Raw genomic sequence first — 115343 nt, forward strand, 5'->3', positions numbered from 1 at the left:
TAAAGTAAGCGGGTTGATACCACGACGGGCGTACTGCATGTTTTCTACAGCTAAACCGAAAGTTACAATTATATTGGCAAATTTAGGCACACCTGATGCACCGACTGTGCCGGCAGTACGCGATTTCCTGAAGCAGTTTTTATCTGATCAGCGTGTCATTGAAATTCCCAAGCCGATCTGGCAACTCATCCTGCGTTTATTTATTTTACCGTTCCGTCCCAAGCGAGTTTCCCAGGCTTATGCACAGGTCTGGGGTCAGGATTCACCGATGCGTGAGATTCTGCTGCAGCAGGTGAGTCAAGTAAAGGCCAAACTCATTGAACAATATCCGCAATTTGAACTGAATGTGGTGCCTGCCATGACTTATGGCAATCCTAATATTCAGGGTGTTCTTGATCAGATTTCGGCTCAACCGCAAGATCATATTATTCTGTTTCCGTTATTTCCCCAGTATTCAGCGACCTCTACCGCACCTCTGTATGATGCAGTCGCAAAATGGGTGCTGAAACAGCGCAATTTACCTGGTCTGTCGATTATCCGCGATTATTATCAGCATCCCTTATTTATTCAGTCACTGGCACAAAGTGTTCGGGATTATCAGGCGATTCATGGGCAGCCGGAAAAACTATTGATGTCATTTCATGGTATCCCGCAGCCCTATGCCGATAAAGGTGATCCTTATGCGGATCGTTGCCGGATCACAGGCAAACTGGTTGCAGAAGCTTTAGGTCTATCTGAAGATCAATATGCAATTAGTTTCCAGTCCCGGTTTGGTAAACAGGAGTGGGTTAAGCCTTATACGGATGCCTTAATTGAAGAGTGGGGCAAACAGGGCGTGAAATCAATTCAGGTGATGAGTCCGGCTTTCTCGGCCGACTGTTTGGAAACACTGGAAGAGCTGGCCATGGAAAATGGAGAGACCTTCAAGGCCAATGGCGGGAAAAGTTACAGTTATATTCCGGCTTTGAACAATCGTGAGGATCATGTGCAATTGCTCAATACACTGTTACAGGCTAATCTTGAAGCATTGAACCAGACGCTTGCCCATTAATCTTTTGAGGTTTCTTATCCTATGTTACAAGTCAAAATTGTTCCTGTGACTGCATTTCAGCAAAACTGCTCGATTCTTTGGGATAGTGACAGTAAAGAGGCCGTTTTGATTGATGCAGGGGGCGAACCTGAAAAATTAAAAGCGGAAGTAGAAGCACTGGGCTTAACGGTCAAGGCTTTATGGCTGACTCATGGTCATCTCGATCATGCTGGAGCAGTTGGTGCTTTAAAAAAAGTTTGGGATGTGCCGGTGATTGGTCCGCATAAGGACGATGCATTCTGGTTAGATATGATTCAGGAAGTGTCTGCCCGTTACGGTTTTCCGATTCCGGAAAAAGTAGAAGTCACGCAATGGCTGGAAGGTGGAGAAGTTCTCAAACTGGGTGATGAAGAGTTTGAAGTACGTTTTGCCCCGGGCCATACTCCAGGTCATGTAATGTTCTATAACAGGAACCATGCTTTGTTATGGACAGGGGATGTACTGTTTAAAGGCTCAATTGGACGGACAGATTTTCCGCGTGGCGATCACCAACAGCTACTCGATTCAATCCAGCGCGAATGTTTTAGTCTGCCGGATGAAACCCGGTTTATTTCAGGACATGGTCCGATTAGTAATATTGGTTTTGAAAAACAGCATAATCCTTTCGTTGCGGGAAAAGCCGGTTAAAGTAGGTGAAAAGATCAGCCTAGCTGGTCTTTTTATTTGCTAAAAGGATTATTTAAAGACTGACGGGTTTGTGCGTAGATCAGCCAAGTCATAATGGCAAGGAGAATTCCAACAACAATAAATAAGCCATCCTGTTGGAAAATGCCTATCCCTAATGACAATATCGCAAGTATTCCTACCCCAATTAAAATGATCTTTAGAATAATGTAGCCCATGTTCTTGCTCTAAAATAATGTGATATTTCTGCGTAAGAACATAGTATTAAACTGGCATATGTGCTGTTAACTTGTGTTGGTTTTCTATAAGCCTTTTTAAAAATCATGTGATTATTTAGGATATGCTTAATGTGATAGGATATTTTAAAAGGTTCAGTCTTCTTCAGAAGATTCAGTTGTTGGAGCATCTTGGGTTGGCAGTTTGTATTCCTCACTGGCCCAAGCGCCTAGATCAATCATTTTGCAGCGTTCCGAGCAGAAAGGACGAAATTCATTATTTTCCCAAGTGGTCAGTTTGCCACAGCGTGGACATTTTAAAGTGGTTGACATCAGCGCACTCCCTAGAAAAATAAAGCTTCGATTAGGCAAATATAACTGCACTTGTTAGACTTATACAGTTTTTATTAGTTTGATCTGATTATGTCGATTCGTCAATTTCAAGCACAGCGTATGCATGCGCCTCGTGATTTCCAAAGTATCAGTTCTGAACCGGTTTGTGTGGAAATCGGTGCGGGCAAAGGTAAACACGCATTGCTCTTTACCCAGATCAATCCAGACAGCAAGCTGATTGCGATCGAACGGACTCGAGAGAAATTTTTAGCCATGCAAAAACAGCATGCGCTGGAAGGACAACCGAATTTACAGACAGTTCATGCCGATGCCTTGCCTTGGATTGTGCATGCTCTCTATCCAGCGCAAGTCGAACAGTTTTTTATTTTATATCCGAACCCTGAGCCGCATAACCCGGCACAGCGCTGGTTGAATATGCCATTTTTTGAGTTTTTATTATCGCGTTTAAAAATTGGTGGCACGATCACTTTAGCGAGTAACATTCCTGAATATATTGAGGAGGCAGAGCAGCAGGTTCAAAACCTGTGGAAGCTGCCTTTTGTTAAAGAAGTCATTGGCCAAGACTCGGCAAGAACTCATTTTGAAATTAAATATCTAGAGCGTGGTGAGTTGTGCCAGCAATTGATTATTAGTAAACCGGAAGGCTATACAACGCGTTTTGATGAGTTTCAGCCGTTACAAGGGCAGAATGCGAGTTCGGCGGAATAAGCCATGACGAAACGCATTGCAATTGTGGGTGCTGGCCCGGCAGGCTTGATGGCTGCAGAAGTTCTGAGCCAGTCTGATTATGAAGTTCATGTGTTTGAACAGAAGCCTTCGGCTGCCCGTAAATTCCTGATGGCTGGGAAAACCGGCCTAAATATTTCTCATGCCGAACCCGTCGAGCAGTTTGTGCAGCGTTATGATCAGGTGAACTGGTTAGCACCTTGGATCAAACGCTGGGATGCCATATGGATTCAAAACTGGATGAGAGATCTTGGTATTGAACCTTATATTGGTTCTTCAGGTCGGGTCTTTCCTACCGAAATGAAAGCCGCTCCACTATTGCGTGCCTGGTTAAAACGTTTAACTGAGCAAGGGGTAAAATTTCATTATCGCCATCAAATTCTAGATCTAAAAAATCATCAGCTACAGATGCATGATTTAAAAAATGATTGCGCATTCACAGAAAACTTTGATGCGATTGTTTTGGCTTGTGGTGCAGTGTCATGGTCAAAACTCGGCAGTGATGGGAAATGGCAAGCATGGCTTGATTGCAGCGAGATTGAACCTTTTCAAGCCAGTAATGCGGGTGTGGAATATTCATGGTCCAAGTTTATGCAGCCAATCTTCGGTCAGCCCCTAAAACGGGTCGAGGCTTGGGTTAATGGCGGTGACAAGACCATGGGAGATATCGTGATCAGTCACTATGGTCTGGAAAGTGGTCTGATCTATAAACAGGGCCGGGGACTGCGTCAACAGCTGAAACAGGGTCAGCCAATGCAGCTGAATCTGGATCTTTTCCCGGATCAAACCGTAGAGCAATTAGCAAAAAAATTACAGTCAAGTAAAAAGCAGTCTTTGAATAATATCTGGCGGAAAGCAGGTCTGGATGGTGCAAAAGCTGCTCTGGTGCGTGAACTGTTACCAAAGCCACTTTGGCAAAATGCTACTGAATTAGCACAGCAGATTAAGCAATTGAAAATTCCTTTAACAGGTTTCCGTCCTATACAGGAAGCGATTAGCTGTGCAGGTGGTGTTAAACGCGAGGTTCTGTCAGAGCAGCTTCAGCTTAAATCCAATCCACATGTGTTCTTATGTGGTGAGATGCTGGACTGGGATGCGCCTACAGGGGGTTACTTGCTGACAGCCTGTTTTGCCACTGGACGAGCAGCCGCAGAAGGGGTGCAGCAATATTTAGTTCAAGCTCAATAATACGCATTCTTCAGAAAGTGAAAGTTAAATCTTAGAACTGCATATAAAATTTCAGGAAGCGTCCGCTTCCTGAAATGTATTATTTATTGTGCTGGGGCTTTATTTGCGGTGGTCATCTCTGGATATTGCGAACGCCAGCGTTCCAGTTGCTCTTGGGCATGTAGATATTTGCCCAGACCTTTTACATTTTCACTGGCTTCATTTACGGTAGAGGCCTGAGATTTCGGACTATTCACCAGTTTTTCCTGATGTTCCCAGTATTGATACATCAAACCCTGAATATAACGGCCCTGTTCAGTTTTAAGCTCCAGATCTTTGAGCATATTTAGCGAAGACTGGACATGATCGCGTTGACGTTGCTGGACAAATTCCGGAGTCAGATTGTCATCATTGCGCATGCCATTGAGCTCAGCTTCCAGATCCGCGCTCATTTCCTGAAAACGTTCTTCATAGTCATTCAAGACAGCAATATCATGGGGATCATCTTCCGTTTTAGGGAAGTTTTTCACGGGTCCAGTTTTCAATTCCTGCATGATTTCCTCTGATGCAGAGTCTTCCGTTGCCTGCTGTTCTACAGATTGTGAACTTTTCTGGTCACAGGCCATCAAAAACATGGCGGCAGTGAAAAGTGCAGTTCGTGACATCAATTGAATCGTGTGCATGAGTGAATCCTGTTCCTAATTATTTTTCTTGAATACATAAACATAGGTGACATAAGGGAAATTAATCATATCTTCTGCACCCTTGTCCGTATAGTTTTTGATAATTTGTTCGAATTGCTGCTTGAGCTGCTGTTGCTGTTCTTTTGGTAGTGCCGCAATAAAGCTGGTTGACAATAAGCGTTTGGAAACTACCTGCTCGACAGGGCCATGCTGTAGCTGTTGCATTTGCGTTGCAGCATAAGGCTGAAAGAGATTCTGTTCCTCAAAGACTTTACGCCAGGCACCACTATGATAGCGTGGCGTATCAGCTTCCAGTGGTGCAATACAATCTGCCAGGGCTTTGACCCAGTCGATTGTAATATCACGCTGGTTCCAGACCAGTACCAGAAAGCCTTGAGGTTTCAGTATCCGATCCAGCTCCTTTAAGGTTTCCAGATTGGCAAACCAGTGAAATGACTGTGCACAAAACACAGCATTCACGCTATGATCGGGCAGGGGAAGCTGGTGGCTCATCCCTTCAAGGGTATGAATATCCGGATGTGCCAGTTTTAACTGGGCCAGCATCTCAGGGACAGGATCAATGGCGGTGATGTGGCTGCTGAGCGGGCGTAAATAGGGAATAAATTTACCTGTTCCGGTACCTAAATCGACAAGATCTGCATCTACAGGCAATGACAGTGTCTCGGTAAGCCACGGGCTTAGATCTGCCGGATAGTCAGGGCGTACCTGCTGATAAAGCTCAGCCGCTGCACTAAACCCCTGTTGAGCTGCAGGATGCAGTGATTGTGTCATATTTTGCGCTTTTTAATCTTTTTCATCGATATAAAATAGCATATTCACTTTTTCGGCCCTATTCATTGAGTGAATTGTTGCCGAAAAGTTAGATTCACCAGCACGGGAAAGTTATGGATAAGCAGATTGTTTTTGAAGATGAGCATATACGCGCAATTTTTATGCCGGGGTCATCTTCAGAATTGATTTTTTCATTTGGAGATTTGATTACCCGTGCCAAGGGCTTGAGCATCAATGCCGAAAAATCATTAGCGAAATTTGAATTTAATGTTTTGGGAATCATGCCCAAACATAAATCCTGGTTTCCCAAAAGTTCCATGTGGAACATGTTGCAAGCCATTGCTGAGCTGATTGCGCCGTTTCAGCAGCGTATTGCCTATGGTGGCTCCATGGGTGGCTATGCTGCGATTAAATATTCCAATCTGCTGAATGTTCAGAGAGTGGTGGCGATGGTGCCGCAATATTCTATTGATCCGGAAGATGTCGAAGATGCTCGCTATAACATGTTTTACCAGCCTGAACTGAATGAAGGCATGCGGATTGAGGCAGAAGATGTCAGTCCGGAACGGGAATATATTCTGGTATATGACCCGTATTGCACCGAAGACCGGGCACATTACCTGAAACTGGAAGCCGTACTTCCGCAGCATCATGTACTGCATCTGCCATTTACCGGCCATGACGCCATCGCTGTTCTGGCCAGCTCCGAGCTGCTGTATGACTTTTTATTGCATGAATATGATGAAAGTTATTTCTACCAGAAAATGCGTCGGGTCAAGAAAAACAGCAAGTTCTATTATCGCAAGGTGATTGAGAATATCCTGCCGAGGCATCGTTTTGCTTTAGGGCGTATCCTGAAAAATAATGATCTGCTACTGGATACCCAATTTTTTGATGCGGCGCAAAAACAGGTGATTTTGCGTGAATTGCTGAGTAATAAACAGGTGGATCAGCAGGATCTGCTCAAGCTTGGGATTCACGTTAATTTGCCGCAGGAAAAGCGTCAGTTATTGCTGGATACCTATGGACATGCACTGGTCTTTAACGTCATCAGCAACAAGATCGAAAGCTATACCGGTGATGCGATTGCACTGAACCATAAATTCCTGATTCCAATTTATGCCAAAGGTAATGGCTTGCTGACCATCAATCTGAATGATGAGCGCTATCTGGTGGTAATGAATGACCGGCATATCATGAAACTGGTCAAGGAACAGGACGAATTAAATGTAGGCATGCATCCGATTATCATGAAACGCTATGCTGATTTTTATATGTTCAGCTATAAGCATCTGAATTTGCATACAGATGAATACGGCGCTTCCGGTTTCGTTGACGCAAGTGACAAAAATACACAGTTTGTGACACGAAGTGAAATGAACTAACGAAAAATTTTTCTAAAAAACAAATACTTGACTTATGTTTGCTAAAGCCTAATATGGTCTTAGGCGGTATGAAAAATAGTCACACCGCTCCCGGTTGTTTATATGACAAGGGAGTAAATATATGCAATCCAAACAAGTTACAAGTATTTGTTTTATTCTTGGACTGATGCTGCCTAATTTTGCACACGCGGAAAGTGTGCATCCTGCAGTGATCTTGCTCAGTTCTTCTCTTATTTTTCTGATCTTTCTGAGTGTATATGTGATTTATAAGGTGCGCCGTTCTCTGCGTAACCATATTGATAAGTCTGTAGATTAACCACTTCTGACAGTAAGTTGCTTGAAAACCCTGCAGGACTTGTTTTAAATGGCAATCAAAATAAATTGTCAAACAAGGTTGAGGGTAGCGCCATGAAAGCCGCTTATTTAGATTATGCTTCTTTAGACCAACAGGATTTGGACTTTCAGGCACTACATGCAGTATTTGATCAGCTGGTCTTATACCCGGCCACATCGGCTGCAGAGATTCAGTCTCGTGTGGCCGATGTCGATGTCATCATTACCAACAAAGTCATGATTGACGCGGCAACCATCCAGCAATGCCCTCAACTGAAACTGATCCTGATTTCTGCTACGGGCACCAATAATGTCGATCTGGCTGCGGCCAAGGCATGTGGCATTGTGGTGTGTAACTGTCAGGCTTATGGCACCTCTGCCGTCGCTCAGCATACCCTTATGCTGATGCTCAATCTGGCCACTTCATTTTTAACCTATCAACGTGCAGTACAGCAGGGCGAATGGCAAAAGGCCAGCCAGTTCTGTCTATTGGGTGCGCCAATTGTAGAATTGGCAGGCAAGACCTTAGGTATTGTTGGTTATGGTGAGCTGGGCCATGCAGTTGCCAGACTGGCAGAAGCCTTTGGCATGAAAGTACTGATTGCAGCTTTGCCCAACCGTCCAGCAGATGATTCCCGTATTCCATTTGCAGAGTTATTGCCACAAGTGGATTTTTTAAGCCTGCATTGCCCTTTAACGGAAGATACCCGTCATTTAATCAGTCATGCCGAACTGGACACGATGAAACCAAGTGCATTTTTAATTAACTGTGCACGTGGCGGAATCGTTGATGAACAGGCATTGGCTCAGGCCTTATGCGAAGGCAAAATTGCCGGTGCTGCGACGGATGTACTTACCGTGGAGCCACCAAAAGAAGGCAATGTATTGCTCGATGCCTCAATTCCTAACCTGATTGTTACACCGCACAATGCCTGGGGTAGTGTCGATGCCCGTCAACGCATTGTGGATCAGATGGTTGAAAATGTAGCAGCCTTTAAGCAAGGTCAGCCCATCCGTCAGGTAAATTAAAAATTATTAAATAAAAACTAAATGCTGATCAAATTCGATCAGCATTTTTTTCGGTTTTCTGGCGTAATGTATTTATCTAGTAATTTTAAAAATTCACTCTGAACCAGTGCAGACCGGGGATTAAAGATAATTTCCTGATAGACCCGCTTAAATTCGGGTACCCGTTCATCGGGACGCTTGTCATAAGATGTTCGATAATGGGTTTCAAACATATAAATCAGATGATTCTGCGAAAAATAAGCAGTTCGATAGCTATAAATGTCATCTCCCTGAGTCCCGATTCTTAATTTACACATATCCTTGATCCGATACAGGTCGGCATTATTGCCAGAGGCGGGCCTAAATTCAGCTTCCTCCAAGTGTTCTATATGCTGGATTTTTTCGCCTTCGGTTTTATGGTTATAAGGATTCGCACTAGACAGGCTCGGGATGGAGGATAATTCATCATCAATCGCAGCAATTGAGGTCACGGTTTCACCTGAAACCAGTAAAGTGATGTACAGGATGGCTACACCACACAGAATGCCGGCGATAAAGCTGAGGAGAATTTTTTTCATTTTTATTATCTTCTCATGATTTTATTTGAGTTCAGTCTAAAGAAAGACTCAACTATCTTCAATGCTTAAAAGAAAAAGCCCGTAATGGGCTTTTTTCAATGCGATGATTTAAAGATCATCTACTGCATAACTGGTTGCTGTACCGGAACTTGATTGGGATTGTGATACCGATGAATTTTGAGTTGCGGTAGATGGCTGACTCAAAGGCTGCTGCACGATCGGTGCCTGTTGTGAATTGCCGCGCCAGACTTCTCGGGTTTGCTGAATTTTCTGACCCGTTTGCTGTGCTGCCTGAGTCGCACCCTGATCTACTTTCTGGATGGTATCTGATGCTGCAGACTTGGTATTGCCCCAGGCACGGTCTACACCCGGTTTGATTTTGGCAATGCCTTTTTCAGTGACTTCACCTACTTTTTCAGCGGTATTGATAACGCCTTCCTGTGCTTTATAGGCAAACACATGCAGCAGGTTCGGATTCTCACCATAAGGCGCAATCGGTTTGGTGGTCTGAGTGGTTTCGGTCTGTGCAAATACAGGTGCGCAGAACATTAAAGCTGTCGTTAAAATAATTGGGGTTTTGATATTCATTATGGATCGACCTCGAATTCGTCAAAGAGCGGTCTGAGTTTGGTTTTCAGTGTAACGGATAATCAGCCAAAAACAATGAATAAGCTATGGAGAGAGTATAGGTTCAGCGTAGTTTGATGCGAGGATCTTATAATTTTTAAAAGGAAGAAAAGGCAGTTTAAATCAGAAGAAAAATTAAATTTCTGTTCATTCAAATAAATAGCCCTATTTTCATCATAAAAACAGGGCGATCTATTTAATCACATTGAGTTAGGGCATCTTTAGCAAAATGATTGCGCAGAATTACAAAGTTCTTTTGTACTGCCGTATCGTGCAGGTCAAATTTTTGTGCCGTGCTGGTACCGTCACGCTGGAAAGTTGCTGAACCGGCATCAATCAGGGTCAGGCCTTTAAATGACCATTGTTCAACTGAACGGTTGTTGCCGATGTCGCCAGTAAATTCAATCACGCATTTGTCGAGGAATTTGGTCAGTTTCGCCTTATTGTTGGTTGTTTCTGGAATAACTTCGAGATTTTGTACTTCCTGTAATACACCCAGTTCCAGCTGTGGAATGGTCGGTTGAGATGTACATGCTGTAAGTGCGATACCCGCAAGAGTCGTCATAATGAGTGTTTGAAATTTCATGCGCTTCTTTCTTGTTGAGTGTTGTTAGGGTGAGTATATGAAATATATAGGGATATGCCTATAGTTTTTGAGCTTAAGGGCTAAGGTGTATGGTCTGTTTTTTTTCGTGCATAGTTATATAGGATCACCAAAACGGTGATCATAATAAAGCTAAAAAAATGTAGCCAAAAAGTACGTTGAATCCCTGCAAATACTAAAATTTCAGTGATGATTGGGGGGAGAATACCAATCATCAAATATTGAGCTATTGAAAGGGATTTTCTATTTTTCATAGTTTTATTGTGATCTTATGGGAGATGTAAAGATCAGCTAATTTGACCTTTGACCCTAAGTAATCAAGCCTGAAGGACCGATTCGATCTTCACTTAAGTAATATTCACCTTTGTAATTTAGTAAGGTTAAAATATATTTTCTTAATAGATTACTTACATTATGGAAATCATTTTCAGCTTTTTCAAAGTAATTCTCATGTCCAAATGGAAATACTAAGCCCTCATGTATCAGATCGTTTCGATTTTTAAGGGAAAACTTAACCATAGGGTTGTCTCTAGATATTCCAATGTCTTCAAACATGCGCCTAGTCATTTCTGCTGAACCAACTTGCCCGAATTTTTTATGTATATATTGTTTCGTTTTTCTGGTAGGCGGGAAATAATTTTCTAAGTCTTTAGGTGCAACATCTAAAGCAGGATAATCTTTATGTGAAAAATATCCTCTAGAGTATTTATATCCTTTATCTAAGGCAAATGTCTGCTTCAAATTTTCTATAGCAACGTAGTGAGAAATTAGAGAAATCTCATAAGCTAATGATGGGCGATATGCCTCACAAATATAGCCAAAGATTACTGTTAATTGCCTTTTCGATTTTAGTTTTTTAAATGTTGGATAAACTTGCTCAATGAAGTATCTAATGTCTTGACCTCTATTTTCTATGATATTGTTTTTATTATTTATAGTACCTAAAGTGCCATGCCAATGTTCTCCGCTATCGTATTTATAACCAGCTCTGCAAACATATGATTGCTGACAAAATGAAAGTAACCAACAAAGATCATCAATAATTTGTAATATAGATTCAATTTCCGTGGATTGAACATTCAGTATTTTTACTACTGTTGTGATTTTTTGCTGGTTTAGAAATTTATATTGGTTAAAGTGAATATCAATTTGTTTGAATTCAAAAATATATCCTTCACACTTAATAATTGTTGTATTTCTAGAGCGTCTTGTTTCAGAAATATTTGAAAAATCCTCCCCCACCATGAATAGATTGAATAAAAAGATTTCTAGTGTTTTCATAGCAATATTAATAAAAAACCCCACTAATTTATAGCGGGGTTTCGTGTATTTTACAACCAATTAGGTTTTAGTGTTGAAGCACTGAAATATCTGCAACTTTAGTGAACAGGTCACGTAGCTGAGCAAGCAGGCGTAAACGGTTTGCTTTTAGTTCAGTATCATCAGCCATCACCATTACACCGTCAAAGAACGCATCTACTGGCGCACGTAGGGCAGCCAATGCAGACAACGCAGCAGTGTAATCTTTAGAAGCGAATAGAGGTTCAACCGCTGGTGTGATTTTTTGCAGTTCAGCGAACAATGCTTTTTCAGCATCTTCCACCAGATTGGCTTCAACCACAGCACCTTCAGGTGCAGCTTCTTTGGCAAGGATGTTGGCAACACGTTTGTTGGCAGCAGCAAGTGCAGCAGCTTCAGGCAATGCACGGAAGTGATTTACCGCATTTACACGCTTGTCAAAATCAAGCGGAGATTTTGGTGACAACGCTTGAACCGCCTGGATCACGTCAACGTCAACGCCTTGGTCTTCGTATTTCGCACGGTAACGGCCTTCAAGGAATGCAACAGCATCCGCCAGAGTCTTGTCGTGATCTTTCAATACGTCGCCATAAGCAGCCAGAGCCAGTTTGATCAGGTCTTCAATGGATACATCAAGTTCGTTTTCAGTCACCAGACGCAGGATACCAATCGCAGAACGACGTAGCGCAAATGGGTCTTTAGAACCTGTTGGTGCCTGACCAATACCGAAAATACCAGTCAAGGTATCTAAACGGTCAGCAAGCGCAATCGTTGTACCAGTTTTGGTTTTCGGTAGAACGTCACCCGCGAATTTAGGTAAATACTGCTCACCTAAAGATTCAGCCACTTCGTCATTTTCGCCTTCAAGACGTGCGTAGTAAGTACCCGCGATCCCTTGAAGTTCTGGGAATTCACCTACTAATTCAGAAGTTAAGTCGCATTTTGCAAGAAGAGCCGCTTTTTCAGCATCTTCAGCCTTAGCACCAGTAATTGGAGCAAGCGCAACAGCCAGTTTGGCAATACGTTCAGACTTGTTCCACAAAGTACCCAGTTGTGCCTGGAATACCATGTTGGCCAGTTTCTCTTTACGAGACGCAAGCGGTTGTTTCTGGTCTTGCAGGAAGAAGAATTCTGCATCTGACAGACGCGGACGAACTACTTTTTCGTTACCTTCAATGATTTGAGTCGGATCTTTAGACTCAATATTTGAAACGGTAATGAAGTAAGGCTGTAATTTGTTTTCAGCATTCACCAGACAGAAATACTTCTGGTTGTCCTGCATCGTGGTGATCAGTGCTTCTTGAGGAACTGCAAGGAAGCGTTCTTCAAAGCTGGCACGAAGAGCAACTGGCCATTCAACCAGAGCAGTGACTTCGTCACGCAGATCCGCAGGAACAATGGCAATCGCATTCACTTCATCAGCCAGCGCTTTGACTTGCTGGTCGATGATTGCTTGACGCTCTTCAAAAGACGCAACCACTTTCGCAGCGCGCAGGGCATCCAGATAAGCATCTGCATTGGCCAGAATAATCGCTTCAGGCGCATGGAAACGATGACCATAAGTCACGTTGCCTGCTTTGTGATCCTGAATGGTTGCATCAATCACATTGCTGTCTTTTAACAACACCACCCATTTCACCGGACGAACGAATTCAGTACGGCTAGCTGCAGAACGCATACGTTTTGCGATTGGCAATTGATCCAGAGCATGTTGCAGGATTTGTGGCAGTAAAACGTCCAGACTTTGGCCTTTCACATCTTTCAGGTAGCAGACTTTTTCAACTTTACCGGCCTGGAAAGTAGACACCTGATCAACCGTAATGCCTTGACCGCGCATAAAGCCTTCAAGTGCTTTGGTTGGTTTGCCTTCAGCATCATAAGCCGCTTGCACAGCAGGACCGTCAAAACGTTTTTGCGTATCCGCTTGAGCAGCATCAACATTTACGATTTTAAGTGCCAGACGACGTGGCGCTGCATAAGCTTCGATCGCATCGAAAGCCAGACCCGCATCTTTTAAGCCTTTTTCAGTTTCAGCTTTTAACGCATCACGTAATTTTTTCAGGCTTTTTGGAGGAAGTTCTTCACAGCCAAGTTCAAATAAAACTGTATGTTTAGACATTATTTGTTCTCCGCTGATTTTTCTGCTTGAGCCGCTTCTGCTTCTACTTGAGCTTTAAGCTGAGCCAGGACTTCGTCACGTAGGTGAGGTTCTGCCATTGGGAAACCAAGTTTCGCACGTGCTGCTACATAACTGGTCGCAATTGAACGTGCCAAAGTACGCACACGCAGAATATAACGCTGACGTTCAGTCACAGAGATCGCGCCACGCGCATCTAACAGGTTAAAGCTGTGTGATGCTTTAATCACTTGCTCATAAGCAGGTAATGGCAGTTCAGCTTCGATTAAACGGGTCGCCTCAGCTTCGTAGAAATCGAACAGTTCGAACATTTTTTCTACTGGTGCATATTCGAAGTTATAAGTCGATTGTTCTACTTCATTTTGATGGAACACATCGCCATACGTCACAGTACCGAACTGACCTTTGGTCCAAACCAGATCGTAAACTGAGTCTACACCTTGCAGATACATCGCCAGACGTTCCAGACCATAAGTGATTTCACCGGTTACTGGGTAGCATTCAACACCACCGACTTGCTGGAAGTAAGTGAACTGAGTCACTTCCATGCCGTTCAGCCAAACTTCCCAGCCTAGACCCCATGCGCCCAGTGTTGGAGATTCCCAGTTATCTTCCACGAAACGGATGTCGTGAACTAAAGGATCAATACCGATTGCCTTTAAAGAATCTAGGTAAAGCTGCTGGATGTTGTCCGGGTTTGGCTTAAGCACAACCTGGAACTGGTAATAATGTTGCAGACGGTTCGGGTTCTCACCATAACGACCATCTTTCGGACGGCGTGATGGCTGAACATAAGCAGCATTCCAGGTTTCGGGACCTAACGCACGAAGGAAAGTTGCAGTGTGGAATGTCCCTGCACCCATTTCCATGTCGTAAGGCTGTAACACGACGCAGCCTTGCTCCGCCCAGTAGTTTTGTAAGGCAAGAATTAAGCCTTGGAAGGTATCAATATGCGATATGGCGCGACTCATGGTCATCCACTTAAAATTAGAGAAAAATTGTGCTTGATTATAAGGATTTTACAGGGGAGTGGCAAAGGGTTAATACGCTGAAAATATTTTGGAAAAAATTAAAATGGTCTTCATTCATGCCAGATTTTGCGCGGCTTTGCTGCAATTTTATGCTGGAATAGCAATGGGATGAGATCCAAAAATCAGGAATAAATCAGATGTATAGCATCCTGTTCACTGAAGCGCGATAAAGTTAAACTGATCTCATACGATTGCGGTCTTAGAATTAGTTTAATCTTCACACAATATAATAATGCCTAATAATAAGGAACTTCATGACCACTTACCAAATTCAGTGCCATTTAAAATACAAGATTGTGCAATCTACCGAATTTATTTTTATGGTTCAGGTCGCCCATCATCCCGATCAGAATATTCTCGGAGAACAGCTCACTATGAATATGCCGGTCAAGTGGCATGAATTTCAGGATGCTCAGCATCAAAACCGTCATATCCGGTTGCAACTCGAACCCTGTGAGGCATTTGAACTGAACTATAGCGCGACAGTTACCCGTCAGCCGAGCATTCCGAATGATCTGAGGCAAAACTTGAGTGAAGTCAAAATTCCAGACCTGCCGGATGAAGTACTACCTTATTTGCTGGCCAGCCGCTATTGCAATTCAGATTTATTACTTGAAATGGCGAAACGCTCATTTGGCTGGATGACACCCGGCTATACGCGTGTAAAAGCCATTGAACAGTGGATTTATAACAATATTTTTTATGTCTCTGGCTGCTCTGATCAGTTTACGACTGCGACAGATGTACTGATCCACCGGGCAGGTGTATGCCGTGACTTTGCTCATTTGGGCATTGCGCTGTGTCGTGCTTTAGGAATTCCGGCACGCATGGTGGTCGGTTATGTGGAAATTGAAAAATTTTTACCCGATTTTCATGCCATTTTTGAAGCCTATCTGGAAGGCGGGTGGGTACAGTTTGATCCGACCCGTTTGGCTCCGGTCGACGAGCTGATTCGCATTGGTACTGGGGTAGATGCCGGAGATGTAGCATTTTCAACCTATTATGGTCAGGTCGAGCTGCTCAAAATCGAACCTCTGATTAAATCTGGTTCTCATAGCGAAGCTGAGACTAAAATCACCTGACATGAATGATCTTATTGAAAATCCTATGAGAGATTGAATAGTAAAATAGGACTAGATGGATGGTTTTTCTCTGGTGTGTGACTTAGCTTTTTAAACAGCATCCATTTAAGTGTAATTAAAAGATATAAAATAAATACATCTTTAAAGCGACTAGTTTTATAATGCGCAAAATCTGTAAACATTAAAATCAGGCGCGCCGTGTTCCATTCCAATCTCGACTGGCTCAATACCTTAAAACCCAATTTTAAAGTTCTTCCACTCAAGGACCGTTTACTCTGCGGTATTGGGGCACTACTGGGTCTCACGGTATCATCATTACTGAGTTTATGGATTCTGGGTGATTTTGAAGCCTGGTATATTGCGCCGATGGGGGCCTCATCTGTGCTGCTGTTTGCAGTTCCGGCCAGTCCCTTGGCACAGCCCTGGAATATTCTGGTAGGTAATACTATTGCTGCGGTAGTGGGTGTGACCTGTGCCTTGTTTATTGCCAGTCCGACGGAAGCTTTTAGTCTAGCGGTAGCTTTAGCTATTATCCTGATGATGACCACCGATTCCCTGCATCCACCGAGTGGTGCTGTGGCTATTACGGCGGTACTCGGCGGCAATGCGGTGCATGAACTCGGCTATGCTTTCGTTTTCTATCCGGTGCTGCTGAATTCGATCTTATTGATGGTAATTGCGATCGTCTTTAATCGAATGATTGGCAAGCGTTATCCGCAGCAGGCGCAATTGAATACCCGTTCCAAAGATCCGACCCCGACCCAGAAAGTCACTATTCAGCCGCAAGATATTCAGGAAGTACTAGATCAGCAAACCGAGCTGCTGGACATTAGTGAATATGACCTGCAAAAGATTATTCTGGAAGCGCAGGACCGAGCCAATGCCCGTGCGGTCAACCAGTTTACCTGTCAGGACATTATGACTAAAGACGTGGTGACCCTGCATGCCAATGATAATATTCAGCATGCACTGGATAAATTTAAAGAAATGAACCTGATGAGCCTGCCGGTGGTTAATGCGGAAGGCAAGCTGGTGGGAACGCTGGCGATGTATCAGGTGGTAGAATGGTTTAAACGTGCTGCAGATGTGCGCAGCAGCTGGGAACATCAAGTCAAACATATTATGACCCGCAAAGTGGTCACTGTGCAGCCATTGCAGCCGATTCAGGATCTGGTGCCCTATTTTGTGGAGCGTTCCTTTAACTATATTCCGGTAGTGAGTGAGCAGCGTCTGGTCGGAATTATCAGCCGCGCAGATATTATCGCTGCCCTGAATCAGGAACTGAACCATTTTAAAATGAGAGCTTAAAGCTGTTTTGAATAGTTCTGAAAAAAAAAGCACCCTCGGGTGCTTTTTAATTTGGAATCTGGATTTATTTAAACTTAGATAAAGAACCAGTAAATAAACAGGGAAACCAAGAAAATACACATAATATTCAGGACAAAGCCGACTTTCATCATTTCACTTTGCTGAATATGACCAGTCCCAAATACAATGGCATTCGGTGGTGTCGCCACAGGTAGCATAAAGGCACAAGAAGCACCGATCCCGATCACAATCACCAGAATCTCTTTAGGCATACCCATCTGGTCGGCAATGGCGGCAAAGACCGGAACCAGTAAGGCAGCCGAGGCAGTATTACTGGTAAATTCAGTCAGGAAGATGATGAAGGTTGCCACCACAAAGATAATCACGAGAGGAGAGGAGTCACCGAAAGCATTCGCCAGCGTCTGACCTAAGACCAGAGAACTGCCTGAATCCTTCAAGACAGCACTTAAGGTCAAGCCGCCACCAAACAGGTAGAGCACACCCCAATCGGTATTTTCAGCAACCTGTTTCCATGTAGCCGTACCCAGAATCACTACCATGCAGGCCGCCAGAATCGCGATCCAGGTATCGGGCTGTGTAATGCCCAAATTTTCAGTCAATTTTTTACTGAAAATCCAGGCAGTCGCGGTACAAAGGAATAAAATCATGGTGGCAATACGGGTCGTAGTCCAGGGAATATTTTCAGTGACAAAATTCACCTTATGATTCAGTTTTGGACGTAGCACCAGATACAGGCTTACTAACATTGCCGGAAGGATAATGAACATCATCGGCAGGCCAACTTTCATCCAGTCGGCGAAGTCATAACCGAGGGCTTTGGCTGCAATCGCATTCGGTGGAGAACCGACGATAGTGCCCAAGCCACCAATACTGGCCGAATAGGCAATCCCAAGCAGAATAAACACAAAGGTTTTACGATCTTTTTCAACATCCAGATGCGAAAGTAAACCCAGCGCTAGGGGCAACATCATGGCTGCGGTGGCGGTATTGGAAATCCACATCGACAGTGCAGCAGTCACTAAAAAGATAGCCAGTACTGACGCACCGAGATGTCCACCGGAAAGCGAGATAATCCACGTGGCAATTTTCTTGTCCAGTTTCTGGATATGCAACGCCGAGGCCAGGGCAAAACCACCAAAAAACAAGAAGATGGTGGGGTCTGCGAAAGTGGTGAGTGCTGCTTGTGTGGTAATTGGTTCCAGTTCATCGCCTTTGGCCATGGGCATGGCGAGGACGACGGCCAGTATAGGTATCAGCAGGGCAGTAATGGTGATATGAATCGCTTCGGTCAGCCATAAAATGGCGATAAAGGTCAGTAGGGCCAATCCCTTATTGGCATTTTCGTCATAAGGTAAAATATGATACAAGCCATAAGAGACCACTGCAGCGATCACAATTAAAATCCAGCCCTTTCGAATTCCTTTTGGCATGGCATCAGTCGGGGTGCGTAAAGGGTCGTTCATACAACCTCCTTGCTCAACTTTTTTATTTAAAAGCGTTTTTGAAATTCTTATAAAAGTAAATATGTGGTTTGATTAAAAAAGATATTATTTAAACAGTATAGTAGAGTGTTGTAATAATCCCACACTTTGCCAAAGTGCGTAAATCCCCAGTCCAAATAGAAAAAACAGCACTAGATATTTGAAATGTTGCTGGGAAAGTCGATGACGTATTTTCCCCCCTAACCAGACACCGATGAGAGCAAATAACGTGATTCCAAGCAGGATATGTCGCTGATGGGTTTGCAAAGAAATGAGAATCGGGAAGAGTAAGGTCAACTGCACCAGTTTGCTGGCAATAAAGTTAAGATTACTGATGATGACAATATCGGTTTTAGAGAGCTGACAGCTAAGCAGATACATCATCAGGAAAGGTGCCATGGCATTGGTTGCACCTCCAATCATGCCGGCCAGTAAACCGAATCCCAGCATACTGAGCTGGCTGCTACTGACCCGAAGCGGAGTAGGACGTAATTGATCCAGCACATAAAAGATAATCACCAGACCCAGCAATAATTTAAGATAGCCTTCATTGATCCAGATAAGTAGTTTGACCCCCAGCACACTACCGACCAGACTGCTGAGCATGAGTGGCCAATAGCGTGAGGCATAATAGCGAATGCTCTGCAACAAGCTATGTTCTGGATCACTATTGAGCATCCAAAGGTTCAATAACAGGCAGGGGAGAATCACCAGGGTGACTGCTGTACTTAAGGCATATTCACTGGATAAGGCAGCCGTACTCAGCATAGGAAAGCCAAAACCACTGACCCCATGCAGTAATGCCGCGATCGCACACAGCCAAAGCACAATCCATTCTGCCTGCGTCATCTGAAATCCATTTCAAGTAGAAAGTATCAACTTATCCTGAATAGGCGAGTAGGGTAAAGCATAAAATGGTAATAAGACCAAAACCTAAAATCAGGCAAAAAAAACCACGATCTTTTGGGGGAAAGACCGTGGCATAAAAATTTCACCATATGAATATTTAGGTGAAAGAGGAAACGATTTTATCGGTAGTCTTTATCCTGATTCACGGTACGCACAGGACGTTCATAATCAGTTCTGCTCGCGGCATAATCAGGCATAGAATTCTTTTTTGGCATCACCAGCCATAGAACCAGATAAACCAGGATACCCGGGAAAGCGGCACTCATGACTGAAATAATTACAAAGATTAGGCGTAATAAATTTGCGTTCCAACCAAAACGTTCAGCAATACCACCCATTACACCTGCGATCATGTTTGAGCGGTTAGAGCGATATAAACCAACATTGGCCATCCAGGTCTCCTGATAGAAAAAAATAAGGTTGAGTCTAAAAAATGACTCGTATTTATAAGAATGGAGTTTTATCTGAATTTTTAAAGTATATATTGAAAATAAATTCGTTAAGTAATGTTACGGGAGATTAAATAATCCTTAAAAAATCACTAAGATCATAAAAATTCCATTGAATTCATTATTAAAACTTATAAGTTTTCAGTGAGTCGTCTGCCTATATCGATGTGCACCCCTTCAGGTATATTTTTAAAATGAAATCGAATGTATCGCATCATTTAAGTGGTTTATGCCGGCTTGGATTTGTGCTGGGAAGTGTTGCAGGACTGATTGCCTGTGATGACCATCAAAGCAAACCCTTACCTGATACTACGAAAACTTTGGCACAAGATGGCGTAGTCATCTCCGCCGCCAATGAAAGTTATGACACCCGTAATGCTAAATCGCTCACCCAGACTGCAACCTATAATGCATTGCCTGTAGAACCAAATGTCGATCCTAAACCTGTACCGGATTATGCCAAAAGCTATGTCGGGCGTTATCTTACCCAGATTGATTGTGACGGACGGTTTGCACCTTGTACGGAAGGGAAGTCGGTGTTTATTTTGACTTTATTGCCAGATGGTACAGTGCATCGCAGTATCGTGCATTATGGCAAAGTCTTTGTGAATAATTCCAGACGAGTTCAGACCGAAAGCAATGTGACCTATCGTAAGGACCGCTGGACGATTAATCCGGAACAAACTGAACTGATCGTGGACCGTAAAGAGGGGGCAAAATTCTATTATACAATTAAAAGCCCAACCCATCTGGTCATGAATCTGGAAAAAATTTATGACGAAAAAGAACGGGCAAACCAGCAGTTATTTGATCAGGGTTATCCTGCACCTTCTAAAGCGTATGAGCTGGTCAAAGATTCTGAATTTAAGATCACTGAATAAAAGCAATAGAGTTTCTAAAGAATTTAAAACAGAGTAAATGGAAATGGCGATTCTAAAATTGTCAGGATGAATTGCGCTTAAATAAAAAGAATGAACTGAATAATATAGGAAATATTATAAGAATATTGAAAGAAGAAATAAATATAGAGGGGAGAATGGTGGGCCGTCCGCGACTCGAACGCGGGACCAATGGATTAAAAGTCCACTGCTCTACCAACTGAGCTAACGGCCCATTCGGGTAATCAAAGTAGCTTTGATTGAAGTTTCTAAAAAGAGATTTTAGAAATGATGGTGGGCCGTCCGCGACTCGAACGCGGGACCAATGGATTAAAAGTCCACTGCTCTACCAACTGAGCTAACGGCCCATCAGGGGATATCAAATTTAATGGTGGGCCGTCCGCGACTCGAACGCGGGACCAATGGATTAAAAGTCCACTGCTCTACCAACTGAGCTAACGGCCCTGAACCAACAATCAAGCAAGGCTTAATTGTGCAGTGCAAAAGAAACTAAAGAGTTCTGAAAGCACCACTTTGTTTGATGGAGCGTATTGTAGCAAGATCTCATTGCAGCGCAAGTAAAAAATAACAAAGTTGCCTATGTTTGATTATAAATACAACAATTCTGCTTTATCTAAACAAAAAATAGGCAACTTCAGCACTTAGAAACGATATTGATAGGCTTGAATGTTCTCAAAAATTTCTTGAGTCAGCTCACAATACGCATCGCTCCCTGGCAATAAAACCAGCAAGCGTTCATCGGTTTTGTTTGGGTCAAAAGCCTGTTCTTTCAGTTTGTTTTTCTGATACTTGAAGGTACCGGTCGTTTCTACCTGTTCTTGAATGCGCAGAAAAACTGGAACTGCATATGCAGGCAGACAGCGTTTAAAGGTGCTGACCATATTTTTCAGGTCTTGCTCATCCAGGGTGCTTCCCGGTTGCAGGGTAATTGCAGCCATACCGGCACGGCCATTGGTATTTGGAATTTCTACACCATAAACTACAGCTTCGATAATTTTGTCATACTCGGTCAGCATGTTTTCGACTTCAGTCGTTGAAACATTTTCACCTTTCCAGCGGAAGGTGTCACCGAGACGGTCGACAAACTGGGCATGACGGAAACCGATATTACGCACCAGATCGCCGGTATTGAAGTAGGAATCACCTTTACTGAACACGTCATGCATGATGACTGTCTTGTTCTTTTCCGGATCGGTATAGCCATCGAAAGGGGAGCGGCGGGTAATTTTACCGATCAATAAACCGGTTTCACCTTTTTTTACCCGTTTGCAGCGACCTTTGGCATCACGCACAGGCTCATTTTTATCTTTATCAAATTCGATAATGGCATAAGGTGTTGGTGAGAAACCGACAGTATTGTCAAAGTTAAAGACATTGCTGAAACCGACATTACCTTCACTTGAGGCATACAGTTCCAGTACTTCCTTGATGCCAAAACGGGATTTGAATTTATCCCAGATATTCGGGCGCATGCCATTACCAATCATCTTGGTAACGCGATGGCCTTTTTCCAGTTCAGACGGTGGGGCATCCATCAGGTAGCGGCAAAGTTCACCGACATAACCAATCGCAGAAGCATCAAACTTTTTGACATCTTTCCAGAAGGAAGAGGTGGAGAATTTACGGCGGATGGCAAAAGTACTGCTTCCGGCAATCACCCCACACCAGCACACCACAATACCTGTCGCATGATAAAGCGGCAGGGTGCAGTACATCACATCATCTTTATTCAGGTTCAGGACATGGCCATAGGTGCCATAGGCGAGTGTCCAGCGGCTATTGGTAAAGACCACCGCTTTAGGTAAGCCAGTGGTGCCTGAAGTATAGATATAGAACAGGCCGTCTTTACCCTGTACCGAATGCGTAGTCGGTGTATTGAATTTCGGGAACTGGTCAATCTGCTCTGCCAGGTTGATAAAACCTTCAGGTGCCTGTCCGGGATTTTCTTGCGTATTCTGATCGGCAAACCAGTGAAAACGGTCAGCGGCAATATTGAGATTATTGCGGATTTCATCAACGGCAGCACGGCACTCTTCACCGACAATGACTGCAATCGGTTTCACCAGGTTAATACTATGTGTCAGGACTTTGCCGACCTGAGAAGTATTCACCAGCGCAATTGTGATGCCCAGCTTGGCTAGACCAATCACACTGGCAATAAACTCCGGACGGTTCTCGACCATCACGGCCACCACATCACCTTTCTGTGCACCGAGAGAGAGGTAGAAATGTGCGATCTGGTTCGCCCAGCCATTTAGGTGGGCATAGGTATAGGACTGATCCTCAAAACGTAATGCAATACCTTCAGGATTACGCTGCGTTGCTTTTTCAAAAGCCAAACCCAGGCCTGCGGGCGTATTGGGAGTACGTAAATAAGCCTGTCGCAGTCCGTTCAGCAGATTAGGGACCTTACTGATGAAGGCAGGGATTTTGGCTGCGACATCTGCAATGCCAATAAGATCGGGTTGGTTCGTCTGGGTCATGGGCGTCCTATTATTTTTCGTATCCAATGCGTTTAATTTATATGCAATAAACGGATGATAGCCATCTTTTAGCGTGTTGAAACTAGAGTAATCAACCTATTCTGACAAAATCTAGCAAAAAAAACCTAGCCACCGAAATGACTAGGTTTTTTTAGTTAACTGCAATTGGGCGAATTATGACTCAGTTGCAGTATTGGTTTTTTTCGGTGGACGGCCACGTGGGCGACGTGGGCGGGTAGCCGGTTTTTCAGCTTTTGCTACAGTTTCTTCAGCTTTATCGGCTTCCGGAGTTTCGGTAGGCGTAGCTTCGTTTTCTGCTGGAGTTACTTCAACTGTAGTTGTTTCAGTGACTTCTTCAGCGGGAGCCTGTTCAGCTTTCGCAGTTTCTACAGATGCTTCCGCAGCTGGCTCAGGAGTTTGAGTCGCTTCAGTTGTATCAGCACTTTCTACTGCAGCTACCGGAGCTTCAGCAGGTGCAGCTTCAGCACTTTCAGCTTTCGCTTCTTCCGCTGGAGCCGTTGCTTCTGCAGCAGGTTCAGCCGCAGTAGATTCTGCTTCAGCTTGTGCTTGCTGTTTAGCCTGCTGTAATGCTTGCTCGGCAGCCAGTTTAGCAAGACGGCGACGCTCACGTGGATCATTCGCCACACGTTTCTCTGAAACCGGTGCAGGCGGAGTTAAATCCAGCACAGGTGCAGGTTCTGCTTCAGGTTGCGCTTTGCTGACTTCTACATCACGAGTTACAGGTTTTTTCTCTGTGGCCGCGGTCGAAACCGTTGCTAAAGTCGCATTATATTCCTGCGTGAACTTTTGCAATGCGCGGTTAAATGTTGGTAACAGACCGAACTGTTCAATCAGGACTGAACAGTCTTCACCATAAACATGGCGAATCAGGCTACCAATAGTGTATTGGCCAAGTGTTGGCACCTGTGATGGTGTCAATTGCTGAGTTTTCGCCTGTTGGCCTTGTGCAGCACGACGGTCGCGACGACGTTGACGTGGGTCATTGCTGGCACGCTGTTTTGATGATGACTGAGCTTCAGGCGTTTTCTCTGCAGGAGCAGATGCAGTCACTTCAGCCAGGAACTCTTCCGCAGCTGGTGCTTCTACAGGAGCATCGGCAGGGGCAGTCACTTCAACAGCAGGTTTTGCGACTGGAGCAGTGTCATTCAATGCCACAATTTCGCTTTTCGCCTCGTCAATATTTACCACCATTGCTGTTGGCATCACCTCTTTACGAGGAGCATCGACCAGTTCCACACGAACTTGCTTTTCATTGACTGCTGGCGCTTCAACGGCAGCAGGTGCTTGAGGTGCAGCTTGTTCATTCAGAACACTTGGATCGCGGTGGCGATTTGGACGTTCTGGACGTTGCTGGTTGCGACGGTCACGACGTGGCACGTTTTGCTGTTGCTCATTGCCGTGAGTATCGCTTTGCTGTGCAGACTCATTGTGGTGCTGACGGCGAGAGTTGCGTTTGTTTTCACGCGCTTCCTGACGTTGTTCCTGACGAGAAACCTGAACCACTTCTTCATGCACCTGATGTTGTGATGCATTATCAGACTGCGCCTGTTCACGTGGCTCTTTGTGCTTGTTGCTACGTGCTTTTTTGTTATGACGCTGTGATTTCTCTTCACGTTCAGCTTTTTCAGACTGATCACGCTCTGGTTTATGGACTACAGTCGATGGCGCCAGATAGGCATTGCCGGTAGTTGCTGGTGCTGCAACAGCTGTTGGCTGTGCGGATACTGCTGGTGTTACAGGAGCAACCTGGCCGAACTGGCCACGGCTCACTGCACCGCCATTCACCATCTGTTCAATAGCAGCAGCAGCATTGTTCGCTGTGCGAGATTGATCAACAGTAGTTGCCTGTTTTTGTACAAACAGGTTTTCTAACCATGCACATGGGCTGGCAGCAGGTGCGGCAACTTGAGCAGGTGCCTGTTGTGCAGCAGGTGCTTGCTGTACGTTTTGCTGATTCTGGTTATTGCGGCGTTTATTGTTTTTGCCGTTGTTTTGCTGCTGAGCAGGTGCTGGTGCAGCGGTATGCGTATGTTCTTCTTCTAAATGCCACTCAGAAGACTCATAGCCCAGTTCTTTTTCGCTTGAACGGGTTGCTTCAGTACGCTCGTAACTTGTCGGTGCGAAACCTTCAGGATTATACGAAATTTCGTAGTGAGGTGTTTCCAAGTGTGGATGTGGAAGTACAGTCACACGTGTATTTGAAGTTTGTTCCAGATATACCAGGCTGTGACGTTTTTCATTGAGCATGAACGCCGCAATTTCTACTGGTACTTCAACCTGAACTTCACCATGACGTTCACGTAGTGCGATTTCTTCCACTTTACGCATAATTGAAAGTGATAGAGAACGCAGGTCACGTACCATACCGGTACCATGACAGCGTGGGCAGACATAACCAGTTGCTTCTTCAAGCGATGGACGCAGACGTTGACGGCTCATTTCCATCAGGCCGAAACGAGACAGTTGGCCGAACTGGATACGTGCGCGGTCGCTTTGAGTTGCTTCACGCAGTTTCGCTTCTACCATACGCTGGTTGCGGTCTTTGGTCATGTCGATGAAGTCGATGACAACTAAGCCACCGATATCACGTAAACGTAATTGGCGAGCAATTTCTTCAGCGGCTTCAAGGTTGGTATTTAACGCTGTATCTTCAACGTCCTGACCGCGAGTTGATTTTGCCGAGTTAATGTCGATTGAAACTAAAGCTTCAGTTTGATCGATCACGATCGAACCGCCTGAAGGCAGTTTTACTTCACGTTCATAAGCAGTTTGAATTTGGCTTTCGATACCGAAATGCGCAAACAAAGGCTCATTCAATGTATAAGTTTTCAGTTTGTCTAACTGAAGCGGCATTACTGCTTTAACGAAGTTATAAGCTTCGTTATAGGCTTGCTCAGAGTCAATCAGGATTTCTGCTACATCATCACGCAGGTAATCACGGATGGCACGAGTTACCACACCTGCTTCCTGATGGACCAGCATAGGTGATGGACCTGAATTTGCAGTGCTTTGAATTTGTGCCCAAAGGTCTAGCAAATGTTGCAGATCAAGCTGTAATTCTTCTTGAGAACGGCCAATGCCTGCTGTACGAACAATGACGCTCATACCACGTGGCACATTTAAAGAGGCCAGCATTTCTTTCAGTTCTTCACGTACTGAACCAGAAATCTGACGGCTGATACCGCCACCTTTCGGGTTGTTTGGCATCAGAACCAGATAACGACCAGCTAAAGAGATGAAAGTTGAGAGAGCAGCGCCTTTATTGCCGCGCTCTTCTTTTTCCACCTGAACCAGAAGTTCAGTACCTTCAGTAATCAGTTCACGGATATTTGAAGTTTGGCGAGGATCGGCTTTGTAATAAGAGTTTGCGATTTCACGCATAGACAGGAAGCCTTGGCGACCTGCGCCGTATTCAACGAATACAGCTTCTAAAGAAGGTTCAACGCGAGTCACGTGACCTTTATAGATATTAGATTTTTTTTGTTCACGGGTACGATTCTCTAAATCGAAATCGTAAAGACGCTGACCAGTGACAAGTGCAACGCGAATTTCTTCGGCATGTGTTGCATTAATCAACATACGTTTCATGGGTGTAACACCTTATAGTGATACACAGCAAAAAATCGCTATTCACGTAGCGAACATCACACATCACGGATCAATGGCCCAGATCTCCAATGCTTGGCATTGTGGTCTGAGTCTTTTATTCCCGGCGTCTACTTGAATATAGATCAGCTTCGGTATTTTGATTCACGTATTGATGATGGCAATACGGCTTCAATCTTTAAACGATTAAAGTCACCTGAACGTTTCACTGGCGGACAAGCGGTGCATTAGATGTGAGTAACTTTCACTGTCACATTGCTCGAAGATCATCCCTTCTTTATAGAAAGTGTCTTGATACGGAATTGTCGTCGTATCTTTACAAACTGTGCAGATCCAATGCATCAAACGCTGTAGCCTGAAGTCGTCTTCAGGGTGCGACTAATCTGATGTGTATCAGTTTACGTTTAAAAACCAACTAGGTTGGCGACATATTTTTTCAGACAAACTGATTTATGTACCTGAGGTACAATTAAACGCAACAGTTTGCTTTGTTTGCCGATATAATAAGCCTTCGGCGTCGGCATAATTCTTTTGGGACCTTCCCGTATCATGTGAGTCTTTAATTGAATAATCAAGTTCAGAGAAATCTGAAATGCTTCAACTTTTACTCACAAACGATGGTTTCCGTGCGCTGACTATATCAAACCTTGCATCATCTGCCTATGGGCTAAGCTTATGTTTCTTGTGTAAAGCATAACCTAAGTGATCAGTTTTTAATCAATTTTAGTAATTTTTGGGTCATAGTAACTGTATGAATTCTACACAACAATGGCAAAGCGTCACTTGGTTTGAAGTGGATGAACATCAAGATGGACAGCGAATCGATAATTTCTTGTTCAGTCGTCTGAAAGGGGTGCCTAAAAGTCGGATTTATCGTCTGATTCGTGAAGGACAGGTTCGCGTCAATAAAAAACGCATTAAGGCCGAAACCAAACTGGCGATTGGCGACCAGATTCGTGTGGCACCTATTCGTTATGAACAAAAAGATGAATCAGAAGCGCCGATTTCGGACAAGGTGGCTCAAGGTCTTCTGTCACGTGTGGTATATGAAGATGAAGGCTTGATGGTTGTCAATAAACCATCGGGTATTGCTGTGCATGGCGGTAGCGGTGTGGCGTATGGCCTGATTGAAGGCCTACGTGCTGCAACAGGTAAAAAATACCTGGAATTGATTCACCGTATTGACCGTGACACATCGGGTCTGGTGATGATCTCGAAAAAGCGCAGTACCTTAAAAACGCTACAAGATTTATTACGTGAACATAAGATTAAAAAAACTTATGCCGCTGTCGTGAAAGGGCAGGTAACGCTAGATAAGCAACTCATTGATGCACCTTTGCATCGTTATGAACTTTCTAATGGTGAGCGCCGTGTCCGTGTCTCTAAAGAAGGCAAAGAGTCTAAAACCCAATGGAATGTGGCAGAGCGTTTTATGCATGCGACACTGGTGTATGCTTCTCCATTGTCTGGTCGTACCCATCAGATTCGTGTACATGGTCTCAGCATTGGTCATCCGTTAGTGGGTGATGAGAAATATGGTCACGAGACTGAATATCGTGGACCAAAACCACGTCGTTTATGTCTGCATGCGATGCGTCTGGAAATTCCAGGCTATCCGACGATTGAAGCGCCTTTGCCTGAAGATATGCAGAGTCTTGTAGCTCAGCTTCGTGCACAAAAGGCGGATAAGGTGGTAATACCTACGGAAGATGACGAGTAATTTTTAGCTTTTTAATGAGTCTTATCTTGCTTTACTTGAGTGGGAGAAATTTCCCTCTTTATTAGAGATGATTCAAGACAATTTCTAAATCAATGAAGGGCGACATGGATGTCGCTGTTACTCTGTGGTACAGGGACGTGCCATCAGAGTAACAAAGGATTTTTGCTACTTTTCATCCTTGAAAAGTAGATAATACCTATACGAAAACAGCTGCTCACTGATGTTAATTGTGGTGGGGAATTAATTTAACTCACCTCTCCCAAACCCTCTCCTAGAAGGAGAGGGCTTAAAGACACTGAATCAAATACTAGGAACCTTATATGAATTCACCTGTAAAACTGGTCATTTTTGATTGGGATGGCACTTTATTTGATTCAGTGGGTCAGATCGTGTCGAGCCTGCAGTTTGCCGCGCAGCAATTTCAGCAACCGTTAACTGATGCAGATGCGAAGGGCATTATCGGGCTGGGTTTGCCAGAAGTCGCACAGCGACTATTCCCAACTGTACCAGAATTACATGCGGATATTTTGCAAGCCTATTCAGAACACTATGTGGCGAATTCTGTTGAAGATGCCTGGTTTGAGGGCGTAGCTGAGATGCTGTATAGCTTAAAAGATGAAGGGATTAAGCTAGCGGTGGCAACAGGTAAAAGCCGTAAAGGTTTAGACCGGGTACTAAAACAAACGAATAGTCTGGAACTATTCCATGCCACTCGTGCTGCCAGTGAAACCCGCTCGAAGCCGGATCCTTTAATGCTGGCTGAAATTCTGGCTGAAACTGGTGTCAATGCGCATGAAGCGATTATGGTCGGTGACACTTCTTATGATCTGGAAATGGCGATGAACATTGCCATGCCAAGTGTAGGTGTGACTTATGGCGTACATACACCGGAAACTTTGGCACAGTTTAATCCACTGTCGATTGTAAAGGATGTCAGCAGTTTGCATGACTTTTTATTGGCTAAAGTCCAATGGAAGGAAGCGATTTAATTCAGTATCTTAGTCATTCTTCAAGATCCGGCATTTTCTGAAATAGAAGATGCGGATCAATGCGGTAGATTTGAACAACTGATCTTATCTTTTAGTCTAAAGTTGTGATTACAGTGGTTTTGTTCTGTCATGATTGTTGAGTTATTTAGTTGGATATAACTTAATTCATAATTATAAGATTATGTTTTTAATTGATTTTTATAAATTTAATTTATAGATAATAGCTATTGCAAAAAATAAAATAACTATTGGCATTCACGTCGTATTTTTCCCATCCTAAAACTGTTTATTCATATGCCCGTACTAGGCGCAATTGTTTATTGGAATGATCGAAATGATCAGGTCAGAACATTTTGCTTGTCTTAGTTCTCGGCATAAGCCTCATTTTTGCAGTTTAAGGAAACATTGATGTCGAATTCTGCTGTTGTTGAATCAGTTGCACAAGCATTACGTACTGCTGAACTCTCAAAAACTGCGATCGCACCGATTCGCCCGGAACTTGGTGGTGAAAGTGCTGACGTAGATATTGCCTATGCCGTTCAGGAAGTAAATACCGAGCGTGCTCTGGCGGAAGGTCGCCGTCTGGTAGGTCGTAAAATTGGTTTGACATCGAAAGTGGTTCAAGCACAGCTTGGCGTAGATCAGCCTGACTTCGGTATGTTGTTTGCCGACATGGCCTATGGCGATGGTGAAGCAATCCCTGCAGGTTTGCTGATTCAACCGAAAGTTGAAGCTGAAATCGCATTGGTCATCAAAGAAGATCTGACTAAAGCAAAACACACTTATGCAGACATCATTAGTGCAACTGACTATGCACTTCCTGCTGTAGAAGTGGTCGATAGCCGCATCGAAAACTGGAAAATCAGCCTGATTGATACCGTAGCTGATAACGCATCTTCTGCTGCATTCGTTCTGGGCTCTAAGCCGGTCAAACTGGAAAACCTTGATCTTGTGAACTGCAAGATGGTCATGACACGTGGCGACGAAGTGGTTTCTCAAGGCGTGGGTAAAGCATGTCTGGCAAACCCGTTAAATGCTGCTGTGTGGCTGGCTGATGAAATGGTACGCCGTGGCCGTCCATTATTAAAAGGCGACATTATTTTGACTGGTGCTTTAGGTCCAATGGTCGTGGCTCAGCCTGGCGACGAATTCAAAGTTGAAATTGAAGGCTTTGGTTCAGTAACAGCTGCTTTTGCTGCTGAATAAGGGAATACAAGAGAGTACATTCATGAAAAAGATTAAATGTGCATTGATCGGTCCAGGTAATATTGGTACTGATTTGCTTTATAAACTGCAACGCAGCGAATGGTTAGAACCAGTATGGATGGTGGGGATTGACCCAACTTCTGAAGGTCTAGCACGTGCAGCAAAAATGGGTTTAAAAACCACTGCTGAAGGCGTAGACGGTTTGCTGCCTCATGTCGTTGAAGATGACATCAAAATCGCCTTCGATGCAACTTCTGCTTATGTACATGCTGAAAACAGCCGTAAGCTGAACGAGCTTGGCGTGTTAATGATTGACTTAACACCAGCTGCAATTGGTCCTTACTGCGTACCACCTGTCAACCTTGAAGCATTGCTTGAACAAGGTGAAGTGCCAAACGTCAATATGGTAACTTGTGGCGGTCAGGCAACGATTCCTATGGTTGCAGCGATTTCTCGCATTCAGCCTGTGAACTATGGCGAAATCATTGCGACTGTATCTACTAAATCAGTTGGTCCTGGTACCCGTAAAAACATCGACGAATTCACGCGTACGACTGCGGGTGCGATTGAGAAAGTGGGTGGTGCGAAACAAGGTAAAGCGATCATCATCATTAACCCTGCTGAGCCACCACTGATGATGCGCGACACTGTTCACTGCCTCGTTGAAGGTGAGCCAGATCAGGCAGCGATCACTGAATCTGTACATGCGATGATCCTCGAGGTTCAAAAATACGTACCAGGTTACAAACTGGTCAATGGTCCAGTATTTGATGGCAACCGCGTATCGATCTTCCTTGAAGTTGAAGGTCTGGGTGACTTCCTGCCGAAATATGCAGGTAACCTCGACATTATGACTGCAGCAGCTGCACGTACCGCAGAGATGTTTGCAGAACGTGTTTTAAATGCAGTTGAAGCTTAAGGAGCACCTTCATGTCTAAGATTATTATTAATGATATGACTTTACGTGATGGTATGCATCCCATGCGCCATCAAACTACACCTGAGCAAATGGTTGCGATTGCAACTGCGCTGGATGATGCAGGTGTACCGCTGATTGAAGTAACACACGGTGACGGCCTTGGCGGTAACTCTGTGAACTACGGTTTCGCAGCTGCAACTGATGAAGAATACCTGAAAGCGGTGATTCCAAACCTGAAACAAGCGAAAGTATCTGCACTTTTACTTCCTGGTATCGGTACGGTTGATCACCTGAAAATGGCACATGATGTAGGTGTAGCAACTATTCGTGTAGCGACTCACTCTACTGAAGCAGACGTTTCTGAACAGCACATTACTGCTGCTCGTAAACTGGGTATGGACACTGTGGGCTTCCTGATGATGGCTCACATGGCAACACCTGAAAAATTACTTGAAGAAGCACAAAAAATGGTGTCATACGGTGCTAACTGTATCTATGTTACTGACTCTGCTGGTTATATGCTTCCGCAAGACGTGACTGACCGTGTAGGTATCTTACGTGCTAACTTGGGTTCAGATATCGAAATCGGTTTCCATGGTCACCACAACTTAGGTATGGGCGTAGCTAACTCTGTTTCTGCTGTACAAGCGGGTGCAACACGTGTTGACTTGGCATCTGCCGGTCTGGGTGCTGGTGCAGGTAATACGCCACTTGAACTGTTTGTTGCGGTTGCCAATCGTATGCAAATGGAAACTGGTGTTGACCTGTTTAAAGTACAAGACGTTGCAGAAGATCTGATCATTCCAATGATGACTCATCAGATCCGTGCGGACCGTGATGCTGCAACTTTAGGTTATGCGGGTGTTTACTCTTCATTCCTGCTGTTCGCTAAACGTGCTGAAACAAAATATGGCGTATCTGCTCGTGAAATTCTGCTTGAGCTTGGTCGTCGTGGCACCGTTGGTGGTCAGGAAGATATGATTGAAGATTTGGCATTGACTATGTCTAAAGCGAAAGAGCTTCAAGCTTAATAGTTAAAAGCTAAATTTTAAAAAAAGCGTCCGAAAGGGCGCTTTTTTATTTATTTGAATAAAATGAATAAGATATTAAAACGATAGAATAAGATATTTTAATTATTACTATTTATTTTAAGAAAATAATCACGCACATTTCCTTAAACATAAAAACGATAAATAAAAAGTTATTTTTAAATAATAAAAAAATAATAGCTGTTTATATAATAGAAAACATGGATTTATATTGATTATCTGGTTAATTTTTTATTTTAGTTAATTGTTTATAAATATAAGTCTTTTTCAAATTTCAGCATACTTATTCTATCTATAGAGATTAATAGAAAAATTTTAATACTGTAGTCGGATTTTTAAAAAAACTAGAGTTGAGCATGATAGCGGCATAGCTTAATTTGATTACTAGGAATAAGCCATGCGTCGTCATAATTTATGGATAGCAATCATTGCTGCAACAGCGACTTTAGGAACAACAGCTGCTCAAGCTGATTTTATTGACGACAGTAACGTTCAATTAAAATTTAAGAATTTTTATTTAGAACGTAATTATGATAATGAATCTCAAAAAAACTATGGTAACTGGACGCAAGCGGTAACACTAGATGCTAAGTCTGGTTATCACGATATCGGTGGTGGGGTTCAGGTAGGTGCCGATGTATTAGCACAATATGCCGTAGGTTTGAAATCTCCTGATAATGTGAATGATATTCACATGCCATATAGCAACAAAGATCAGAAGACTGAACGTGATAATGCCAAGTTGGGCGTAACCTTAAAAGCAAAAGTTGGTCAAACTGAATTGAAAGTAGGTGACTTACAACCCATGTCACCAGTGGTGTTCTTTGATCCATCTCGTCAATTGCTAACGACCTATAGTGGCGCATGGTTAGAATCTAAAGATATCAAAGACACTAAACTGACCTTGGCTTATATTGATGGTATTAATGCGCGTTATGATAATCAATATCAAAATTTAACGCTGTTCCCGCAAAATGATTTTGCTAAAGCTGAAGCTGTAGGTCTATCCACTGATGACGGTATGTATATCGTAGGAATCGACCATCAATTCACACCTAAATTTACTGGTAGCTATTGGTATGCCGATGTGACCAATATCTATAAACAGCATTATGTAGCTACAGATTATAAAACAACTGTCGGTGAAAAGACTAAGCTCGATGGACACGTTCGTTACTTTGATAACAGTGAATCTGGTGACAAACTTTATGGCAATATCGATAGCCAGGCGGTTTCTGCAGGCCTAAAAGTAAATCAGGGTGCTCATACAGTTCAGTTGGGCTATCAGCAAATGTTTGGTGATCATGGTACGAGAGCCACTATGTTCCCGACTCTGGGCGGATGGGTTCCACAACCATATTTAGACAACTGGTCTGTAGCAAGTTTTATTCGTAAAGATGAAAAATCATGGAGTCTCGGTTATACCTATGACTTCTCAGAGCTGGGTGCAAAAGGTTTAACTGCAACTTTACGTCATTTTGAAGGATGGAACGTAGATAATGGTGCTGGCAATAAGCGTGGTAAGGAAGATGAAAACAATGTAATTGTTAATTATGTTGTTCCTGAAGGTAAATTAAAAGGCTTAGGTCTCCAATACATGTTCATCGATACCAACTATGACAATATTGCAGGTGGCTTTGATTTGCAGGAACATCGTATTGCAACAACTTATACCTATAAATTCTAAAATTGAGAATTTAAAAGAGCGGTATACTAATACCGCTCTTTTTTATATCATTTGAAATTTAAAGCCTGAGTATTCATAAGGAATTATTTTTAAAATAATTATATAAAACAATATCTTAAATTATATATTTTTTATAGTATGCAATCGTAATTTTGTATCAGTTGAGCTGTGCTAAGCGGTTAATATAAAGCTGTAAAAATTCATTTTTTAAAGAGTCAACTTGCCGTCGACCTCTGAATAGATGGACACGCAAGCTAAAGACTGTACGAGGAATCAACATGAGCACTGTTCAAATCCCTGATTATAAAACAGATCCATTCTTTGGCTTAGAAGACAAATGGATTGAAACTGCAGAAGGTGAGTTGACTCACTACCACGAAATTGGTGAAGGTACACCAATTCTATTCCTTCATGGTTCTGGTACTGGCGTATCTGCTGCTGCAAACTGGTGGTTGAACCTGCCTGCAATTGGTGAGCAAGCACGTTGTATCGCAATTGACACGATTGGTTATGGTCAAACTGTTGTGGCCCCTGGTACTGCTTATGGTATCCGTGCTTGGGTAGACCATGCAGTGCGTACACTGGATGCGCTGGGTATTGAGAAAACCTGGTTGGTAGGTAACTCTTTAGGTGGTTGGCTAGCATTCCAGCTGGCACTGGATTATCCAGAGCGCGTGCTTGGTATCATCTCTATGGGTACTGGCGGTGCAAAACAGACTGCTGCATTGAAAGCACATGCAAACCCTGTTCTGACTGAAGAAGGCATCAAGAAAACCCTGTCTATGTTCGTCGTGAACAAAGACCTGATCACTGATGAACTGGTAAAAGTACGTTTTGACTCTGCGAAAAATGACTATGCATCTGACCGTTTAATGGATGTGGTTGGCGCACGTGACCGTGACCGTTTCGAATTCCCATTAGACTTCGAAAAAATGAAAGACATTACTGTACCAGTACTATTGATTCACGGTACTCAGGACGTGGTGATTCCAGTGTCTCGTACCTGGGATATCCTGAACATCGTGCCAAATGCTGATGCACACATCTTCAGTCAATGTGGTCACTGGTCTCAAGTTGAAAAATCAGATGAGTTCAACACTGTGATCAAAAACTACCTGGCTGTACACGGTGTAAAATAAGTCGTAAACAGTTTAGAAAAAGGATGGCTTCGGTCATCCTTTTTTCTTTCTAAAATATTTGATTTACTGCTGCCAAATGAGTGTCATTTCATTCAGTGAATTTTTTGAATGTTTTTAATGCCTTTTAGCTATTAATCAGAATTTCAAAAATTAAAATGGGCCTTAGACTTCTTATTAGACTTAAGTTGTAAAAGAAGCCTAATTTGAGCAAAAATTAAACCTAATAAGCCATGGTCGGAGATGTTGGAAGCCAAGCTAGATGTGGTCTGTCATAGGAAAAATGAATATAAAATGAAATTTTGATCAGAAAAAATAAAAACAAAAAAGCACACGTATTCTCAGAGGAAATTACGTGTGCTGCTATAAAAATAGAAAATTAATGTGGTTCGTCGCGGTTAATGTCTAGGTAGAATACGCGAGTCAGGAGTTCCAGGAACTTCTTCACTGCGACTGAATTACTATCCTTGCGATAGCTAACATAAAGATCTAAAAAGGGAAGTTCTACATCCAGCGGGCGGATTACAGTATTGTTCATGGTCAATGGTGCGATATAGCCTGGCAGGATGGCACAGCCCAAGCCCATTCCAATCGAGTTGATATTGAACAGAATATTATCGGCCTTTTGCACAATATTAAGCTCAATGCCATTGGTCTTGGCAAATTCCATAATCGTATTGTGCAGGGTGAGTGACTGTTCTGCAGATGGAATAATAAAATCTATACCATTCAGTAATTTAACTGGAATACGGTCGTATTTCGCTAAAGGATGATCCTTCGGCAAAATGAAGATCAATGGCTCACGAATCACAAACTGGCTTTCAATTTCATCACTATGGAAATTGTGACGGGTAAAGGTCAGATCCAGTTCGCCTTTCTTCAATAATCGCATTTGCTCATTATTGTTCAGACTGAGCAATTCAATTTTTAAATCAGGGTTTTGCACGCGCAGATTCGGCAGGATATACGGGAAGATTTTCATCTCTGCGACAGGGACGAAACCGATGCGTAGCATCTGCTGCTTGGCCTGTGAGACCTGACGGGCCATGGCAATCGCCTTATCGGCTTGTGCCAGCGTCAGGCGGGCCTGTTCAAGGAATACAGCACCTTCTTCGGTCAGTTCGACTTTACGCTTGGTACGGTGTAGCAGTTTGACACCGACATCTTCTTCCAAATCTTTGATTTGCTGACTAAGTGATGGCTGAGCCGTGTAAAGTTTGAGTGCTGCCTTACTGAAGTTGAGTTCTTCAGCCACAGTAATGAAGTAGCGGAGGTGTCGTAATTCCATATCATCAGCCCGTCGAGTAATCCAAAAAATGTCTTACTATAATTTCAGAAGAGTATAATCTATAAACAACTATGTCGTGAAGATTATTTTGTCATTTAGAAAGTAAATGCTTTGGAGGGATTGATTAGTGTTTTAATATAAAAATACACGCCTAGAATAATTGCTTAAAACTATTAATTGAAACAAAAAAAATATTTCCCCAAAACCGCCCTAAAATCCATCATCGTTGAAAAGTTGAGTCTATTACTTTGTGCCATAACTGGTCACAGGAGAGCTTTTCATGAGTGGAAAAATTGATGTGCGCGAAATCGACGCTTTAGTCGATGCACAAAATGGACGTATCACGCCATCTATCTATACAGATCCTGACATTTACGAATTAGAACTTGAACGTGTCTTCGGTCGTACATGGTTATTCCTTTGCCATGAAAGCCAAATTCCTAAGGCTGGCGATTTCTTCAATACCTACATGGGTGAAGATCCAATCATCGTGGCACGCCAAAAAGATGGCTCAATCAAAGCATTCTTAAACCAATGCCGTCACCGTTCTATGCGCGTAAGCTTCGCAGACTGTGGTAATACACGTGCGTTCACTTGCCCATACCACGGCTGGTCATACGGTATTGATGGTTCTCTAAAAGACATCCCGCTTGAAGATCGTGCTTACCCACATGGTGCATGTAAAGAGCAATGGGGTCTGGTAGAAGTTAACCGTGTTAAATCATACAAAGGCCTGATTTTCGGATGCTGGGATGAAACGACTCCAGATCTAGAAGAATACATGGGCGATATCGCTTGGTACCTGGACGGCGTTGTAGATCGTCGTGAAGGCGGTACTGTGATTGTGGGTGGTGTACACAAATGGGAAATCGAGTGTAACTGGAAATTTGCAGCTGAACAGTTCGCATCTGACCAATATCACGCGTTGTTCTCTCACGCATCTGCAATTCAGGTGCTTGGTGCGAAACCAGACGACGAATCTTCTAAGAAATTAGGTGCTGCACAAACTGCTCGTCCAGTTTGGGAAACTGCGAAAGACGCGATCCAATACGGTTCACGTGGTCACGGTTCAGGCTTCTTCTTCACAGAGAAACCAGATGCAAACGTATGGGTTGACGGTGAAGTAGCGAACTACTTCCGTGAAACTTACGAAGAAGTGAAAGAACGCCTAGGTGAAACTCGTGCGCTTCGTTTAGCGGGTCACAACACCATGTTCCCTACATTGTCTTGGTTGAACGGTACTGCGACTCTTCGTGTATGGCACCCACGTGGTCCAAACAAAACTGAAGTTTGGGCATTCTGTATCTGTGATGCGGACGCGCCAGAAGATGTACAAGCAGCATTTGAACGTTCTGCAACTCGTGCCTTCGGTCCTGCAGGCTTCCTGGAGCAAGATGACTCTGAAAACTGGATCGAAATCCAAAAAGTTTTACGTGGTTACAAAGCGCGTCAAAACAAACTCATTATGGAAATGGGTAAAGGTAACGAGAAAGTACGTGAAGATGGTATCCCGGGTATCACTAACTATATTTTCTCTGAAACTGCAGCACGTGGTATGTACCGCCGTTGGGCAGATTTATTGATTCATGAAAAATGGGAAGACGTTGAAGCTGCGGCTGACGAATATGAGAAGGAGCTTATGAAATGAGTCAAATCAGTTTAGAACTTCATCACCAAATTAGTCAGTTCCTGTATCAAGAAGCCAAGCTTCTTGATGACTGGAAATTCCGCGAGTGGTTAGACACGCTAGCTGAAGATATTTCTTACACGCTACGTACTACACCAAACGCTCAAACGCGTGACCGTCGTCGTTCAGTTGAACCACCTACTACCTGGGTATTCAACGATACGAAAGATCTTCTGGAACGTCGTGTTGCACGTCTGGAAACTGGTATGGCTTGGGCTGAAGAGCCTCCATCACGTACCACTCACATGGTGAGCAACGTGATTGTTGAGCCAACTGAAGTTGAAGGCGAATACGATGTGTACGTGACATACCTACTGTACCGTACCCAGAAAGAGAAAGACGTTACGATTTACTGTGGTAAACGTCATGACAAGATCCGCAAAGTTGAAGGCGGCCTGGGCTTCCAGATCTTCAACCGTAAGATCACGCTTGACCAAGTTACCTATAACTCACATAACCTGAGTGTGTTCTTCTAATGAATAAGATTTTTGTTTGCCAAGTTGACGAATTAGACGAAGGCGAAGCGTTAAAAGTGGATTGCGGCGTAAACGGTATCGAAGCGCTTGCAGTATTCAACAACGGTGGCGAATTCTTCGCAATGAACGACCGCTGTTCACACGGTAATGCTTCTATGTCTGAAGGCTACCTTGAAGACGACGGTACAGTGGAATGTCCACTTCATGCAGCTCGTTTCTGTTTGAAAACAGGTCAGGCACTTTGCTTACCAGCAACTGACCCAATTCAAACATTCCCAGTTGTACTTGAAGATGGTGCGTTATACGTAGAGATGGCAGGAGAGTAATCATGGGTTGGCTACAAGGCGAAGTTGCACTGATCACTGGTGGTGGTTCAGGTCTCGGTTGGGCACTGGTAGAACGTTTCCTGGAAGAGGGCGCACAAGTGGCCGTTCTTCAACGTTCACAGTCTAAAGTCGATGCACTGAACGCACATTTTGGTGACCGCGTGCTGGCAATCGCAGGTGATGTGGCCAGCTATGAAGATAACGTCCGCGCTGTTAAAGCGACTGTAGAGCGTTACGGTAAACTCGACTGTTTCGTGGGTAATGCCGGTATCTGGGATCACTATGCCGATATCGTCAATACTTCAGGTGAGCAGCTGGAAAAAGCCTTTGATGAGATTATGGGGATTAATACCAAATCTCTGATTTTAGGCGCGAAAGCTGCACTGGATGAGCTCGTGAAATCTGAAGGTTCGATCATTTTCACACTGTCAAATTCTGCACTTTATTCTGCAGGTGGCGGTCCAGTTTACACAGCATCGAAACATGCCGGTGTAGGCATTATGAAAGAACTGGCTTATGAACTTGCACCTAAAGTCCGAGTCAATGCCGTTGCGCCATCAGGTATGAATGTGAATATCAAAGGTGCTGCATCTTTGGGTCAGGAAAATCTTGGCCTGCTCGATGCACGTGATCCTGAGAAAATCGCCCGTGGCATGCCACTGAATTTCTTACCTGAGCCGGAAGATATGACAGGTTCATATGTGCTCTTGGCATCTCGTCAAAATAACCGTCCTTTGACTGGCGTTCTGATCAATGCAGAATGCGGTCTGGGTATTCGCGGCTTACGTCAGCCACGTGCCGGTTTCTTTGACGAATAAAAATCTAGTCTGAAATGGACTTTTCGGCAGCCTGTTCTAAGGCTGCCTTCCTTTTAAGGAGTCTCTCATGGCCGTTAAACTTATTTGTGCATCGCACAGTCCTTTAATGGAATTTGCTTCACCGCAGGAAAAACGCAAAGAACAGGCTGTTCGTGAAGCGTTTGAAAAACTGTCTGCTGAAGTAAAAGCTTACGACCCAACCCTGATCATTACCTTTGGTCCTGACCATTTCAATGGTTTCTTCTATGACCTGATGCCAAGCTTCTGTGTGGGCATTCGCGCGACGGCTGCAGGTGACTGGGACTATGGTAAAGACAATGCACACATTGATGTACCAGAAGACAAAGCACTGGGCTTAGTGCGTCGTGTACTCGATGAGGGCGTGGACGTTGCGTATTCTTACCGTATGCAAGCTGACCATGGTGTGACTCAGCCATTGCACTTCCTGTGCGACGGCAAACTTGATCGTTATCCAACGATTCCAATTTTCATTAATGGCGCTGCAGCACCGATGCCAACTACGAAGCGTACCATCGCTTTAGGCCGTGCTGTAGGTCAGTTCATCAAATCTCTGAACCTTGAAAATGAGCGTGTACTTGTCCTAGGTACAGGTGGTCTGTCACACGATCCACCAACTCCGCAAATGGGTTCTGTACCACCAGAAGTGGAAGAGTTCCTGATTGCAGGTCGTAACCCGACACCTGAAGCACGTAACGCGCGTCAGTCAAAAATTATTGCAGTGGGCCAGAAACTGGCAGCGGGCGACACCTCTGTTGCAGTTCCTCTGAATGCTGAATGGGATATCGCATTGCTTGAAAAATTCAAGAATGCCGACTTCGCTGCACTAGAAGCCATGACTGAAGCTGAAATCCGCCGTGATGGTGGCCGTGGTGGTCAGGAAGTCCGTTCGTGGATGGCGGCATTTGCTGCTTTAAGCGAAATGGGCGAGTACGAAATGACAACGCACTGTTATGAAGAAATCAGTGAATGGATTGCGGGCTTCGGCATCGTATCTGCAGAGTTAAAAGGTTAAAGACATGAGCAACATCGAAACCATCGTAATTGTAGGTGCTGGCCAGGCAGGTGCAAGCGCGATTTTAGAACTTCGTGGCAACAAATACGAAGGTAAAATCATTCTGATCGGTGATGAAACGCATCTTCCTTATGAGCGTCCACCACTGTCTAAAGACGTGATTCTAAAACCTGAAGAGACCAAGATTGAAATCCTGTCAGAAGAAAAACTGGCGGAACTTGGTGTAGAAACCATTCGTGGCAATGGCGTGAAAAAAATCAACGCTGAAGCGAAAACGGTTGAACTTCAAAATGGTGACGTTGTTGCTTATGACAAACTGTTGCTTGCTACAGGCGGCGCAGCTCGTCGTCTGCCGAACTTCGATGCGCTGGGTAAACATGTTTATACGCTACGTAACCTAGAAGATTCACAAGCACTGGTTCCAGTATTGCAATCAGGCCGTCGTATTGTCCTGATTGGTGGTGGCGTGATCGGTCTGGAACTGGCTTCTTCAGCACGTTTCAAAGAGTGTCAGGTAACTGTGATCGAAATGGGTCCTATGGTGATGGGTCGCTGTTCACCTCGTATCCTGAGCGAATTCCTGCTTGAGCAACATCGTCAAAATGGTGTGGATGTACGTCTTGAAACCAAGATTGCAGATTGCCGTTTAGAGGGTGAAGAAGTTGTCGTGACGCTTGAAGGTGGCGAAGAGCTTCGTGCTGATGCCGTAGTTTACGGTATCGGTATCGTGCCTAATGCACAGCTTGCAGTAGATGCAGGTCTGGACGTTGATGTTGCGATCAAAGTCAATGAAAACTGCCAGACTTCAAATGCTGATATTTATGCAGCGGGTGACGTGGCAACTCAACTTCGTGAAGATGGTCAGCACCGTCGTGTAGAAACTTGGGAAAATGCCAACCTTCAAGCAGGCATCTTTGCGCGCCATGTGATGGGCGTTGAGCATCCGACTCCAAATCCAGCATGGTTCTGGACAGATCAGTTGGACATCAACTACCAGTTCGTGGGTGACATGGCTGCTGCTGAATGGCAAGTTCGCGGTGAAATCAATCCAGAGCTTCGCGCTGAATCATCATTCGTGATGTTTGGTGTGACTGATGGCGTTATTGTTGGCGGTATTACTGTAAATGCGGCAAAAGAAATGCGTCACCTGAAAAAGCTGATCAGCAAGAATGCAGCGTTTGAAGCAGACAAATATTTAGATCTCAGCCAGGATCTTCGTAAACTTGTGAAATAACTTTGTTTTATTGATAAGTTTACAAAAGGGCAGACCTTGGGCAACTTGGGTCTGCTTTTTTATGTCTGTCAGATTGTGCTGTCATGACCTCACATTCTATTGTGATTTGAAATGGCTTTGTGTAGGTTTGGCTTACTTTTCAAAGATGAAAAGTAATAAAAATCTTTTGCTAAACTGAGGATATATCCCTATATCCCAGTTTAGCGGCGGCATCCCTGCCGCCATCAGTATTGTCGATTGTGGATTTGAACGAGAAGTTAGTTCAATTCTTTCTAAAAAAATTTAATTGAGTCTTTTATGAATTCAAATTCATCTCCCATGCTGGTGACGGCAAGTATTTATGCCTTGCTGGTGCTGATCTGGGCAGCAACGCCACTGGCGATTGTCTGGAGCGTGCAGGAAGTGCACCCGATGTGGGTGCTGATCATCCGTTATTTCGGCGCTTCTCTGCTGGCGCTGGCGATCTTGGCTGCCATGCGTAATCCATTGCCATTTGATCGAACCTCCATGATGAGCTATGTAGCAGGTAGCCTGAACTTGATCGGCGCGCAGTTATTTATCTATCTGGCGGCGAATTATTTGACCTCTGGCTTAATGGCCTTAATTTTCGGTTTCTCACCACTGGTTGCAGGTCTGATCGGGCATGTCATCCTGAAAACCAACCGTCTGATCTGGCTGCAATGGCTCGGTATGGCAGTTGCCGTCGGTGGTTTAAGTTTTGTCTTTGCGGAGTCAGCAGATAGTAAAGTGAATCCGTGGGGTGTGGTGCTAATGCTGATTAGCATGGTGTCTTATATCAGCTCGATTTTCTGGGTGAAGCAGATCAATGCACCGTTAAAACCAATGTCACAAGCAACGGGTTCTTTGATTGTTTCCTCATTGGGATCATTACTAATCATTCCTTTTATCTGGCAATCTTTCCCAACACAAATGCCAAGTATGCAGGCGCTATTCGGCTTTGGTTTTACCATGATCCTGTCTTCGATTGTGGCGATGCTGTGTTACTTCTGGCTGATTCGCCGTCTGGCTGCATCCACCGTATCCCTCAGCAATGTGATGACGCCAATCATTGCCCTGATTCTCGGTGCAACCCTGAATAACGAAGTGATCAGCAGTCATGCCTTTGCCGGAATTGCCGTGGTGATGTTCGGGATCGTGATGTACTTCTGGAAAGAATGGCGCGAGCAGTATTTTTCTAAATCTTAAAATAGATTGTTCAAGTTAAATTCAGACCTAAAAGGAAGCTTTGGCTTCCTTTTTTATTTTTGCAGTTTTAGATGCAGAATTGGGTAGGGATTACCTTCAGCATCGGTTTCTGAACGGCTGATCATCTCGAAACCATGTTTTAAATAGAAAGCAGTCGCATCAGGATTCTGCTCATTCACATCGACTTCAGTCACACCTAGAGCAAGAGCATGTTGTAATAACTGGCTGCCTATGCCTTTTCTAAATGCCGCAGGAGAGACAAACAGCATTTCCAGTTTGTTGCCTGCAATGCCCATAAAACCCAGAATCTGCTGCCGATGTTCCACATGGAACAATTGCACGTGGGTGAAATAATTATGATCAATAATCTGCTGACGGATCTTTAGGATCTGCGCGTCATTCAGGAAATGATGCGTAGCACGGACGGATTGTTCCCACAATTCTAGGAGCTGAGGATGCCGATCGGCAGAAGTATGGACAATTACAGGCATGAAGATTCCGATTAAAAATGAGAACAACAAAACAATAAACAATTTATCGCAGCAGTTTATTAAGATGCAAAGAGATAAAATGAAAAATCAAATAGATCCATCTGTTTGAGGAAAAACTAGGACAACTTTGAATGTCATCTGAATCTAATAAAATTGTGGTCTATGCAGCATTATTTGGCAACCTGGCTATTGCGCTGGTGAAGTTTATTGCGGCCTATATCACCAATAGTTCTGCGATGCTGAGTGAAGCGATTCACTCGGTGGTTGATACCCTGAATGAAATTCTGTTGCTGTACGGCATGAAAAAGGCAGAGCAGCGCCCAGATGCCCACCATCCTTTTGGCTATGGTCGTGAACTGTACTTCTGGGCCTTTATCGTGGCCTTGATGGTCTTTGCTCTAGGTGCCATTGTGTCGATCTATCAGGGCATCCAGCACATTATTCATCCTGAAGAAATGCAGGATCCGATGATCAACTATATTGTGCTGGGTATTGCGATTCTGTGTGAAGGATTCTCCTGGACAGTGGCTTTAAGAACCTTCCGTAAAATGAAAGGGAAGATGGGCTATTTCGAAGCCTTTAGACGGAGTAAAGATCCGACCACCTTTACCGTATTATTTGAAGATACTGCTGCGCTAGTAGGTCTTTTTATTGCCCTGATCGGGATTTTCCTGGCTCATCAACTGAATATTCCTGAGCTGGATGGTGCTGCCTCTATTCTAATTGGTGTCGTGTTGGCGGTATCGGCCTGGTTACTGGCACGTGAAACCAAAGGCCTATTGCTGGGTGAAACAGCAGATCCTAGACTGCGTGAAAATGTGCTTAACATTGCCCAGCAGGATGCTGCGGTCTATAGTGCCAATGGGGTACTGACTGAGCAGATGGGCGCGCATCAGGTGATTGCCTCCTTAAGTCTGGAATTCAAAGACGATCTCACTTCTGATGAGATCGAAGCGTGCGTTAACCGGATTGAAGCGCAGATCAAACAGCTACACCCGGAAATTATTACTCTGTTTGTGAAACCTCAAACCAAAGCGGTATGGCTGGAACGAACCCAAGGTCGTATTTGAGGAAGTGAAGATTTCAGCAGATAACTTTCGTCGGATAGTCAGAAGGGCATCAAGCGTGATTACATGAATACGGGATAAAAATTTAGGTCATGAAATCATGTACAGTCAGGTACGGAGTGAGAATTATCGGATGAATATCGATCATTCTCCTGTCTTTTTAGAAAGAAGAATGGACACAAACTTGATCTCGAGTATTCATTTTTTTAGAAGCTTTTCATCGGTTTTAGTCTTTCCATGGGCTCGATGTTTTGCTAAAAATAACAAAAACATAAATGAATCTTAGGCACGTATTTCATACTATGCTGAAATACCGAAGTATATAAGTTTGTATGCGATTTAAAGAGATGCTCCGTTTGAAAATTCCAGGTGGATGCTGTCTTGCATATAACAAATAATAAATAGTGGATATTTATGCAAGATCTTTTCAAGACTAAAAAATTTCAGCTTGAGACTGAGTCCAGTTGGAAACATCTCTGGTCCAAGCCGGTATTTGATTATCTACATTCCGATCATTTTGATGGTGAGCGGTTTAAGAATCTGGAGCATCATTCGCTCGAGCAGAGTCGCTTTGACTTGTATAAATGGTTATTCACCAGAAAATCCAGCACCTGGGAAGTGAATCTGGAACAGGAACGTGCCGAGTTTTTTTCACGTCCGCGTGCCTTGCCACAAAATCGGCCGGAAGCCACTTTAGATGACTGGCAAATCTGGTTTATTGGGCATGCCACCGCTCTGATCCAGATCGGGCCGTATAATTTTCTGACTGATCCGGTCTGGTGTGAATATGCCAGTCCTTCTGCATCCCGAGGGCCACAGCGCGTCATTCCTGCTGGCATTGCCCTGGATGAGCTGCCGCATATTGATGCCGTATTGCTCAGCCATAACCATTATGATCATATGGATCTGGCGACCTTGGCCTGGCTGCATCAGACCTATCAAATGCCGATCTATACCGGCCTTGGTAATGGCTGGTACCTGCCTAAAGACTATAATGTCATTGAAATGGACTGGTGGGAAAATGCATTTTTTGAAGATATCCAGATTGTCTATTCGCCAGCACAGCACGCTTCAGGACGTGGAATGCGTGACCAGAACTGCGCATTATGGGGCGGTTTTTCCTTATTGAATGGCAAGGATCATTGCTATTTTGCCGGGGATAGCGGCTATGCGCCGCATTTCAAGGAAATTCGCAAACGCTTGGGGCCACCACGAATTGCGCTGTTACCGATCGGTGCCTATGAACCACGTGAACTGATGCGCAATATTCATATGAATCCGGAAGATGCTTTTCATGCCCATCAGGACTTAATGGCACGTTGCTCAATGGCGATCCATTATCGGACCTTCCAGCTCACTGATGAAGCACGTGACCAGCCTGAAAATGAACTGCAGCATATTATTCAGCATTCATCCAAGCTGATTAACCCGTTTTACTGTATTCGTGAGGGCAAACGGATTATTGTCTAAGGGCTTAAGATCACTCCTGTATAACGATTGAGTCGTTAGCTAGCATATAGAGTAGCTCTCATTTGTATAGGATTAAATCCTATGCTGAAGGGTACAGGTGCCAATCGTGGTGGAAACAAGCATGGCATACTGACTGATCGGGTGGGTATGTTGAGCAATGATTTCTTCGTGAATCTGATGGATATGAAAAAGATCTGGGTACCGGTAGAAGAACCTTTTTGAAATCCGTGACCGTCAAACACATGACCTGAAATGAACTGCAATTCATATTCCTAATGCTTTAATTTAACACCAATAAAAAAACCACCCTCGGGTGGTTTTTTATTCGCTCAGTTCAAGCTAAAAAACTTAGAGAAAGCTTGGTAGGCCTTTAGCTGGATCAGTTGCTCGAGCCATCTGGGCATCAGCTACGCTCATCCCAAGAGCTTGAGCAATACCTTCACCATAGGCGGGATCACAGGCATAACAGTTACGGATATGACGGTACTTGATGAAATCAAGCGCATCACCCATTGCGGCTGCGGTATTATTAAATAGAGCCTGTTTCTGCTCATCATTCATCAGGTTGAACAGGGCACGTGGCTGGCTGAAGTAGTCATTATCATCTTTGCGATAATCCCAGAAATCTGCATCACCCGTGATTTTGAGGGGGGGCTCTCTGAATTCTGGCTGTTCCTGCCACTGGCTGAAACTGTTCGGCTCATAATGCGGCAATGAACCATAGTTGCCATCCATACGGCCCAAACCATCACGGTGATTTGAATGTACCGGGCAACGTGCGGCATTGACCGGAATCTGGGCATGATTCACACCTACACGGTAACGCGCTGCATCAGCATAATTGACCAAACGTGCCTGTAGCATGCGATCCGGTGAATAGCTGATACCTGGTACCAGATTGCTTGGCGCAAAAGCGGCTTGTTCTACGTCCTGGAAATAGTTTTCCGGATTACGGTTGAGTTCGAATTCACCTACTTCAATTAGTGGATAATCACCTTTCGGCCAGACTTTGGTCAGGTCAAACGGATGATAAGGCACTTTCTCGGCATCTGTTTCAGGCATGATCTGAACGTACATTTTCCATTTCGGATAATCGCCACGTTCAATCGCATCAAACAGGTCGGTTTGACTGCTTTCACGGTCTTTAGCAATCAACTCTGCTGCCTCAGCATCAGTCAGATTCTTGATACCTTGCTGGGTACGCATATGGAATTTTACCCAAAAGCGTTCATTTTGGGCATTGATAAAACTGTAGGTATGACTGCCGAAACCGTGCATATGACGGTAACCAGCCGGAATCCCACGATCGGACATTACGATGGTAACTTGATGTAGTGCTTCCGGCAATAAAGTCCAGAAATCCCAGTTATTGGTGGCGCTACGTTTATTGGTTTTCGGATCACGTTTTACTGCTTTGTTTAAGTCAGGAAATTTACGTGGATCACGCAGGAAGAATACCGGTGTATTGTTACCGACTAGGTCCCAGTTCCCTTCTTCGGTATAGAATTTCAGGGCAAAACCACGAATGTCACGTTCTGCATCAGCTGCACCGCGTTCACCGGCGACGGTCGAAAAACGGGCAAAGAGTTCGGTTTTTTTACCGACTTCCGAGAAAATTTTTGCACGGGTATATTCAGTAATGTCATTGGTTACGGTAAAGGTACCAAATGCACCTGAACCTTTTGCGTGCATACGGCGCTCAGGAATCACTTCACGAACAAAGTTAGCCAGTTTTTCATTCAGCCATAAATCTTGGGCCAGCAATGGGCCACGGCTACCTGCCGTCATACTGTTCTGGTTGTCGACTACAGGTGCGCCAGCTTCAGTAGTCAGATGGGTGACAGGGCACTTTTTCATATCTTGGCTCATATTTCTCTCCAAGCGTTGAGAATTTTATTCGTTATTCCAGCATTCAAAAAAATCATCTATAAGCGCAGGAATAACATTAGGGGCTTTATTTCCAACAGATTTTTAATTAAGTGAGTTGTTGAATTGGGTGTTTTGGCAATAAGTTTGGTTTTTCTGTAACTTCAGAAAATACTGCCTAAATGAATAAAAATTAAGTCATTGAAAATAAACAATCTAATTTGAACATAAGATATTTCTAGAAATGTGACAATGTTAAAATATGCAAATTTTTCACTCAGTTTAAAATGATTAAGTAAGAAAATCAGAATTTAAGATGTCTTCTCTAAGTCAGAAAAACATTTCAATATTTCTTTTATTTTTTTATAAATTATTGCGTAAGCCATTAATTATATAAATATTTTTAAAATAGCTAGATTTGAAATTAAAATATAAAGATTAAACAGGCAGCTAAAACATTATTATCTTGCTCACAATTTTCTGATTTTTACAGCAAGAATATCTACCAAATTATCTATTTTCTGGAAAATATTTAAGTTCTGATCTGCTTGAAAATTGGCCAGTCGCCCCTATAATTATTTCACATCCCGAGCGGATCATTTCCTTAGCCCAAATTAAACAGAGAGCAAGATGGCAAAGAAAAAAACTGTAGAGGCAGTCATGCCAAACTTCGTGGCCAAACATATGCATGAAGTCAATAAAAGCCAGGTTTTTGTAGACCGGAAGAAAAATGCAAAACGTGGTTATACCAAACACAAACAAGGGCGATATCAACAAGATGATCGCCCTTTTTTATGGGCAGCTTAGGGCGGCCAGGAAGACGTAGATCTGCTTTGGACAGGAGCTGACTTTAAGGGATTCTGGAGGGTATAGTGAAAAGATGAATTTCTTTTCGAAGAATGCGGTGAAGTCCGCCGGGTGGTTGAAGAAGCTTCTTCGGGAAACATATTTTGAAAAAAACGGGGCAGGGTCGCAGAACTCGAAGATCTATTTGGATCAGCATCAGCCATAGGCCGGGTTTGCTGAAAACTGGCAAATTTTCCTAGCTGTTGCCGATACAGTTTTGCGGCAATGACCGATGGATCATTCTTGCCTAAACGCCGTTGCTGGGTACGAGAAATTTCAATTCCCCATAAGGGACAGGCTTTAGGACGTTCAGTTTCACGGATATACTGATGACTGGTACTTGTGTTATTACGACCACGAGAAGATGTATATCTGGATTTTTGCGAACGTAAGGCCGGTGCAACAATAATAAAATAAAACGCTGCAGCCAGCATAAGCAGGATAAGCACAAATTCCATAAGTACCTCGACAGATGCAGAGGAACCTGGAAAAGTTCCTCCTTAAGCGCTGACCATACGGGTGGTGGATTTCACCATATCTCCTAAACCATGTGTTCTAAAATAATGCTCCATCCAGCTTTTTACCATGAGTGGATTGTCCAGTTTTAGTACATGTTTGAGTAATTCCTGTGCATCAGGCATCGGTACATGACAAATCGTTTTTCGGACTCTCAAAATATTGCTAGAACTCATGGACAGGGTATTGAATCCCATGGCCATTAATAGTACGGCCGATAGAGGATCACCGGCCATTTCACCACAGATACTGATCGGTTTGTTATTACGGTGACAATCCTCTACCAGACGGGTCAGGGCACGCAGGATCGCTGGATGTAAGTGTGAATAGACATTGGCCACACGTGGATTATTCCGGTCTACAGCAAGTAAATATTGGGTCAAATCGTTAGAACCGACCGAGAAGAAATCGACCAGTTCAGAAAATTCATCAATCTGATGCAGTACGCTTGGTACTTCGACCATAATTCCGATTTGCGGTTTGGTAATTTTGACCTGCTCTTCTTCCTGAACGGCATAATGATCACGCTCTAACAGATACAGTGCTTCTTCAACTTCACTGACACTGGTCACCATCGGCAACAGGATATGCAGATTGTTCAGACCGATACTGGCTTTTAGCATGGCGCGAATCTGAGAAGAGAAGATTTCAGGATGATCCAGGGTAAAGCGGATACCGCGCCAGCCCAATGCTGAATTTTCTTCCTCAATCGAGAAATATGGCAGGTCTTTATCTGCACCAATATCCAGCGTTCGCATGACTACCGGTTTATTGGCAAAGTGACTGAGCTGTTGCCGGTAAATGGCACGTTGTTCCTCTTCACCCGGGAATCGGTCACGTAGCATGAACGGGATTTCAGAGCGGTACAGGCCGACACCCTTGGCACCGCGTTGTACACCACGAACCACGTCAATCATCAGGCCGGTATTTACAAACAGGCGTACAGCGGTACCATCTGGCGTAATTGCATCTTTGGTCTCGTATTGACGTAGATCTTTGGCAATCTGTTCTTCTTCTTTCTGAATTTCTTTATAGCGGGTACGCAGACGACGTGGTGGATTGATAAAGATACGGCCCTGATGCGCATCGACAATCATCTCGACGTCATCCAGGGTATTGATTGGCAGTTCAGTCACACCCACGACAGTCGGAATACCGAGTGCGCGTGCCACAATCACCATGTGCGAATTCATGGCACCTTCAGTGGTGACAATCGCGGCAATCTTATCGACAGGCAGTTCCACCAGCGCAGCCGTTGAAATTTCTTCACCAATCAGGATACTTTCATCTGTCAGTTCGCGATGGCTTTCATCGGCTTCCTGCAACTTGGCCAGAATACGACGTCCCAGATCTTTTAGATCAGCGACACGTTCACGCAGGTAATCATCCTCCATCTGGGCAAACTGTGCCACATGGTTATCAATCACGATGCGAACCGCACCTTGTGCCCAGTGACCATCACGAATCAGTGCTTTAATCTCCGATGGTAGGGCATTTTCATCCAGCATACGCAGGAACACACTGAACAAAGCACGTTCTTCGGCCATCAGCGCATCCTGCATCTTGTCATCCAGGAACTGAATTTCTTCACGTACCGAATTTAAGGCATTATCCAGCAAAGCCAGTTCTTCGCTAATATCATCCGCTTCACGATCCGGAACAGCGCCCAGATCTGCAGGTGGATAAAGCACAATGGCACGGCCGAGTGCAATACCGCCAGAACCCGATACGCCCTGGAAGGTTTTATATGCCGGTAAATTATTTGGCTTGCGGAATACATCAATATTGCCGACTGCATGGGCGTGAGCGATTACGCCCGAAAGCTGGGCACATAGCGTAACCAGGAACGATTCAGCCGCTTCACTAAAATCCTGGGATTCTTTATTTTGGACCACCAGTACGCCCATGACCTTACGGCGGTACATGACCGGAACGCCCAGAAAGGAATTATAAATTTCTTCACCCGTTTCCGGTAAATACAGGAAACGATCATGCTTAGGGGCATTGTCGAGGTTAACGATTTCCTCACGCTGACCCACCAGACCAACCAGACCTTCACCGGTATGTAGAGACACATGACCGACAGCTTCAGGCTTCAGGCCTTTAGATGCCATCAACAGATAGCGCTGGTTGCGTTCATCGAGCAGATAAATGGAGCAGACATCCACATGCATGGCCTCAGCGACCTGATTGACCATAATATCGAGTGATTCATGCAAACTGGCAGACGCATTAATCTCTTGGACAATGCGTCTCAGGGTATCCAGTTGCATATTCGACATGGGAGCTGCTCCGTATTTTTTTAGAAGTCCGGTAATTTAGTTTATTTATAACAATAGCCGAGCAAAAAATCTGCACATGCACGCGATTTTTTTAAGGTTTTTGTTGTGGTAATTGCTGACAGAGTTCAATCATGGCCTTGCGATAAACATCGCGTTTAAAATTCACCACTTGGCCTAATGGATACCAGTAACTGACCCATTGCCATTGATCAAATTCGGGCGGATCGGACAGATCAAGTTGAATGTTCTGTACGGGCGCCGTCAGTTTGAGTAAAAACCACTTCTGTTTTTGACCGATACATACCGGATCTGAATCCGTGCGAATGTATCGATACGGCAAACGATAACGCAACCATCCTTTGGTCTGCGCGATAATCTGGACGTGTTCAGGCAGTAAGCCAACTTCTTCTCTCAGCTCACGATAAAGTGCCTGCTCAGGGGTTTCTCCATATTGGATACCTCCTTGTGGAAATTGCCATGCATTATGACCAATGCGTTTTGCCCATAAAACCTGTCCAGCATCGTTTGCCAAAATGATCCCGACATTCGGTCGGAAACCTTCTGAGTCGATCATTTGGCTACCTAAAATTGTTTAATTTATGCCTTTGCTTTCGGGGAATATTATTTCTTTATCCAACTCGAAAAAAAGCAAAGTTTAAAAATGTTAAAATTGCTATGATCTTAACGAATTTCTATCGACTAGCGGAGATAGATTTACAATTTTTTTCTTAAATTTCAGTTTTTACGAGTATTTTCATGAAATTGGCGCTATTTGATCTCGATCACACCCTGTTAAACACCGATTCGGATCATTCCTGGGGGGAATTCCTGGTCAATGAAGGCCTGGTGGATCCTGTTCATCACCGCGCCATGAATGACAAGTTCTATGAGGACTATAAAAAGGGTCAACTGGATCCTTATGCCTATAATGAATTTGTATTCCAGTTTTTGACCCAACATGACCATGATTATCTGACCGAATTACATCAACTTTTCATGCAAAAAGTCATTCGCCCACAGATGCGTCCGGAAGGTTTTAAGGCCATTCAGTGCCATAAAGATGCGGGACATGAAATTGTTGGTATTACTGCAACCTCGGACTTTATTACCGCACCGATCTTCCGTGAGTTTGGGATTACTGAAATTATTGCCACCAATGCTGAAGTCATTGACGGTAAATATACCGGTAAGGTGACCAATATCGCCTGCTATCAGCAAGGCAAATTGACCCGTCTGAATCAATGGTTGGCTGGTCGTGGCGTGACCGAGTCTTGGGCCTATTCAGATTCAATCAATGACCGTTTTCTGCTGGAATATGCCGATCATGCCATTGCCGTAAATCCGGATGAGCGTCTGGAAGCACTGGCCAAAGAACAGGGCTGGGAAATTCAGGACTGGTCGATTTAAGCAGTTCTTTTGATTTAATCAGGCACAACTTCGGTTGTGCTTTTTTATAAGCAGAATAGGGTACTTTTTGACATGCCCGTTGCTGAATAAACATGCTATGCTCAGAATAAATAAAGCAAGTCGACAATAACGATAGCAAGCGCTGAGGTAATGAAAATGACCCAAGTTAGACCGCGTATGACTCATCTATTTGCACAGTTAGGTCTGGATTCGAGTGCAGAAGGGATTGCCCAATTTATTCATGAGCATCAATTACCCAAAGATGTGAACCTGATGGAGGCGCCGTATTGGTCAGATGCACAGCGCCAGTTCCTGGCTGAAAAAATTGCTTCAGATGGAGAATGGGCCATTGTGGTGGATCAGCTCAATGAATCTCTGCATGAGGATGCCACTAGCGGAATTGAGTAGTGAACAAAAAGCCAATCAACTGATTGGCTTTTTCATTTTGGAATTATCGTACCCTTTTCCATAAAGTTATTTGGGACAGGGTATGTTGATATTTACGCGCTGTTTCTCGGATCACAAAAGGCACATCCACAGGTTCGTCCAGCATTTCAAAATGTGGACTTAGCAAAGCTTTGATACCCTCTAAGGTACTCAGGTTTTCTCCCGCCTGCTTAAATCCGCCGATCCATTCACTGCGTGCTGTATGTTCTTCCAGCCAGGTATAAGGCGAGGCTAGCATCAGGATTCCGCCCATATTCAGCCGATTATGAATCTCACTTAGAAAAGCTTTAGGATGATGCAGGCGATCAATCAGGTTAGCTGCCAGAATAAAATCATAATCTTTAAGCTGCGGTTTCAGGTTGCAGGCATCGCCCTGATAAAACTCGACCTTATTGGCAACCTGTTCAAGTCCAAGTTCTGCCAGTGAGCAGGATTTATATTCCACCAGTTCACCTTCAACAGGAATGCTATAGCGCAGGGTCTCTCCTTGCGCCAGCACCACACCTTGCTGAATAAAACGGGCTGAAAAGTCTAAACCTGTGACCTGATCAAAATCTTGGGCCAGTTCAAAGCTGGCGCGTCCGGTGGCACAACCGATATCCAGTGCTTTATGACACGGAATGTTTTGAAAATAAGAACGAGCCAATTGAATCAGGCTTTGGGCAAAGTTTGGAACACCGAAATATTCCGCCCCATACTGGAATTCCAGATATTGGGAAATCAGCTGATCACTTTCATATTGCGAGTGAAACTGCGGTGATGTCTCTTCCGCGGCAACATAGCGAAAACCGGCATGCTGGAAAAAATGTCGCCGGAACGCATAGCGTGAACTGTGCAGGGCTTCATTACCGGCTGAAATCCAGGAACCGCCTTTAATCAGATGATGTTGGCCATCAAAGGTTGGGGTACTAAAATCATCATAGAAAGGATGGACTTGAAAGCCTTCGAAAGGATAAATCGGGGTCTCGGTCCATTGCCAGACATTGCCCTGAACATCATAAAAATCGCCATGCTGAAAATGATCCACCGGAAAAGAGTTAGGGCCATATTTTAATTCAATATTGGCTTGCTCAGGACTTGGTAATTTTGGATCCAGTCCTGAAACTGCATACAATCGATACCATTCATCCTCAGTGGGCAGACGAATGGATTCTCCGGTCTGTGCTGATTTCCAGTTACAGAAAGCTTTGGCTTCATGATAATTCACTTCGACTGGCCAGTCCCAAGGCATTGGAACTTCTTCCAGCATCAGTCTTAAGGACCAACCCAGTTCCGTTTTGACCCAGAAGGTAGGATGTGTGGCTTGAGAAAATGCTAACCATTGCTGGCCCTCTTCAGTCCAGTAGTCAGCTGTCTGATAACCTTCTGCTTCAACAAAGGCTAAAAACTCCTGATTGGATACCAGATATTTAGAGGCTTCGAATTCTGCAATTTCGGCATGATGGTGGCCGTATTCATTGTCCCAGCCATAAAAAGCATGTTCGAAATTTTTATGTAAATTGACCTGACCTGCCGGTACCTTTACCAGACTATTTTCAGGCGCAATACCGGTAATGACATTGGCACGCCACTGCGGATGATTCTGTACATAACGTAACTGATGCTGGCGAATTAAAACTGAAGAGGTTTCCAGATGAATCCGTTCATGCTCAATGCCCATGATGATGGTCCACCAGGGATTGTGCCAGTTCAGTGGAAGTTGTAGCGGCGCATGTTCTATCACTTTCAAGACCAGGGCACGCACCTGATGCCGGTAATCACGTACCGCCTGAATGCTAGGCCAGTGATAGTTCTGTTCATCCAGATCATCCCAGCTCATTTCATCTACACCAATCGCGAAGATACTTTCCAGATGCGGATTTAAACGTTCCGGGATCAGTTGAGCCAGCAACAGCTTATTGATAAAAAAAGTGGCAGTATGACCAAAATAAAAGATCAGTGGATGACGTAAGGCAATCGGTTTGTCATAAAAGGCTTCTTCATTTTTCAGACAGTCAAACAGTTGCTCATAGGTGTCAAAGGTATTTAGAAAATAATCACGTAATACGGCACGCGCTGTCGGTTCATCTTCAAAATCAAGGTTGGGAGTCGGGTGTAGCGTTGGTTTAAGCGGTTTCCATAAACTCATTTCTTCGAGCAGGTCATGAGAAGAAGATAATAAAGTTTTGGAATCAGAAGATTTGATCTGCATTCTGTGCTTCCTTGAATACGTTTTAATTTTTCATCTTCAGGAAAATGAATTTGATACTTTTAAAAGTACTTGAAAGGAAGCAACTGATGCGATGTATTTAGGTAACAAAATGCTGCATCGATATCGATGCAGCAGAGAAATGTGAAAATTAATTTTAAATTGACGGGCCTTGCATCAGTTGAACCAATGCTTCAGCCGCCTTCGATTGAGTACGACCCGGATGCCAGACCATACCGAGCTGACGGTTCATTTCCAGATTCAGATCCAGTTCTTGCAGGTCATGGTTGACCAGGGTTTTGGGCAAGACTGACCAGCCTAAACCAATCGAAACCAGCATCCGGATGGATTCAAGCGGGTTATTGCTCATGGTCGTTTTCGGCTTGATGCCCTGCTTTTCAAACTCGGCCATCGTAATCTGCGTAGTATAGGTCTGCGCAGAAGGCAGCAGGCTTGGGTAATTCACCAGATCTTCAAGAGACAGGTTTTTTTGCTGAGCCAGTGGATGGAATGGTGCGACCACAAAAACCAGAGGATCATTCCAGATAGTGACATATTTTAGGCGTTCATCACCATGCGGTGGCAAGGTCAGGAAAGCCAGTTCCAGATCACCAGCAATGACCTGTTCATGCGCCTGTTCAGAATCTACAAAATGTACATCTAGCGTCACATTTGGATATTGCTGTACATATTCACGCAGATGGCTCGGTAAATGATGCAGGCCAATATGATGGCTGGTGCCAATTTTCAGTTTGCCTTGGACCTGACCTTGTTCATGACTCAGGGTGTAGTGAATATCACCCAACTCGTTCAGCCAGTTTTTTACCTTAGGCAGCAGGGAATGTGCCGCATGAGTGGCCTGAACACCACGGCCCGCAGATTCAAATAATTTCACCCCAAAATATTCTTCCAGACTGTGAATACGTTTGGTCACAGCCGGTTGGGTAATAAAAAGCTGATCTGCAGCCAAAGAAATCGAACCTGTTTCCATGACTTTTACAAAGGCTTCAAAAGCTGCGAGATTCATCTTGATCACCTATAAAGTTTTTTTATGCTTAAGTTTATTATTGTAATAATTTAAGAATAAATCAAAGTAAAAATATAGAACTATTGGTTTAATGTTGAATTAATACACATTTTTAAATGTTTTATTTTATGTCATAAAAAAAGCCACCGAGGGTAGGTGGCTCAAAGAGGAAGATCGACAAAAAATTATGCGGTGATTTCCTCATCCTGTTGCTGGCTTTTTGCTTCCCAGATTTTCTCGTGGAAGAAGAAAGCAACTGCCTGTACAGTCGGTTCTAATAAACTCAAGGCAATCGCCATGGTTAAACTGCCTGTGACAAAATAGCCCACTAACATCGCGACAGTGATGTGCATGATGTAATAGCTAAATGTCTTTTTGAACATGCGCTGATTGTTGTCTACGAAACGTTGAATATGTGCCATGTGGATCTTCCTCAAAACAAATGATCTGTGCCGATGAGGAAATAATAATAATTCTCATTTAATTTGTAAAAACGAATATTTTTAATAAAACGATCGGAAAATTAGATTTATAAAAAGAGAGCTAAACCATGATTTAATTTAAGTTTTAAAAGATTCCAAAAAGTTTTTTAACTAATAAAAATGATAAATTAGATTTATGTGAATGCAGCGATATAATCAAAATTAGCGAAAGAATTTACCCAGTCCAGTGGAGCACATCGACATGGCAGGCGAGACCCAAACAGCAAAAACATTATACGATAAGTTATGGGATGACCATTTAGTAAAACAACGAGATGATGGTTCAGCTCTACTTTATATCGACCGTCATTTATTGCATGAAGTGACTTCGCCACAAGCCTTTGAAGGCTTGCAACTTGCTGGCCGTAAGCCATGGCGTTTAAGTGCCAATATTGCGACACCTGACCATAACGTACCGACCTCTAAAAAAGAGCGTGAGCAGGGCGTGGCTGGGATTGAAGATGATACTTCACGTATCCAGGTACAAACCTTGGATGATAACTGTAAGACGTTCGATATTGTTGAATTTGATATTAACGATATTCGTCAAGGCATCGCGCACGTTGTTGGTCCTGAGCAAGGCTTAACCTTGCCAGGTATGACCGTTGTATGTGGTGACTCACATACTGCAACACATGGTGCATTTGGCTGCTTGGCACACGGGATTGGAACATCAGAAGTTGAACATGTATTGGCAACCCAATGCCTGGTTCAGAAGAAAATGAAAAATATGTTGGTACGCGTTGACGGTAAATTGGGTCAAGGCGTAACACCGAAAGATGTGGTTTTAGCCATTATCGGTAAAATCGGAACTGCAGGCGGTACAGGTCACGCGATTGAATTTGGTGGTCAGGTGTTCCGTGACATGTCGATTGAAGGCCGTATGACCGTGTGTAACATGGCAATCGAAGCGGGTGCACGTGTCGGTATGGTCGCAGTCGATGAAAAAACCATTGAGTATGTTAAAGACCGTCCATATGCACCGAAAGGCGAGCAATGGGATCAGGCGGTTGCGTACTGGAATACTTTGCACTCCGACGAAGGTGCTCACTTCGATACAGTTGTAGTGTTACAAGGTGAAGAGATTGAACCGCAAGTGTCTTGGGGGACTTCTCCTGAGATGGTGATTCCGGTGTCTCAAGCGGTTCCAACTTTGGAACAGGCCAAAGATGATGTACAGCGCAATGACTGGAACCGTGCTTATCAATATATGGGCTTAACTGCAGGTCAGCCTTTAGCAGATATTCAGTTAGACCGTGTATTCATCGGTTCTTGCACCAACTCACGTATCGAAGATATTCGTGCTGCGGCTGAAGTAATCAAAGGCCGTAAAGTGGCTTCTAGCATTAAGCAGGCCATGGTCGTTCCGGGTTCGGGTTTAGTGAAACAGCAGGCAGAATCTGAAGGTTTGGACAAAGTCTTTATCGAAGCTGGTTTTGAATGGCGTGAACCAGGCTGTTCTATGTGCTTGGCAATGAATGCTGACAAGTTGCAGCCAGGCGAACATTGTGCCTCAACTTCAAACCGTAACTTTGAAGGTCGTCAGGGTAATGGCGGTCGTACCCACTTGGTGAGTCCAGCCATGGCGGCGGCGGCAGCGATTGCCGGTCACTTTGTTGATGTCCGTTCATTTTAATTGGTACGCAGGAGCAGAAATATGAAAGCTTATACCGTTGAACAAGGTATTGTTGCACCCTTAGACCGTGCCAATGTCGATACAGATTTAATTATTCCAAAACAGTTTTTGAAATCGATCAAACGTACCGGTTTCGGTGAAAACCTGTTTGATGAATTGCGTTATTTGGATGAAGGTTATCCGGGTCAGGATAACTCGGTTCGTCCGATTAACCCGGACTTCGTGTTAAACCAGCCACGTTATCAAGGTGCATCGATTTTAATTTCTCGTGCTAACTTTGGTTGCGGTTCAAGCCGTGAGCATGCGCCGTGGGCATTGAATGAATACGGTTTCCGTACTGTGATTGCACCAAGCTTTGCTGATATTTTCTTTAATAACTGTTTTAAAAATGGCATGTTGCCGGTGATCTTGCCGGAAGAAACGGTTGATCGGTTATTTAAGGAATGTGCAGCAGCTGAAGGTTATCAGTTAACGATTGATCTGGAAGCGCAGGAAGTTCGTACACCAAATGGCGAAAGTTTCAAGTTTGAAGTGGACCCATTCCGTAAGCATTGTTTGTTAAATGGTTTGGATGATATTGGCTTAACTTTGCAGGCAGCAGATGATATTCGTGCCTACGAAGAAAAAACCAAACAATCACGCCCATGGGTATTTGCTGAAATTCATTCATAAAACAGCAAAAATTGTCATGGCATGACTGCGAAGGCCTTGCTAATATCAGAAGATTATTAATTTTTTTTTGATAGGTTAATACAGACATCATGGCAACGTATTGGAAACAGTGGCTTGCTCTAAGTGCAGTATCAGTGCTGATGACCGCGTGTCAGAGCATTGATACCTTCAAACTTAAACATGCCAAAGAAGATGCAGAAAGCAAATCCAATGCCTTGATTTATTGTGCAGGCACACCGGATTGTCAGTTTGAACGTTTAAATCGGACCATGATTGTGGATGAGTCCACCAAGCGAATCAGCCCAGAAGCGCTGGATCAGCGTCTGGTTCGTTTGCAGGCCAAAAACCTGAAACAGGATAATCCGATTTATTTATCTGTGCTGGAAGGGCAGCATGAACTGGTGGTGCGTTTCTATCCGATTAGCAAGGATAAGGCTGAGACCTTGCATCTGTTCCAGCAGTTTAAGGCGAATAAACGCTATACCCTGAAAATGTTCCGTGACCGAAATGCACGTAGCACCAGTTTATTAAATGCCTCTGCACCTGATCCATTGTGTGTGGACCTGTTGCAAGAGCAGAAAGTGATTCGTCGTTTTTGCAAACCGTATAATGTCATCAATGGCATTGCAGAGTTTGTAGAAAAAAAAATTTAACCTAGTCAGGTGGATGCCTGACCTTATAAATGGAAAAGCTCATGTCTAAACAAATTTTGATTTTAGCTGGTGACGGTATTGGCCCTGAGATTGTAAAAGCCGCAGAACAGGTGCTTACACGAGTTAATGAAAAATTCAATCTGGGTTTAACATGGGAACAAGGTCTGTTGGGCGGTGCTGCGATTGATGCACACGGTTCACCTTATCCAGACGTAACGTCTGAACAGGCGAAAAAAGCAGATGCAATTCTGCTCGGTGCTGTAGGCGGTCCAAAATGGGATACGATTGAGCGTTCAATCCGTCCAGAACGTGGCCTGTTAAAACTACGTAGTGAGTTGAATCTGTTTGCGAACTTGCGTCCAGCAATTCTTTATCCACAATTGGCTGATGCCTCTAGCTTGAAACCGGAAATCGTCTCTGGTCTGGATATCCTGATCGTACGTGAATTGACTGGTGGTATTTACTTCGGTCAGCCACGCGGGATCCGTGAACTGGAAAATGGCGAAAAACAAGGTTTCAACACGGACGTTTATGCAGAATCTGAAATCAAACGTATTGCCAAGGTTGCGTTCGAACTTGCTGGTCTGCGTGGCGGTAAAGTATGTTCAGTTGATAAAGCCAACGTGCTTGAAGTGACTGAGCTTTGGAAACAAACCGTGACTGCACTGAAAGAAGAGCAATATCCGGACATTAACCTGTCTCATATGTATGTAGACAATGCTGCGATGCAGTTAGTACGTGCGCCTAAACAGTTTGACGTGATCGTAACGTCTAACCTGTTCGGTGACATCCTGTCTGATGAAGCTGCAATGCTGACTGGTTCAATCGGTATGTTGCCATCAGCTTCATTGGATGAAAATGGTAAAGGGATGTACGAACCTTGCCATGGTTCTGCACCAGACATCGCAGGTCAAAACCTGGCAAACCCATTGGCAACCATTCTGTCTGTAGCCATGATGCTGCGTTATACCTTCCGTGAAGAAGCAGCCGCTAAAGCGATTGAAGATGCAGTAGGGAATGTTTTAGACCAAGGTCTGCGTACTGCTGACATCATGTCTGAAGGCATGACTAAAGTGGGTACAGTGGAAATGGGTCAGGCAGTGGTAACTGCATTGAACTGAGTTACTCATTAGTTTCATGTAAAAAAAACGCAGCCTTGAGCTGCGTTTTTTTATGACTGATTTTGATTAACATGTTCGACCCGAAAGGCTGACAGAAGTTGCAATATTGTCTTTGAGCAAAAAGGTAATCTTGCATTGCAAATTCACATCATAACCTGATGCAGGACTCACAGTGACTGGAACCGGAACTGTGCCTGTACCTGCTGCCGGAAACTGGGCAATTGGTAAGGGAACGGTCACAGGACGTTCTACGACATAGCTGAGCTGTTGGGAGCTGAGCTCAGGCTCACTGATTTGCTGATAACCCAAACGTTTCAGATCTAAATTGCGATCAATATATTGGCTGCTCTGACCAATAAATTGTTGTAAATAAGCTTCACGGTCGGTCTGGCTGATCGTGGGTGTCTGTGCACACCCTGACAGACCGAGCAACAGGATGCTCAAGCCCAATACCAGAGGAGTACCTTTGCTTATCAACATCACATCACTCCTACTCAAGGAACGCTTAAAAACAGTGTAATAGCAAAGTGTGAGAGGAACTGTTGTAATTTATTATTAGACAGGACAGGAACAATCAGGCAGTTAGATGTTAGCTGTAGCTGTCAAATCTAAGACAACTTAGAACGCTTTTATATCCACTTCAAAATGAATAAAAAGCAAAAATGAGTCTTAACAGGCACGTCCACTATATTGCACAGATTGGGCAATCTCTTGTTCTAGCTGAAAATGAATCTGACAGGGCATTTCAACCTGATAACCCGGGCCGGGTGCAGTTGCGAGTCGTACAGGGGCACCTATACTGACACTTTGCTGAATGGCCGGTGTTCCCAGCGGAAGTTCAATGGTGCGAAGTACGGTATAACTCAGACGTTTTTCCGTTTGTACAGGTGCTTTTGAGGTCTTAAAACCGAGTGCAGTTAAATCCAGATCCTTGCGAATCGACTCTGCAGATTGGCCGATATATTGCTATAACTGCTGATCTATTTGTCGTAATTTTGTCGAATTGGTAGTGGCGCAGGCAGTCAGGCTGATTCCTAGGATCAGAGAAAACAAGATTTTTTGCATGAATGATTCACTGTTTTTATTAGAGGAAAAATAGAAATTATTATCTTCGAATGCAGTATAGGGAATGTGCAGGGGAATTGATATAAAAGAAAAGACAATAAAAAAGCCACTGGATGAGTGGCTTTTGCTTCCGCTAAAACTTAGCGCGCACGGTATGTGATACGACCCTTAGTCAAATCATAAGGAGTCATTTCGACCTTCACGCTATCGCCAGTCAAAATACGAATATAGTGTTTACGCATTTTACCAGAAATATGGGCAATTACTTCGTGACCGTTTTCTAAACGTACACGGAACATAGTATTAGGAAGCGTCTCGGTGACAACGCCTTCGAACTCGATGAGTTCCTCTTTATTGGCCATAGCCTACCTGAATGAATAAATTGGAAAGGCGCAAATTATAGTCAATTTTTTCGCAAAACACAAGGTGTAACGGGCGTTAGACTGATCATCTGTCAGTAAAATAAGCGAAGTGTGAGTTTAAACTTTTTAACTAAAAAGCGTGTGGTATCTGTTGTCAGTTTGGTCAATCACAGTTAATCTAATTTCAATCTTTTTAAGTATAAATGAAGTACATACAAGGAAGGTTTTTGAGTGAGTCAGCTAACGGATGCATCAGTCGTATTGCGTTTAGGCTATCAGGCGATTCGTCGTGCAGGTTTGCCAACAGAAGAACTTCTGACAAAAGCAGGAGTCGCTTTAAATCAGGTGGAGACCAATGATCGTACTCCGCTCAGTGCTCAGTATGCCTTCTGGGTTGCCGCAGAAGAGGTCAGTAAGGACCCGGATATCGGATTGCATCTGGGTGAACATTTGCCGCTCTATCGCGGACAGGTGATCGAGCATCTGTTTATTTCATCAGAGAATTTTGGTGAAGGCTTGAAACGTGCACTGGCTTATCAGCGTCTGATCAGTGATGCCTTTCATGCCAAGCTGGTGGTCGAAGACGATCGCTGCTATCTGACCAATGGTGAACAGCCTTTTGCTGAAAGTCTGGTCAATCGTCACTTTACCGAATGTGCGATGTCGGGTGTGCTGCGTTTCTTTAAATTTATTACTGAAGGCCGCTTTGAACCGATCTATATCGATTTCAATTTTTCCAAAGGCGCGGCAGATGAAGAATATTTCCGGGTCTATGAATGCCCGGTAAGTCTGGGCCAGAAAGAAACCCGTTTGTATTTTGATCCCAGTATTCTGGATTTCCCGCTTTGGCAGGCAGAGCCGGAACTGTTGCAGCTACATGAACAGCTGGCAATTGAAAAATTACAGGAACTGGCTCGTTACGATTTAGTCGGGGAAGTACGTCGTGCAATCGGTTCTACTTTAGAAAGTGGTGAAACGACTTTGGAAACTGTAGCCGCTCAACTGAATATTACCCCACGCCGTTTACGTACCCAGCTCAGTGAGGCTAATACCAGTTTCCAGCAGATTCTGTCTGATTATCGCTGTCGTCTGGCTAAACGTCTATTGGCGAGTACCAATGAAAGTGTGGAGCGGATTGTTTATCTGACTGGATTCTCGGAGCCAAGTACTTTTTACCGTGCGTTTAAACGCTGGACCAATGAAACACCGGTTGAATATCGAAAGCGGAAACAGCGTTAATCTTTAAAATCTAAAATCCTCCCCCAACCCCTCCTTTAATAAAGGAGAGGAGTTCCTCCCTTTTTCAAAGGGAGGTTAGGAGGGATTTAAAAATTAAAAATAATTAGCTTATTCCGGCATATTTAACCAGTATGGACCCAAAGGTACTTTGGGTAGGTCAAAATACTCTGGATATTCAGCCTGGATAAAATACAGACCGTCCGGTGGTGCGGTAACACCGGCTGCTTTACGATCTTCTGCTGCAAAAATATGGTCAATATGGTCAACCCCATACATGCCTTGGCCGATTTCCAGCAAACAGCCCATGATATTGCGTACCATATGATGCAGGAAGCCATCCGCCTGAATATCTAGAATCAGATAAGGCCCATGCTGGATCAGGCGGCAGTGACGGACGTGACGTACCGGCTGATTGGACTGGCAGGCTGCTGCACGGAAACTCTCAAAGTTATGTGTGCCTTCAAACTTTGCAGCCGCTTCAATCATCTTTTTGACATCAAGTGGATAGTAAATATGAGTGACCTGTTTATGCAGCAAGGCAGGGCGTACCGGATGGTTATAGACAATATAACGATAACGGCGTGCCTGTGCTTTAAAGCGTGCATGGAAGCCATCATCCATCTCCTTGATCCATTGGATTGAGATATCCTTAGGTAACTGGCTATTTGAGCCCATTAACCAGCCTCGTTCAGAACGCAAGGCATGGGTATCAAAATGTGCGACCATATTGGTCGCATGCACGCCGGCATCGGTTCGGCCTGCACCATGCAGAATAATCGGTTCATCGGCAATTTTACTGAGAACCTTCTCGATGGTTTCCTGAACACTGATTACGCCCGGTTGTTGAGTCTGCCAACCTCGATAATTCGTTCCACAAAACTCAATTCCCACCGCAAAACGCTGCATAATGACCTCAAAACCTGACTAATCGTACCAATGGGCATGCCATTGTTCTACCGTGTCATATTGTAAATACATTTTTAGGGCTTTTGCATAAAGATCAGCATGGCCATAACTTTCATTGAGTAGAATTTTGCAATCATGCACCCATTCAGCAATGGCATAACGCTGATCGGTGGCACCGAAAGGCACTTGAGTAGTTAAGACCGAGATACAGCCTTTGGCATAGAGCTGATTGATAAAATCTACGATCTCTGGATTGACGGCCAGATTGCCGGTTCCAAAGCCTTGCAGGAATAGAAAATGCGGAGGATAGGCCAAAATATTTTTCAGATTATTGAACTGTTGAACTAAATCGATCGGCTGCATCATCAAGCTCATACAGTTAAAATCCAGAGCTTTGGCAATATCGTCTGCTGTAACCTGATGACTTTGCTGGTTGGCCTGAATAGCGATATGCGCATCCAGACCAGTAAAGGCATTCAGCTCAGTGGTATGTTGCTTTAAGGCAGTTTGAGCATGAATCAGTTGCTGATGAAAAGCCAGATAAACACCTGCATTACACTGAGTTACTGAAGAGAGCGCAAAGCTCAGATTGTCCATGGCATCGCTAAATTCGCGTTGCGCATCGCCTTCAGCATTCAGGAGGGGATACTGGCTGCCAGTCAGCACAATATGAGCCGAATTCCCCATAAAATGTGCCAATACTGCGCTGGCATAGCTCAGGGTATCTGTCCCGTGAATAATCACAAAATGTTGTATCTGCTGTTCAGATTGCAGATTTTGGATAAATTGCACCAGTTCTAACCAGTCTGTAGCAGTACAGGCACTGCTGTCCTTAATCACAGGAGCGCAGTAATACTGAATCAACGGTTGATCCGTAGCAAGCAGCTGTTCCAGTTTTGGAATAAATAAATCGGCAGACATAGGGGCGAGCGGGTCACCGACACAGCCAAAGGTGCCGCCCATATAAATCAGTGCAATATCTTTCATCATAAAAAAAGCAGCCAAATGTTGACTGCTTTAGTGTAAAGGGAAATTGATTAAGATGCGATTTGATTCAGCAACTGATCAGCTTGCTGGCGTTGTGCTGCTGTATATTCAGCTTCACGTTCAGCTATGACTTCACGGGCAGCTGCATAAGCGCCTAACTGGATATATTGTTGTGCCAGCTCCAGGTTAAGGTCCGCTTCATTAACTTCCATCAGATCAGGGAAAGACTGCACCAATGGATCATGTTGATCGATTGCTGTAGTTACTGGCGCTGTCGGAATCTCAAAATTCACTCCTGTAGAAACAGGAGCTTCTTTTACAGCTTCGACATTATCAAGTTTGAAATCTAGTCCAGGTGTTTCAGTTGCAGGCGTTGCAATATCGAGGCTAGACAGATCAAACTCAGTCGCAGGTTCGGCTGTTTTTTCCACTGCAGGTGTTGGAGTGTCTAGAGAGAAAGAAAAATCTAAAGGCTGGATTTCTTCTGTAGTTGCAGGCGCTGATTCTGTTTCTAAAGATACAGATGGTTCAAGCTCAAGTTTAAAATCTTGAACAGGCGTTGATTCTGTTGTTGTTGAGGTAAGCTGATTTTCGGTTATTTTATCTTGAAAATCAAATTCTAAAGCGTTATCTAGAGTTGAAGATATATCTTCTGACTTAACTGGTTGAGCTACTGGATTTACCGGCTCAAAATTAAACTCTAGAGGCTCAACATTTGTTGCAGATTCGACTGCAGAAATTGGTTTACTTGGTTGAATTTCCTGCTGCATTTGTTCAAATGCAAGTTCATTTGAGGGGGAAGAGGTAGTTAAATCTGCAAATGCATCTATAGATACTGAATTTTCATCCTTAGAAAAACCTTCTACTGCTGAGTTTGAAAAATTGTTTGTATCTTGAGCTATTGTAGTAGCACTTTCAAATTCACGTTTTTTGACTTCAGCCTGAGCCAGAATATCTTCCAGTCCTAGAGAACGGACATGATTAATCAGCTGTGAAATCGCAAATTCATCTTTTTGCAGGATATGAATGTCGAGCAGTAGTAAATACAATTCATGTTGAGAATTATCGCGATTCAGTGCCTGATTGATTTGCGCTTCAGCAGCAAAGAAATTACGTTCCTGAACCAGACCTTCAATTTTTTTGCGTGTCTCTGCTGATAGAGGCGTTGCTGATTTTTTAACGACTCCGGCTGGCTCCACCACTTTGGTTCTTTGGGAGGTGGATTTTGACGCAGCGCCAAGTTTTTTCGCTTTTACAGTTTTAGTTTTTGCTTTATCTGATTCTTGAGCATCTTGTCGTTTTTTTACAACAATTAATACGATGATCAATATCACTAATGGAATCACATAAATCAGCATGTTTTACCCCTTGGGGATAGAGTCCTTAAGTTCGCCTATCCCAATAAATCGTCATGTGTAACTTTTTAATTAATTGGCTTTTTATCTGCCTGTTGTGCTTTAAGCTGTTGTTGCAGCTGGGCAAGACGAGCATTTAATAATTGAATTCTGTGATCCTTCTGATTGAGTGCCAATTCTAGTTCAGTTACGTTTCTCTGTAATTTAACGGTTTTTTCACGGGCTGTCATAACTTTTAATGACAACTCTTTCGAAGTTCGATTTTCTTTTGTGTTTGAGTTGGCAGAAACCTGGCCGGAATCACGCTGACTCTCGGCAACCAGGCTCATTTCAGCCTCATTCAGGCGATATTTGGTTTTTGCAGCAGGTTTAGAGGGTGCTTGAGCAGACTTAATTGCTGAGGCCTGGATCGGAGTTTTCGCAGTATGAACGGTCGCTAAATTAAGTGCTGCGCCTTTACGCAAGCGGTTAGCATCACCCCCAATAAAAGCATGTTCATTCTCACGCTTGATCTGCTGCATGACCTCACTTACTGGACGCTGCTGTTCATTGGCAATCTTGGAAGCAATGCCCCAAAGCGACTCATTTGACTGTACCACATACGTCGGCTTGATCTGGGTTGAGGTGCTTTGTTTGATGGCTGCCGGCTGTGCCTGAGTTTTAGTCGCTAAATTTGGTTTGTCCTGTGCAGTGCTGGATGCCGCCTGCTTGCGAGCCTGTTGTTCTGCATATTTTTTGACAAGTGGATCACTGGACACCATCTGGTTTTCAGTGCTTGTCGGTGCAGAAACTTGCGCTGAGGCTGCATTTTTATTTGTTGGATCTATTGTAATTTCAGCTGGTTTTGTTTCAGCCTGAATTTTTGTAGCTGCAGCCTGTAAGTTTGACGTTGCATCTGCTTGAGCCGCAGTCGCGTGAGCTGCTTTGGATGAAGTATTCACTGGCGCAGTGTTTACATTGCCAGCTTGCTGTGAACTATGACTTGTCGCTGCTACCGCAGTTTCAGTATTAAGTTTTGTTGGGCTTGTGACTTGAGCTGCAATACTCGATGTCGGCTCATGGGTCACAGCAGCTAACGCTGTTTTAGGGATAGAGCTGGCTGATAATGCAGGAGGTGCTGTGTTTTGTAAGGCTAACGGTTTTTCTGCCACAAACGGGGTGGTTGGTTTGGATTGTGCATTGGTATAACGCGTACTCACCGGTAAGTTCAGGGCAATATCTTTTTCACTCACGACTACGACAGGCGCGAGGGGCTGTTCAGTCTGTTTCAGGCTGGCCTGTAACAAATCAGTTTTAGGTCTTAATGCAGTACGGATATGCTGTAGGCGTGCTGCATTGCCTTCTTTGATTTTAACAATGATATTTAATTCACGATCAGTAACCGGGCGCGAGGAGGTAATGGTAATAACCCCAGTTCCATTACTGTTGCGACGGGTGAAAAAATTCAAATGACCCGGTGGCTGATGCGATGCGCCCATAGAAATCAGGTCTTCTGGCGAGGCTAAACTTACTTCAATGGGCAAGTTAATATCTGATTGATGGAAATTCATTTCCGCATAAAGCAATTCCCCAGGTGCAGACTGGATTTGTACCGAATCTACATTAATCGCATAGATATTTTGTGAAGCAACAATGGCTAAAATGGCAAGCTTTAATTTGTTATATACAGTCATCTGTGAGCTCAGTCATTATCGCATAGCGAAAATTATAGATTAACGGGATGTTTGTTTTTTGTAAAATACTTACGCAATAGTTACACAAAAAAGCCGATCAATAAAGATCGGCTTCATGCTTTATTTCCTGACGGAAACTTAAGAGTTTTTATAGTCAATCAAGATGCGCAGCATACGACGTAAAGGTTCTGCAGCACCCCAAAGTAACTGGTCACCTACTGTGAATGCACCTAGGTATTCTTTACCCATGTTCAGTTTACGCAGACGACCAACAGGTACAGTTAATGTACCAGTGACTGCAACAGGAGTTAGGTCAGTCATTGATGCTTCACGAGTGTTTGGCACAACTTTAGACCAGTCATTTGCATTTGCAATGATATCTTCGATCTCATCCAGTGGAACGTCTTTGCGAAGTTTCAGCGTTAATGCCTGAGAGTGACAACGCATTGCGCCGATACGTACACAGTGACCATCAATTGGCACGATCTGCTGGTTGCCCAGAATCTTGTTGGTTTCAACCTGACCTTTCCATTCTTCTTTCGACTGGCCGCTTTCCAGTTGCTTGTCGATATAAGGAATGAGTGAACCAGCCAAAGGAACGCCAAAGTTTGCAGACGGGAAGCCTTCACCACGTTGTAATTCAGCAATTCTAGAGTCGATATCCAGAATTGGAGAACGCGGATCATCTAGCAACTTTTTGGTATTGTTATATAAATAACCCATACCATTGATCAGTTCACGCATGTTTTGCGCGCCTGCACCTGAAGCGGCCTGATAGGTCATTGACGTTGCCCATTCCACCAGATTGTTCTGGAACAGACCGCCCAAGCCCATCAGCATCAAGGAAACTGTACAGTTACCACCGACAAAAGTCTTGGTGCCTTTAACCAAACCATCTTTGATCACATGCATATTCACCGGATCAAGTACGATGATTGCTTCATCATCCATACGCAGGGTAGATGCTGCATCAATCCAGTAGCCATTCCAGCCTTCAGCTTTGATTTTTGGGAAAACTTCAGTGGTGTAATCGCCACCTTGACAGGTAATAATGACATCCATTTGCTTCAGACTGTTAATGTCTGTTGCATCCATAAGTGCTGGGGCAGTCTTACCACCAAATGCCGGAGCTTCACCACCCGCATTACTGGTAGAAAAATAGAATGGCTCAAAATGAGCAAAATCATTCTCTTCAACCATACGTTGCATAAGGACGGAACCCACCATCCCGCGCCAACCGACCAGACCTACTTTCATGTCACTTTGCCTCGGTGCGTTAAAAAATCAAAAGGGATTCGAGTGTATCAAAAAGGGACGTGACTGCAAGAGCTACACAATCAAAACATCAATATTCTTGAGCGAAATATCTGCTTTATGATACATACAAAATTGATAAAGCAATTTTTCTTTTAGAAAAAATAATAACTTAGTAAAGAGTGTATCTTATGGTAGGGTTTATCCAGATCATGGCAATCGTGGTCATCTGGTTAAGTTTCTGGTCGCTGATTCCCCGAGATGAATGGTGGATTCGTGGTGCAGATTTTCCACGTTTACAGATTCTGGTTTTGGGCTTCATTGCCTTTGTTCTTTTTCTCCTGGTCGATCACCCATGGACGGCCTTCAATCAGCTGCTTTTTGTCGGCCTGATCGCTGCTTTGGCGTATCAGCTGAAAATGGTCTTGCCTTATACCTTTGTTTGGAAAAAACAGGTCAAGCAGGTCAAGCAGGATCAGCTGGATCCGGATCGTCAGATTTCCCTGATTGTTTCAAATGTTCTGACCACCAATACTAAATATCATTTACTGATTGAACAGATCCAGACCCATCAGCCAGACTTGGTCTTAACGCTGGAAACCGATCATGCATGGCAGGATGCGCTGGCCGTCATTGAGCCAGATTACCCCTATCGGGTACCTGTACCTTTGGATAATCTGTATGGCATGCATCTGTACAGCAAACTTGAGCTGAGTGAAACCGAGGTTAAATTTATTCTGAGTGATGAAATTCCCTCGATTCATACCAAGGTCTTGTTACGTTCCGGACAGCCGGTACAGCTCTATTGTCTGCATCCGAAACCACCAAGCCCAACTGAAGCCAAAGATTCAACCTTACGTGATGCGGAATTGCTGATTGTAGGGGACCAGATTAAGGATCTGGATGAAAGCTGCATTGTGATGGGAGATCTGAATGATGTGGCCTGGTCACGCACGACACGTTTATTTCAGCGTATTAGTGGTTTGCTGGATCCGCGTGTTGGCCGACGTTATGTGAATACCTTTCATGCCGATTATCCCTTATTGCGCTGGTCGCTTGACCATGTGTTTCACAGCACCGATTTCGCTCTGGTGCATATGGAGCGTTTAAAACACGTCGGATCAGATCATTTTCCAGTTTATCTGGTATTACAAACTGGCCGGGTATTTGAGCATCATCAGGAAGAGCTGGAAGAAACGGATCAGGATGGTCAGGAAGCCAAAGAAGCCATTCAGGAAGGAATTGAAAAGGCAGAGAAAGAAGAGAAGAAAGTCACTGATAAGATTGCGATGGCGTATAAGAATGAGGAGAAATTCTTATAGTTTTAGCTGAAAAGTGTACGATATTGCTTACAGCAGTTTCCGCTTCTTGCGAATGGGCAGCACAGAGGAATCCACGTATTCTAAGCTCATCAGCACAGGGAGTCGAGAAAGGATATTCTCATAAGGAAGACGAAGCTGAATGAAAACATCATGGAAATGATGCTGAAAGGGAAATCACAACAACGAAGAAGCAATTATAACATATGAAAGCACAACCTCATTAACCCAGGTTTTACAGGATGTAGAACCCGGGTTAAATTATTTTTGGCTCATTTTTTTATTATAATTAATTGATTATTAAAATAAAATTTAAATTAAAAAATGGATATTACCTGAATGGAAGTTATGATTTCCGATCATGATTCAGTCAATGAATTCGAAGTGCTACAGCTCTATCTTGTCAATCAATGGTCAGCTGCAGAAAAACCTCAATTGCTTTTAAAGGCTTTGCAGCATTCTCATAGTCTGGTGACGGCACGTATCAACGGTCGGCTGGTCGGCTTGGGAAATGCGATTTCAGATGGTTATCTGGTGGTGTATTTCCCACATTTATTGGTTCACCCGGAGGTGCAGCGACAGGGTATTGGTCGTCTGATCATGCAAGAAATGCTGCAACGTTATTCAGGATTTCATCAGAAAATTCTGGTGGCTGATCAGCATGCCACTGAATTTTATAAAGCTCTAGGTTTTGAGCGTGCAGGGCATACAGAAGCGATGTGGATTTATCAAGGAACGGATCATTGAGTTGTCTTGCCAATAATACCGTCCATATTTTTTCTAGTTTTTAATAGATTTTATCATAGCCTTCAGGACGGGTCTTAAAGCGACGGTGGAACCACATATATTGCGTCGGTGCAATGCGCAACTGGCGTTCAATAATCAGATTTACCCGGGTTGCATCATCGACTTCATCCGCACTTGGCAGGTTCTCTACCGCAGGCTCGATCAACACACAGTAGCATGGATCTTTAATATCACCAGTCCGGTAAAAATAGAGTGGAATGGCAGCGGCCTTGGTCATTTTCAATAAGCGACGATGTGCAGTGACTGTGGCTGCAGGTACCCCAAAAAAGGGCGCCATTACACCCTGTTTTAAACCAAAATCCTGATCCGGACTGTACCAGATGGCATGGCCATTTTTCAGGTTACGCACCAGACCACGCATATCATCATGGTCAATCTGGTTGGCATAAATGGTGGCACGGCAACGGTAAATCAGCATATCAAGCAGGGGATTATTTTGTGGTCGATACACCACATCTGGCTCAAAATACTGTGCACATAAATAACCGCCGGCATCTAGCAAAGTCGAGTGAGTACCGAGCAATAAAGCCCCTTTACCTTCTGCCTGAGCCTGCTGGATATGTTCCAGCCCTTCAATCTGTACCCGGCCTTTAAACCATTTTGGGCAATACCAGGCATTCAAGGTCTCAAATACACCGAGCATCTGGTCAATAAAGACCATACGGGCATTGTCCTGAACCTCTTGAGCTGACCATTCCGGGAAACAGACTTCCAGATTGCGAATAGTGGTTTCACGGCGAGATTTCAAATATTTAAATGCCATCTGGCCAAGTAGACGTGCCAGACGATGCTGAATCGCCCAAGGTAAGATAGCCAGAATCATCAGAAATACAATACCCACCCAGATACCCCAGTATTGCGGTAACAGGAATGACCATTGAAATTCACCGGGTTGGTATTCTGGCGTTCGACTCATAAATTCAGTATTTGAAATTAAAGATGTCAGCAGTGTAGCAGAAGAGCTTTTTGAAATAAAAAACTGCAAAATAAAAAAGCACCTGTACCAATACAGATGCTTAGTGACTAGGCGATTTAAAGATTAGCCTTTGGTCATATTTTCCAATTCGTCCCAACGTTCCATTTTTTCCAGCAAAATCTCATCAATTTCGCCTAAACGTTCAGATGCTTTGGTCGCTGCTGCTGCATCTGTGACAAACCAAGAGCCATCCGCCAGTTTGTCGGAAAGTTCAGCTTGTTCTTTTTCCAGTGCTTCAATTTCAGCCGGTAACATTTCCAGTTCACGCTGATCTTTGTAGCTGAGTTTTTTCTTCGGAGCCGATGCTACAGGTGTAACTGCTGCTTCAGCTTTGGCCTGAGCTTTTTTGACAGCCATTTTCTGGTCAACCACAGTTTGATCTGGACGTTGTTCCAGATAATCCTGATAGCCACCGACATATTCATCAATATTGCCTTTGCCATCAAAGACCCAGGTCGATGTTACGACATTGTCCATAAAAGCACGGTCATGCGAGATCAGTAGCAGGGTGCCTTTGTATTCCGCCAGCATTTCTTCCAGCAGTTCTAGCGTCACCATATCCAGATCGTTGGTCGGTTCGTCCATCACGATCAGGTTGGATGGTTTCAGTAATAGTTTGGCGAGCAGAATACGGTTGCGTTCACCACCTGAAAGGGCTTTAACTGGCGTACGGGCACGTTCTGGGGAGAACAGGAAGTCTTGTAAATAGCTATAGATATGACGACGTTGGCCATTCACATCGACATGATCTGAACCTTCCGAAACGTTATCTTTAACTGATTTTTCCAGATCCAGCACATTACGTAGCTGGTCAAAATAAGCAATTTCCAACTGGGTACCGGTTTTGACTGTACCGCCATGCTCGATTTCTCCCAGAATGGCTTTGATTAGTGTAGTTTTACCGACACCATTATCACCCACCAGACCGATCCGATCGCCACGCATTACCAGCGCCGAGAAATCATTAATGATCGGTGCATTGTCACTAAACTTCACGCTCAGATGTTCAATCTCGAACACCACTTTACCTGAACGCTGTGCTTCCTGAGTCGACATGTTGACTTTGCCTTGCTGGAAGCGGCGTGCTTTAGACTCTTCACGCAATTCTTTCAGAGCACGAACACGACCTTCGTTACGGGTACGGCGCGCTTTAATACCTTGACGAATCCAGGCTTCTTCTTCAGCCAGTTTTTTCTCGAACAGGGCATTCTGTTTTTCTTCTGCTTCCAGCTGCTGAGCTTTCAGGTCGAGGTAGCGTGAATAGTTGCCTTCATAGCTACGCAAAATACCACGGTCCAGCTCGACAATACGGGTCGCAATACTGTCCACAAAGGCACGGTCATGCGAAATAAACAGTAAGGTCAGGTTGTTCTGCTCGAGCAGGAATTTTTCCAGCCACTCGATACTTTCGACATCCAGATGGTTGGTCGGTTCGTCGAGTAACAGCACATCAGGTTGGGTGAGCAGGGCACGTGCCAACAGGACACGGCGTTTACGACCACCGGATAAATCGGCCAGATCCGCTTCAGGATCCAGTCCCATTTTACTCAGGATTGAGTTGACCTTAGTTTCCAAAGCCCAGCCATCCAGCTGATCCATCTGATGCTGCAAATGTCCCATGCGATCACAGGCTTCCATATCGCCCAGCACACAGGCTTCACTGGCTTCATGATAGGCACGCAACACTTCTGAAGCTTCACCAGCGCCGTCGGCAACAATATCTGCAACCTTGCCGGAATCCATTGGCACGTCTTGGGCCAGCATGGAAATGGTGATGCCATTTTGTAACGAAACTTCACCACTATCCGGGAGTAAACTTCCTTCAATCAGTTTAAGTAAGGTAGACTTACCCTCACCATTACGGCCAATCAAACATACTCGTTCACCGCGTTCCAAATTAAAGTTGGCGCCGTCGAGCAAGGCAGGTCCGCCAAATGCCAGTTGGACATCCCTTAAAGTAATATAGGCCATAATGTTAATGTTTCCTGAAATCCCAAATGAGGACTTAAAATGACTAAACAACAAAATCTAAATGATCAGGCGTCATTTTCCGCACCCATTGAAGATTTGCAAGTGCGAATTGCATTTTTAGATGATTTAGTTGAACAGCTGAATCAGCAGGTCACTCGCCAGAATCTGGAAATTGCCGATTTAAAAAAACAAATGCAGTTGTTATATCAACGTGTTGAGTCTGCAGATTTGTCCGAAGGGATTGATGCTTTTGATCCGGTCACCAACCGTCCACCGCATTATTAATTTACAAATAATTTTTAAAAAGAAAACAAAAAGAAAGCCCTCCAGTCGTGAGGGTTTTCTTTTAAGCAGGTGAAGCTCGATAAACCTAAACCAAGTCGCCACTTTTACTTCGTCCAAGATGATCTTTAAAATCTAAATATCGTCATGGAAGGAGGAAACTATTTGACCTTTCACACACTTCCTACTCTAATAGTATTTTTCTAGCTCAGTTTTTAATCTTGCCTTATGCGCCAAAAAGTTGTCCTTCTTGATCTCGAAAATAACTTTCCTACAGCCAAACTGTTACGTGACATTGTTGAACATTATCCGACCTTGTATTTGTTTAACTGTGCCGGAAAATTCGAGTTTGCTCTAGAAGAACTGACTGAGTTGGCGAGCTGGATCAGCAGTGGACAAATTATCATTCTGGATGTCCCGGAAGCAGAGCATAAGGAATATGAATATGCCGTGATTGTGGGCCAGTTGATGGCTTTGCTGGAAGCAGATACTCAGGTCGAGCTGATCTCTGCGATGGATAGCAGTGAAATGCTAATGCAGATGCTACAGGCTTCAGATATTGATTGCAGCCTGATTCAGGTGTTGCCAGAGGATGCATCAACAGAGACTCAAGATAAACCCAAAATCCAGTTGCCAAGTATTGAAGCCATTAAAGCTAAACCGGCTTTGCAGCTGGTGAAAAAATATTGTGATGCGCTCGGCAAGATGAGTGGTAAACCGACCACGCTCGAAACCTTAAAAAATTCTGTCACCAATATTCTGCAAGTTTTACCAGGCAAAGCCCAGCATGTAGTTGGCATGCTGATTAATCTGAAAATAGTCAAACGTTATGACGAGCAAATCAGTTTCCGTAAAAAAGTGCTGAAACAGTGGGTGCAGCTGGATCTCAATGAACATGTACCCATTGAAAAACCAGCTTTGAATCAGGTGATCTCGAAGCTTAATCCTGAAGAGCCTGTTGTTGAACCTGCTCAATCTCTAATCCAGTCTGCCCAGCAAGGCCTGTTCAAAAACTTTAATAAAATTGATCCGGTACAGCTCGAAGTTGCACGCAAGCTGCGCGAATTACAGGGAAATAAGCCTAAAGATATTTATGAATTACGTGATTTGCTCGAGCAGTTATTTCCAAAATCCGATGTCCGTCTTTTACTTAAAGAGTTGATTGAAAAAGGATATATTTATTGGAATGGTCACGAAGTGTTATATAGTCATGAGATGTTTCTAAATTAGAATAATCTCATGAGGGCATATGAAAAAAATACTTTTATTGGATATTGAAAACTTACCTAAAACTGAAACAGAGCTCCTTCAATATCTTGCCCAATATCAATATGTTTATCTGGTCTATGCCAAAACGCCCATGGGGTTTAGTCTGGATGGTGTCGTCAGGCTTGCACCTGCAATCAGTGCAGGAAAACTAAAAGTCCTGAAGATGCCTAAAATAGGTAAAGACGCTGCTGATTTTGGCCTATGTTTTATTGCTGGACAGCTTTCTACCCAATATAAAAGCTCTGAAGTTTGCTTCGAGATTATGTCGAATGACTTTTCTATGGAATATGTGGCGGACTTACTTAAAATTGCGAAATTTCAGGCTAAAGTTATTTCAGCTAAACCATTAGTCAATCCAAATATTGCTCAGCAAATAAAAGCAGAAATAGACATTCAAAAGCTGATTTTTCAATACTGCTCCAATTTAGTGAGAAGTAACTTTTCTAAGCCTGCAAAAGTAGAAACTTTAATCAACTCGCTTAAAGCCAATTTAAAAGTGGAAGAAAAATATGCTCAGCTTTTAGTAGATGAATTAATTAGAATAAAAATTATTAAAAATCAGTCTGGTAAGCTTCAATATCAGACTGCAGCAATTGAAAAATTTTATAAACAGCATTTAGCTACCGTCGAAACCGTCGAAACCGTCGAAACCGTCGAAACCGTCGAAACCGTCGAAACCGTCGAAACCGTCGAAACCGTCGAAACTCAAGATGAAGTGACTGAAAGAAAATTAAGTCATTTACGTCTGCGCCTGATGCCTTATCTCAATGTTTTTGCAGAACGTCGGCCTAAATTTATTGCCAGTTTCGAGGCGTTACTAGAGCGATGCGTGCCTAAGGAAGAGGTACGAGAATCACTCGATTTACTCATCAAACATCAGCTAATACAGTTAAATAAACGGGAAATTATTTATAGTCCGCAGCTGCTGGGAAATTAAATTTATCCAGCGGTGCTTGCCTTTTATAGCGGGCTTATGCAAATCTAATATAAGAACATAAAGGTTGAACTATGGAAAATACCGGAATCTGGGTGGCAGTTGTCATCATCGTTTTCGTACTGGGGTCTATTTTTGGTCTGCGTGTGAGTCCTAGAGAAAAGGCATTAGGACTCATGCGTGATAAAGCCCGCAAGATGGGCTTACATCCACGTCTGGTGGTTGCGCCGGACTGGACCAATATTCCCAAGGCGACTGAAAGTCGTGCCAGTATGGTGGCCTATTACAGTGTGCTGCTTCCAGATGCCCGTTTACCGCTGATGCGTGCCCGCGTGGTTGATAACAAACTTGAACTGGTGCATGGGGATGACAAATTTAAAGATTTTCCCATTGCATTAAAGGGCATTTATGCTATTGATATGCAGGCAAACTGTGTAGGACTCTATTGGGATGAAGAATCTGATCTTAGAGCCACACAACTTGATGACATCAAGGCACTATTACATTCTTTGGCTGAACTTTAATTTTAGAAATAAACAGGATTAAACGGTTAATATGGCGAACGCTCCTCGGTCCACATCAAAAAGCAGCACGGCGAAGTCTTCCGACGCTGGAAGTAAACGTGCCTTGGTGATTGTGGAGTCGCCTGCAAAAGCGAAAACAATCAACAAGTATCTCGGTTCAAACTACATCGTGAAATCCTCGGTGGGTCATGTGCGTGACTTGCCGACGGGCGGCTCTGCGAAAACTGCAGAGAAAAAACCGGTGACCCGAACCAAGCTGACTGAAGCAGAAAAAGCGGAAAAATCACAGCAGGCGTTGATTAACCGGATGGGTGTCGATCCAGAACATGACTGGAAAGCCAAATATGAAGTCCTTCCGGGCAAGGAAGGCGTAGTCGCTGAACTGAAAAAACTGGCATCGCAAGTCGATGAAGTGTATCTCGCAACGGATTTGGACCGTGAAGGGGAAGCGATTGCCTGGCATTTAAAAGAAGTGATCGGCGGCGATGATTCACGCTATCAACGTGTGGTCTTTAACGAAATTACCAAAAATGCCATTCAGGAAGCGTTTAAACAGCCCTCACGTCTAGATACCAATAAGGTCAATGCCCAGCAGGCACGCCGTTTCCTGGATCGTGTCGTCGGCTTCATGATTTCGCCACTGCTATGGGAAAAAATTGCCCGTGGTCTGTCTGCGGGGCGTGTACAGTCTGTCGCTGTAAAGCTGGTCGTGGAACGCGAACGTGAAATTCGTAAGTTCATTCCTGAAGAATACTGGCAGGTTTTTGCAGATACCAAATCCAAGAAAGATGATATTCGTCTGGAAGCGGTCAAGCAAAATGGCAAGACTTTAAAGCTGCATAATAAAGCTGAAACAGATGCTTTACTGAATCTGATTAAAGACGCTGAATATAAAGTTATTAGCCGTGAAGATAAGCCGACCAAGGTGAATCCAAGCGCGCCGTATATCACGTCTACCTTGCAACAGGCCGCAAGTACCCGTCTAGGTTTCTCGGTGAAGAAAACCATGATGCTGGCACAGCGCCTGTATGAAGCTGGTTTCATTACCTATATGCGTACTGACTCCACCTTCCTGAGTGATGATGCAGTCAATATGGTGCGTGGTCATATCGAGTCTGAATATGGCGAGAAATATCTGCCAGCCAAGCCGAACCGTTATGGTAATAAAGCTGGTGCGCAGGAAGCCCATGAGGCCATTCGTCCATCCAATGTGGCATTGAAAGGCGATAGTCTGGCTGGAGTGGAACGTGATGCACAGCGTCTGTATGACCTGATCTGGCGTCAATTTGTAGCTTGTCAGATGACACCAGCAGAATATTTATCATCGACTATTTTAGTGGATGCGAATGGTGTTGAACTGAAAGCCAAAGGTCGTACTCTGGTATTTGATGGTTTCACCAAAGTTCGTGGCCAGAACAAATCTGATGATGATGTACTGTTGCCTGCTGTGAAAGTTGGTGAAGTGCTGAAGCTGGAAAAACTAGATCCATCTCAACATTTTACCAAACCACCGGCACGTTTTACTGAAGCATCTTTAGTCAAAGAGCTTGAGAAAAAAGGTATTGGTCGTCCTTCGACTTATGCTGCCATTATCTCGACCATTCAGGATCGTGGTTACGTAAAACTGGAGAACCGTCGTCTCTTTGCTGAGAAGATGGGTGAGATCGTCACCGATCGTCTGGATGAAAGCTTCAATAACCTGATGAACTATGACTTTACTGCAGACCTTGAAGGTCAGCTGGATAAAGTGGCAGATGGTGAGCGTAACTGGAAAGATCTGTTAGATAGCTTCTATGGTGACTTCAAAAAACGTCTGACCAATGCTCAGGGTGAAAACGGCATGCGCCGCAATCAGCCTGTCGAAGTTGAAGCAGTCCATTGTAAAGAATGTGACCGTCCGATGCAGATCCGTACCGGTACAACAGGCGTATTCCTGGGCTGTTCGGGTTATAACTTGCCACCGAAAGAACGTTGTAAAGGTACATTGAACCTGACTCCGGTTGAATCTCTGGCTGCACTGTCTGATGATGATGCAGCAGAAACTGCTGACCTGATGTCGAAAAAACGTTGTCCAGTCTGTGGCACTGCAATGGACAGCTATGTGATTGATGGCGGCCGTAAACTGCATATCTGTGGTAATAACCCGGACTGTACAGGTTATGAGCTGGAAGAAGGCGAATTCAAGATTAAGGGTTATGATGGCCCAACCATTCCATGTGATAAATGTGATGGTGAAATGCAGCTGAAAACTGGCCGTTTTGGTCCATATTTTGCCTGCACCAGTTGTGAGAATACCCGTAAAGTCCTGAAGAATGGTCAACCTGCGCCTCCACGTGTTGATCCGATCAAGATGGAACACCTGCGTTCAACCAAGCATGACGATTTCTTTGTTCTGCGTGATGGCGCAGCCGGTCTGTTCCTGGCAGCCAGCAAGTTCCCGAAAGTCCGTGAAACTCGTGCACCGAAGGTGGCAGAGCTGCGTACTGTGGCGGATCAGCTGGATCCAAAATATCAGTTTATTCTGCAGGCGCCAGATGTGGATCCTGAAGGAAATCCAGCCTTGGTGAAATTCAGCCGTAAGAACCAGTCTCAATACATTGGTTCAGAAACCCCTGAAGGCAAGCAAACCAAATGGTCGCTGGTTTATCAGGATGGCAAATGGGTTGAAGCCTAAGCTATAAGACATCAAGAAAATGCTGACGAAAGTCGGCATTTTTTTATGACTAAGTATTTTTGATCAAGATAATTCTAGGATATTCTAGGCGTTAAATAATAAAAGATTAAAATAGGAATCATGCATGACTTGGTTAGATAAATTCCTGTTCTTAAGTATCGGATTAGGATCTATCCTCTATTTCATGCTTGAAAAGATTAATGAAATGGGCATTCCTATGGATCGAGGGATAATGATTATTCTGGTGATTATTATGTCACTGGTTACTTTGAGCTGTGTTTTATATCTGCGCTCTGAAGATCAAAAAACGAAACAAAAATAAAATTTAAATTAACTCTCTATTGGCGTGTTCATATGTGGAAAAAGATCCGAATCCTGATTTTATTGATGATTTTGTTTGTGGTGGCAGTAAATGCTTATCGAGATCAGAATCAGGACTGGAACAAACCAATCTTTGTTCTGTTGCATCCGATCAATGCAGATGGATTGGCGACCACACAGCAATATATCCAGCAATTGTCTGCTCAGGATCTAAAAGGAACACAAGAATATCTGGAAAAAGCGGCCCAGCAGTACCGTGGACAGCCCACTTATTTTTATTTTAATCTGGGGCGTGAACTTAAAGAATTGCCGCCTAAAGTGCCGGAGCAGGCCTCACTCATCGATACCGTTTTATGGAGTTTGAAATTCCGTTTTTATGCCTGGAAACAGCATCAAAGTACTGATGGTTCACCTAGTGTGACTTTATATTTAAATTATTATGATCCTGCACAAACCAAGCAATTAAGGCATTCAACTGCCTTGCAAAAAGGCCGGATTGGATCAGTCAATTTATTTGCCTCCAAAAAACAGGCTGAACAGAATAAAATTGTCTTGGTACATGAGTTGCTGCATGCTTTTGGGGCCTCGGACAAATATGATTTAGCGACAGGACAGCCGCTTTATCCGGTGGGTTATGCATTTCCAGATCAGCAACCTTTGTTTCCGCAAGCCAAAGCAGAGCTGATGGCAGGTCATATTCCCACTTCTCAAACGACCAGCAAAATGCCAGATGCTTTAGAGCAGACATTAATTAATGCGATCACAGCCATTGAACTTGGGTGGAAAGAATAACAACCTCCTTGTCACTGACCCCATAGCTGTTGCCAGCTTGAAGTCATGACATGAAAGTTGCATTTTTTATACAGTATGGTCAATTAAATCGCTTAAGATAAATTAAACGAACAGCATCAAGAAGAATAAAAATGAAAACAGTAGGTAATGACCTTGTATTCGATTCCTTACATCGAAACCGGAAATGGTATCTGCTCTTTGGTATCTTGCTGGTTATTTTTGGTTTGATCTTATTGGCGACCTTACCTGTGGCAACCTTATCTGCAGTATTTATATTTGGCGTGCTGATGATGGTCGGTGGGGTCTTACATATTATCGCATCCTTCAAGATTTTTGAGGGCGGTATGCGCTGGTTCTGGGCCTTATTTGGCCTGCTGTATTTAGTCGCCGGATATTTTGCTTTTACCACACCCGTGCAAACCGCGATCGTTCTAACCAATGTTCTGGCCATTATCCTGATTATTGCAGGAGTCATCCGCTTAATAAATGCCTTTGTATTCCGGCCAATGGCGGGATGGGGCTGGATCCTGTTTTCCGGCATACTGACTCTCCTGGCCGGAATCATGATCTTGCGGACACCAGATGCTCCGTTCTGGGTGTTGGGCTTGTTTCTAGCCGTTGATATTTTATTTCAGGGTATTAACTACCTGATGCTTGCTTCCTATGTTCGCCGTGAGGTTCCGAAAAGTTCATCTAAGGTTTAATCCTTTGTTTTAAGAGCATTATATACACTCTTTTTGATACTGTAGAGATACCAAAAAGAGTGATCGTCGCTATATGTCAAAAATCTTTGTTCTTGCACCAGATGCCTTTAAAGAAAGTATGAGTGCTCAACAGGCATGTGGAGCAATGCAGCGGGGTATCCAGAAAGTCATTCCGGATGCCTGTATCATACAGGTACCGATGGCTGATGGTGGTGAAGGAGCTGTCGATGCGCTAATTTCAAGCCTAAGGGGACAGCAAATTCCATGTGAAGTGACCGGGCCACTGTTTGAGCAACGTATTCATACCTATTGGGGTTTAATGGACGCAGGTCAAACCGCCGTGATTGAAATGGCCAAGGCCAATGGCATTCATTTATTACCACCTTCACAGCGTAATCCGATGTTCACGTCAACCTATGGCACAGGAGAGATGATTAAACAGGCATTGGATCTGGGAGTGAAAAAAATCATCATTGGGCTGGGTGGCAGTATTACCAATGATGCTGGTGCAGGGATGGCTCAGGCACTGGGCGTGCGGTTTTTAAATCATGTAGGTGAGCCAATTCAGGTCTGTGGTGGAAACTTAGATCTGGTCAAATCAATGGATTTATCTGGACTGGATCCACGTTTAGCAGATACTGAAATAATCATTGCATCAGATGTCAATAATCCGCTGTGTGGACCACATGGTGCATCGATAATCTTTGGCCCACAGAAAGGGGCAATGTCGGAAATGGTCAAGCAGCTGGATCAAAACCTTGGTCATTTTGCCGATGTAGCCGCTAGGCAGATTGGCCATGATCATCGTCATGTTGCAGGTGCGGGTGCAGCCGGTGGACTGGGTTTTGGTTTAATGGCATTCACCGCTGCCTCTATTCGTTCCGGGGTGGAACTGATGATTGAACAGGTTCAATTGAGCGAGAAAATAGCTCAGGCAGATTATGTCCTGACTGGTGAAGGTAAAATTGATTTTCAAACCAAATTCGGTAAAACACCATTTGGGGTGGCACAAGTGGCCAAACAATTGAATAAACCTGTGATTGCTTTTGCGGGTCTAGTCGGTGAAGGAATTGAGGATCTGTTTGAATCAGGATTTAGCCAGATTATTGGTAATAATCCACCAGATTGTCCTTTAGAAGAAGCCTTAAAAAATGCAGAAGTAAATCTGCAATTAGCAGTTTCGAAAGTTTGTGCTGATTTGGATTTAGTACAATAGGTTTAAAAGCTAGACATCATAGTCATTATAGACCTTGTTCTAAATAACGCTGTGCAAGTTGAATTTCGGCACTATATTCAGCTTGGTTTTGTGGTTTTGGTAGTTTGATGGCTGGCGGGATGCCAACGCCGTCAATTTCTTTACCTGCAGGGCGGTGAATATAGGTTGATGCATAGTAAATTTGAAGTTGCTTGGAAGGCGAGGTCTTTTCCATCACATTTGAGGCATCAAGAGCGCCATAGGTTGGCCGCCCCATCGTGACCACACGAGGATTTTGCTGCGCAGTTAATACAAATTGTTCGCATGAGCTACCGCAATTTTTATCGATCAAGATTACCACCTTTTGCGGTGTTGCTAAAATATCTTTGCTTGTAACCACCTCTTGCGATTCTTTGTATGAACTCATACTGACCCATTGATTTTGCTGTTCACGCATTTTTTTAATTGTTTTATTGAGATGAGTCAGTGAATCTTCATCTGTTAAAAAGCTTTTGTATGCTTCCCATCCGTCAATATTGGTAGAGGAGGCATAAATTTGTGGAGAGGTATTCCAGTACTTCGCTTCCCCTAAAATCTTATATAATACTTCAGCTGTTTGGTCACTGCCGCCATCATTGTTACGCAAGTCAATAATCAAATACGGTGCTTTTAAAAGATTATCTTGATTACTGGATACCACCTGCTGAATTTTTTCATACAGAGCATAGTCAAAAGATAAAATGGTTAGTAAGGTGGTGGAATCAGATAGTTTTTTTGTGGTAACTCTCTCAGCTTTATTTTCTGTTATCACTTCAATTGGTACTTGCGTGTCTGAAGATTGCTGTTGTGCTGCTTGTGCATCTGGATGAATACTAATACCTAAATGACCATTTCGAATGGATTTCATGAAAGGTCGAATAATTTTTTGACACTCCACAACGGTTTTTACACCCTGAAGTTTTTCTTTTTGTTGATTGAAAATCTGTTGAATCTGTTCAGGGTAGGTGGTCCATCTTTTGGCAATAATCCCTGCATCATTTTCAAGGATGAGGTGGGCGGTATATTCAAGGTCTTTTAAGCAGACTTCGGGTGTCATTTCTATAGAAACTGTTTCTGCATGTAAATTTGAATACATGCCAAAGCTCATGATCAAAGCGCTGAGTGTTTTATAGGTTGTATGCAAGTTGCAGCATCCTTGTTTTTATTAAAAAATACGAGATTTATTGAGCAATTTTTATACCAATATTTAACTTATAAAATCAAATGTAAAACATCAACTTAGTTGTATTTAAATGCATGAAACAAAAAAAGAGTTCTACAATAAATCAAAAGGAAAATAACAGCAGAACACCCAGAATCTAGCCTGCTCTGTTAAACTATCTTTCTCCCTAGTACATTGAGACACTATGAGTTTAGCCTCCCTGATAGATGAATTAAATCCGCAACAAAAGCAAGCTGCGACAACAGAAGCAAAGCACAGTTTGGTTTTGGCTGGGGCAGGCTGTGGCAAGACCAAGACCATCGTGGCACGTGCAGCTTACTTGATTGAACAGGGCGTACCAGCGAATCAAATTCAGATTCTGACCTTTACACGTCGTGCGGCGAGTGAAATCGTGGCACGGGTGGAACTGGCACTCGGTGAACAGGCCAAAGGCTTACGTGCATCAACGTTTCATACCTTCTGTATGTATCTGCTGCGCCGGATTCCAAAGGCTTTTGGACTGGAACAGTTTTCGATTATTGATCGTGATGATCAGCTGATGATGTTCCGCCTGATTCGCGGTCGTGATGACAAGAAGAACCCCAATCATTTGCCTAAGCCTCAGGAATTATGTGATTTGTATTCCTTTGCTCGGAACACCCGGCAGAAACTGAGTCTGGCTTTGGAAAAGCAGATGCCAGAATATCTGGCACTCAAAGACCAGATTGCCGACATTATGAAGGAATATGAAGCGCGTAAGTGTGCGCGTAGCTTTCTGGATTATGATGATATCCTCGCTGTGGTGGCGACTGCTTTGGCACAGTCTGAAGGGCTAGTGGAATATGTGTCCTCAATTTGTCGGCATATGCTGGTGGATGAAATGCAGGATACTAATCCATTGCAATGGGCATTGCTGGAACCGCTAAAAGATCAGATCAGTCTGTTTTGTGTTGGCGATGATGCACAGTCGATTTATGGTTTCCGTGGTGCTGATTTTGAAAATATTCACCATTTCAAGGAACGGGTACCGGATGCAAAAATTTTTAAACTAGAAAAGAATTACCGCTCAACTCAGGAAATTCTGGATCTATCTAACTGGCTGCTGGATCAGTCCGAAATCAAATATGACAAGCGTCTGGATGCGCATCGTGGTGAAGGTATCAAGCCAAAGATGCACATTTTCCCGAACGAGTTTGATGAAGCGAAATGGATCGCGATTGATATTAAAGAGCGCCATTATATGCAAGGCAGCAAATGGTCCGATCATATGGTGCTGGTACGTTCCAGTTATGCAGCGCGACATATTGAAGCAGCCTGCATCGCGGCCAATGTTCCGTATCGATTCATCGGCGGGATGAAACTGTTAGAAACTGCACATGTGAAAGATCTGCTCAGCCTGTTGCGTGTGGTGGCGAATCCTCTGGATGATATTGCCTGGATGCGTTTTTTAACGTTGTGGAATGGTGTGGGTGATGTCGGGGCGAGTAAGCTGTCTCAGCAGCTTTTAGCTGAGCCAGAGATGGATATCATTGCCGACAAGCTAGAAAAATTTGGCAAGATTCCACTGGAAACCATTCTGATTATGAAGCAAATGGCGGTACTCAAAACCGAAGTACAGGCCTGTGTTGGTCTGGCAGTCCAAGCCATTGAAGCACAACTGGCCGAGAACTATAAAAAAGACTGGAATCGCCGTCAGGGAGATTTTGAATTGGTAAAACAGCTGGCTTCCAAGCATGCTCAAGTGAGTGAGTTTCTGGAAGAGTATGTGCTTGATCCGGTCTCTATTTCCGAAATTGAACGCCAGTCGGATACGGATGTGGTGACCCTCATTACCATTCACTCGGCCAAGGGTACGGAACAGAAAGTCTGTTATGTGGCTAATGTTACGCCGGGACAATATCCGCATGCACGGGCGCAAGGGGATTTTGATGATGTCGAGGAAGAGCGGCGTGTATTGTATGTGGCGCTGACTCGTGCACAGAATGAACTGATTCTGACCAAGCAAAACCTGAATCACTGGGCGCGTGAAACGGTAGATGAGCAGGGGCGTAAAATTGAAAGCTATTTTCTCAATGATTTGACCCGCAATTTATGTGTCACAGAAACTCATTACAAAACCCGTCAACAGACTGTGAAAAGTGCTTTAATTGAGCGCCAGTCGATTAATTTAGATTTTGGGATTGATCTCGATTAAACTATCCCTTCTGGGTTTGACGCAAAAAGTAGAGTAGGCACGTGCTTTTTGATTATTTTTGCCTATCTTCTTAAGGTTATCCGATGAAAATTTTAGTTCGTAACTTGGCGCGCACTGTAACAGAAGCTGAATTGCTGACCCTGTTTCAGCAATATGGTACTGTTGAGTCTTGTACGCTGGTCATGGATGCAGAAACAGGCAAGTCTAAAGGTTTTGCCTTTGTAGAAATGCCACATGGCCGTGAAGCTGTTAAAGCGATTAAAGGTTTAAATACACTGCGCCTGCATGGTCAGGGGATTCGTGTGAAGCAAGCTGAAGAAAAGCCACAGGCTTAAATAACAGCTGATAAAAAAGAGCATGTATGATGCTCTTTTTTTTGCCTTTAAAAAGGCCTAGATTTTTACTGAAGGGTTAATATCAGCAGTCTGAAGTATCAAGATCATGCAGAATAGATCGACAGCGTAGACAATCTTGCATTGCGTAATGCGAGCGGACGTTTTACTTTATAAGAGCCAAAATTTGTTTTAATGCTTAGGAAATCTCGATGACACGAGTTGCTCGCTATCATGCGGACCGTACCAATCAAAAACTTTATTTCGCCCGTATGGCCTGTCAGCAGGCTGAACAGACTGATCATGTGCAGCAGGCACAAGCTCATCGTGAAGCTGCCGTATTCCATCTGCATGGGGCGCTGCTGGCCTTTTTGCAGGAACTGGTACGCTATTACCGTCTGAATGACCTGAGCCCGACGCTGAAATCGATTGAAGAGCTTATGGCGGCTAAGGGGCAGGTATCACCTGAAGTGACCGTATTACAGCATTTATCCAAAGATGGTTTTCTTGCTGAACTGAAACGTGCTTACCGTCTCTGCCAATATGCGCCAGAGCCAAGTTCGCCACAACCCGAAGACGAAACTTCTTCAAATCTCATCATTAAAGTCACACAGACACCACAAGCCTGGTTACCTGATACTGCTATATTACGAGAATGGCATCGTGACCTGACGCAGCTTATTGATGGTTTTCGTAATGAGATGGTTGAATTTTAATCTGATCAGCTGTACTTGAAATTGCGATTATTAACCCTATATCAATTACTCTAATGATGCAAAGTGCAATCGCTCTTTGCCACCATGTTGAACATGGAGGATATATGTCTATAGAACAGTTGAAAGATTTATTTGGTAATCAAGACGCGATTCTGGAACTCGTTCAACTTGAAGGTGGCGCGTTGGCATTACGTAATGCGGGCTCAAAAAAACAGCCATTAGTCATGATTCAGTTTAATGACGAGGTGAAAGCTCTGTTGGGTGATCAAACGCCTGTGATTGCACAACACATGATTCAGGCTGCTTTATATGGTTTGCTGGAACAGCAGGTCAATGAATGGCAAGCTGAAGTTGTGGATGAAGAGCCCAAATATATGAGCTAAATTGCCTACCCTGGCGAGCAGGAAAGCACACTTGAAGTGTGCTTTTTTTGTGTTTATAAAATGAAAAAAATAGAGAATAAGAGAAAAAAATTAAGTCTATTAAACAGAAAAGTAATCTGAAATTTTATGGTTTGCCGATGTGATAAATTCCAGTCCAATCAATAAAAAAAGAAGTTGTCAATTTTGACAACTTCTTTAAGAAATTAGCCTGAATAATGCGTAGGTGGATGGTTATGCGCAATTTCGATCTGGTTCAAAATATGATTGCTCATATTTCTCGCCATTTCCTCTTTGGCATAGTACACCTCGCCAATATTGTCACGGCGAATCACTTCAGCTTCTTCCTTGCTTTCCGCACACAGCAGGATCTGAATAGCAGGGTTTAGGGTCTTGGCAATATCCACGATTTTATGGATATCAATAATATCCATCGGTGAGATCACCAATAGACGTGCATGCTGAATGTGAGCCTGAATCAACACACCGGGTTCAGTTGCGACACCAGAAACTGCCGCAATGCCTTTTTTACGCAAGTTCTCTACGATCTCACGGTTTTCTTCGGCAATGACTACCTTAATATCTTGCTCCATTAGAGATAAGGTAATTCGACGACCGACTTCACCATGACCCACAATCACCACCTGATCGCGCAGATAGTCCTGTGAGACTTCATCCGGTAGCATCGCAAGCGGATCACCACTACGCTCTAATAAGCGTGCTAGAGACGAACGTTCGCGAATCCATTTTTGTACCGGTTCTACTGCTGAGAAAATAAACGAGTTCAGGGTAATCGAAATCAGGGCACCCGCTAGAATCAGGTTTTGCCCATCGAGTGACAATAGATTTAGCGATACACCAAGTGCGGCCAGAATAAAAGAGAATTCACCGATTTGTGCCAGAGATGCACCGACGGTGAGTGCCGTATTGATTGGGTAGCGGAAGAACAGCACCAGTGCCATCGCTGCGATGGTTTTACCAATCATGATAATACCGAGCACCGCCAACACATGAAGTGGCTGATCCATCAGGATACGCGGATCAAACAGCATACCGACGGACACAAAGAACAGAATCGAGAAGATTTCACGCAGCGGTAAGGTTTCTTCTTCGGCACGGTGGCTGAAGTCAGACTCTTTCACTACCATCCCGGCAAAGAACGCACCGAGTGCCATGGATACGCCAAAGACCTTATAAGCCCCAAAGGCAATCGATACGGCTGCAGCTACGACGGTTAAGGTAAATAGCTCACGTGAGCCTAAACGTGCCACCACCTGCATGATCATTGGCACTAAACGTTTACCAATAATCAGCATGAAAGCAATAAAGCCGGCTACTTTGAGCAAGGTAATGCCTAAGGTGATCCAGACATTCTGATTGCTACTACTGCCTTCCAGTGCCTGACCACCGAGAAGTACTGCAGTTGCGGGTAATAATACCAGTGCCAGAACCATAACCAGATCTTCAACCAGAAGCCAGCCGACTGCAATTTTCCCGTTAATGGATTCGAGCAGGCCACGATCACCCAGGGCTTTGAGAAGCACGACGGTACTGGCACAGGACAGGCTTAAGCCAAAGATCAGGGCAGAGCCAAAATTCCAGCCCCAGAGCATGGAGACCCCGACCCCGAGCAGTGTCGCGACTGCAATCTGCAAGACTGCACCCGGCAAGGCAATACGCCTGACCTGCATCAGGTCATTCAGAGAAAAGTGCATCCCGACACCAAACATCAGGAACATGACGCCAAGTTCGGCCAGCTGGTTCGCCAGATGCACATCTCCAACCACGCCTGGGGTGTTCGGGCTAATCAGAATCCCGGCAACCAGATAACCAATCAGTGGGGGAAGGCGTAGACGTGCAGCGATATAGCCAAAAACCAGGGCTAAGCCAAAACCGACAGCTAACAGGATAATGAGCTCTACGTCATGTGGCACTAAACACTCCTTTAAAATAAATTTTATGAAATTTCAGTTTTTTATGGGAAATAAGCACAGAAAATGCCAGAAGAAACAGAAAGTTTATCAAGCCGCATAAAAAAAATGCAAAAAAAAACGACCGGGAAGGTCGCTTTTTTCAAAAAACTAAAATTATTTGATTTTAGCTTCTTTGAAGATTACGTGTTGACGGATTTTTGGATCAAATTTTTTGATTTCCATTTTTTCCGGCATAGTACGTTTGTTCTTAGTAGTGGTATAGAAATAACCTGTACCAGCTGAAGAAACTAAGCGAATCTTATCACGCATTGTCCTGACTCCTTACTTAGATCTTTTGACCTTGAGCACGAAGGTCAGCAACAACCTTTTCAATGCCCAATTTGTCGATAATACGCATACCTTTAGTGGTTAAACGAAGACGTACAAAACGTTTTTCGCTTTCTAACCAGAAACGGTGGTGGTGCAGGTTCGGCTCGAACCGGCGCTTAGTTTTGTTGTTGGCGTGTGAGACGTTGTTACCAACGACTGGACGCTTGCCGGTAACTTGGCAAACCTTAGACATGGTGTAACTCCATTGATTTAGCCAACAGCAAATCTGTATGGCCAGTCAAAAATAAACGGATTGAATTCATTCAAGGGGCGTTTTATATCAAAAATGCGCTTAAAAGACAAGCGATTTTGTCTAAAACGAAGCATGAGCCCGTGTGATAGCTCATGCCTTGATCATTTATCGAAGAAGTGTCTTCGAAATCAGCTTATGGATCGGCTTATTAAACGGAGGCAGAATGTATTTCAAGCTATACAGCTTAGGATTCGACATTACAGACCGTTCATGCGACAAACTGAAGAAGCCTTCTGGCCCATGATATTTACCCATACCGGAAGCACCGACACCACCAAATGGCAGGTCATCCTGTGCGACATGGGTTAATACAGTGTTTTGCCCGAAATGCCCTGAATGGGTACGCTGTGCGACATAATCAGCACGCGCCTGATCAAAGTCGAAATAGTATAATGCAAGTGGACGCGGACGGCTATTAATAAAGTCGATAACGTCGTCAATTTGATCATATTCCATGATCGGCAGGAGCGGCCCAAAGATTTCATGCTGCATGATCTGCATGCTTGGCATAACATTGGTCACGATGGTCGGTACAATTTTACGCAGGTCTGCTGGCGATTCATTACGTGGATTGATTTCAATAATCTGCGCGCCTTGCTCACGGGCATCATCCAGATAACCTTGCAAACGATTGTACTGCTTGTCATTGATAATCGAGGTGTAATCCTGATTATGGTTGATGTCCGGATACATGCTTTCGACACAGGCTTTAAAATGATCGATAAACTCGGCAGTTTTGCCACGCGGCAGGAACATATAATCCGGTGCCACGCAGGTTTGGCCCGCATTCCAGAGCTTGCCCACGGCAATACGCTGAGCTACATCACGCAGGTCAATGGATGGATGCACTAGTACAGGGGATTTGCCACCCAGTTCCAGAATCACAGGTACCAGATTTTCCGCAGCTGCTGCCATCACGGTTTTACCCACAGCCGTTGAGCCGGTAAAAATCATCTTGTCAAAAGCCAGTCGGCAGAAGGCATCAGATACCGTACCGCCACCATTCACCACGGCAACCAGTTCTTTAGGAAAGGCTTCAGCTAAGGCTTTTTCCAGTACCTTGCCAAAAGCAGCCGATGAACTGGAAATTTTGATCATGGCATGGTTGCCCGCAGCTAACGCACAGATCAGAGGACCAATGGATAATAATAAAGGGTAGTTCCACGGTGCGATGATGCCGATCATGCCCAGAGGTTGATACTGTACCCAGGCTTTTGCCGGCTGGTGAATAATACCGACATGACGCTTGGATGGTTTCATCCAGCTGGTCAGGTTTTTGCTGTAATATTTAATATGTTCAAGACAAGTCAGTAACTCGCCAATTTTGGTTTCTCCGACAGAGCGGTTACCATAGTCCTGATTAATTGCATCGGCAAATTGATCTTGATACTTAACTAAGATACGCTTAAGCCGAGCTAAACGATCGATACGTTCCTTTGCAGTCGGCAGTGGGTAGCGTAAGTAGGCGTGTTTTTGTTGAGCCAGAATTTCATTGAGGTGCTGGCTATCAAGAAAATGTGGTGTCATTGAAGTTGTTTTTGTGTGACTGTTCATGCCGCACTACCATTATTCAAAATCGATTAATTAATTTTTAGAGCAAATACTCTAATTAGTCAAGTTACTTTGTGTGTTAGCCTTACTAATGCATGAACTGAATGGTTATTTTAGGATGTCCCAAACCAAAACGTTAAAAACCAAAGAGCGTATCTTACAGCTCAGCTTGCAGTTGTTTAATGAACGTGGCGAACGATCTGTAACCACCAACCATATTGCTGCTGAACTCGGCATGAGTCCGGGTAACCTGTATTATCACTTCCGTAATAAAAATGAAATTATCAAGGAACTGATGGAGCAGTATCAGCATCAGACGCTGGAAATGCTGGCACTTCCGGAAGATCGTGCTCTGGATGCCAATGACAAGATTCATTATTTTCAGGTACTAAGCAGTCAGCTTTGGGCTTATCGTTTTCTGCACCGTGATGTATACCATCTGGTAGAAAATAACGAAGATTTCCGCAAGCTTTATCCTCGTTTTGCCGGACAGGTTATGCAGCAGGGACAAAAAATTTATAAAGCCTTCGTAAATGCCGGCCTGATGGAAATGACCGATTCAGAAATTGAAGCGCTGATCATTAACCTCTGGATCGTGCTGACCAACTGGACCAACTTCCTGTATATGTCGGGTCATATTACCGATTCCAACACTCTGGAAGAAAAATGGGTCTGGCAGGCACTGCGTCAGATGGTGTTCCTGGAAGGTGCTTATCTGCGTGGTGAAAGCCGTCAGACGTATGAAAGCTTACTTAACTCGTTCGGTTCTTCAGAGCTGTTTGCCAGTCTGTCGTCGCCTAAACCGCCTGAATCTGAACAAACTATTCAGAATATCTAAGAAACGCGTTAGAATACTCGGCTTATTTTTTTAATTTAACTAATTAGTGACCTTAACCAACATGAATATGACGACTGCTAATACCGCACGTTTATTGATTACTTGTGAAGACAAGCCAGGCATCGTGCAGGCTGTTTCAAGCTTCTTGTATCATCAGGGTGCCAACATTACGGCGCTTGATCAATACGCGACAGCAGCGCAGGGCGGACGTTACTTCATGCGTGTTGAGTTTGAACTGGACAATCTGCAAAGCCGTAAAGAAAGCCTGTTGCAGACTTTTGCTGGCAATGTTGCAGAGCGCTATGGCATGCACTGGCGTCTGGCACTGGTCAGTGATGTGAAGAAGGTCGGTATTCTGGTTTCTAAAGTCGACCATGCATTGCTTGAACTGCTATGGCGTCATGCACGCGGCGGTCTGCCATGTGAAATCACTAAAGTAGTATCGAACCACGAGACTCTACGTGAATCAGTAGAAAACTTTGGTATTCCGTTTGAAGTGGTTCCGGTGACCAAAGAGAACAAACGTGAAGCCTATGCACAGATTGATGAACTGATGCAGGGTAACGATCTGCTGGTATTAGCCCGTTATATGCAGATTCTCGATGAAGAGTTCGTAAGTAAATGGGAAATGAAAGTGATCAATATTCACCATTCATTCCTGCCAGCGTTCGTGGGTGCCAATCCTTACAAACAGGCTTATGACAAAGGTGTAAAACTGATCGGTGCAACTGCACACTATGTGACAGCCGATCTGGATCAGGGTCCAATCATCGAGCAGGATGTGGAGCGTGTGAACCATGACTTTACTGTGGAACAGCTGCGTGAACTGGGTCAGGACGTTGAACGTAATGTGCTGGCACGTGCAGTGAGATGGCATCTGGAAGACCGTGTGATTGTCGACGGCAATAAAACTGTCGTGTTCCAATAAGCGCTTGCATCTCTGTTTAAAAAAGGCATACTTTAAGTATGCCTTTTTTGTTTGAAACAAAAATAATGGAGAAAAGTAGGATTAGTAGTTGCAAATGAAAACACTTCTCATTTATTATTGGCGTACTTTAATTGTGCTAACCGATGAGCTTGATAGTTTGTTTCGCATCATCTCTTCGAGGTAAATAGATTTAATGAGTCAAGTTGCTGCTCCCATGACACCACCACCGTCAAATCAGATGAAAAAGAAAGTCGTTTCTATTCTGGCGGCGGTTCTGGTTGGACACGTGGGTCTCTTATGGGCAGTCAGCCAGATGGAAGCACCTGAACTGAAACAGGTCGATAAAGAACCTTTAAAAAAGGTTCGTTTCGTCAAACTTCAGGAAGCCCCAAAACCTTTACCACCGAAGCCAAAGCCGCCAGAGCCTAAACAAGAGCCACCAAAGCCGAAAGAAGTTAAAATTGTAGAAAAACCGCTGCCACCGCCACCCAAAAAAGTAGAAAAAATTGAGCAGGTGAAAAAAGCAGAAACGCCTAAACCTGTTACTGCACCGCCAGTTGAGGCCAAACCGGCACCAAGTCCAGTGGTTCCTGCGGTTGTGACTGAAACTAAAAAAGTGGCACCTGCGCCTGCACCGGTTGCGCCACCAGCACCTGTCGCACCGCCGGCTCCACCTGCACCGCCAGCACCGAAAAGTGTTGCAATTGGCGGCGGCGTATCGTGGCAGCGTGCACCAAAAGTGTCGCTCTCGGCAGGAGAATTAAAATCAGCCTGTTCATTAGTGGTGGATGTATCTGCAAATGAGCAGGGGAAAGTGGTCTCTGCGACCGCACGAAATTCGAGTTGTAGTCCGGCCGTTACGCGCAAAGTTGAATCAGCGGTACGTCGTGCACAACTGACCAAATATGTTGAAAATGGTGTGGCTTATCCAACCCGAGTGGAACAGCCTTTCGATTTTCAGATTACCAAATAACGGCTAACCCATTAGGAGTTCGAATATGAACTTTTCAGTTTATTGGCAACACGCTGATGCAGTCAGTAAAACACTGTATTTCGTGTTATTGGCAATGTCGATTGCGACATGGACCATTTTTGTGCTGCGTTTGATGGGCACTCGCCAACTTAAACAGATTGCCTATGCTCAATTATCTAAAGCATTAGGACAATTGAAAAATAAAATGACTCCTTTGGCATTTGAACAACGTAAAGCTGTAGCTGAGCAGGCTTTATTGCGTCAGATCGCATTAGAAAAAGGTAATGCGGAAAAAGGTGTATCTGTCTTGGGTACCATCGCTTCAATTTCACCCTTTGTCGGTCTGTTCGGTACAGTATGGGGGATCTTCCACGCACTGGTTGCCGTGGGTAAGAGCGGTCAGGCAGGTCTGGCACAAGTAGCCACTCCCGTGGGTGAAGCGCTGATCATGACCGGTCTGGGTCTGGCTGTGGCGATTCCTGCAGTACTTGCATATAACATCTGTGTACGTGTCAACCGTACTTTAAGCAATGAACTGCAAGACCATGCGCATAGCTTATTGATTGATACCATGTTGCAGCAGGACTCTTCTGCAAAGAAGGCTGATGCGAAAGTAACACAAGACAGTTTAGTTGGAGGTCAAGCTTAATGGCTTTTCAATTGGGTGAAGACAACGATACAGGCATGAATGAGATGAATCTCATTCCCCTGATCGACATTATGTTGGTATTGATGATCATCTTTCTGGTGACAGCGACCGTTGCGAACCCATCAATTCCATTAACCTTGCCGCAAACCACTGCAGAAATTATTGACCTGCCACCTGAAAATGTCACCATCAGCATCAATGCCAAAGGTGATGTAGCGTGGAATGGTGATGTACTGACCCTGGATCAACTTGAAACCCGTTTCAATGAGGCGAGCCAGGCACAGCGTCAACCGACCATCGTATTGAAAGCAGATAAAGAATCACGTTATGACACCGTTGCTCAAGTGATGTCACGCGCGAGTGGAGCCGGACTCAGCGATATTGCCTTTGCAACTGATAACTAATTTTTTACTCTCAATGAAAAAAGCGACTGATCTCAGTCGCTTTTTTATTACCTTAATTTAAGAGGGCATTTGATCAAGCCGCATCCAGATTAATGAGTTTTGAGCAGCGTCATAAACTTATGTTGTAATTTGTTCAGCTTGGGCGGAATCGCGAAATTACAGTAGCCCTGATTCGGATTCTTGGCAAAGAAATTCTGGTGATATTCTTCAGCAGGGTAGAAAGTCGGTGCAGGGCTAAGTTCAGTCACAATATTCAATCCTTCAGCTTTCAATGAGTCTATTGTGAGCTGTGCAGTTTCTTTCTGCTCATCATTAAAATAATAAATCACAGAACGATACTGCGTGCCGACATCATTGCCCTGACGGTTTAATGTCGTTGGATCATGGGTTGCGAAAAAGACTTCGAGCAACTGACTATACGTAATCTGATTTTCATCGAAATCGATCAGGATCACTTCGGCATGATTGGTATCACCGCCGCAGACTTGCTCATAGGTCGGATTAGGATTTTGTCCACCCGCATAGCCGCTGACGACCTTCTGTACGCCCTGAAGCTGTAAAAATACTGCTTCGGTACACCAAAAGCATCCACCACCAAATAGTGCTTGTTGCATGGTTAAGTCCTCATCATTGTAGAGTGCTGATTATTGAATGTTCATATGAGTATGAAAGATATAAAGCCTGCACGACACAGGTTTTTTGTAGTCAAAACTTAGCGAGGCTGTACTGCACTTTCTAACTGAATGAGTAAATTGCCATGACGGTCCATTAATTTCAGGGTTTTACCATAGACCTGATAATGAGTCACTTTGCTCAGTGCCTCCTTAAATTTCTGATCCAGACCTGCATTATCCAGACAAGCCATTTCGGTACTCGCCATCTGGCTTAAGTTAAGGGTGTCTTTGCCGGCAGTGTAGCTGCCCATTATACGGTTACAGCCATCTGCGCCAGACACGCGTTGAGTCGCTGCATCGAATTGCAGACTTGGAATATTGCGTGTTATCGGTGTTGTAGTAATTTCGGTATTACCAATCTGGTTCACAATCCAGGTGCGATTTTGCAGGAGCTGTAAATTATTTTCAGTTTTGACTGATGAAGTACTCGGTACGGTTTCACAACCTGATATAGCAAAGACTGAACCTAAAATCATGATTGCTGTTAATTTTTTTAGCATGAGAGAGACTCTAATTCTGAGTTAGCTATTTGTATATAAACAAAAAAATGCAATATATGCCAGTTGATTTTGTATCTTTCTTTAAGTTGGATAACTTAGAAGATTATCTGGAACTCGGCTCAGGTAGGCCCTGACGCAGGCGTTGTGAATACTCCTGACTGGAAATCTGACCGGTATCTCTAACTCGTGGATTAACGTGTGCACGCTGATACCAGGTTTGTATATCCCAGCGTTGATCTAGCGCTTTTAAATCATATAAATAATCAGGTAAATACCCAGAAGCCAGCAAGCGGTAATCTGAAGGAAGCTGTTGTTGAGATACTGCCTGAGCCATATCAAAGACCAGCGTCGTGCAGTTACTGCTCAAGGTGTTATACCATTTAGGTTCTTTGGCCAGTTCATCAGCCTTACGCAGATATTCTTTAAATAGAGCCTGAGCTTCTGCTTGCGGCATTTTGACCGGAAAAAAGTAAACCTGCTCACCACGAATATTGCTACGCGTATATACAATATCTTTCTCATCTGAGGCGACCAAACTCAGTTCATATTTTCGGAAGAAGCCACCAATAGCAGAAAATTTCTCATCCTTTTCTTTGCGAATTTCGATCGAGAAGGCGAGCGGTTTCTGATTGGCAAAATCAAAACTGACCAGCGTATGGGCAATTTTAGGTCCCATCCAGTAAGAGGTAATAATGTTTACCCCGGTAATGTCGTTTAGATCAAAACTCCGGCTTTCCCAGCGTTCGGTATATTGACCCTCTGCTTGCCAGTCAAAATTACGGATATTGTGCAAGGTGACTTGATTGCCTTGCTGCTCATAGGAGAGCAGTCGGGAAACTTCAGGATTCCAGTCACGATCCTGACGAGGTTCTATGCTTAAATAAGCCAGTAAGCTGACCAGAAAGGCTAGCAGATAAAGCACTGTATCCACCTGGCGGGAAATCAGATGCTTGGTGAAATAAATGCCCAAGACCACACAGGCAAATAGAAGCCAGAGACCGATCAGAATGATGCTGCCAATTTTACCCAAGGGTTGTTGCACCCAGAGCATCAGGCTCAGCCAAAGACTTGAACACAGGACAAATACACTAAACAGACTCCCTAATAACCACAGGCTCCAATGCTTTTCTGAATGGTCTTGTCCTTGCATGTTCAATCTTTTATAGAAAATAGGCTTTATTTTCTGTATGTTGCGAACTCAAATGCAATACCGGTTTTGTCATCGATATGTTGTTCTGATGCAACTTTTTTGAACTGGGCCGGAATTTCCGGATAGTAGGCGTGACCTTGCACATCCAGTTCAACATGGGTCAGTTCCAGACGATCAGCGATCTCCAGAGTCTGTTTAAAGATTTCACCACCGCCAATAATAAAAATAGCATTCGGTTTTTCTGAAGTCTGCACATCGGCCACGGCTTGAGTCAAGGCATCTTCAATCGTATGCGCGACTTTGACGCCTTTAAAAGACCAGTCAGGATCACGGGTAATCACCCAGTTCACACGTTTAGGCAGCGCACGGCCCATTGATTCAAGCGTTTTACGGCCCATCACAATCACGCCACCTTGGGTGATTTCCTTAAAGTGTTTGAGATCTGCTGAGATATGCCAAGGCAAGTCATTGTCCTTACCAATACAGCGCTGCTGATCCATTGCCACGACATGAACGACTTCTAAATCCTGAAATGCCATACTCATACTCAAAAACAGATAAAAATTATTGCTATTAAAATGCAAAATCCCACTTTAAGCAAAGTGGGATTTGAATATTTTCCGGGGTTTAACGGGAATTAAACTGCAACTGGTGCCTTGATTCCTGGATGCGATTCATAACCGACAATTTCAATATCTTCAAATTTGAAATCAAACAGGTCTTTAACTTCAGGATTCAGTTTTAACTGGCACAGGCCTAAAGGCTCACGACTGAGTTGAAGTTTGGCCTGTTCAAAATGATTGGCATATAAATGCGTATCACCGCCCGTCCAGACAAAATCACCTACATCCAGATCACACACCTGTGCAATCATATGAGTCAATAGGGCATAGCTGGCTATATTAAATGGAACGCCAAGAAATTTTATGCCCCCATTTTTATGCACAATGCGTTTAGACATAAGGGAATGGGTATGATTATGTCACTGTGCATTTTTTATTTTGCATATCCAGTCTATATTAAACAATATAATTGAGCCTAGAGATGGCTTCGAAAAAGTATAAAAATTGCTTTTGTATTGAAAATTAGTGCCAAAGATTTACTACGTTAAAGTTAAATCACCTATTACATTCGTCAGTAGTTGCTTGTTATGACGTTGAATTAAACGTGCATCCATTCCTAAAGAAATGGGTTTTTCAACATCTAAAACTGGATGATCTCCAATAAATAGCATTTCTGACATTTCACAGTTGAAATGGGTCTTAATAACTTCATAGATATAATCTTCAGGTTTTATAGCCCCAATCTCATAACTTAAAAAAAGTGCATCAAATACATTTGGAAGCAGCTTTTTAAGTTGCTCTCCGTAAGGCATGGCTACATTAGAACATAGTGCAATTTTAAATCCATGCTCTTTTAATATTTGTAATGTGGATATCGTATCTTTATAAAGTTCAATTGTACTTAACTCAAATAGAAGATCATCGTTGATTTCGTGCAAAAGTTGAGTTGGAATATTTTCTCCAAAGAGCATAGCTAATTGTGCAATATCAACAGGATTAGACATAATAACACTTGCATCTTTGGTGCTTGGTTTTCTACCATTATCTTTTAGCCACTTCATTAACTTGCGATATGGAGATCGGCTTGTACCGATTTTTACAAGTGTACCGAAGGCATCAAAAATAATGACTTTAGGAAGGTGATTCATCATTCTTACTATGGATACTAAATTTATATTTTAAGTAGAAGAGTATGGAAAATGAAAAACTAATTTAGCTAAAGTTTTTAAATCTCTTATATTTTCAAACTTAGAAATTACTATCAGTTTTTCTTCAAAAATACTTCTAATTTCTGTTTCTTCAGAAACCAAATAAAAAGGTTTAAGATCTCCAAAATTATTCATAAAGACTCCCCATTTAAAGGCCCTTTTAAAGTCTTTCCATCCTCTTTTATTATCTACTAAAAGACTGATAATCATATAAGATTCTAAGAACTCTATCATCTTATTTGCTGCTGTATAACGTATTGTGTCGAAGGCGCTTCGCATATTTTCAAGAGATTGAGAATATTCTTTATGTTCAAATAGAAAGACTGCATCAACCCAATTTTTAAGCCATGGGCTGAGAGAGTCATTATTAACTCTATTGTATTGTTCTAACCACACTTCATAATTTGATTCCGAACCCTTTATAAGCTGATAACCATGAATCATATTCTCAATATTTTCTTCAAGGGGTTTCATTATTTTTTCAGCTTTTCCTGTTAACCCTAAGTACCGATGTATGCGTACAGTTGCTGAATGATAAGGTTTATCTTTAGGTATCCAAAGTTCTAATAATTGGCTAACAGTAAACTTTTCCTGCATTTCTAAAAGATTTTTATGACATCTCTGATCATAAGCAATAAGAAGCTCAGTCAAAAAAAACTCTTTTTCTTCTAAGCTCATTGAATTTAGTTCTTTAATAGGTTCCTCAAATAAAATGAGAAAATCTCTTTTTACTGCAGAATAAGCTTGTATGAATAAACCTATATATCGTGTTTTAAAAGAATCACCATATGTTGATGACAATATATTACTGCAGTAGGTCAGGAATCTAGCGATTAAAAGAAATAGGGTATATGTATCTGCTAATTTAGTATTAATCCTTTGTTTTTTAAAAGCTCTATGGAAGGTGCTGAGAATTTGAGATGTACTCGGCAGTTGAACTTTTCCAGTTAACCAATTTTTGACATTATTTAAGTCTTTATCAGTTTGATCTACATCATCAAGTTGATGAAATGTTTGATATGTAATTTTTTCGGAATCATAAATCCAAGTCATAGCATGGACTAAAGGATTTTTGTCTGAATTGTCTAACCAACTTAATAAGTCGGGTGCTTCAGGATACGAGTCATTTAATAGATATTTGTAGTAAATTTCTGAAGGGAAACATAGACGTGCAATATCAACAATGAATCTTTCAATAAGATTTTCTATATTTTGTTTTTTATCTAAAAACGTATGCTCTTGTAATATTATTCTTAAATAGCCTTCAAATAAGTCAACTATTGGATTTACAATAATTTTTTTAAATTTGTCCTCCACAACAAGAGATGAAAGTGAAGAGAATATTTCCTCACTGTAATGATTAAAATTTTCTAAGAAGTTACATTCTTTTTCTTCTGCTAAACGCTTTAGATTTTTATGCAAGCTTTTAGGTTTAATAGAAATATCTAAAATTTCTTCACCTTTTGTCGGGATGAGGCCAGTAGCATTATAAAAAAACTTTAATAAATCGCCTTGTGAAGGAAAAGCAACAGATTTCATAATTTATTCAACTTCTTTAAAGGTTTTAGCTAGGTACTTTTAAGTACCTAGCTGACTTTTTACTTTTTAACTTGTGGATTTAGTTGTGTACCACGGTTACCTTGATTCTGATCATATGTACGATTAGTACCTGATGTTCCTTTATTTGCATTACTAATATCTGCATTGTGATTGCTAGTAGATTTTTTAGACATAATATTTACCAATTAAGTAATAGTGAGATTTGATAATAGGCAGATATCTAAAAAAAATTAAAAAAAAATGGCGACATGTTTTTTTCGTTATATTTTTTACTAAATAATTATCAAGATCTTTGTGCAACACAGCCTATCTTGAGTATATTTTCTATTGTTTTAATTTTCACTTTGCAAAAATCAATTTGAGAAACAATCTCTTCTTTATATTTTTTAATTGAACTGCATAATTCTGGGTAAGATAAACTTAATTCATCAATGAATTCAGCCTGTTTTATTAGAAATTTTAACTCTTTGTTTAGTTGATTTTTTTGAATATTTAATGGATTTTTTTCTTCATTGTTGATCAACTGTTTTCTCAATTCTTTTATTTTTTGAGTTTCACTATATAAGTAAGATTTTTTCTTAAATAGCGATCTTTGAGCAACCAAGTAGTCATTTTTCGATAATAATTTTATAGCTGCATACATATCTTCTCGTAAGCTTTTAACATTGGATGAATCCAACTGATCTGATTGTCTAATAATCTCCCAAAAACATTTGGCTTCCCAATCCTCAATTTCATAATTTTTTATTATTTCAAGAAATTGGTCAGCCAATGGAATATTAAACTTCATCATTTTGGAAACCTTTAGAAAGTAAAAGAGGATTATAGTCCGTGGATGTTTAGTCCTCAATTAGTGATATTTCTTTTTTTTGAGCAGTTTGTTCCAAATGTCAGAATTATCAAAAGTAATTGGTTGTTCAATCCGCAACAAAAGAAAAGAGAAAAATATCACTCAAGAATCACTCGCATTGCAATGTGGAATTGATCGTAGTTATATGGGACGTATTGAACGTGGTGAGGTCAATATCACAGTAGAAAAACTATATGAAATAGCATCAGCTATGCAAATTCCAGCCAAAGATTTGATTCCCTAGTTTCATTCAAATATAAACTAGAAATCCAATCTAATTTTAAAAACTACCAACCTAAATTAGGTGTATCTGTTTTATTTTTATTATTGCCTGAAGCTCTTTTCCTTATTTTTCCTCTTAGTTTTAAGAGCTCTATAGGAGATAAAGGAGGCTCGGGCAGAAATGAATCAATCTCATCTAACATTTCCAAAGCCTGAAGAATAGCTATCAGATCAGCCATTCGAACATTTCCTTTCTCTGCTTTTAGTACTGTCCTTTTTGAAACCCAGGCTCTGTCTGCGACTTCTACTTGTGTCATGTCTCGGTTTAATCGTGCTCGCTTTAAACGCAGCCCAACAACTTCAGCAATGTAAGAGGGATTATCACTTTTATGAAATTTCATTTTTAAAATTTAAAGTATCAATAAACTAACTTAAATATATTCTTTCTAAATGGAATCGCCAAATATCATCGAAGTTGACGTTAAGTGCCAAAATCTGTACTTAACAAGGATTTTTATAAGATTAAGTGCAAGATATTGCACCTAATAGCACACCCAGCATCCAAATTATTTTAGTAAAAATATTAATTTACTTAAATTTTGTTTAATCCAATAATATAGAAGAAATACATAAAATCGAACATGATAGTTGAAGACATACGTTGTGTAATTACCTGATGGTTTCAACCACCTTTTATATATTCTGTTTGGGACTTCTATGTTAGATATTGCAAAAGCAGTTCAGGAACGGGTAAAAGGATTTCGCCTTGGGCACGTCTTTTCTGTGGACGAGTTTGAACAGTATGGAAAGACTGAAGTGGTTTATCAGGAGCTTCATCGGTTAACTGAGCAAGGCGTGATTAATAGCATTCAGCACGGTATTTATTATAAACCTGAACCAAACCGTATGTTGAAGGGGCGACACCTGAGCCCTGATGTTTATGAAGTGGTCAAAGTTATTGCTGAAAAAAATGGTGAACTCATCCAGGTTCATGGAGGTATGGCCGCAAATCGGCTTAAATTAAGTACTCAAGTTCCGGTGATGGATGTGTTTTACACTTCAGGTAACTCTCGTGAATTTGGGATTGGCGGCACTCAGGTAAGATTGCTGCATACTAAAAATAGTAAATTTTTCCAATATCCATTGGGCAGCCGTGTAGGAATGGCTATATCAGCATTACTTTTTTTGGGAAAAGAGAGTGTTGATTTAAATATAGTTAAAAAGCTTGAAAAAACGCTTACATCTGAAGAATGGATATTACTTTATCAGTCCTCTTTGCCTGCATGGTTGCATAAGTTACTGGATGAGCAGAAGACAAAGTCCTATTTTTAAGCCTAGATTTTTTGCATTCCTTATCCATAGCTTTTCATATTGAAATCTACCACAATACCCTCAAAGAAATTTGAGAGTCATCAGTGTGATTACAGGCGAAATTAAAAGCAAAATTGACCAGATTTGGAACTCTTTTTGGAGTGGTGGTATTTCCAATCCTCTAGAAGTCATGGAGCAAATGACTTATTTGCTGTTTATCCGCCGACTCGATGAAATTCAGATCACCAAAGAAAAGAAAGCTAACCGTCTAAAAACTGCTGTAGAAAAGCCAATTTTTACACCTGAGCAAGATCATTTACGTTGGTCTAAATTTATTACACTTGGCGATCCAACGAAGCTTTATGACACCATTGCCAATGAAGTTTTCCCATTCATAAAAAGCATTGGTAATGAGGATGACACCACATACAGTCATCACATGAAAGATGCTCGTTTTACGATTCCCAATGCTGCACTTTTAACTAAAGTGGTTGATCTCTTGGCTGAAGTGCCAATGGATGACAAAGATACCAAAGGTGATATTTACGAGTACATGCTCGGTAAGATCGCTTCAGCAGGTCAAAATGGCCAGTTCCGTACTCCTCGACATATCATCAAAATGATTGTTGAACTGATGCAGCCAAAACCAACAGATACGATCTGTGACCCTGCGTGTGGTACGGCAGGTTTCCTTGTTGCAGCCAGTGAATACTTAAACGAACATCACAGCACTGAGATTTTTGCTAGTCCTGAGTCTGCTAAACGCTTTAGCGAAGAAACCTTCTTTGGTTATGACTTTGACAGCACCATGCTTCGTATTGGCTCTATGAACATGATGCTGCATGGTGTAGAAAATCCAAGTATTGAATATCGTGATTCTTTGAGTGAAGAACACTCTCATATTGAAAGTCAGTTCAGTTTGATTCTTGCTAACCCTCCATTTAAAGGAAGTTTAGATGAATCAACCTGTGCTAAGAATATTCAAGCTATTGTTAAAACGAAAAAGACTGAGCTGCTATTTTTAGCTTTGTTCCTACGCATATTAAAAACTGGTGGTCGAGCTGCGGTTATTGTCCCTGATGGTGTCTTATTTGGCTCATCTACTGCTCATAAAACTTTGCGTAAGAAGATCATTGAAGAGCAAAAGCTTGAAGCAATTATCTCTATGCCTTCAGGTGTGTTTAAACCGTATGCGGGCGTTTCCACAGCGATTATGATTTTCACTAAAACCATGTCAGGCGGTACTGACAAAGTTTGGTTCTATGACATGCAGGCAGATGGTTACTCGCTAGATGATAAGCGTAATGAGCTAGAAGATAAGCATGAAAATAATAATATTCCAGATATCATTAAGCGCTTCAAAAATTTAGAGGCTGAAGTAGATCGTAAAGCAACTGAGCAAAGCTTCTTTGTAGATAAAGCTGATATTGTTGCTAATGGTTATGACTTGTCGATTAGCCGTTATAAGGAAGTGGTATATGAGCAAGTAGAATATGAAACTCCAAGTAAAATTCTGGCTGATCTAGAGTTACTTGAGCAGGATATTTCAAAAGGAATGAATGAGCTTAAGGAGTTACTTAAGTGAGTTATCCTCTAGTCTCAATTGCAGAAGTTGCAACTATAAATCCGCGACCACCAAAAGATATTTCTTTGGATACTCTAGTGTCATTTGTTCCTATGGCATCAGTTTCGGAAGAAGGTTTTTTATTAAATGAAGAAATCAGAGATTACGAAGAAGTAAAGAAGGGTTTTACCTATTTCTCTAAAGAAGATGTTTTGATCGCAAAAATTACACCGTGTTTTGAAAATGGAAAAAGTTTAAGACCATTCCAAATCAATAATGATATTGCATTTGGATCAACTGAGTTTCATGTTTTAAGAGCTAATCCAGAAAAATTATCTCCGAAGTATCTATTTTATCTTCTATGGTCAGATTACTTTAGATTAGTTGGTGAACATGCTATGAGTGGTGCTGCTGGTCAAAAGCGTGTTAGTACTGATTTTTTAAAGTCTTTTAAAATTCCGCTTCCACCTCTTGAAGAACAATGCCGAATAGCATCTATTTTGGATAAAGCAGATGACTTACGCCAAAAACGTCAACAAGCGATCGAAAAGTTAGATCAGCTTTTACAGTCTACGTTTATTGATATGTTTGGTGATCCCATTTGTAACCAAAAAGGGTGGGATTTAGTATCAGCAAAAAAGGTTTTAAAAATCCAAGGGGGATATGCTTTTCCTAGTTCAGATTTTTCAACAATTGGCATCCCTGTCGTTAAAATTGGGAATGCTAATAAGCTTGGTTTTAATACTGAAAAATTTGATTTTATCATTCCTCAGCAACCTGAAAAACTTACTCAATATGAATTAAGATCTGGTGATTTATTAATGAGCCTAACAGGAACTGTTGGAAAGGATGATTATGGAAATATAACTGAAGTCACTGATGATTATGAAATGTACTATTTGAATCAACGAGTTGCTAAAATTGAAGTAACCAATAATTTATTTTCTAAAAATTATATACGTTACTTTTTTAGTCAACATAGTATTAAAAGTTTGATCACTAAGAATAACCGTGGTGTGCGACAAGCAAATATCAGTAATTCAGATATATATGAGTTACTGATTCCACTACCTGCTAAAGAAGTATTGTTGAAGTTTGATTTATTTATAAAATCAACGAATGAATTAAAGTTATATTTTAAAATTCAATTAGGTACAGCAAATAAGCTTTTTAAATCATTACAAAACCAAGCATTTAGCGGAACTTTATAAAATTATTTGAGGGTATATATATGAGCAATTTTCAGTTTTTAGAGCCTGAGTTTAGTAAGTTAGCACTCACAGCGAAGGAAGCTGAAAAGCTTGTGTATATATCCCTAAAAATGCTTCGATAAATATAAATAGCCATGGTTTAATCTCTAATAGGAATGAGTAGATGAATGAAAAGATACTGATTCCGAAGGATATGGAAAAAGAATCATTGAATACTTTAAATATCTACCAGGCTGAACAAGCTATAGACGCTTTTAACAGGCTTCCATTTAATAAAGGACAACGGAAGTCCTTTATTGACATTATGGGGGTAAGTCATTTAGAAAGTGTAAGCTCTAAGACTCTTGCTTTCTTTTTAAATACTCAAGAAGAGCATAAGTTAAATGATCTTGTTATTAGCGCACTGTTTGATGTTATAGGTGAGAGCTTTCTATACCAGATACATACTCAAAAAGTCATTCTTGAAAAAAGAATTGAACAAGGCGGACGTCTTGATTTTTGGGTCGAAACGAATGACCATATCATCGTAATTGAAAATAAAATCAAACATCATACAAATAATAATCCCTTTGCTGATTATGTCTCACATGCACAAGTAAATAATCCTAAGAATAAAAAATTAATTTTTATTCTATTAGTGATTCAAGAGCCTGAATCCCCACCTCATAATTTTAAGGTTATTAAACACTTTGATTTATCCAAACAGATATTAAAAGGACTTGGGCAAAAAACATTACAGGCAGATCAATATTATCTAACCTATTTAATTGACTATATTTCTGCTATAGAAAAATTTAATCCATATTCTGAGTATTCAAAAATGCAAATGGAAGTCGTTAATTTTTATCGTAAAAATAGTAAAATTTTAGAAAGCATTGAAGATGAAGCGAATAAGGAATCTGTTTATCAGTATTACGAACAAAAAGTACGTGAAATAATTGTAATGTTAAGGGATTATAAACTAGATATTTTCCCCGATGATGCCGAATTTAATAAATATGAGGGCGATTTATCTTCAATTGGAGGTTCATTAAATAGTAAAACATTAGAATCCCAAAAATATGATTACAAAATTGAATTTGAAGTTTATGCAAGTACTTCATTTACAAATTTGTGGTGTCGTCGTTTTAAAGGCAAGAATATGAATAAGCAAGATTCAATTGACTTACAAACATTACTAAAAAGTAAAAAGATTTCTTTTCAGGAACAAGATGATCACAATGACATATTACTACTTGAAGAAGGTGAATCTATCTCCGTTGAGGACTTTGTGAACAAAGCTACACCTATCATCAAACAAATTTTGTCTCAATGTGGTATGGAAAGTTATTAAAATTTCGATTTTTTTATGCCATAAAAGTTAAACAGATTTTATAAGTCCTTTATTGCCAATAAATTGTGCCTAGAAAAGATAGATAGTTCTTTAGTATTTTTTATATTAATTGAAATTTAATCTAATACTTTAGATAATCAATTATTAAATCAGTAAGTTAATATAAGTTATAGTATTGAAATAACGAATATTTAAAATAATTTTTTTTTGAGGGATACATGAGCAACTTTCAGTTTTTAGAGCCTGACTTTAGCAAGCTGGCGCTCACAGCGAAGGAAGCTGAAAAGCTTGTGTATATTTCCCCTCAAGCTTCTCTAATGTTTGCCCGAAACTCATTAGAAAACCTTGTCTTCTGGCTGTATCAATACGATAAGAAGCTCACTCAACCTTATGATCCCTCCCTATATAGCCTGATCACCGATGTAAAGTTTAAGGAAATTATCCCGCCCTACATTTGGGACAAGATGGATAACATCCGCATGGTGGGCAACAGTGCGGTACATGGGAAAAAATTCAAACAACTAACGACCGAAGAAACCGTTAAACACATTAGCCATCTGTTCCTGATCTATGTTTGGTTTGAACGGACCTATGGTTCTCCAAGCAAAGATCGTTCTCAGCCTAATCTATTTAACCCTAAGCTGATTCCTAATGCAGATAACGCTCAGCCTCGAACTGTAAATCAGGAGCAATTACAGAAGCAGGCAGAAGCTAAAGAAAAAGAATTTGCGGTGTTGCATAAAGCTCTACGTGAGCGTGAGCAAAAACTGCTGGAGCTGTCAGCAAGTCTAGAGGAACGTGAAAAGTATCTTGCAGATATCGATGCTGAAATTGCGAAGAAACGTCAGGAAGTTGAACAGGCTAAGTTAGCTAATAGCAAAGTTCCTGATCATACAGATTATAAAGAGAGTGAAACCCGTAAACTAAAAATCGACCTACTGCTTGAAGAAGCAGGTTGGGAAATTGGCATTACTGCGCGAGAAGAAGTTCCAGTCACAGGAATGCCAAGCACTTCAGGTAAAGGTTCAGTCGATTATGTGTTGTATGATGCCAATGGCTTACCTTTGGCATTAGTAGAAGCGAAACGTACATCAGTTGATCCTGAAGTGGGTCAGCAACAGGCAAAACTCTATGCTGACTGTTTGGAGCAGCAAACTGGTCAACGCCCTGTCATTTTCTACACCAATGGTTATCGCACCCGTATTTGGAATGATGTACAAGGTGGGCCACCTCGTTTGGTATATGGCTTCTATACCCAAGCTGAACTGAAACGCCTGATTGAAAGACGTAAAAACAATCCTGATCTCAGTAGTTTCCCAATCAACACCAGTATTGTAGAGCGTTACTACCAAACTCGTGCCATCAAAGCCATGCTTGCAGCATTTCAGCGTAAGGAACGCGCAGGCTTGCTCATCATGGCAACAGGTACAGGGAAAACCCGTACCGCGATTGCCTTGGTCGATGTGTTGATGAAAGCCAATGTGGTGCAGAAAGTTCTATTTCTCGCGGATCGTACTTCACTGGTGGTACAAGCCACCAATGCCTTCAAAGCCAACCTACCTGATTCTGCACCTGTCAATCTGGTCGAGAGCAAAACTCAGAATGGACGGGTTTATCTCTCTACCTATCAGACCATGATGGGCTTGATTGATGAAATGAATGCGGATGGTACACGCAAATACGGTACAGGCATGTTTGACCTGATTATTGTCGATGAAGCCCACCGTAGCGTGTATCAAAAGTTTGGTGAGATTTTCAAATACTTTGACAGTCTGCTTGTCGGTTTGACGGCTACGCCACGCGATGAAGTAGACCGTGATACCTATGCATTGTTTGGTTTGGAAAGTGGTGTCCCCACCGATTACTACGATTTAAACCAAGCCATTGCTGATGGTTATCTCGTGCCACCGAAAGCCTTTTCAGTCCCCTTAAAATTCATGCGTGAAGGCGTGAAATATGACGAGCTTTCAGAAGAAGAAAAACTGCATTGGGATGAGTTGGATTGGGATGGTGGTGATGCTCCTGATGAAGTGAAAGCCTCTAAGATCAACAAAGAGTTGTTCAATACAGGTACGGTAGACAAGATGCTGCGACACTTGATGGAAAACGGCATCAAGGTCGAAGGTGGTGATATGTTGGGTAAAACTATCATCTTTGCAGTCAATCAGAACCATGCCAACTTCATTGCAGAACGCTTTGATAAAAACTATCCGCACTATGACGGCAAGTTTGCCCGTGTGATTACGCACTCGACCAAGTACGCTCAAAGTTTGATTGATAGCTTTAGTAAAAAAGATCTGGCTGACCCACAAATCGCCATTTCCGTAGATATGCTCGATACAGGGATTGATGTTCCAGAAGTGGTCAACCTTGTTTTCTTCAAAGCTGTACGCTCCAAAGTGAAATTTACGCAGATGATTGGGCGTGGTACACGGCTTTGCAAAGACCTGTTTGCCCCTGAAGTGGACAAGAAAGAATTCTATATTTTCGACTACTGTTCCAATTTTGAATACTTCAATGAAAATCCTGATGGTGCACCTATTTCAACCACAGAACCATTGGGACAACGCCTATTTAAAGCTCGTTTGAATGTTTTGAGTTTGCTTAATTCATCCGATTATCAAACTGAAGAAATGAAAACTGTACAGCAAGAAATGCGTCAGAGCTTGCAGACTGAAGTGAAGTCGATGAATAAAGACAACTTCATTGTTAAATCTGAAATTGAGCATGTTGAACATTTTAAAAATGATGTGGCCTGGGATAATCTGGATGACCTTGCAATTGGCACATTACGAGAACATATTTCCAAACTTCCGAACGAACTAGAGTCTGAACCACTAGAAGCCAAGCTGTTCGACATGCTTTGCTATAACATCGAACTTGCTGTGTTGGAAAAAAATACCAAGGCAATTCAGGTTTATGCCAATAAAGTCATCGAAATCGCTTCCAAATTGGAAACTAAAGAAAATATTCCTGTGGTTGCAGCGCAGATTAAGTTAATTCAGGACATACAAACTGAAGCCTATTGGGAAGGCATCACTGTTCCAATGCTGGAGTCGATGCGTAAACGCATTCGGGGATTGGTGAAGCTGATTGAGAAATCTACCTCAACGATTGTGTACTCGATGCTTGATGATGAAATTGGTGAAGCAACAGAAGTGGATATTCCTGTGGTTTCCAGTGGTGTAAACATTGCTCAATACCGTAAACGAGTTGAAAGCTTCATCAAATCAAATGAAGATCACATCACCATTGCAAAGTTGAAACGTGGCTTAGCGTTAACACCAACTGATTTGAGTGAGCTTGAACGATTCGTTTTTGAAGCTCAGGAAGTTGAGAGTAAAGAAAAATTTGAGGAATGCTTTGGTACAGATAAGCCATTACCTCTCTTTATTCGTTCACTTGTCGGTTTAGATCGTCAAGCGGTGCAACAAGCCTTCTCTAAATATCTGCAAGGCTCAACTTACAATGAAAAGCAGATTCGTTTTATCGAAATGGTGATTGAACATTTGACCATTCGGGGAACATTAGAAGCCTCGCAGCTTTATGAACCACCATTCAATCAAATCCATTATGAAGGGATTGATGGTGTATTCGGTGATGCAGATACTGACAACATATTTGGGGTTGTTGAAGCGTTTAATGAAAGTGCTGTGGCATAGATTTGAATTTCTTATTTATTATTTATTAAGGGGGGAATATGTTTAATAAAGGATCAGAATGGCGTAAATGGGATTTACACGTACACACACCTGCTTCTCTTGACCATAAATATGGTGGTAATGATGATGCAACTTGGGAAAAATTTTTAACAGATTTAGAAAATTTACCTGAAGAGTTTAAAGTTATAGGTATTAATGACTATTTCTTTATTGATGGATATGAACGTGTTTTAAAAGAAAAGAATTCAGGAAGATTAAAAAATATTGATTTAATTTTGCCAGTAGTGGAATTTAGATTACATGAGTTTGCCGGTGTAGAGTTTAAAAAGCTTAATCGCATAAATTTACATATCATCTTCTCAGATGAACAAAACTTACCTTTGGATAAAATAAAATCTCAATTTTTAAATAGTTTACAAGCTAAATATATTTTAGAAAAAGAACAAACACCGTGGCACCAGAGTATTACAAAAGAATCAGTCGAAGATCTGGGACGACAAATTAAGTCATCAGTTTCTCAAGATAAATTACATCAATATGGGTCAGACCTAATTGAAGGATTTAATAATTTAAACTTACATTCGGATTCAATTCTTGAGGCACTTGATAAAAGTTGTTTTAAAGGAAAATATTTAATTGCTATTGGAAAAACAGAATGGGATGAACTCAAGTGGACTGATGCTTCGATAGCTGTTAAAAAACATCTAATTAACCAGGCAGATATCATTTTCACTTCAGCAGAATCTTATGATGCTTTTGATAAAGCTAAACAAAAATTACAAGATAATGGTGTAAATGATTTATTGCTTGACTGTAGTGATGCTCATAATTTTTCAGAAAAAACATCAGATAAAGATAGAATTGGAAATTGTTTTACATGGATTAAAGCCGATCCAACATTTACTGGTTTAATCCAAGCTACCTTAGAACCTCAAAATCGTATCTATGTGGGTGAAATCCCTGAAAAAGAATCATTAAAAAAAGGAAAAGGAAGTTACTTTATTGATCAAATTGAAGTTGTAAAAAAACCTACAGCTGTATGTAATCACAAGTGGATTGATGGAATTAAAATAAATTTAAGCCATGATCTAGTGGCGATTATAGGTAAAAAAGGAAGTGGTAAAAGTGCTCTTGCTGATATTATTTCGTTGTTAGGGAACTCTAAATCTAGCAGTAATTACTTTTCCTTTCTTAAAGAAGGACGATTTAAAGGCAAAGGTGGCTTTGCATCAGATTTTGAAGCTACATTAACTTGGTTGAACGGTACTAAAGATATAAAATCTTTAGATGCTAGTATTGATCATGAAAGTGCTGAAAGAGTACGTTACATACCTCAAGCTTACTTTGAAAAACTATGTAATCCTGATAATGGAGATAATGAATTTCAACATGAATTGAATTCAGTCATATTCTCTTATTTAACAGAGGAAGAAAAGAATGGTTGTTCAAATCTTGAAGCATTAATCAAATTAAAAGAAAGCTCATTAAATGATCAATTGTTTTCATTGAAAGTCAAATTAAACAAATTAAATTCAGAAATTGAAGAGTACGAAGCTCAATCGCAACCAAAAGTAAGAAACCTTTTGGAAAACAAAAGATTATTAAAGCTACAAGAACTGCAAGATCATGAATCTATTAAGCCTAATGAAGTTTCATGCCCTAGTGAAAACCTAACTCCAGAGCAATCAGCTTTAAAAATTCAGATGGAATCTGCCAATTCAAAAGTACTTGGATTCTCAAAACAAATTGATACTTTGAAAGATAATATCAAAGCAAGCCAAGGCAAAATATTAATTGCAAATAAGGTAATAGAAAAAACTGATGTTTTAACAAAATATATTGAGGCTTTTAATGAGGATATAAGTAAAGATTTAGAAAATCTTGAAATTGAAAATAACATCATTAAGTTCAGTATCAATTTAGAAAGAATATTAGGGATAAAAACTGAATTAGAAAAAGAAATTCCTAATAAATTAAATGAAATTAGTGCATTGGAATCCTCTATTAAGGAGAATAATGAAACTATCGAGAAAATAAATAGTGAATTATCAGAGCCATTCCAAAAATATAATACCTACCTTGAGACTATTAAAACTTGGGATGTGAAGAAAAAACAGTTAGAGGGTGATGAACTTATACCTGATTCACTTCATGGTATACAACATCAAATTACAATGTACAATAATTTGCCTAATCAGTTAGCAGAGAAAAAAAATGAGCGTAAAACTATCGTAAGCTTAATATATCAAATTTTAGAGTCCAAAAAATTACTAAGAGAATCTCTTTATGAACCTGTTCAGAAATCAATTGAACAAAATAGTTTTATAAATATAAAAAATAAGTTTGA

The 115343-nt window shown here is 42.7% G+C and carries 108 protein-coding genes, 3 tRNA genes and 2 pseudogenes (1 of these 113 only partly in view); 62 read left to right on the forward strand and 51 right to left on the reverse strand.

Features of this window, described 5'->3' with window-relative positions; genetic code table 11:
* Positions 1-37 precede the first annotated feature (37 nt).
* Positions 38-1051 carry a ferrochelatase gene (gene hemH / locus FTV14_RS03260; RefSeq protein WP_179992859.1) on the forward strand — a complete coding sequence of 338 codons (1014 nt, stop codon included), beginning with the start codon at positions 38-40 and terminating at the stop codon, positions 1049-1051.
* A 21-nt stretch (positions 1052-1072) separates the two neighbouring features.
* Entirely contained in the window at positions 1073-1717 is a 645-nt protein-coding gene (locus FTV14_RS03265; protein WP_034704815.1) for an MBL fold metallo-hydrolase, read from the forward strand.
* A 32-nt stretch (positions 1718-1749) separates the two neighbouring features.
* Here the strand turns inward: FTV14_RS03265 and FTV14_RS03270 are convergent, their stop codons facing one another.
* Together FTV14_RS03270 and FTV14_RS03275 are read right to left on the reverse strand one after the other, a co-directional pair.
* The gene (locus FTV14_RS03270) at positions 1750-1932 is read right to left on the reverse strand and encodes a hypothetical protein (RefSeq protein WP_004781764.1); all 183 of its coding nucleotides are present in this window, start codon (positions 1930-1932) and stop codon (positions 1750-1752) included.
* 153 nt (positions 1933-2085) lie between these two features.
* On the reverse strand, positions 2086-2262 hold the full coding sequence (locus FTV14_RS03275) for a DNA gyrase inhibitor YacG (protein WP_180013324.1): 177 nt from the start codon (positions 2260-2262) through the stop codon (positions 2086-2088).
* Between the two features lie 84 nt (positions 2263-2346).
* Here FTV14_RS03275 and FTV14_RS03280 point away from each other — a divergent pair, with 84 nt between their 5' ends.
* Together FTV14_RS03280 and FTV14_RS03285 are read left to right on the forward strand one after the other, a co-directional pair.
* Complete coding sequence (locus tag FTV14_RS03280; protein WP_180053379.1) at positions 2347-2991, forward strand: SAM-dependent methyltransferase; 645 nt, start codon at positions 2347-2349, stop codon at positions 2989-2991.
* A 3-nt stretch (positions 2992-2994) separates the two neighbouring features.
* Positions 2995-4197, forward strand: a complete 1203-nt coding sequence (locus FTV14_RS03285) for a TIGR03862 family flavoprotein (RefSeq protein WP_180053327.1) — start codon at positions 2995-2997, stop codon at positions 4195-4197.
* An 83-nt stretch (positions 4198-4280) separates the two neighbouring features.
* Here the strand turns inward: FTV14_RS03285 and FTV14_RS03290 are convergent, their stop codons facing one another.
* A complete protein-coding gene (locus tag FTV14_RS03290) occupies positions 4281-4859 on the reverse strand; it encodes a hypothetical protein (RefSeq protein ID WP_005232438.1) in 579 nt (192 codons plus the stop codon).
* A 15-nt stretch (positions 4860-4874) separates the two neighbouring features.
* Positions 4875-5651 (reverse strand): class I SAM-dependent methyltransferase, encoded by a 777-nt coding sequence (locus tag FTV14_RS03295; RefSeq protein WP_180053328.1) that lies wholly within the window; start codon positions 5649-5651, stop codon positions 4875-4877.
* A gap of 113 nt (positions 5652-5764) precedes the next feature.
* Between FTV14_RS03295 and FTV14_RS03300 the strand changes: the two genes are divergently transcribed.
* From FTV14_RS03300 to FTV14_RS03310, 3 genes are all read left to right on the forward strand, one after another.
* Positions 5765-7036, forward strand: a complete 1272-nt coding sequence (locus tag FTV14_RS03300) for a hypothetical protein (RefSeq protein ID WP_180053329.1) — start codon at positions 5765-5767, stop codon at positions 7034-7036.
* A 121-nt stretch (positions 7037-7157) separates the two neighbouring features.
* Positions 7158-7352, forward strand: coding sequence for a hypothetical protein (locus FTV14_RS03305; protein ID WP_005232434.1), 195 nt, complete (start codon positions 7158-7160; stop codon positions 7350-7352).
* Between the two features lie 92 nt (positions 7353-7444).
* Entirely contained in the window at positions 7445-8398 is a 954-nt protein-coding gene (locus FTV14_RS03310) for a 2-hydroxyacid dehydrogenase (protein ID WP_180053330.1), read from the forward strand.
* A gap of 38 nt (positions 8399-8436) precedes the next feature.
* On the opposite strand, the gene FTV14_RS03315 is transcribed toward FTV14_RS03310, so the two are convergent.
* The 6 genes from FTV14_RS03315 to glyQ all read right to left on the reverse strand — a co-directional run bounded on the left by FTV14_RS03315 (position 8437) and on the right by glyQ (position 14593).
* Positions 8437-8955, reverse strand: coding sequence for a hypothetical protein (locus FTV14_RS03315; RefSeq protein ID WP_179992852.1), 519 nt, complete (start codon positions 8953-8955; stop codon positions 8437-8439).
* Between the two features lie 108 nt (positions 8956-9063).
* Positions 9064-9543 carry a hypothetical protein gene (locus FTV14_RS03320; RefSeq protein ID WP_004781783.1) on the reverse strand — a complete coding sequence of 160 codons (480 nt, stop codon included), beginning with the start codon at positions 9541-9543 and terminating at the stop codon, positions 9064-9066.
* Between the two features lie 235 nt (positions 9544-9778).
* A complete protein-coding gene (locus tag FTV14_RS03325) occupies positions 9779-10168 on the reverse strand; it encodes a hypothetical protein (RefSeq protein ID WP_180011895.1) in 390 nt (129 codons plus the stop codon).
* A gap of 327 nt (positions 10169-10495) precedes the next feature.
* Entirely contained in the window at positions 10496-11467 is a 972-nt protein-coding gene (locus FTV14_RS03330) for a hypothetical protein (RefSeq protein WP_180031159.1), read from the reverse strand.
* Positions 11468-11534: 67 nt separating this feature from the next.
* Positions 11535-13604, reverse strand: a complete 2070-nt coding sequence (gene glyS, locus FTV14_RS03335) for a glycine--tRNA ligase subunit beta (protein ID WP_180053331.1) — start codon at positions 13602-13604, stop codon at positions 11535-11537.
* Positions 13604-14593, reverse strand: coding sequence for a glycine--tRNA ligase subunit alpha (gene glyQ, locus FTV14_RS03340; protein ID WP_005232423.1), 990 nt, complete (start codon positions 14591-14593; stop codon positions 13604-13606). The genes glyS and glyQ overlap by 1 nt, the downstream gene beginning before the upstream one ends.
* Positions 14594-14907: 314 nt before the next feature.
* Between glyQ and FTV14_RS03345 the strand changes: the two genes are divergently transcribed.
* Together FTV14_RS03345 and FTV14_RS03350 are read left to right on the forward strand one after the other, a co-directional pair.
* Positions 14908-15735: a transglutaminase family protein gene (locus tag FTV14_RS03345; protein ID WP_180053332.1), complete on the forward strand. Its 828-nt coding sequence runs from the start codon at positions 14908-14910 to the stop codon at positions 15733-15735.
* Between the two features lie 198 nt (positions 15736-15933).
* Entirely contained in the window at positions 15934-17043 is a 1110-nt protein-coding gene (locus FTV14_RS03350; RefSeq protein WP_034704289.1) for an HPP family protein, read from the forward strand.
* A gap of 74 nt (positions 17044-17117) precedes the next feature.
* On the opposite strand, the gene FTV14_RS03355 is transcribed toward FTV14_RS03350, so the two are convergent.
* The 3 genes from FTV14_RS03355 to FTV14_RS03365 form a co-directional block, all read right to left on the reverse strand.
* Complete coding sequence (locus tag FTV14_RS03355) at positions 17118-18527, reverse strand: DASS family sodium-coupled anion symporter (RefSeq protein ID WP_180053333.1); 1410 nt, start codon at positions 18525-18527, stop codon at positions 17118-17120.
* Positions 18528-18611: 84 nt separating this feature from the next.
* Positions 18612-19394 (reverse strand): sulfite exporter TauE/SafE family protein, encoded by a 783-nt coding sequence (locus tag FTV14_RS03360; RefSeq protein ID WP_180053334.1) that lies wholly within the window; start codon positions 19392-19394, stop codon positions 18612-18614.
* A 179-nt stretch (positions 19395-19573) separates the two neighbouring features.
* Positions 19574-19846, reverse strand: a complete 273-nt coding sequence (locus tag FTV14_RS03365; RefSeq protein WP_034169835.1) for a PspC domain-containing protein — start codon at positions 19844-19846, stop codon at positions 19574-19576.
* 251 nt (positions 19847-20097) lie between these two features.
* Between FTV14_RS03365 and FTV14_RS03370 the strand changes: the two genes are divergently transcribed.
* Positions 20098-20784, forward strand: a complete 687-nt coding sequence (locus FTV14_RS03370) for a hypothetical protein (RefSeq protein ID WP_180053049.1) — start codon at positions 20098-20100, stop codon at positions 20782-20784.
* Positions 20785-20940: 156 nt separating this feature from the next.
* On the opposite strand, the gene FTV14_RS03375 is transcribed toward FTV14_RS03370, so the two are convergent.
* From FTV14_RS03375 to FTV14_RS03395, 5 genes are all read right to left on the reverse strand, one after another.
* A tRNA-Lys gene (locus FTV14_RS03375) sits at positions 20941-21016 on the reverse strand.
* Positions 21017-21073: 57 nt separating this feature from the next.
* A tRNA-Lys gene (locus tag FTV14_RS03380) sits at positions 21074-21149 on the reverse strand.
* A 21-nt stretch (positions 21150-21170) separates the two neighbouring features.
* Positions 21171-21246 (reverse strand) — tRNA-Lys (locus tag FTV14_RS03385).
* A gap of 197 nt (positions 21247-21443) precedes the next feature.
* A complete protein-coding gene (locus FTV14_RS03390) occupies positions 21444-23285 on the reverse strand; it encodes a long-chain-acyl-CoA synthetase (protein WP_180053335.1) in 1842 nt (613 codons plus the stop codon).
* 174 nt (positions 23286-23459) lie between these two features.
* Entirely contained in the window at positions 23460-26894 is a 3435-nt protein-coding gene (locus FTV14_RS03395; RefSeq protein WP_180053336.1) for an Rne/Rng family ribonuclease, read from the reverse strand.
* Between the two features lie 769 nt (positions 26895-27663).
* Between FTV14_RS03395 and FTV14_RS03400 the strand changes: the two genes are divergently transcribed.
* From FTV14_RS03400 to FTV14_RS03430, 7 genes are all read left to right on the forward strand, one after another.
* Complete coding sequence (locus tag FTV14_RS03400; protein ID WP_004781807.1) at positions 27664-28632, forward strand: RluA family pseudouridine synthase; 969 nt, start codon at positions 27664-27666, stop codon at positions 28630-28632.
* Positions 28633-28952: 320 nt separating this feature from the next.
* Entirely contained in the window at positions 28953-29621 is a 669-nt protein-coding gene (locus FTV14_RS03405) for an HAD-IA family hydrolase (protein ID WP_180053337.1), read from the forward strand.
* A 408-nt stretch (positions 29622-30029) separates the two neighbouring features.
* Positions 30030-30827 carry a 2-keto-4-pentenoate hydratase gene (locus FTV14_RS03410; protein ID WP_004781809.1) on the forward strand — a complete coding sequence of 266 codons (798 nt, stop codon included), beginning with the start codon at positions 30030-30032 and terminating at the stop codon, positions 30825-30827.
* Positions 30828-30849: 22 nt separating this feature from the next.
* Positions 30850-31746, forward strand: coding sequence for an acetaldehyde dehydrogenase (acetylating) (locus tag FTV14_RS03415; protein ID WP_180053338.1), 897 nt, complete (start codon positions 30850-30852; stop codon positions 31744-31746).
* Positions 31747-31757: 11 nt separating this feature from the next.
* Positions 31758-32777, forward strand: a complete 1020-nt coding sequence (gene dmpG / locus FTV14_RS03420) for a 4-hydroxy-2-oxovalerate aldolase (protein WP_180053339.1) — start codon at positions 31758-31760, stop codon at positions 32775-32777.
* A 415-nt stretch (positions 32778-33192) separates the two neighbouring features.
* Positions 33193-34482 (forward strand): OprD family outer membrane porin, encoded by a 1290-nt coding sequence (locus FTV14_RS03425; RefSeq protein ID WP_180053340.1) that lies wholly within the window; start codon positions 33193-33195, stop codon positions 34480-34482.
* 278 nt (positions 34483-34760) lie between these two features.
* Positions 34761-35621 (forward strand): alpha/beta fold hydrolase, encoded by an 861-nt coding sequence (locus tag FTV14_RS03430; protein WP_180053341.1) that lies wholly within the window; start codon positions 34761-34763, stop codon positions 35619-35621.
* 376 nt (positions 35622-35997) lie between these two features.
* Here FTV14_RS03430 and hcaR read toward each other — a convergent pair whose 3' ends face one another.
* Complete coding sequence (gene hcaR, locus FTV14_RS03435; RefSeq protein ID WP_159123907.1) at positions 35998-36906, reverse strand: DNA-binding transcriptional regulator HcaR; 909 nt, start codon at positions 36904-36906, stop codon at positions 35998-36000.
* Positions 36907-37186: 280 nt separating this feature from the next.
* Here hcaR and hcaE point away from each other — a divergent pair, with 280 nt between their 5' ends.
* The 7 genes from hcaE to FTV14_RS03470 all read left to right on the forward strand — a co-directional run bounded on the left by hcaE (position 37187) and on the right by FTV14_RS03470 (position 43686).
* Positions 37187-38554 carry a 3-phenylpropionate/cinnamic acid dioxygenase subunit alpha gene (gene hcaE / locus FTV14_RS03440; RefSeq protein WP_004781815.1) on the forward strand — a complete coding sequence of 456 codons (1368 nt, stop codon included), beginning with the start codon at positions 37187-37189 and terminating at the stop codon, positions 38552-38554.
* Positions 38551-39069 carry a 3-phenylpropionate/cinnamic acid dioxygenase subunit beta gene (gene hcaF, locus FTV14_RS03445; RefSeq protein WP_004781816.1) on the forward strand — a complete coding sequence of 173 codons (519 nt, stop codon included), beginning with the start codon at positions 38551-38553 and terminating at the stop codon, positions 39067-39069. Before hcaE ends, hcaF begins: the two co-directional genes overlap by 4 nt.
* Complete coding sequence (gene hcaC / locus FTV14_RS03450) at positions 39069-39395, forward strand: 3-phenylpropionate/cinnamic acid dioxygenase ferredoxin subunit (RefSeq protein ID WP_004781817.1); 327 nt, start codon at positions 39069-39071, stop codon at positions 39393-39395. The genes hcaF and hcaC overlap by 1 nt, the downstream gene beginning before the upstream one ends.
* Before the next feature lie 2 nt (positions 39396-39397).
* The gene (gene hcaB, locus FTV14_RS03455) at positions 39398-40213 is read left to right on the forward strand and encodes a 3-phenylpropionate-dihydrodiol/cinnamic acid-dihydrodiol dehydrogenase (protein ID WP_004781818.1); all 816 of its coding nucleotides are present in this window, start codon (positions 39398-39400) and stop codon (positions 40211-40213) included.
* A gap of 67 nt (positions 40214-40280) precedes the next feature.
* The gene (locus FTV14_RS03460; protein ID WP_004781819.1) at positions 40281-41246 is read left to right on the forward strand and encodes a 3-carboxyethylcatechol 2,3-dioxygenase; all 966 of its coding nucleotides are present in this window, start codon (positions 40281-40283) and stop codon (positions 41244-41246) included.
* Between the two features lie 4 nt (positions 41247-41250).
* Complete coding sequence (hcaD, locus tag FTV14_RS03465; RefSeq protein WP_180053342.1) at positions 41251-42480, forward strand: 3-phenylpropionate/cinnamic acid dioxygenase ferredoxin--NAD(+) reductase subunit; 1230 nt, start codon at positions 41251-41253, stop codon at positions 42478-42480.
* 297 nt (positions 42481-42777) lie between these two features.
* A complete protein-coding gene (locus tag FTV14_RS03470; protein ID WP_125279397.1) occupies positions 42778-43686 on the forward strand; it encodes a DMT family transporter in 909 nt (302 codons plus the stop codon).
* Between the two features lie 53 nt (positions 43687-43739).
* Here FTV14_RS03470 and FTV14_RS03475 read toward each other — a convergent pair whose 3' ends face one another.
* The gene (locus FTV14_RS03475; RefSeq protein WP_180053343.1) at positions 43740-44177 is read right to left on the reverse strand and encodes a GNAT family N-acetyltransferase; all 438 of its coding nucleotides are present in this window, start codon (positions 44175-44177) and stop codon (positions 43740-43742) included.
* A gap of 131 nt (positions 44178-44308) precedes the next feature.
* On the opposite strand from FTV14_RS03475, the gene FTV14_RS03480 reads away from it, so the two are divergent.
* The 3 genes and pseudogenes from FTV14_RS03480 to FTV14_RS03490 all read left to right on the forward strand — a co-directional run.
* The gene (locus tag FTV14_RS03480) at positions 44309-45247 is read left to right on the forward strand and encodes a cation diffusion facilitator family transporter (protein ID WP_179992837.1); all 939 of its coding nucleotides are present in this window, start codon (positions 44309-44311) and stop codon (positions 45245-45247) included.
* Positions 45248-45658: 411 nt separating this feature from the next.
* Positions 45659-46714 carry an MBL fold metallo-hydrolase gene (locus tag FTV14_RS03485; protein WP_159123646.1) on the forward strand — a complete coding sequence of 352 codons (1056 nt, stop codon included), beginning with the start codon at positions 45659-45661 and terminating at the stop codon, positions 46712-46714.
* Positions 46715-46798: 84 nt separating this feature from the next.
* Positions 46799-46918, forward strand: a pseudogene (locus FTV14_RS03490) (catalase-peroxidase 2); the annotation flags it as partial.
* A gap of 144 nt (positions 46919-47062) precedes the next feature.
* Here the strand turns inward: FTV14_RS03490 and FTV14_RS03495 are convergent.
* Positions 47063-48583 (reverse strand): catalase, encoded by a 1521-nt coding sequence (locus tag FTV14_RS03495; RefSeq protein WP_004781832.1) that lies wholly within the window; start codon positions 48581-48583, stop codon positions 47063-47065.
* A 627-nt stretch (positions 48584-49210) separates the two neighbouring features.
* Here FTV14_RS03495 and FTV14_RS03500 point away from each other — a divergent pair.
* Positions 49211-49387 carry a hypothetical protein gene (locus tag FTV14_RS03500; protein WP_171431270.1) on the forward strand — a complete coding sequence of 59 codons (177 nt, stop codon included), beginning with the start codon at positions 49211-49213 and terminating at the stop codon, positions 49385-49387.
* Here FTV14_RS03500 and FTV14_RS03505 read toward each other — a convergent pair.
* The 3 genes from FTV14_RS03505 to FTV14_RS03515 all read right to left on the reverse strand — a co-directional run bounded on the left by FTV14_RS03505 (position 49384) and on the right by FTV14_RS03515 (position 52798).
* Complete coding sequence (locus tag FTV14_RS03505; protein ID WP_166138117.1) at positions 49384-49884, reverse strand: hypothetical protein; 501 nt, start codon at positions 49882-49884, stop codon at positions 49384-49386. The genes FTV14_RS03500 and FTV14_RS03505 overlap by 4 nt on opposite strands.
* Before the next feature lie 42 nt (positions 49885-49926).
* Complete coding sequence (ptsP, locus tag FTV14_RS03510; RefSeq protein ID WP_034702391.1) at positions 49927-52224, reverse strand: phosphoenolpyruvate--protein phosphotransferase; 2298 nt, start codon at positions 52222-52224, stop codon at positions 49927-49929.
* 91 nt (positions 52225-52315) lie between these two features.
* Positions 52316-52798, reverse strand: a complete 483-nt coding sequence (locus tag FTV14_RS03515) for an RNA pyrophosphohydrolase (RefSeq protein WP_004781838.1) — start codon at positions 52796-52798, stop codon at positions 52316-52318.
* Between the two features lie 182 nt (positions 52799-52980).
* Between FTV14_RS03515 and FTV14_RS03520 the strand changes: the two genes are divergently transcribed.
* Positions 52981-53631, forward strand: a complete 651-nt coding sequence (locus FTV14_RS03520) for an HAD family phosphatase (protein WP_180053344.1) — start codon at positions 52981-52983, stop codon at positions 53629-53631.
* Between the two features lie 156 nt (positions 53632-53787).
* A complete protein-coding gene (locus tag FTV14_RS03525; RefSeq protein WP_005232362.1) occupies positions 53788-54039 on the forward strand; it encodes a DUF2789 domain-containing protein in 252 nt (83 codons plus the stop codon).
* 43 nt (positions 54040-54082) lie between these two features.
* Here FTV14_RS03525 and ovoA read toward each other — a convergent pair whose 3' ends face one another.
* The 3 genes from ovoA to FTV14_RS03540 form a co-directional block, all read right to left on the reverse strand.
* Positions 54083-56269 (reverse strand): 5-histidylcysteine sulfoxide synthase, encoded by a 2187-nt coding sequence (gene ovoA, locus FTV14_RS03530; RefSeq protein WP_373688474.1) that lies wholly within the window; start codon positions 56267-56269, stop codon positions 54083-54085.
* A 154-nt stretch (positions 56270-56423) separates the two neighbouring features.
* Positions 56424-57293 carry a LysR family transcriptional regulator gene (locus FTV14_RS03535; protein ID WP_004781845.1) on the reverse strand — a complete coding sequence of 290 codons (870 nt, stop codon included), beginning with the start codon at positions 57291-57293 and terminating at the stop codon, positions 56424-56426.
* Between the two features lie 185 nt (positions 57294-57478).
* Positions 57479-57715: a DUF2061 domain-containing protein gene (locus FTV14_RS03540; protein WP_159123642.1), complete on the reverse strand. Its 237-nt coding sequence runs from the start codon at positions 57713-57715 to the stop codon at positions 57479-57481.
* A gap of 262 nt (positions 57716-57977) precedes the next feature.
* Between FTV14_RS03540 and leuC the strand changes: the two genes are divergently transcribed.
* From leuC to leuB, 4 genes are all read left to right on the forward strand, one after another.
* Complete coding sequence (leuC, locus tag FTV14_RS03545) at positions 57978-59411, forward strand: 3-isopropylmalate dehydratase large subunit (protein ID WP_004781848.1); 1434 nt, start codon at positions 57978-57980, stop codon at positions 59409-59411.
* A 21-nt stretch (positions 59412-59432) separates the two neighbouring features.
* Positions 59433-60083 carry a 3-isopropylmalate dehydratase small subunit gene (gene leuD / locus FTV14_RS03550; protein ID WP_034702382.1) on the forward strand — a complete coding sequence of 217 codons (651 nt, stop codon included), beginning with the start codon at positions 59433-59435 and terminating at the stop codon, positions 60081-60083.
* Positions 60084-60172: 89 nt separating this feature from the next.
* On the forward strand, positions 60173-60736 hold the full coding sequence (locus FTV14_RS03555) for a hypothetical protein (RefSeq protein WP_180053345.1): 564 nt from the start codon (positions 60173-60175) through the stop codon (positions 60734-60736).
* 41 nt (positions 60737-60777) lie between these two features.
* Complete coding sequence (leuB, locus tag FTV14_RS03560; RefSeq protein ID WP_004781852.1) at positions 60778-61857, forward strand: 3-isopropylmalate dehydrogenase; 1080 nt, start codon at positions 60778-60780, stop codon at positions 61855-61857.
* Between the two features lie 66 nt (positions 61858-61923).
* On the opposite strand, the gene FTV14_RS03565 is transcribed toward leuB, so the two are convergent.
* Positions 61924-62337 (reverse strand): hypothetical protein, encoded by a 414-nt coding sequence (locus FTV14_RS03565; RefSeq protein ID WP_004781855.1) that lies wholly within the window; start codon positions 62335-62337, stop codon positions 61924-61926.
* Between the two features lie 725 nt (positions 62338-63062).
* The gene (gene infA / locus FTV14_RS03570; protein ID WP_001284370.1) at positions 63063-63284 is read right to left on the reverse strand and encodes a translation initiation factor IF-1; all 222 of its coding nucleotides are present in this window, start codon (positions 63282-63284) and stop codon (positions 63063-63065) included.
* A gap of 231 nt (positions 63285-63515) precedes the next feature.
* Between infA and FTV14_RS03575 the strand changes: the two genes are divergently transcribed.
* Entirely contained in the window at positions 63516-64523 is a 1008-nt protein-coding gene (locus tag FTV14_RS03575) for an AraC family transcriptional regulator (protein ID WP_004781856.1), read from the forward strand.
* Between the two features lie 108 nt (positions 64524-64631).
* Here the strand turns inward: FTV14_RS03575 and truA are convergent, their stop codons facing one another.
* From truA to asd, 5 genes are all read right to left on the reverse strand, one after another.
* The gene (truA, locus tag FTV14_RS03580) at positions 64632-65429 is read right to left on the reverse strand and encodes a tRNA pseudouridine(38-40) synthase TruA (RefSeq protein WP_034702377.1); all 798 of its coding nucleotides are present in this window, start codon (positions 65427-65429) and stop codon (positions 64632-64634) included.
* A gap of 18 nt (positions 65430-65447) precedes the next feature.
* Positions 65448-66419, reverse strand: a complete 972-nt coding sequence (locus tag FTV14_RS03585) for an asparaginase domain-containing protein (RefSeq protein ID WP_180053346.1) — start codon at positions 66417-66419, stop codon at positions 65448-65450.
* A gap of 47 nt (positions 66420-66466) precedes the next feature.
* A complete protein-coding gene (locus FTV14_RS03590; RefSeq protein ID WP_180053347.1) occupies positions 66467-67774 on the reverse strand; it encodes a fimbrial protein FimV in 1308 nt (435 codons plus the stop codon).
* A 65-nt stretch (positions 67775-67839) separates the two neighbouring features.
* A complete protein-coding gene (locus tag FTV14_RS03595; RefSeq protein ID WP_180053348.1) occupies positions 67840-69444 on the reverse strand; it encodes a FimV family protein in 1605 nt (534 codons plus the stop codon).
* 138 nt (positions 69445-69582) lie between these two features.
* Complete coding sequence (asd, locus tag FTV14_RS03600) at positions 69583-70701, reverse strand: aspartate-semialdehyde dehydrogenase (RefSeq protein ID WP_180053349.1); 1119 nt, start codon at positions 70699-70701, stop codon at positions 69583-69585.
* Between the two features lie 188 nt (positions 70702-70889).
* Between asd and FTV14_RS03605 the strand changes: the two genes are divergently transcribed.
* Positions 70890-72020 (forward strand): endonuclease/exonuclease/phosphatase family protein, encoded by a 1131-nt coding sequence (locus FTV14_RS03605; RefSeq protein ID WP_180053350.1) that lies wholly within the window; start codon positions 70890-70892, stop codon positions 72018-72020.
* A 336-nt stretch (positions 72021-72356) separates the two neighbouring features.
* Positions 72357-72764, forward strand: a complete 408-nt coding sequence (locus tag FTV14_RS03610) for a GNAT family N-acetyltransferase (RefSeq protein ID WP_180002965.1) — start codon at positions 72357-72359, stop codon at positions 72762-72764.
* Between the two features lie 40 nt (positions 72765-72804).
* On the opposite strand, the gene FTV14_RS03615 is transcribed toward FTV14_RS03610, so the two are convergent.
* Complete coding sequence (locus FTV14_RS03615; protein WP_180053351.1) at positions 72805-73740, reverse strand: lauroyl acyltransferase; 936 nt, start codon at positions 73738-73740, stop codon at positions 72805-72807.
* Positions 73741-73863: 123 nt separating this feature from the next.
* On the reverse strand, positions 73864-75771 hold the full coding sequence (locus tag FTV14_RS03620; RefSeq protein ID WP_180053352.1) for an ATP-binding cassette domain-containing protein: 1908 nt from the start codon (positions 75769-75771) through the stop codon (positions 73864-73866).
* Positions 75772-75810: 39 nt separating this feature from the next.
* Between FTV14_RS03620 and FTV14_RS03625 the strand changes: the two genes are divergently transcribed.
* The 9 genes from FTV14_RS03625 to FTV14_RS03665 all read left to right on the forward strand — a co-directional run bounded on the left by FTV14_RS03625 (position 75811) and on the right by FTV14_RS03665 (position 84487).
* Entirely contained in the window at positions 75811-76056 is a 246-nt protein-coding gene (locus FTV14_RS03625; RefSeq protein WP_004781873.1) for a SlyX family protein, read from the forward strand.
* Positions 76057-76281: 225 nt separating this feature from the next.
* Entirely contained in the window at positions 76282-77283 is a 1002-nt protein-coding gene (locus FTV14_RS03630; protein WP_004781874.1) for a hypothetical protein, read from the forward strand.
* Positions 77284-77320: 37 nt separating this feature from the next.
* Positions 77321-78259 (forward strand): PIN domain-containing protein, encoded by a 939-nt coding sequence (locus FTV14_RS03635; protein WP_257219749.1) that lies wholly within the window; start codon positions 77321-77323, stop codon positions 78257-78259.
* Between the two features lie 71 nt (positions 78260-78330).
* Positions 78331-78780: an ammonium transporter gene (locus FTV14_RS03640; protein WP_004781877.1), complete on the forward strand. Its 450-nt coding sequence runs from the start codon at positions 78331-78333 to the stop codon at positions 78778-78780.
* Positions 78781-78811: 31 nt separating this feature from the next.
* On the forward strand, positions 78812-81454 hold the full coding sequence (gene topA / locus FTV14_RS03645; RefSeq protein ID WP_180053354.1) for a type I DNA topoisomerase: 2643 nt from the start codon (positions 78812-78814) through the stop codon (positions 81452-81454).
* Between the two features lie 124 nt (positions 81455-81578).
* Positions 81579-81776 (forward strand): hypothetical protein, encoded by a 198-nt coding sequence (locus tag FTV14_RS03650; RefSeq protein ID WP_180053355.1) that lies wholly within the window; start codon positions 81579-81581, stop codon positions 81774-81776.
* A gap of 32 nt (positions 81777-81808) precedes the next feature.
* Complete coding sequence (locus FTV14_RS03655) at positions 81809-82567, forward strand: hypothetical protein (RefSeq protein ID WP_180053356.1); 759 nt, start codon at positions 81809-81811, stop codon at positions 82565-82567.
* Positions 82568-82698: 131 nt separating this feature from the next.
* Positions 82699-83271, forward strand: coding sequence for an HdeD family acid-resistance protein (locus tag FTV14_RS03660; RefSeq protein WP_180053357.1), 573 nt, complete (start codon positions 82699-82701; stop codon positions 83269-83271).
* Between the two features lie 73 nt (positions 83272-83344).
* Positions 83345-84487, forward strand: a complete 1143-nt coding sequence (locus FTV14_RS03665) for a glycerate kinase (RefSeq protein ID WP_180053358.1) — start codon at positions 83345-83347, stop codon at positions 84485-84487.
* A 25-nt stretch (positions 84488-84512) separates the two neighbouring features.
* Here FTV14_RS03665 and FTV14_RS03670 read toward each other — a convergent pair whose 3' ends face one another.
* On the reverse strand, positions 84513-85649 hold the full coding sequence (locus FTV14_RS03670) for a S41 family peptidase (protein ID WP_179993117.1): 1137 nt from the start codon (positions 85647-85649) through the stop codon (positions 84513-84515).
* A gap of 223 nt (positions 85650-85872) precedes the next feature.
* Here FTV14_RS03670 and FTV14_RS03675 point away from each other — a divergent pair, with 223 nt between their 5' ends.
* From FTV14_RS03675 to FTV14_RS03690, 4 genes are all read left to right on the forward strand, one after another.
* Positions 85873-87861 (forward strand): ATP-dependent helicase, encoded by a 1989-nt coding sequence (locus FTV14_RS03675; RefSeq protein WP_180053359.1) that lies wholly within the window; start codon positions 85873-85875, stop codon positions 87859-87861.
* 83 nt (positions 87862-87944) lie between these two features.
* Positions 87945-88196 carry an RNA-binding protein gene (locus FTV14_RS03680; RefSeq protein ID WP_004781890.1) on the forward strand — a complete coding sequence of 84 codons (252 nt, stop codon included), beginning with the start codon at positions 87945-87947 and terminating at the stop codon, positions 88194-88196.
* Between the two features lie 209 nt (positions 88197-88405).
* Positions 88406-88909 (forward strand): DUF6586 family protein, encoded by a 504-nt coding sequence (locus tag FTV14_RS03685; protein ID WP_159123620.1) that lies wholly within the window; start codon positions 88406-88408, stop codon positions 88907-88909.
* A gap of 104 nt (positions 88910-89013) precedes the next feature.
* Positions 89014-89292, forward strand: a complete 279-nt coding sequence (locus FTV14_RS03690; RefSeq protein WP_004781893.1) for a hypothetical protein — start codon at positions 89014-89016, stop codon at positions 89290-89292.
* A 203-nt stretch (positions 89293-89495) separates the two neighbouring features.
* Here FTV14_RS03690 and FTV14_RS03695 read toward each other — a convergent pair whose 3' ends face one another.
* The 4 genes from FTV14_RS03695 to FTV14_RS03710 all read right to left on the reverse strand — a co-directional run bounded on the left by FTV14_RS03695 (position 89496) and on the right by FTV14_RS03710 (position 93399).
* Complete coding sequence (locus FTV14_RS03695) at positions 89496-91223, reverse strand: cation:proton antiporter (RefSeq protein ID WP_180053360.1); 1728 nt, start codon at positions 91221-91223, stop codon at positions 89496-89498.
* A 153-nt stretch (positions 91224-91376) separates the two neighbouring features.
* Entirely contained in the window at positions 91377-91532 is a 156-nt protein-coding gene (rpmG, locus tag FTV14_RS03700) for a 50S ribosomal protein L33 (protein WP_001205031.1), read from the reverse strand.
* Between the two features lie 16 nt (positions 91533-91548).
* The gene (rpmB, locus tag FTV14_RS03705; RefSeq protein ID WP_000048256.1) at positions 91549-91785 is read right to left on the reverse strand and encodes a 50S ribosomal protein L28; all 237 of its coding nucleotides are present in this window, start codon (positions 91783-91785) and stop codon (positions 91549-91551) included.
* 165 nt (positions 91786-91950) lie between these two features.
* Positions 91951-93399 carry a coniferyl aldehyde dehydrogenase gene (locus FTV14_RS03710; RefSeq protein ID WP_180053361.1) on the reverse strand — a complete coding sequence of 483 codons (1449 nt, stop codon included), beginning with the start codon at positions 93397-93399 and terminating at the stop codon, positions 91951-91953.
* 115 nt (positions 93400-93514) lie between these two features.
* Here FTV14_RS03710 and FTV14_RS03715 point away from each other — a divergent pair, with 115 nt between their 5' ends.
* From FTV14_RS03715 to FTV14_RS03735, 5 genes are all read left to right on the forward strand, one after another.
* The gene (locus tag FTV14_RS03715) at positions 93515-94234 is read left to right on the forward strand and encodes a TetR/AcrR family transcriptional regulator (protein WP_034580311.1); all 720 of its coding nucleotides are present in this window, start codon (positions 93515-93517) and stop codon (positions 94232-94234) included.
* A 61-nt stretch (positions 94235-94295) separates the two neighbouring features.
* Entirely contained in the window at positions 94296-95162 is an 867-nt protein-coding gene (gene purU, locus FTV14_RS03720) for a formyltetrahydrofolate deformylase (protein WP_004781900.1), read from the forward strand.
* Positions 95163-95355: 193 nt separating this feature from the next.
* Entirely contained in the window at positions 95356-96135 is a 780-nt protein-coding gene (locus FTV14_RS03725) for a TonB-dependent receptor (protein WP_180053362.1), read from the forward strand.
* Between the two features lie 25 nt (positions 96136-96160).
* The gene (locus FTV14_RS03730) at positions 96161-96784 is read left to right on the forward strand and encodes a MotA/TolQ/ExbB proton channel family protein (RefSeq protein WP_034702346.1); all 624 of its coding nucleotides are present in this window, start codon (positions 96161-96163) and stop codon (positions 96782-96784) included.
* On the forward strand, positions 96784-97188 hold the full coding sequence (locus FTV14_RS03735) for a biopolymer transporter ExbD (RefSeq protein ID WP_004781905.1): 405 nt from the start codon (positions 96784-96786) through the stop codon (positions 97186-97188). Before FTV14_RS03730 ends, FTV14_RS03735 begins: the two co-directional genes overlap by 1 nt.
* An 89-nt stretch (positions 97189-97277) precedes the next feature.
* Here FTV14_RS03735 and msrA read toward each other — a convergent pair whose 3' ends face one another.
* From msrA to FTV14_RS03775, 9 genes and pseudogenes are all read right to left on the reverse strand, one after another.
* Positions 97278-97802, reverse strand: coding sequence for a peptide-methionine (S)-S-oxide reductase MsrA (msrA, locus tag FTV14_RS03740; protein ID WP_004781907.1), 525 nt, complete (start codon positions 97800-97802; stop codon positions 97278-97280).
* Positions 97803-97900: 98 nt separating this feature from the next.
* The gene (locus FTV14_RS03745; RefSeq protein ID WP_180053363.1) at positions 97901-98362 is read right to left on the reverse strand and encodes an META domain-containing protein; all 462 of its coding nucleotides are present in this window, start codon (positions 98360-98362) and stop codon (positions 97901-97903) included.
* Between the two features lie 103 nt (positions 98363-98465).
* Positions 98466-99512 carry a DUF4105 domain-containing protein gene (locus FTV14_RS03750; RefSeq protein ID WP_004781909.1) on the reverse strand — a complete coding sequence of 349 codons (1047 nt, stop codon included), beginning with the start codon at positions 99510-99512 and terminating at the stop codon, positions 98466-98468.
* A gap of 26 nt (positions 99513-99538) precedes the next feature.
* Positions 99539-100051, reverse strand: coding sequence for a trimethoprim-resistant dihydrofolate reductase DfrA40 (dfrA40, locus tag FTV14_RS03755; protein ID WP_034702334.1), 513 nt, complete (start codon positions 100049-100051; stop codon positions 99539-99541).
* Positions 100052-100149: 98 nt separating this feature from the next.
* Positions 100150-100434, reverse strand: a pseudogene (gene thyA / locus FTV14_RS03760) (thymidylate synthase); the annotation flags it as partial.
* A 180-nt stretch (positions 100435-100614) separates the two neighbouring features.
* Positions 100615-101223, reverse strand: coding sequence for an HAD family hydrolase (locus FTV14_RS03765; RefSeq protein WP_180053365.1), 609 nt, complete (start codon positions 101221-101223; stop codon positions 100615-100617).
* A 30-nt stretch (positions 101224-101253) separates the two neighbouring features.
* Positions 101254-102822: a hypothetical protein gene (locus FTV14_RS03770; RefSeq protein ID WP_180053366.1), complete on the reverse strand. Its 1569-nt coding sequence runs from the start codon at positions 102820-102822 to the stop codon at positions 101254-101256.
* 59 nt (positions 102823-102881) lie between these two features.
* Positions 102882-103016, reverse strand: a complete 135-nt coding sequence (locus FTV14_RS15980; protein WP_257219750.1) for a hypothetical protein — start codon at positions 103014-103016, stop codon at positions 102882-102884.
* A gap of 110 nt (positions 103017-103126) precedes the next feature.
* Positions 103127-103636, reverse strand: a complete 510-nt coding sequence (locus tag FTV14_RS03775; RefSeq protein WP_125279533.1) for a hypothetical protein — start codon at positions 103634-103636, stop codon at positions 103127-103129.
* A 94-nt stretch (positions 103637-103730) separates the two neighbouring features.
* Here FTV14_RS03775 and FTV14_RS03780 point away from each other — a divergent pair, with 94 nt between their 5' ends.
* Positions 103731-103937 carry a helix-turn-helix domain-containing protein gene (locus tag FTV14_RS03780; protein ID WP_005103069.1) on the forward strand — a complete coding sequence of 69 codons (207 nt, stop codon included), beginning with the start codon at positions 103731-103733 and terminating at the stop codon, positions 103935-103937.
* Between the two features lie 43 nt (positions 103938-103980).
* Here FTV14_RS03780 and FTV14_RS03785 read toward each other — a convergent pair whose 3' ends face one another.
* A complete protein-coding gene (locus tag FTV14_RS03785) occupies positions 103981-104316 on the reverse strand; it encodes a helix-turn-helix domain-containing protein (RefSeq protein ID WP_180053367.1) in 336 nt (111 codons plus the stop codon).
* A 316-nt stretch (positions 104317-104632) separates the two neighbouring features.
* Between FTV14_RS03785 and FTV14_RS03790 the strand changes: the two genes are divergently transcribed.
* The 6 genes from FTV14_RS03790 to FTV14_RS03815 form a co-directional block, all read left to right on the forward strand.
* The gene (locus FTV14_RS03790; RefSeq protein ID WP_180053368.1) at positions 104633-105247 is read left to right on the forward strand and encodes a DUF6088 family protein; all 615 of its coding nucleotides are present in this window, start codon (positions 104633-104635) and stop codon (positions 105245-105247) included.
* Positions 105248-105332: 85 nt separating this feature from the next.
* A complete protein-coding gene (locus FTV14_RS03795) occupies positions 105333-106811 on the forward strand; it encodes a class I SAM-dependent DNA methyltransferase (protein WP_180053369.1) in 1479 nt (492 codons plus the stop codon).
* Positions 106808-108001: a restriction endonuclease subunit S gene (locus FTV14_RS16175; protein WP_180053370.1), complete on the forward strand. Its 1194-nt coding sequence runs from the start codon at positions 106808-106810 to the stop codon at positions 107999-108001. The genes FTV14_RS03795 and FTV14_RS16175 overlap by 4 nt, the downstream gene beginning before the upstream one ends.
* Positions 108002-108164: 163 nt before the next feature.
* Positions 108165-109334, forward strand: a complete 1170-nt coding sequence (locus tag FTV14_RS03805; protein WP_180053371.1) for a PD-(D/E)XK nuclease family protein — start codon at positions 108165-108167, stop codon at positions 109332-109334.
* Positions 109335-109552: 218 nt separating this feature from the next.
* A complete protein-coding gene (locus FTV14_RS03810) occupies positions 109553-112996 on the forward strand; it encodes a DEAD/DEAH box helicase family protein (RefSeq protein ID WP_180053372.1) in 3444 nt (1147 codons plus the stop codon).
* Between the two features lie 38 nt (positions 112997-113034).
* Positions 113035-115343 carry the 5' portion of a TrlF family AAA-like ATPase gene (locus FTV14_RS03815; RefSeq protein WP_180053373.1) on the forward strand. The gene runs 706 nt beyond the window's last position, so 2309 of the gene's 3015 nt are visible here — the first part of the coding sequence; the start codon lies at positions 113035-113037; its stop codon lies beyond the right edge, outside the window.

The sequence above is a fragment of the Acinetobacter sp. YH12236 genome, from assembly GCF_013417645.1.
Taxonomy (GTDB): domain Bacteria; phylum Pseudomonadota; class Gammaproteobacteria; order Pseudomonadales; family Moraxellaceae; genus Acinetobacter.

What these genes read in the sequence shown, in the direction of transcription:
- hemH (WP_179992859.1), top strand. Translation starts at nt 38, where the DNA reads ATGTTTTCTACAGCTAAACCGAAAGTTACAATTATATTGGCAAATTTA.
- FTV14_RS03265 (WP_034704815.1), top strand. Translation starts at nt 1,073, where the DNA reads ATGTTACAAGTCAAAATTGTTCCTGTGACTGCATTTCAGCAAAACTGC.
- FTV14_RS03270 (WP_004781764.1), bottom strand. Translation starts at nt 1,932, where the DNA reads ATGGGCTACATTATTCTAAAGATCATTTTAATTGGGGTAGGAATACTT.
- FTV14_RS03275 (WP_180013324.1), bottom strand. Translation starts at nt 2,262, where the DNA reads ATGTCAACCACTTTAAAATGTCCACGCTGTGGCAAACTGACCACTTGG.
- FTV14_RS03285 (WP_180053327.1), top strand. Translation starts at nt 2,995, where the DNA reads ATGACGAAACGCATTGCAATTGTGGGTGCTGGCCCGGCAGGCTTGATG.
- FTV14_RS03290 (WP_005232438.1), bottom strand. Translation starts at nt 4,859, where the DNA reads ATGCACACGATTCAATTGATGTCACGAACTGCACTTTTCACTGCCGCC.
- FTV14_RS03295 (WP_180053328.1), bottom strand. Translation starts at nt 5,651, where the DNA reads ATGACACAATCACTGCATCCTGCAGCTCAACAGGGGTTTAGTGCAGCG.
- FTV14_RS03300 (WP_180053329.1), top strand. Translation starts at nt 5,765, where the DNA reads ATGGATAAGCAGATTGTTTTTGAAGATGAGCATATACGCGCAATTTTT.
- FTV14_RS03305 (WP_005232434.1), top strand. Translation starts at nt 7,158, where the DNA reads ATGCAATCCAAACAAGTTACAAGTATTTGTTTTATTCTTGGACTGATG.
- FTV14_RS03310 (WP_180053330.1), top strand. Translation starts at nt 7,445, where the DNA reads ATGAAAGCCGCTTATTTAGATTATGCTTCTTTAGACCAACAGGATTTG.
- FTV14_RS03315 (WP_179992852.1), bottom strand. Translation starts at nt 8,955, where the DNA reads ATGAAAAAAATTCTCCTCAGCTTTATCGCCGGCATTCTGTGTGGTGTA.
- FTV14_RS03320 (WP_004781783.1), bottom strand. Translation starts at nt 9,543, where the DNA reads ATGAATATCAAAACCCCAATTATTTTAACGACAGCTTTAATGTTCTGC.
- FTV14_RS03325 (WP_180011895.1), bottom strand. Translation starts at nt 10,168, where the DNA reads ATGAAATTTCAAACACTCATTATGACGACTCTTGCGGGTATCGCACTT.
- FTV14_RS03330 (WP_180031159.1), bottom strand. Translation starts at nt 11,467, where the DNA reads ATGAAAACACTAGAAATCTTTTTATTCAATCTATTCATGGTGGGGGAG.
- glyS (WP_180053331.1), bottom strand. Translation starts at nt 13,604, where the DNA reads ATGTCTAAACATACAGTTTTATTTGAACTTGGCTGTGAAGAACTTCCT.
- glyQ (WP_005232423.1), bottom strand. Translation starts at nt 14,593, where the DNA reads ATGAGTCGCGCCATATCGCATATTGATACCTTCCAAGGCTTAATTCTT.
- FTV14_RS03345 (WP_180053332.1), top strand. Translation starts at nt 14,908, where the DNA reads ATGACCACTTACCAAATTCAGTGCCATTTAAAATACAAGATTGTGCAA.
- FTV14_RS03355 (WP_180053333.1), bottom strand. Translation starts at nt 18,527, where the DNA reads ATGAACGACCCTTTACGCACCCCGACTGATGCCATGCCAAAAGGAATT.
- FTV14_RS03360 (WP_180053334.1), bottom strand. Translation starts at nt 19,394, where the DNA reads ATGACGCAGGCAGAATGGATTGTGCTTTGGCTGTGTGCGATCGCGGCA.
- FTV14_RS03365 (WP_034169835.1), bottom strand. Translation starts at nt 19,846, where the DNA reads ATGGCCAATGTTGGTTTATATCGCTCTAACCGCTCAAACATGATCGCA.
- FTV14_RS03370 (WP_180053049.1), top strand. Translation starts at nt 20,098, where the DNA reads ATGAAATCGAATGTATCGCATCATTTAAGTGGTTTATGCCGGCTTGGA.
- FTV14_RS03390 (WP_180053335.1), bottom strand. Translation starts at nt 23,285, where the DNA reads ATGACCCAGACGAACCAACCCGATCTTATTGGCATTGCAGATGTCGCA.
- FTV14_RS03395 (WP_180053336.1), bottom strand. Translation starts at nt 26,894, where the DNA reads ATGAAACGTATGTTGATTAATGCAACACATGCCGAAGAAATTCGCGTT.
- FTV14_RS03400 (WP_004781807.1), top strand. Translation starts at nt 27,664, where the DNA reads ATGAATTCTACACAACAATGGCAAAGCGTCACTTGGTTTGAAGTGGAT.
- FTV14_RS03405 (WP_180053337.1), top strand. Translation starts at nt 28,953, where the DNA reads ATGAATTCACCTGTAAAACTGGTCATTTTTGATTGGGATGGCACTTTA.
- FTV14_RS03410 (WP_004781809.1), top strand. Translation starts at nt 30,030, where the DNA reads ATGTCGAATTCTGCTGTTGTTGAATCAGTTGCACAAGCATTACGTACT.
- FTV14_RS03415 (WP_180053338.1), top strand. Translation starts at nt 30,850, where the DNA reads ATGAAAAAGATTAAATGTGCATTGATCGGTCCAGGTAATATTGGTACT.
- dmpG (WP_180053339.1), top strand. Translation starts at nt 31,758, where the DNA reads ATGTCTAAGATTATTATTAATGATATGACTTTACGTGATGGTATGCAT.
- FTV14_RS03425 (WP_180053340.1), top strand. Translation starts at nt 33,193, where the DNA reads ATGCGTCGTCATAATTTATGGATAGCAATCATTGCTGCAACAGCGACT.
- FTV14_RS03430 (WP_180053341.1), top strand. Translation starts at nt 34,761, where the DNA reads ATGAGCACTGTTCAAATCCCTGATTATAAAACAGATCCATTCTTTGGC.
- hcaR (WP_159123907.1), bottom strand. Translation starts at nt 36,906, where the DNA reads ATGGAATTACGACACCTCCGCTACTTCATTACTGTGGCTGAAGAACTC.
- hcaE (WP_004781815.1), top strand. Translation starts at nt 37,187, where the DNA reads ATGAGTGGAAAAATTGATGTGCGCGAAATCGACGCTTTAGTCGATGCA.
- hcaF (WP_004781816.1), top strand. Translation starts at nt 38,551, where the DNA reads ATGAGTCAAATCAGTTTAGAACTTCATCACCAAATTAGTCAGTTCCTG.
- hcaC (WP_004781817.1), top strand. Translation starts at nt 39,069, where the DNA reads ATGAATAAGATTTTTGTTTGCCAAGTTGACGAATTAGACGAAGGCGAA.
- hcaB (WP_004781818.1), top strand. Translation starts at nt 39,398, where the DNA reads ATGGGTTGGCTACAAGGCGAAGTTGCACTGATCACTGGTGGTGGTTCA.
- FTV14_RS03460 (WP_004781819.1), top strand. Translation starts at nt 40,281, where the DNA reads ATGGCCGTTAAACTTATTTGTGCATCGCACAGTCCTTTAATGGAATTT.
- hcaD (WP_180053342.1), top strand. Translation starts at nt 41,251, where the DNA reads ATGAGCAACATCGAAACCATCGTAATTGTAGGTGCTGGCCAGGCAGGT.
- FTV14_RS03470 (WP_125279397.1), top strand. Translation starts at nt 42,778, where the DNA reads ATGAATTCAAATTCATCTCCCATGCTGGTGACGGCAAGTATTTATGCC.
- FTV14_RS03475 (WP_180053343.1), bottom strand. Translation starts at nt 44,177, where the DNA reads ATGCCTGTAATTGTCCATACTTCTGCCGATCGGCATCCTCAGCTCCTA.
- FTV14_RS03480 (WP_179992837.1), top strand. Translation starts at nt 44,309, where the DNA reads ATGTCATCTGAATCTAATAAAATTGTGGTCTATGCAGCATTATTTGGC.
- FTV14_RS03485 (WP_159123646.1), top strand. Translation starts at nt 45,659, where the DNA reads ATGCAAGATCTTTTCAAGACTAAAAAATTTCAGCTTGAGACTGAGTCC.
- FTV14_RS03495 (WP_004781832.1), bottom strand. Translation starts at nt 48,583, where the DNA reads ATGAGCCAAGATATGAAAAAGTGCCCTGTCACCCATCTGACTACTGAA.
- FTV14_RS03500 (WP_171431270.1), top strand. Translation starts at nt 49,211, where the DNA reads ATGGCAAAGAAAAAAACTGTAGAGGCAGTCATGCCAAACTTCGTGGCC.
- FTV14_RS03505 (WP_166138117.1), bottom strand. Translation starts at nt 49,884, where the DNA reads ATGGAATTTGTGCTTATCCTGCTTATGCTGGCTGCAGCGTTTTATTTT.
- ptsP (WP_034702391.1), bottom strand. Translation starts at nt 52,224, where the DNA reads ATGTCGAATATGCAACTGGATACCCTGAGACGCATTGTCCAAGAGATT.
- FTV14_RS03515 (WP_004781838.1), bottom strand. Translation starts at nt 52,798, where the DNA reads ATGATCGACTCAGAAGGTTTCCGACCGAATGTCGGGATCATTTTGGCA.
- FTV14_RS03520 (WP_180053344.1), top strand. Translation starts at nt 52,981, where the DNA reads ATGAAATTGGCGCTATTTGATCTCGATCACACCCTGTTAAACACCGAT.
- FTV14_RS03525 (WP_005232362.1), top strand. Translation starts at nt 53,788, where the DNA reads ATGACCCAAGTTAGACCGCGTATGACTCATCTATTTGCACAGTTAGGT.
- ovoA (WP_373688474.1), bottom strand. Translation starts at nt 56,269, where the DNA reads ATGCAGATCAAATCTTCTGATTCCAAAACTTTATTATCTTCTTCTCAT.
- FTV14_RS03535 (WP_004781845.1), bottom strand. Translation starts at nt 57,293, where the DNA reads ATGAATCTCGCAGCTTTTGAAGCCTTTGTAAAAGTCATGGAAACAGGT.
- FTV14_RS03540 (WP_159123642.1), bottom strand. Translation starts at nt 57,715, where the DNA reads ATGGCACATATTCAACGTTTCGTAGACAACAATCAGCGCATGTTCAAA.
- leuC (WP_004781848.1), top strand. Translation starts at nt 57,978, where the DNA reads ATGGCAGGCGAGACCCAAACAGCAAAAACATTATACGATAAGTTATGG.
- leuD (WP_034702382.1), top strand. Translation starts at nt 59,433, where the DNA reads ATGAAAGCTTATACCGTTGAACAAGGTATTGTTGCACCCTTAGACCGT.
- FTV14_RS03555 (WP_180053345.1), top strand. Translation starts at nt 60,173, where the DNA reads ATGGCAACGTATTGGAAACAGTGGCTTGCTCTAAGTGCAGTATCAGTG.
- leuB (WP_004781852.1), top strand. Translation starts at nt 60,778, where the DNA reads ATGTCTAAACAAATTTTGATTTTAGCTGGTGACGGTATTGGCCCTGAG.
- FTV14_RS03565 (WP_004781855.1), bottom strand. Translation starts at nt 62,337, where the DNA reads ATGTTGATAAGCAAAGGTACTCCTCTGGTATTGGGCTTGAGCATCCTG.
- infA (WP_001284370.1), bottom strand. Translation starts at nt 63,284, where the DNA reads ATGGCCAATAAAGAGGAACTCATCGAGTTCGAAGGCGTTGTCACCGAG.
- truA (WP_034702377.1), bottom strand. Translation starts at nt 65,429, where the DNA reads ATGCAGCGTTTTGCGGTGGGAATTGAGTTTTGTGGAACGAATTATCGA.
- FTV14_RS03585 (WP_180053346.1), bottom strand. Translation starts at nt 66,419, where the DNA reads ATGATGAAAGATATTGCACTGATTTATATGGGCGGCACCTTTGGCTGT.
- FTV14_RS03590 (WP_180053347.1), bottom strand. Translation starts at nt 67,774, where the DNA reads ATGCTGATTTATGTGATTCCATTAGTGATATTGATCATCGTATTAATT.
- FTV14_RS03595 (WP_180053348.1), bottom strand. Translation starts at nt 69,444, where the DNA reads ATGACTGTATATAACAAATTAAAGCTTGCCATTTTAGCCATTGTTGCT.
- asd (WP_180053349.1), bottom strand. Translation starts at nt 70,701, where the DNA reads ATGAAAGTAGGTCTGGTCGGTTGGCGCGGGATGGTGGGTTCCGTCCTT.
- FTV14_RS03605 (WP_180053350.1), top strand. Translation starts at nt 70,890, where the DNA reads ATGGTAGGGTTTATCCAGATCATGGCAATCGTGGTCATCTGGTTAAGT.
- FTV14_RS03610 (WP_180002965.1), top strand. Translation starts at nt 72,357, where the DNA reads ATGGAAGTTATGATTTCCGATCATGATTCAGTCAATGAATTCGAAGTG.
- FTV14_RS03615 (WP_180053351.1), bottom strand. Translation starts at nt 73,740, where the DNA reads ATGAGTCGAACGCCAGAATACCAACCCGGTGAATTTCAATGGTCATTC.
- FTV14_RS03620 (WP_180053352.1), bottom strand. Translation starts at nt 75,771, where the DNA reads ATGGCCTATATTACTTTAAGGGATGTCCAACTGGCATTTGGCGGACCT.
- FTV14_RS03625 (WP_004781873.1), top strand. Translation starts at nt 75,811, where the DNA reads ATGACTAAACAACAAAATCTAAATGATCAGGCGTCATTTTCCGCACCC.
- FTV14_RS03630 (WP_004781874.1), top strand. Translation starts at nt 76,282, where the DNA reads ATGCGCCAAAAAGTTGTCCTTCTTGATCTCGAAAATAACTTTCCTACA.
- FTV14_RS03640 (WP_004781877.1), top strand. Translation starts at nt 78,331, where the DNA reads ATGGAAAATACCGGAATCTGGGTGGCAGTTGTCATCATCGTTTTCGTA.
- topA (WP_180053354.1), top strand. Translation starts at nt 78,812, where the DNA reads ATGGCGAACGCTCCTCGGTCCACATCAAAAAGCAGCACGGCGAAGTCT.
- FTV14_RS03650 (WP_180053355.1), top strand. Translation starts at nt 81,579, where the DNA reads ATGACTTGGTTAGATAAATTCCTGTTCTTAAGTATCGGATTAGGATCT.
- FTV14_RS03655 (WP_180053356.1), top strand. Translation starts at nt 81,809, where the DNA reads ATGTGGAAAAAGATCCGAATCCTGATTTTATTGATGATTTTGTTTGTG.
- FTV14_RS03660 (WP_180053357.1), top strand. Translation starts at nt 82,699, where the DNA reads ATGAAAACAGTAGGTAATGACCTTGTATTCGATTCCTTACATCGAAAC.
- FTV14_RS03665 (WP_180053358.1), top strand. Translation starts at nt 83,345, where the DNA reads ATGTCAAAAATCTTTGTTCTTGCACCAGATGCCTTTAAAGAAAGTATG.
- FTV14_RS03675 (WP_180053359.1), top strand. Translation starts at nt 85,873, where the DNA reads ATGAGTTTAGCCTCCCTGATAGATGAATTAAATCCGCAACAAAAGCAA.
- FTV14_RS03680 (WP_004781890.1), top strand. Translation starts at nt 87,945, where the DNA reads ATGAAAATTTTAGTTCGTAACTTGGCGCGCACTGTAACAGAAGCTGAA.
- FTV14_RS03685 (WP_159123620.1), top strand. Translation starts at nt 88,406, where the DNA reads ATGACACGAGTTGCTCGCTATCATGCGGACCGTACCAATCAAAAACTT.
- FTV14_RS03690 (WP_004781893.1), top strand. Translation starts at nt 89,014, where the DNA reads ATGTCTATAGAACAGTTGAAAGATTTATTTGGTAATCAAGACGCGATT.
- rpmG (WP_001205031.1), bottom strand. Translation starts at nt 91,532, where the DNA reads ATGCGTGATAAGATTCGCTTAGTTTCTTCAGCTGGTACAGGTTATTTC.
- rpmB (WP_000048256.1), bottom strand. Translation starts at nt 91,785, where the DNA reads ATGTCTAAGGTTTGCCAAGTTACCGGCAAGCGTCCAGTCGTTGGTAAC.
- FTV14_RS03710 (WP_180053361.1), bottom strand. Translation starts at nt 93,399, where the DNA reads ATGAACAGTCACACAAAAACAACTTCAATGACACCACATTTTCTTGAT.
- FTV14_RS03715 (WP_034580311.1), top strand. Translation starts at nt 93,515, where the DNA reads ATGTCCCAAACCAAAACGTTAAAAACCAAAGAGCGTATCTTACAGCTC.
- purU (WP_004781900.1), top strand. Translation starts at nt 94,296, where the DNA reads ATGAATATGACGACTGCTAATACCGCACGTTTATTGATTACTTGTGAA.
- FTV14_RS03725 (WP_180053362.1), top strand. Translation starts at nt 95,356, where the DNA reads ATGAGTCAAGTTGCTGCTCCCATGACACCACCACCGTCAAATCAGATG.
- FTV14_RS03730 (WP_034702346.1), top strand. Translation starts at nt 96,161, where the DNA reads ATGAACTTTTCAGTTTATTGGCAACACGCTGATGCAGTCAGTAAAACA.
- FTV14_RS03735 (WP_004781905.1), top strand. Translation starts at nt 96,784, where the DNA reads ATGGCTTTTCAATTGGGTGAAGACAACGATACAGGCATGAATGAGATG.
- msrA (WP_004781907.1), bottom strand. Translation starts at nt 97,802, where the DNA reads ATGCAACAAGCACTATTTGGTGGTGGATGCTTTTGGTGTACCGAAGCA.
- FTV14_RS03745 (WP_180053363.1), bottom strand. Translation starts at nt 98,362, where the DNA reads ATGCTAAAAAAATTAACAGCAATCATGATTTTAGGTTCAGTCTTTGCT.
- FTV14_RS03750 (WP_004781909.1), bottom strand. Translation starts at nt 99,512, where the DNA reads ATGCAAGGACAAGACCATTCAGAAAAGCATTGGAGCCTGTGGTTATTA.
- dfrA40 (WP_034702334.1), bottom strand. Translation starts at nt 100,051, where the DNA reads ATGGCATTTCAGGATTTAGAAGTCGTTCATGTCGTGGCAATGGATCAG.
- FTV14_RS03765 (WP_180053365.1), bottom strand. Translation starts at nt 101,223, where the DNA reads ATGAATCACCTTCCTAAAGTCATTATTTTTGATGCCTTCGGTACACTT.
- FTV14_RS03770 (WP_180053366.1), bottom strand. Translation starts at nt 102,822, where the DNA reads ATGAAATCTGTTGCTTTTCCTTCACAAGGCGATTTATTAAAGTTTTTT.
- FTV14_RS15980 (WP_257219750.1), bottom strand. Translation starts at nt 103,016, where the DNA reads ATGTCTAAAAAATCTACTAGCAATCACAATGCAGATATTAGTAATGCA.
- FTV14_RS03775 (WP_125279533.1), bottom strand. Translation starts at nt 103,636, where the DNA reads ATGATGAAGTTTAATATTCCATTGGCTGACCAATTTCTTGAAATAATA.
- FTV14_RS03780 (WP_005103069.1), top strand. Translation starts at nt 103,731, where the DNA reads ATGTCAGAATTATCAAAAGTAATTGGTTGTTCAATCCGCAACAAAAGA.
- FTV14_RS03785 (WP_180053367.1), bottom strand. Translation starts at nt 104,316, where the DNA reads ATGAAATTTCATAAAAGTGATAATCCCTCTTACATTGCTGAAGTTGTT.
- FTV14_RS03790 (WP_180053368.1), top strand. Translation starts at nt 104,633, where the DNA reads ATGTTAGATATTGCAAAAGCAGTTCAGGAACGGGTAAAAGGATTTCGC.
- FTV14_RS03805 (WP_180053371.1), top strand. Translation starts at nt 108,165, where the DNA reads ATGAATGAAAAGATACTGATTCCGAAGGATATGGAAAAAGAATCATTG.
- FTV14_RS03810 (WP_180053372.1), top strand. Translation starts at nt 109,553, where the DNA reads ATGAGCAACTTTCAGTTTTTAGAGCCTGACTTTAGCAAGCTGGCGCTC.